General features: G+C 31.4%; 77 protein-coding genes, 1 other RNA gene and 1 pseudogene. 45 read left to right on the top strand and 34 right to left on the bottom strand.

Translation table 11 applies throughout. The features are described 5' to 3' along the window. The 6 genes and pseudogenes from FOF46_RS32515 to FOF46_RS09460 all read left to right on the top strand — a co-directional run. Positions 1 to 113, top strand: a pseudogene (locus tag FOF46_RS32515) (IS982 family transposase); the annotation flags it as partial. Beyond that, a complete protein-coding gene (locus tag FOF46_RS31455) occupies positions 114 to 278 on the top strand; it encodes a hypothetical protein (RefSeq protein WP_167571781.1) in 165 nt (54 codons plus the stop codon). It abuts the pseudogene before it with no gap. A 36-nt stretch (positions 279 to 314) separates the two neighbouring features. Then, the gene (locus FOF46_RS09475) at positions 315 to 1,271 is read left to right on the top strand and encodes a PorP/SprF family type IX secretion system membrane protein (protein WP_109435446.1); all 957 of its coding nucleotides are present in this window, start codon (positions 315 to 317) and stop codon (positions 1,269 to 1,271) included. Between the two features lie 174 nt (positions 1,272 to 1,445). Further along, positions 1,446 to 2,261: a mechanosensitive ion channel family protein gene (locus FOF46_RS09470; RefSeq protein WP_143916281.1), complete on the top strand. Its 816-nt coding sequence runs from the start codon at positions 1,446 to 1,448 to the stop codon at positions 2,259 to 2,261. Positions 2,262 to 4,181: 1,920 nt separating this feature from the next. Beyond that, positions 4,182 to 4,838: a TrmH family RNA methyltransferase gene (locus FOF46_RS09465; protein ID WP_109435452.1), complete on the top strand. Its 657-nt coding sequence runs from the start codon at positions 4,182 to 4,184 to the stop codon at positions 4,836 to 4,838. A 39-nt stretch (positions 4,839 to 4,877) separates the two neighbouring features. Then, positions 4,878 to 5,243: a VOC family protein gene (locus FOF46_RS09460; RefSeq protein ID WP_143916280.1), complete on the top strand. Its 366-nt coding sequence runs from the start codon at positions 4,878 to 4,880 to the stop codon at positions 5,241 to 5,243. A gap of 70 nt (positions 5,244 to 5,313) precedes the next feature. On the opposite strand, the gene FOF46_RS09455 is transcribed toward FOF46_RS09460, so the two are convergent. From FOF46_RS09455 to FOF46_RS09445, 3 genes are all read right to left on the bottom strand, one after another. Further along, positions 5,314 to 6,078 (bottom strand): carboxypeptidase-like regulatory domain-containing protein, encoded by a 765-nt coding sequence (locus FOF46_RS09455; protein ID WP_109435443.1) that lies wholly within the window; start codon positions 6,076 to 6,078, stop codon positions 5,314 to 5,316. Positions 6,079 to 6,212: 134 nt separating this feature from the next. Next, a complete protein-coding gene (locus FOF46_RS09450) occupies positions 6,213 to 7,976 on the bottom strand; it encodes a DEAD/DEAH box helicase (protein WP_109435442.1) in 1,764 nt (587 codons plus the stop codon). A gap of 204 nt (positions 7,977 to 8,180) precedes the next feature. Next, entirely contained in the window at positions 8,181 to 9,233 is a 1,053-nt protein-coding gene (locus tag FOF46_RS09445) for a glutaminyl-peptide cyclotransferase (protein ID WP_143916279.1), read from the bottom strand. Positions 9,234 to 9,321: 88 nt separating this feature from the next. Between FOF46_RS09445 and ffs the strand changes: the two genes are divergently transcribed. The 3 genes from ffs (at position 9,322) to fsa (ending at position 11,156) form a co-directional block, all read left to right on the top strand. Then, positions 9,322 to 9,420: signal recognition particle sRNA small type (gene ffs / locus FOF46_RS09440), an RNA gene on the top strand. A 98-nt stretch (positions 9,421 to 9,518) separates the two neighbouring features. Beyond that, positions 9,519 to 10,340: an SDR family oxidoreductase gene (locus FOF46_RS09435; RefSeq protein ID WP_143916278.1), complete on the top strand. Its 822-nt coding sequence runs from the start codon at positions 9,519 to 9,521 to the stop codon at positions 10,338 to 10,340. Positions 10,341 to 10,502: 162 nt separating this feature from the next. Continuing rightward, positions 10,503 to 11,156: a fructose-6-phosphate aldolase gene (fsa, locus tag FOF46_RS09430; RefSeq protein ID WP_109435440.1), complete on the top strand. Its 654-nt coding sequence runs from the start codon at positions 10,503 to 10,505 to the stop codon at positions 11,154 to 11,156. 60 nt (positions 11,157 to 11,216) lie between these two features. On the opposite strand, the gene FOF46_RS09425 is transcribed toward fsa, so the two are convergent. Then, a complete protein-coding gene (locus FOF46_RS09425) occupies positions 11,217 to 12,662 on the bottom strand; it encodes a peroxiredoxin family protein (protein WP_109435439.1) in 1,446 nt (481 codons plus the stop codon). A gap of 266 nt (positions 12,663 to 12,928) precedes the next feature. Between FOF46_RS09425 and FOF46_RS09420 the strand changes: the two genes are divergently transcribed. The 3 genes from FOF46_RS09420 to FOF46_RS09410 all read left to right on the top strand — a co-directional run bounded on the left by FOF46_RS09420 (position 12,929) and on the right by FOF46_RS09410 (position 18,877). Beyond that, on the top strand, positions 12,929 to 14,554 hold the full coding sequence (locus FOF46_RS09420) for an ABC-F family ATP-binding cassette domain-containing protein (RefSeq protein WP_109435438.1): 1,626 nt from the start codon (positions 12,929 to 12,931) through the stop codon (positions 14,552 to 14,554). A gap of 351 nt (positions 14,555 to 14,905) precedes the next feature. Continuing rightward, the gene (locus FOF46_RS09415) at positions 14,906 to 15,337 is read left to right on the top strand and encodes a hypothetical protein (protein ID WP_143916277.1); all 432 of its coding nucleotides are present in this window, start codon (positions 14,906 to 14,908) and stop codon (positions 15,335 to 15,337) included. A gap of 3 nt (positions 15,338 to 15,340) precedes the next feature. Further along, positions 15,341 to 18,877 (top strand): T9SS type A sorting domain-containing protein, encoded by a 3,537-nt coding sequence (locus tag FOF46_RS09410; RefSeq protein ID WP_143916276.1) that lies wholly within the window; start codon positions 15,341 to 15,343, stop codon positions 18,875 to 18,877. A gap of 86 nt (positions 18,878 to 18,963) precedes the next feature. On the opposite strand, the gene FOF46_RS09405 is transcribed toward FOF46_RS09410, so the two are convergent. Beyond that, positions 18,964 to 19,563: a TetR/AcrR family transcriptional regulator gene (locus tag FOF46_RS09405; protein ID WP_143916275.1), complete on the bottom strand. Its 600-nt coding sequence runs from the start codon at positions 19,561 to 19,563 to the stop codon at positions 18,964 to 18,966. Positions 19,564 to 19,744: 181 nt separating this feature from the next. Between FOF46_RS09405 and FOF46_RS09400 the strand changes: the two genes are divergently transcribed. The 3 genes from FOF46_RS09400 (at position 19,745) to FOF46_RS09390 (ending at position 23,322) form a co-directional block, all read left to right on the top strand. After that, on the top strand, positions 19,745 to 21,307 hold the full coding sequence (locus FOF46_RS09400) for a GMC oxidoreductase (RefSeq protein WP_244299596.1): 1,563 nt from the start codon (positions 19,745 to 19,747) through the stop codon (positions 21,305 to 21,307). A 237-nt stretch (positions 21,308 to 21,544) separates the two neighbouring features. Then, positions 21,545 to 22,639, top strand: a complete 1,095-nt coding sequence (locus FOF46_RS09395) for a helix-turn-helix domain-containing protein (protein WP_143916274.1) — start codon at positions 21,545 to 21,547, stop codon at positions 22,637 to 22,639. A gap of 158 nt (positions 22,640 to 22,797) precedes the next feature. Next, entirely contained in the window at positions 22,798 to 23,322 is a 525-nt protein-coding gene (locus FOF46_RS09390; protein ID WP_143916273.1) for a hypothetical protein, read from the top strand. A gap of 265 nt (positions 23,323 to 23,587) precedes the next feature. Here the strand turns inward: FOF46_RS09390 and FOF46_RS09385 are convergent, their stop codons facing one another. The 9 genes from FOF46_RS09385 to FOF46_RS09345 form a co-directional block, all read right to left on the bottom strand. Next, positions 23,588 to 23,788, bottom strand: coding sequence for a hypothetical protein (locus FOF46_RS09385; protein ID WP_109435432.1), 201 nt, complete (start codon positions 23,786 to 23,788; stop codon positions 23,588 to 23,590). A 5-nt stretch (positions 23,789 to 23,793) separates the two neighbouring features. Beyond that, positions 23,794 to 24,021, bottom strand: a complete 228-nt coding sequence (locus FOF46_RS09380) for a putative signal transducing protein (protein ID WP_109435431.1) — start codon at positions 24,019 to 24,021, stop codon at positions 23,794 to 23,796. Positions 24,022 to 24,033: 12 nt separating this feature from the next. Beyond that, a complete protein-coding gene (locus FOF46_RS09375; protein WP_109435449.1) occupies positions 24,034 to 24,753 on the bottom strand; it encodes a hypothetical protein in 720 nt (239 codons plus the stop codon). A 180-nt stretch (positions 24,754 to 24,933) separates the two neighbouring features. Further along, positions 24,934 to 25,920, bottom strand: coding sequence for a helix-turn-helix domain-containing protein (locus FOF46_RS09370; RefSeq protein ID WP_143916272.1), 987 nt, complete (start codon positions 25,918 to 25,920; stop codon positions 24,934 to 24,936). Between the two features lie 460 nt (positions 25,921 to 26,380). Then, positions 26,381 to 27,226 (bottom strand): N-acetylmuramoyl-L-alanine amidase-like domain-containing protein, encoded by an 846-nt coding sequence (locus tag FOF46_RS09365; protein ID WP_143916271.1) that lies wholly within the window; start codon positions 27,224 to 27,226, stop codon positions 26,381 to 26,383. 187 nt (positions 27,227 to 27,413) lie between these two features. Beyond that, on the bottom strand, positions 27,414 to 28,529 hold the full coding sequence (leuB, locus tag FOF46_RS09360) for a 3-isopropylmalate dehydrogenase (protein ID WP_143916270.1): 1,116 nt from the start codon (positions 28,527 to 28,529) through the stop codon (positions 27,414 to 27,416). 68 nt (positions 28,530 to 28,597) lie between these two features. Next, the gene (gene leuD, locus FOF46_RS09355) at positions 28,598 to 29,185 is read right to left on the bottom strand and encodes a 3-isopropylmalate dehydratase small subunit (protein ID WP_143916269.1); all 588 of its coding nucleotides are present in this window, start codon (positions 29,183 to 29,185) and stop codon (positions 28,598 to 28,600) included. 2 nt (positions 29,186 to 29,187) lie between these two features. Then, the gene (gene leuC, locus FOF46_RS09350; protein ID WP_143916268.1) at positions 29,188 to 30,570 is read right to left on the bottom strand and encodes a 3-isopropylmalate dehydratase large subunit; all 1,383 of its coding nucleotides are present in this window, start codon (positions 30,568 to 30,570) and stop codon (positions 29,188 to 29,190) included. 81 nt (positions 30,571 to 30,651) lie between these two features. Continuing rightward, on the bottom strand, positions 30,652 to 31,824 hold the full coding sequence (locus tag FOF46_RS09345) for a 2-isopropylmalate synthase (RefSeq protein ID WP_143916267.1): 1,173 nt from the start codon (positions 31,822 to 31,824) through the stop codon (positions 30,652 to 30,654). Positions 31,825 to 32,037: 213 nt separating this feature from the next. Between FOF46_RS09345 and FOF46_RS09340 the strand changes: the two genes are divergently transcribed. The 4 genes from FOF46_RS09340 to FOF46_RS09325 all read left to right on the top strand — a co-directional run bounded on the left by FOF46_RS09340 (position 32,038) and on the right by FOF46_RS09325 (position 37,213). Then, positions 32,038 to 33,582 carry a hypothetical protein gene (locus FOF46_RS09340; RefSeq protein ID WP_109435424.1) on the top strand — a complete coding sequence of 515 codons (1,545 nt, stop codon included), beginning with the start codon at positions 32,038 to 32,040 and terminating at the stop codon, positions 33,580 to 33,582. A 131-nt stretch (positions 33,583 to 33,713) separates the two neighbouring features. Next, positions 33,714 to 35,906: a T9SS type B sorting domain-containing protein gene (locus tag FOF46_RS09335; protein ID WP_143916266.1), complete on the top strand. Its 2,193-nt coding sequence runs from the start codon at positions 33,714 to 33,716 to the stop codon at positions 35,904 to 35,906. 5 nt (positions 35,907 to 35,911) lie between these two features. Beyond that, positions 35,912 to 36,772: a DMT family transporter gene (locus FOF46_RS09330; protein ID WP_244299595.1), complete on the top strand. Its 861-nt coding sequence runs from the start codon at positions 35,912 to 35,914 to the stop codon at positions 36,770 to 36,772. Between the two features lie 9 nt (positions 36,773 to 36,781). Continuing rightward, positions 36,782 to 37,213, top strand: coding sequence for a DinB family protein (locus tag FOF46_RS09325; protein WP_143916265.1), 432 nt, complete (start codon positions 36,782 to 36,784; stop codon positions 37,211 to 37,213). 8 nt (positions 37,214 to 37,221) lie between these two features. Here FOF46_RS09325 and FOF46_RS09320 read toward each other — a convergent pair whose 3' ends face one another. Both FOF46_RS09320 and panB read right to left on the bottom strand, forming a co-directional pair. Continuing rightward, the gene (locus FOF46_RS09320) at positions 37,222 to 37,917 is read right to left on the bottom strand and encodes an RluA family pseudouridine synthase (RefSeq protein ID WP_109435420.1); all 696 of its coding nucleotides are present in this window, start codon (positions 37,915 to 37,917) and stop codon (positions 37,222 to 37,224) included. 99 nt (positions 37,918 to 38,016) lie between these two features. After that, a complete protein-coding gene (gene panB / locus FOF46_RS09315; RefSeq protein ID WP_109435419.1) occupies positions 38,017 to 38,835 on the bottom strand; it encodes a 3-methyl-2-oxobutanoate hydroxymethyltransferase in 819 nt (272 codons plus the stop codon). A gap of 161 nt (positions 38,836 to 38,996) precedes the next feature. On the opposite strand from panB, the gene FOF46_RS09310 reads away from it, so the two are divergent. After that, the gene (locus FOF46_RS09310; RefSeq protein ID WP_143916264.1) at positions 38,997 to 39,476 is read left to right on the top strand and encodes a nuclear transport factor 2 family protein; all 480 of its coding nucleotides are present in this window, start codon (positions 38,997 to 38,999) and stop codon (positions 39,474 to 39,476) included. A gap of 61 nt (positions 39,477 to 39,537) precedes the next feature. Here FOF46_RS09310 and FOF46_RS09305 read toward each other — a convergent pair whose 3' ends face one another. Further along, positions 39,538 to 40,962 (bottom strand): L-serine ammonia-lyase, encoded by a 1,425-nt coding sequence (locus FOF46_RS09305; RefSeq protein WP_143916263.1) that lies wholly within the window; start codon positions 40,960 to 40,962, stop codon positions 39,538 to 39,540. Between the two features lie 228 nt (positions 40,963 to 41,190). On the opposite strand from FOF46_RS09305, the gene dnaK reads away from it, so the two are divergent. Together dnaK and FOF46_RS09295 are read left to right on the top strand one after the other, a co-directional pair. Further along, complete coding sequence (gene dnaK, locus FOF46_RS09300) at positions 41,191 to 43,107, top strand: molecular chaperone DnaK (RefSeq protein ID WP_109435416.1); 1,917 nt, start codon at positions 41,191 to 41,193, stop codon at positions 43,105 to 43,107. A 218-nt stretch (positions 43,108 to 43,325) separates the two neighbouring features. Beyond that, entirely contained in the window at positions 43,326 to 44,060 is a 735-nt protein-coding gene (locus FOF46_RS09295) for a head GIN domain-containing protein (protein ID WP_143916262.1), read from the top strand. A 126-nt stretch (positions 44,061 to 44,186) separates the two neighbouring features. On the opposite strand, the gene ggt is transcribed toward FOF46_RS09295, so the two are convergent. Together ggt and FOF46_RS09285 are read right to left on the bottom strand one after the other, a co-directional pair. Beyond that, positions 44,187 to 45,890 carry a gamma-glutamyltransferase gene (gene ggt / locus FOF46_RS09290; protein WP_143916261.1) on the bottom strand — a complete coding sequence of 568 codons (1,704 nt, stop codon included), beginning with the start codon at positions 45,888 to 45,890 and terminating at the stop codon, positions 44,187 to 44,189. Between the two features lie 77 nt (positions 45,891 to 45,967). After that, positions 45,968 to 46,552 carry an acyl carrier protein phosphodiesterase gene (locus FOF46_RS09285; RefSeq protein WP_109435413.1) on the bottom strand — a complete coding sequence of 195 codons (585 nt, stop codon included), beginning with the start codon at positions 46,550 to 46,552 and terminating at the stop codon, positions 45,968 to 45,970. Positions 46,553 to 46,674: 122 nt separating this feature from the next. Here FOF46_RS09285 and glmM point away from each other — a divergent pair, with 122 nt between their 5' ends. The 10 genes from glmM (at position 46,675) to FOF46_RS09235 (ending at position 63,497) form a co-directional block, all read left to right on the top strand. Next, positions 46,675 to 48,063: a phosphoglucosamine mutase gene (gene glmM / locus FOF46_RS09280; RefSeq protein ID WP_109435412.1), complete on the top strand. Its 1,389-nt coding sequence runs from the start codon at positions 46,675 to 46,677 to the stop codon at positions 48,061 to 48,063. A 233-nt stretch (positions 48,064 to 48,296) separates the two neighbouring features. Beyond that, positions 48,297 to 49,166, top strand: a complete 870-nt coding sequence (locus FOF46_RS09275) for a ParB N-terminal domain-containing protein (protein WP_109435411.1) — start codon at positions 48,297 to 48,299, stop codon at positions 49,164 to 49,166. A gap of 729 nt (positions 49,167 to 49,895) precedes the next feature. Then, positions 49,896 to 51,662, top strand: a complete 1,767-nt coding sequence (locus FOF46_RS09270; RefSeq protein WP_143916260.1) for a fatty acyl-AMP ligase — start codon at positions 49,896 to 49,898, stop codon at positions 51,660 to 51,662. Between the two features lie 144 nt (positions 51,663 to 51,806). Beyond that, positions 51,807 to 53,591: an acyl-CoA dehydrogenase family protein gene (locus tag FOF46_RS09265; RefSeq protein ID WP_167571780.1), complete on the top strand. Its 1,785-nt coding sequence runs from the start codon at positions 51,807 to 51,809 to the stop codon at positions 53,589 to 53,591. A 15-nt stretch (positions 53,592 to 53,606) separates the two neighbouring features. After that, the gene (locus FOF46_RS09260; protein ID WP_109435408.1) at positions 53,607 to 53,885 is read left to right on the top strand and encodes an acyl carrier protein; all 279 of its coding nucleotides are present in this window, start codon (positions 53,607 to 53,609) and stop codon (positions 53,883 to 53,885) included. A gap of 106 nt (positions 53,886 to 53,991) precedes the next feature. Further along, positions 53,992 to 58,059, top strand: a complete 4,068-nt coding sequence (locus FOF46_RS09255) for a non-ribosomal peptide synthetase (RefSeq protein WP_143916258.1) — start codon at positions 53,992 to 53,994, stop codon at positions 58,057 to 58,059. 179 nt (positions 58,060 to 58,238) lie between these two features. Then, a complete protein-coding gene (locus FOF46_RS09250) occupies positions 58,239 to 58,673 on the top strand; it encodes an SRPBCC family protein (RefSeq protein WP_109435406.1) in 435 nt (144 codons plus the stop codon). A 36-nt stretch (positions 58,674 to 58,709) separates the two neighbouring features. Then, positions 58,710 to 61,082 carry an efflux RND transporter permease subunit gene (locus FOF46_RS09245; protein ID WP_143916257.1) on the top strand — a complete coding sequence of 791 codons (2,373 nt, stop codon included), beginning with the start codon at positions 58,710 to 58,712 and terminating at the stop codon, positions 61,080 to 61,082. Between the two features lie 21 nt (positions 61,083 to 61,103). Next, positions 61,104 to 61,910, top strand: a complete 807-nt coding sequence (locus FOF46_RS09240; protein WP_143916256.1) for an outer membrane lipoprotein-sorting protein — start codon at positions 61,104 to 61,106, stop codon at positions 61,908 to 61,910. Between the two features lie 336 nt (positions 61,911 to 62,246). Continuing rightward, the gene (locus tag FOF46_RS09235) at positions 62,247 to 63,497 is read left to right on the top strand and encodes a DUF1302 family protein (protein ID WP_143916255.1); all 1,251 of its coding nucleotides are present in this window, start codon (positions 62,247 to 62,249) and stop codon (positions 63,495 to 63,497) included. 35 nt (positions 63,498 to 63,532) lie between these two features. On the opposite strand, the gene FOF46_RS09230 is transcribed toward FOF46_RS09235, so the two are convergent. The 4 genes from FOF46_RS09230 to FOF46_RS09215 all read right to left on the bottom strand — a co-directional run bounded on the left by FOF46_RS09230 (position 63,533) and on the right by FOF46_RS09215 (position 67,171). Continuing rightward, a complete protein-coding gene (locus FOF46_RS09230; RefSeq protein ID WP_143916254.1) occupies positions 63,533 to 64,189 on the bottom strand; it encodes a 4'-phosphopantetheinyl transferase family protein in 657 nt (218 codons plus the stop codon). A gap of 95 nt (positions 64,190 to 64,284) precedes the next feature. Beyond that, complete coding sequence (locus tag FOF46_RS09225) at positions 64,285 to 65,184, bottom strand: lysophospholipid acyltransferase family protein (protein WP_143916253.1); 900 nt, start codon at positions 65,182 to 65,184, stop codon at positions 64,285 to 64,287. 59 nt (positions 65,185 to 65,243) lie between these two features. Then, positions 65,244 to 66,143 (bottom strand): lysophospholipid acyltransferase family protein, encoded by a 900-nt coding sequence (locus tag FOF46_RS09220; protein WP_143916252.1) that lies wholly within the window; start codon positions 66,141 to 66,143, stop codon positions 65,244 to 65,246. Between the two features lie 128 nt (positions 66,144 to 66,271). Further along, positions 66,272 to 67,171 (bottom strand): lysophospholipid acyltransferase family protein, encoded by a 900-nt coding sequence (locus FOF46_RS09215; protein ID WP_143916251.1) that lies wholly within the window; start codon positions 67,169 to 67,171, stop codon positions 66,272 to 66,274. 137 nt (positions 67,172 to 67,308) lie between these two features. Here FOF46_RS09215 and FOF46_RS09210 point away from each other — a divergent pair, with 137 nt between their 5' ends. Continuing rightward, positions 67,309 to 67,959 carry a rhomboid family intramembrane serine protease gene (locus tag FOF46_RS09210; RefSeq protein ID WP_143916250.1) on the top strand — a complete coding sequence of 217 codons (651 nt, stop codon included), beginning with the start codon at positions 67,309 to 67,311 and terminating at the stop codon, positions 67,957 to 67,959. Positions 67,960 to 68,023: 64 nt separating this feature from the next. Here FOF46_RS09210 and FOF46_RS09205 read toward each other — a convergent pair whose 3' ends face one another. After that, on the bottom strand, positions 68,024 to 69,160 hold the full coding sequence (locus FOF46_RS09205) for a TlpA disulfide reductase family protein (RefSeq protein WP_143916249.1): 1,137 nt from the start codon (positions 69,158 to 69,160) through the stop codon (positions 68,024 to 68,026). A 476-nt stretch (positions 69,161 to 69,636) separates the two neighbouring features. Between FOF46_RS09205 and FOF46_RS09200 the strand changes: the two genes are divergently transcribed. Then, complete coding sequence (locus FOF46_RS09200; protein WP_143916248.1) at positions 69,637 to 72,000, top strand: GAF domain-containing protein; 2,364 nt, start codon at positions 69,637 to 69,639, stop codon at positions 71,998 to 72,000. 17 nt (positions 72,001 to 72,017) lie between these two features. Here the strand turns inward: FOF46_RS09200 and FOF46_RS09195 are convergent, their stop codons facing one another. Further along, positions 72,018 to 73,199, bottom strand: coding sequence for a Pycsar system effector family protein (locus FOF46_RS09195; RefSeq protein WP_143916247.1), 1,182 nt, complete (start codon positions 73,197 to 73,199; stop codon positions 72,018 to 72,020). A gap of 56 nt (positions 73,200 to 73,255) precedes the next feature. Between FOF46_RS09195 and FOF46_RS09190 the strand changes: the two genes are divergently transcribed. Continuing rightward, positions 73,256 to 76,969 (top strand): metallophosphoesterase, encoded by a 3,714-nt coding sequence (locus tag FOF46_RS09190; RefSeq protein WP_143916246.1) that lies wholly within the window; start codon positions 73,256 to 73,258, stop codon positions 76,967 to 76,969. A gap of 43 nt (positions 76,970 to 77,012) precedes the next feature. On the opposite strand, the gene FOF46_RS09185 is transcribed toward FOF46_RS09190, so the two are convergent. From FOF46_RS09185 to FOF46_RS09175, 3 genes are all read right to left on the bottom strand, one after another. Beyond that, positions 77,013 to 77,825: an SdiA-regulated domain-containing protein gene (locus tag FOF46_RS09185; RefSeq protein ID WP_167571779.1), complete on the bottom strand. Its 813-nt coding sequence runs from the start codon at positions 77,823 to 77,825 to the stop codon at positions 77,013 to 77,015. A gap of 43 nt (positions 77,826 to 77,868) precedes the next feature. After that, positions 77,869 to 78,318 (bottom strand): Dps family protein, encoded by a 450-nt coding sequence (locus tag FOF46_RS09180; RefSeq protein WP_143916244.1) that lies wholly within the window; start codon positions 78,316 to 78,318, stop codon positions 77,869 to 77,871. Between the two features lie 99 nt (positions 78,319 to 78,417). Continuing rightward, positions 78,418 to 78,969 carry an NUDIX hydrolase gene (locus FOF46_RS09175; protein ID WP_143916243.1) on the bottom strand — a complete coding sequence of 184 codons (552 nt, stop codon included), beginning with the start codon at positions 78,967 to 78,969 and terminating at the stop codon, positions 78,418 to 78,420. Between the two features lie 149 nt (positions 78,970 to 79,118). On the opposite strand from FOF46_RS09175, the gene FOF46_RS09170 reads away from it, so the two are divergent. The 9 genes from FOF46_RS09170 to acs all read left to right on the top strand — a co-directional run bounded on the left by FOF46_RS09170 (position 79,119) and on the right by acs (position 90,433). Continuing rightward, positions 79,119 to 79,538, top strand: a complete 420-nt coding sequence (locus FOF46_RS09170) for an IS1/IS1595 family N-terminal zinc-binding domain-containing protein (protein WP_143916242.1) — start codon at positions 79,119 to 79,121, stop codon at positions 79,536 to 79,538. Between the two features lie 122 nt (positions 79,539 to 79,660). Beyond that, complete coding sequence (locus FOF46_RS09165) at positions 79,661 to 80,908, top strand: hypothetical protein (protein WP_143916241.1); 1,248 nt, start codon at positions 79,661 to 79,663, stop codon at positions 80,906 to 80,908. A gap of 11 nt (positions 80,909 to 80,919) precedes the next feature. Next, complete coding sequence (locus FOF46_RS09160; protein WP_109435388.1) at positions 80,920 to 81,180, top strand: DUF4212 domain-containing protein; 261 nt, start codon at positions 80,920 to 80,922, stop codon at positions 81,178 to 81,180. Positions 81,181 to 81,210: 30 nt separating this feature from the next. Next, positions 81,211 to 82,983: a sodium:solute symporter family protein gene (locus FOF46_RS09155; RefSeq protein ID WP_143916240.1), complete on the top strand. Its 1,773-nt coding sequence runs from the start codon at positions 81,211 to 81,213 to the stop codon at positions 82,981 to 82,983. A gap of 82 nt (positions 82,984 to 83,065) precedes the next feature. Continuing rightward, positions 83,066 to 83,260 carry a hypothetical protein gene (locus tag FOF46_RS09150; RefSeq protein WP_109435386.1) on the top strand — a complete coding sequence of 65 codons (195 nt, stop codon included), beginning with the start codon at positions 83,066 to 83,068 and terminating at the stop codon, positions 83,258 to 83,260. Continuing rightward, positions 83,253 to 85,937: an ATP-binding protein gene (locus FOF46_RS09145; RefSeq protein WP_109435385.1), complete on the top strand. Its 2,685-nt coding sequence runs from the start codon at positions 83,253 to 83,255 to the stop codon at positions 85,935 to 85,937. The genes FOF46_RS09150 and FOF46_RS09145 overlap by 8 nt, the downstream gene beginning before the upstream one ends. 53 nt (positions 85,938 to 85,990) lie before the next feature. Then, complete coding sequence (locus FOF46_RS09140) at positions 85,991 to 86,353, top strand: response regulator transcription factor (RefSeq protein WP_109435384.1); 363 nt, start codon at positions 85,991 to 85,993, stop codon at positions 86,351 to 86,353. A 268-nt stretch (positions 86,354 to 86,621) separates the two neighbouring features. Beyond that, the gene (locus tag FOF46_RS09130; protein WP_143916239.1) at positions 86,622 to 88,529 is read left to right on the top strand and encodes an acetate--CoA ligase; all 1,908 of its coding nucleotides are present in this window, start codon (positions 86,622 to 86,624) and stop codon (positions 88,527 to 88,529) included. After that, positions 88,526 to 90,433 (top strand): acetate--CoA ligase, encoded by a 1,908-nt coding sequence (gene acs / locus FOF46_RS09125; protein WP_143916238.1) that lies wholly within the window; start codon positions 88,526 to 88,528, stop codon positions 90,431 to 90,433. Before FOF46_RS09130 ends, acs begins: the two co-directional genes overlap by 4 nt. A gap of 92 nt (positions 90,434 to 90,525) precedes the next feature. Here acs and FOF46_RS09120 read toward each other — a convergent pair whose 3' ends face one another. The 6 genes from FOF46_RS09120 to FOF46_RS09095 all read right to left on the bottom strand — a co-directional run bounded on the left by FOF46_RS09120 (position 90,526) and on the right by FOF46_RS09095 (position 98,635). Next, positions 90,526 to 91,194, bottom strand: a complete 669-nt coding sequence (locus tag FOF46_RS09120; protein WP_143916237.1) for a 3'-5' exonuclease — start codon at positions 91,192 to 91,194, stop codon at positions 90,526 to 90,528. 1 nt (position 91,195) lies between these two features. After that, positions 91,196 to 93,109 carry a DUF294 nucleotidyltransferase-like domain-containing protein gene (locus FOF46_RS09115; protein WP_143916236.1) on the bottom strand — a complete coding sequence of 638 codons (1,914 nt, stop codon included), beginning with the start codon at positions 93,107 to 93,109 and terminating at the stop codon, positions 91,196 to 91,198. Positions 93,110 to 93,243: 134 nt separating this feature from the next. Next, on the bottom strand, positions 93,244 to 95,472 hold the full coding sequence (locus tag FOF46_RS09110) for a DUF3857 domain-containing protein (protein ID WP_143916235.1): 2,229 nt from the start codon (positions 95,470 to 95,472) through the stop codon (positions 93,244 to 93,246). Between the two features lie 23 nt (positions 95,473 to 95,495). Further along, entirely contained in the window at positions 95,496 to 96,947 is a 1,452-nt protein-coding gene (locus FOF46_RS09105; protein ID WP_167571778.1) for a transglutaminase-like domain-containing protein, read from the bottom strand. Further along, complete coding sequence (locus FOF46_RS09100) at positions 96,907 to 97,419, bottom strand: hypothetical protein (RefSeq protein ID WP_143916233.1); 513 nt, start codon at positions 97,417 to 97,419, stop codon at positions 96,907 to 96,909. The genes FOF46_RS09105 and FOF46_RS09100 overlap by 41 nt, the downstream gene beginning before the upstream one ends. A 124-nt stretch (positions 97,420 to 97,543) precedes the next feature. Beyond that, on the bottom strand, positions 97,544 to 98,635 hold the full coding sequence (locus FOF46_RS09095; protein WP_109435448.1) for a M42 family metallopeptidase: 1,092 nt from the start codon (positions 98,633 to 98,635) through the stop codon (positions 97,544 to 97,546). Between the two features lie 109 nt (positions 98,636 to 98,744). Here FOF46_RS09095 and FOF46_RS09090 point away from each other — a divergent pair, with 109 nt between their 5' ends. Continuing rightward, positions 98,745 to 99,464: a DUF4294 domain-containing protein gene (locus FOF46_RS09090; protein WP_143916232.1), complete on the top strand. Its 720-nt coding sequence runs from the start codon at positions 98,745 to 98,747 to the stop codon at positions 99,462 to 99,464. The last annotated feature ends 524 nt before the right edge of the window (positions 99,465 to 99,988 follow it).

The raw sequence follows: 99,988 nt of genomic DNA, 5'->3' as shown, positions 1-99,988 counted from the left end.
AGGGATTTAAAAATAGAATCTTATCAAAGATCACAGCAATGACCATTATTCAATATATCAATAGGTTTGAATTCAACAGAAATATAAACAACCTAAAAATTAATATTAACTAAATGCACAACGGGTTATGTACATATTTATTTATAGCATATTCATTTTTAGAAACCTCTTCTTCATTAATACTCAATAAACATGATGAAATACGAATTGATGGCAAAAATGTTATCATTTATAAAAATGGCAAATATGCAAATGATATCTCAATGATATATTTATAATCTTTTATCAAGATTAGGTATACTAAATTGTCGTCTATGAAAATTATACATATAATAATTACTATAGTACTTTTGAATGTTGTGTTTCATAATAGTTATGCACAGCAAGATGCTCAGTATACTCAATATATGTATAATACTATTAGTGTTAACCCTGCCTATGCCGGAAGTCGAGGAGTACTTAGTATTATGGGATTGCATCGTAGTCAATGGGTTGGTTTGGATGGTGCACCTCGTACTCAGACATTAACAATTAATACCCCCATGGGAACTAATGAACGTTTAGGGTTAGGATTGTCAATCGTTAATGATGAAATTGGTCCAACGGATGAGACTTATTTTGGTATCGATTTTTCATACACAATACCACTATCTGAAAGAGGAAAACTGAGTTTGGGAATTAAAGCAGGAGGACATTTACTAAATGTTGATTTCCAACGATTATCTCAGTTTAACGGTAATGATGCTTTATTTGAAAATAATATTGATAATAAATTTAGTCCACAAATAGGGGTAGGGTTTTACTATCATACTGATAAATTTTATTTTGGTTTAAGTGCTCCTAGTCTCTTAGAAACTAATCATTTTGATGAAAGTAGTACAAGTAGTGATAGTGAAGCGGTTAGCTTTTTGGCAGAAGAGCGTATTAACTATTATCTGATAACTGGTTATGTATTTGATCTAAATGATAATTTAAAGTTTAAACCAGCAGTATTAGGTAAATTGGTTTTTGGAGCACCATTACAAGTTGATGTTTCTGCAAATTTTTTGATGTATGAACGGCTAACTTTAGGAGTTGCCTATCGCTGGAGTGCAGCTGTGACAGGTCAGATAGGTTTTCAAATATCTGACGCATTAATGATTGGTTTAGCTTATGATAGAGAAACAACTGAACTGGGACAAACACAATTTAATGATGGGAGCTATGAAGTAATGTTAAGATTCGAGCTCTTTAAAAAATATAATAGAATGTTAACTCCTCGCTTCTTTTAAATCATTATTTTTCCTAATATAGTGGTTGATAGAAAAAATCAATTTGATAATGTTATTTCCAAAATGATTAGTTATTCTTTTTAAGAATTTATATATAAATTTTATATTCAAAAAAAGAATAATAATAAACATAATAATATTCTGTTATCAATACACAACTAACACTCTAAACAAATGGAAAAAGCTCAAGAATGGTTTAATTATGGTATCGAATTAGCAAAAGAATTTGGTCCAAAGCTAGTTACTGCAATTTTAATTTTTATTATAGGATCATGGGTAATAAAAAAAATGATAGGAAGTGCTGGACGAATAATGGCTAAAGGGAAGTATGATGAATCTTTGCAGAAATTTTTATTAAATCTTGTAAATTGGACCTTAAAAATATTTTTGATTATCCTTGTGATTTCCAGATTAGGGATAGATGTCACTACGTTTGCTGCTGTAATTGCTGCTGCTGGTTTAGCTGTTGGTTTAGCATTACAAGGATCCCTATCTAATTTTGCTGGTGGAGTACTTATCATGATTTTTAGACCTTACAAAATAGGGGATTTTATTGAAGCACAAGGAGTAGTAGGATCTGTAAAAGAAATTGAGATTTTTACAACAAAATTAATTACACCAGGAAATAAATTGGCTATTATACCTAATGGAGCTCTTGCAAATGGTAATATCATTAATTATACTGCCGAAGGTATGATGAGAGTAGACCTTACTATAGGTATCGGTTATGATGAAGATATTAAGCAGGCCAAAGAAGTATTGTTACAAGTATTAGTATCTAATCCAAAAGTTCTACAAGATCCCGCACCATCAGTAAATGTATCTCAATTGGGAGAGAGCTCTGTCGATTTTGCTGTCAGACCTTATTGTGCTCCAGAAGAATATTGGAATGTATATTTTGAAACGTTAGAAAACTGTAAACTTGCTCTAGATAAAGCAGGAATAGAAATTCCTTATCCTCATTCTGTAGAAATTCAAAAGAAAGCTTAGTAATAAAGAGAGAGAAATATATCAGGAGTTTTAATATGTATATTCTTCTTAAAAGCTATAAAACTAATTAACTATCGGAGAACTAGAGTATTATAATTATTTTGAGGATTTAATGCAGCTTGTTTTCCATAATTTGACGTTTTTTAAAAAAATAAAAACGGATAAAAGGCGTTAAATTATAGTTAAAAATAACTTTATTTAATTTCTATTGAAGAATATTCTTACTTTTTTTGTTTGTTGAAAATCACTGTTATTAAATTTCAAATCATTGTTTTTTAGGTGTTTATGACTTTTTTTGATTAGAATTTTAATTTATGTTATTTGAATTTTTTAGCGTATAAACGGGATAAAGATTTTTTACGGTTTAACCGTAATAATTAGGTGTTTTTGTCGTATGTGTGTTTGGCAAATTGTGATTATCTTTAAGTATTGTTTTTTAGTAAAACATGAAATATAGTTTAGAAGAATAAAAACTTATTTTCTTACCCCTACCTTTTGGTTTTTATATTCTATATATTTTTAATTTGTAAACACGTAGTAAGGTCAAATAAAATCTATATATGTAAATCTATATCATATATTTTTATTGATATATATAAGCAATATATGTACTATTTGTTTAGTACATGAATTATGATAAAAATAAAAATTGGTAAATAGTAAAATATGTTTTGGACAATTAGCTAGGAGTATTTTTTATAAAAATTATACTGTATACTAGACTAGATGTTTAAACAAAACAACCCCGCAATTGTAAAACTTTGGCGAGCCAACAAAAGCAGGGTCTGAATAACGATTAATTTAAAAATTAACCATTATGAGTGGATTATTAATTCTTGCAATTACAAGATATAATTTATGGTCTTGTTTTAATGAGACTTGTCTTTCCTTAAAAGAAAAGAAGATACATTCTTTTGGTAATTTTTCAAGTGCGAAATATAGGTATTCTTTATCTTTTTTACGGTATTCCCGTAAGTTTTTTAGCACTTTCTTAACAGTTTTTTTAACAGAGTTTAGAGCTTCTACATGCTATAAGAATATAGTTTATAGTTGTAATAATTTGATTTTCAGTGTTTTTTTTGTTTTTAAAAAGATGACGTTAAGCGATATATTTTTCCCTATTCATAAAACTAGTTTATCAGGTTTTTACAAGATTGAGGAAATGCGTTATGATATATAATATTGAAGAAGAAAAATAAAACCAATTACAATATTTATGTGATTGATTATAAAGTACATTTTGACAATGTGTTTACTATAAACCTCCTGTTGTTAGGGGTAATTTCAGGAGGTTTTAATTTAAAAAGTAGCATTTGTATTGTCAAATAAATAAAATGAAACTAATTATTAAAGTATAATTAGTTATAAGGTTACATTTTGACAATGTGTTTACTATAAACCTCCTGTTTTTAGGGGTAATTTCGGGAGGTTTTTATATTAATTTACAACTAGTCAGAAAAAAAATAAAATAACTAATGGAGATTAGTTATAAGAGTACATTTTGACAATGTGTTTACTATAAACCTCCTGTTTTTAGGGGTAATTGCGGGAGGTTTTATATTAGTTAGCTTTATTGATCAGATAAAAATATAAAGTAGCTGATAACTATTTAGTTATTAGTTATAAAAATACATTTTGACAATGTGTTTACTATAAACCTCTCGTTTTTAGGGGTAATTGCGGGAGGTTTTATATTGTCAAAAATCGAATGATTTCATATTTTAATTTTACGTGTTTTTAAAATCTGAATTTTAAATCGAGGATTACATTCTCATTTTAATTTCTATTAATGTGATATGTATTCCTATGTTAATATAAATTAAGTTAAATTAAGTAGATGGGCAGAGGGTTGTTTGATAAAACTATCAGACGACCCTCTTTTTTGAGTTTATAAGTATATTGTTTTATATTTTAGCAGCTATGATAGATATAAAACTGCTTGAATATTTAGAATCTTTTCTTACTCCTAGACGACAATATCTTAATAAAAAAGTTTTGGACAATAGAACAAATTATTTTACAGTTGCCGTAGAAGATGTATACCAATTACATAATACAAGTGCGGTGATAAGAAGTTGTGATGTGTTTGGTGTTCAGAATGTACATGTAATTGAAGAGGTAAATGTAAAACGGATAGATAGAGAAATTGCTATGGGAGCACAAAAATGGGTTGATATTAACCGGTATTCATCTACAAAAGAATGTATTGATGTTCTTAAAGCTAAAGGATATCAAATTGTGGCAACCTCTCCGCATGATGACTCAAAGGTTTTAGGAGATTTTAATATTAATCAACCCGCTGCTTTTTTCTTTGGAAGAGAGCAACAGGGGTTGAGTGATGAAGTACTTGAAGCTTCAGATAGTAGATTACATATACCTATGGTTGGTTTTACAGAAAGCCTAAATATTTCGGTGTCTGCTGCAATTATACTACAACATGTGACTTCTCAACTTAGAGATACGGAGATTAAATGGCAATTGCAAGAAGAAGAAAAACTACAAAAGCGAATGGAATGGGCGAAGAAAGTTATTAAAAGTCATGAGCAAATTATTGCACGTTACCATGATAATAAGTAAATTTCAAATAAATAAAATAACAGTTAAACGTTTTATATTATGATAGCATGGTTCGAAATTCCCGTTACTGATATGAATAGAGCAAAAGCTTTTTATGAAAAAGTATTCGATATTGAGATCTCCATACATGACATGGATGGCTTGCAAATGGGATGGTTTCCTAATAAAAATCAATCTGGTATTGCTACAGGATCTTTAGTTGAGGCAGAAGGTCATTATACTCTAAGTGAGAATGGGGTTTTAGTATATTTTTCTTGTACAGATGTATCAAATGAAATGAGTAAAGTAGAAGATGCTGGAGGAAAAGTAGTTTTAGATAAAAAGCAAATTTCTGAAGAGCATGGTTATATGGCTTATTTTATAGATTCAGAAGGTAATAGAATTGCACTACACTCTTCAAATTAAAAAATAATCAGGTTTTATTTACGATATGAAGACATACTTTATAAATAAATAACACTTCTAATTTAATCTTTTATTTTCTGTCTAAAATTTTGTATTCTTCATAACATTCACTTATTGCATCGAGGATTTGAAGATCATTAGCGAATTTTATAAAATCGATAGAATAGTTACAATTGCGAAGTATTTCGTCTATATCTAAACGTTCTACCTGGAGTAATGCTGTTAATGTCGCACGATCAAACTTGGTTTCCAAAAGATTTCTGATTTCATCGTCTTTTTTCATCTTACGAAGCTTTCTGAGCTCTTTAGATCGTTTACTAAAAATGTTATAGAGAAAATCTGCAGGATTAAATATAGCTCCTAAAACTTTATTGACAGCTCCGGGTTGTTTGCTGCCTCCTTCATAACCAGAATTTAATCCAGAAATACTATATCTATAGTTGTTGTAAATAGGAATTCTTTTAGCATCAATCTCTAGATAACCAGTTAGCTGTACATCGGCAACTACAACTTCTTCTAAGGCAATACCTAGTTCGGTCATTTTAATTTTAACTTCTCCAAACTTAATCCAATCATTGGTAACTCTAACCCGTAATGGCTTGTATCCGATATAAGAAAAATAAAGAGTATCATTTACTTTAGCAGGAATATTAAAATTTCCAGAATCATCAGTAATAGTACCAATTACCTGACTAAGGTTCACAATATGAACATTTTCTAATGTTTGGTCTGTAGCAGCATTTAATACCTTACCTGATACAGCTTCAGAATTATTGTCCTGTGCAAAAGAGGTTATACCAATGATTAGTGCTATGTAAAATAATATTCTCTTCATGTATTATAATATGACGTTCATTTTTTAATAATATAACATAAAAATCGCGCCAAAAATCATATTACTTTGTTAAACCTTGGTATTCAATAGATTAATTTTTAAAAAATATTGAACACCAAGACATATCATTTGATTTATCTGCGATCGCTACGCTTTCTTCGATCTCTTCTTTGATTTCCTCCACTACCTCTGTCTTCATTAGAGCCAAAGCGCTTTTTACCTTTTGGTTTAAAGTCGTTACTTCTACGTTTTCCTTTATATCCTCCACCATCATCACGACGGCGTCTTCCGCCTCTTCGGCCAGAATCTTTAGAAATTTCTACATTAACTTTTCTGCCTTCCATTTTGAAATTTTCAAAAACAGAAAGCACAAGTTCTTGATGCTCAGCATTAGTATTAAAGAATGAAAAACTTTCTTTTACATCTACCCGACTTAAAGAATCACTTCCTAACGACAAGACATCTTTAAGGAAGTCTTTTAAAGTCATCCAATCAAATCCATCTTTTTCTCCTACATTGATAAAATAACGAGTACTGCCATCATTGTTTCTAGAATTACCCTCTCGATCACTGCCTATAGCATTTAGATCTCTGGATTTTTTATAATAATTATGAAAACGTGAGAATTCTACTGAAAAGAATTTTTTAATCAATTCTTCCTTAGAAAACTCTTCTAATACTTCATTAATAGAAGGTAAGTAACTATCGATTTCATGATTTATTTCTGCTTTTCCGATATCACTTGCCAAGTGAAATAACTGAACCTGGCATATTTCTTCTCCACTTGGGATTTCTTTTTTCTCAAAATTCTTTTTGATGATTCGTTCTACAGACTTAATTTTTCTAACTTCACTTTTAGAAACAATGACCATAGAAACTCCACTTTTCCCTGCACGTCCAGTTCTTCCGCTTCGGTGGGTATACGTTTCTATCTCGTCAGGAAGTTGATAATTAATAACATGGGTTACGTCATCAACATCAATCCCTCTTGCAGCAACATCTGTAGCAACCAGCATTTGAATTTGTCGATTTCTAAAGCTTTTCATTACCAAATCACGCTGATTTTGACTTAAATCACCATGTAAGGCAGCAGCGTTGTATCCATCCTCAATAAGATTTTCTGCTACTTTTTGTGTATCTCTTTTGGTACGACAGAATACCACAGAAAAAATATCAGGATTGGCATCTGATAGACGTTTTAAGGCAGCGTATCGGTCACGAGAGTTTACTACATAATATTCGTGAGAAACGTTTTTAGATCCTGTGTTTTTATGACCTACAGTAATTTCTATAGGTGTACTCATGAAACGTTTTGCAATTGTAGACACCTCTTTTGGCATGGTGGCTGAGAATAACCAAGTGTTTTTGTCTTTTGGAGTATGAGATAAAATAGCATTAATATCCTCATAGAATCCCATGTTTAACATTTCATCTGCTTCATCTAATATGCAGTAACCAATGTTAGAAATATCAACCAATTTACGATTGATCATATCTTGCATTCTTCCAGGAGTAGCAACAATGATCTGCGCACCACGTTTTATTTGTTTTGCCTGATCAGTTATACTTGCCCCTCCATAAATGGCTACAGTATGTAATCCTGGAACATGTTTAGAGTAATTTTTAAGTTCATTGGTAATTTGTAAACATAGTTCACGAGTAGGAGAAAGGATTAATCCTTGTGTAATTCTACTCTTATTATCTACTTTTTCAATTAAAGGAAAACCAAAAGCAGCTGTTTTTCCTGTACCGGTTTGCGCTAATGCAACGATATCTGTATCTTCATTAAGCAAAATAGGGATTGCCTTTTCCTGTACCTCACTCGGGGTTTCGAAACCCATATCATTCACCGCCTTTATAATGGCTTCACCTAGGCCTAATGCTTCAAATTTATTCATATAGCTAAAAATAAGCCGCAAAGGTACGGTTTATTATCTGTCTATTACAATAACGAGGTACTTATTATAGTGTTGCAATTCGTATTAAAGTTAGGGCTGATAATTTTACGTGTTTCTAAACCCCTTTTTTGAATGGTGTGAATAGTTTGATGGTCTTAAAATCTTGGTTAATTCATTTAAATTTAGGTGCTTATGCTTATTTTTTTATTGCTTTATTACTTCAATTTCAAAAATTTTATCCCAATTTTTACCAGTTACAAAAAGATGTTTGGTATCTGCCTTATATGCTATACCATTTAAGACATCCAGATTTTGATGTTGTAATACTTTTTTACGTAAGCCACTTAAGTTAATGACTGCTTCTAAAGCACCATTTTTTGGATTAATTATAGCGATACCATCTTTTTGCCAAGTATTTGCGTAAATTTTACCTTCCACCCATTCCAGTTCATTAAACCTTGATTTAGCACCTTTATTTGTGGTTACTTCGATATAACGTTTTTCTGCAAGTGTATTGGCATCAAGAATCCATATTTTTTGAGTACCATCGCTTTTATAAATATCGGTACCATTATTACACAAGCCCCAACCTTCTTTACTTTGATTATATGCAAAAGTTCCTGTTTTTTTTAAAGTTGTGAGATCATAAATGAACCCTTCTTTTGCAGTCCATGTTAATTGAAATATTTTATCATTTAATATGGTAATTCCTTCAGCAAAATATTGCTTGTCAATATCTTTTTTTACCAGAACTTCTCCTGTTTTATAATTGACCTTTCTTAGTGTAGATTTTCCTTTTTGTCCTGTACTCTCATAAAGAGTGTCTCCAAAAAATTCTAAGCCTTGAGTAAAAGCTTCTTTGTCATGCGGGTATTCTGCAATTATTTTGTAGCTGTATAATTTAGGAGATGCATTATTAAGAAAAGTTATCTTTTTGGTAATGGTATCTATATTACCACCATAGAATACTTGAGCTTTTAGTACATGATTTCCTAATCTTTCAGTGTCTATTTTTTCTTCATATTTAAAATCATTTTTTACAATGACTCTCTTATCATCTAATACATATGCTACAGAGTCAATTTTAATATTCTGTTTATTTGTAATATCAGCTTTTATCGTCTGACCAAGTACGAATTTGGTTTGATTATCTTCTGTAATGATGGAAAAATATTTTTTTTTCTTTTCCTGATTGCTGCCGCATGAAAAGATAAATAGACTTAATATAATGATGACGAAGGAGTTATGAATCTTCATTTGTGTGGTTAAATTTTGAAGCAAGATATTTATTTTAATTGGGTTTAAAAAATCATTGTTTTATTTACTAAAGATTGTATCTTTGCACCGGCAAGTCCTACACAACTAGCTCCTGTTGAATCCTCCAGGGCGGGAACGCAGCAAAGGTAGACGGTTGTAGCAGTGTGATGTAGGTAGCTTGCCTTTTTTTGTACAATAAATTTGACAAATTCTCACTCTTTTCTTATTTATAATTCATCAATTCTTTAATCGAAATTCGTAAATCAGAATTGTATATTTGCGTATATGAACACAAATCAAAATACCACTGTTGTTTTAATCACCGGCGGCTCCTCAGGAATTGGGAAATCAATAGGTGCATACCTTACAGAAAAAGGATATATAGTATATGGTACAAGTCGTAATCCTTTAAGGTTTCCTGATTTTAATATGTTTAGCCTCCTTCAGTTAGATGTGGCTGATACTGATAGTATTACATCTGCGGTTAAGATAATTGAAGAAAAACATGGACGTTTGGATGTGTTGATAAATAATGCAGGTGCGGGGATTACTGGTCCTATAGAAGAGATTCCAGAAGAAGAAATAATTAGAAACTTTACGACAAATTATTTTGGACCAATTAACGTAACGAAGGCTGTATTACCTTTAATGCGAAAACAAGGTAGTGGTTTGGTAATTAATATAACTTCTATAGCAGGGTATATGGGACTACCATATCGTGGAATTTATAGTGCTTCCAAAGCTGCTTTGGAAATGACTACTGAAGCATGGCGAATGGAATTAAAGAGTTTTAATATCGAAATGACCAATGTAGCTCCGGGAGATTTTGCTACAAATATTGCAGCGGGTCGATACCATGCTCCGGTTATAGATGGTTCTCCGTACGAGAAACCATATGGGGATACTTTAAAGTTAATGGATGGACATGTCGATTCTGGCAGCAATCCTTTAGAAATGGCAGAAGCTGTTTTTAAAATTATTAAAAGTAAAAAACCTAAGGTGCATTATAGAGTGGGAGTATTTATGCAGAAATTCTCAATTGTGCTAAAACGAATTTTGCCGGATAAGATGTATGAGAAAATGTTGATGAATCATTATAAGTTATAATTTTTACACTGTAGGTATAAAACTGGTTATATATACCTGATGAAAAATAAGTTGAGATAGAAAAGAAATCCCTAAATAAACGAAAAGATTGTTTACCGCAACAATGATTATTTTTATATTCGCGGTCAATAATAAAAACACAACAATTTTAAACATAGTACTATGAAATTTTTTATTGATACAGCTAATCTTGATCAAATTAAAGAAGCGCAGGATTTAGGAGTTTTGGATGGAGTAACTACAAATCCGTCTTTGATGGCTAAAGAAGGTATCACTGGTAAAGAAAATATAATTAATCACTATAAGAAAATATGTGATATTGTAACTGGAGATGTTAGTGCAGAAGTGATCTCTACTGATTTTGAAGGTATGATAAAAGAAGGAGAAGAATTAGCAAAACTTCACGATCAAATTATTGTAAAAGTACCAATGATTAAAGAAGGAGTAAAAGCAATTAAATATTTTAGTGATAAAGGTATAAAAACTAATTGTACTCTAGTTTTTTCTGCTGGTCAGGCTTTGCTGGCTGCTAAAGCGGGAGCTACTTATGTTTCCCCATTTATAGGAAGATTAGATGATATTTCAACAGATGGTCTTAATCTTATTGCAGAAATTAGATTGATTTATGATAATTATGGTTTTGATACTCAGATATTAGCTGCATCTGTTAGACATACAATGCATGTAATCGATTGTGCTAAAATAGGAGCTGATGTGATGACTGGTCCTCTATCTTCAATAGAAGGTTTATTAAAGCATCCATTAACAGATATTGGACTTGCTAAATTTCTTGAAGATTATAAAAAAGGAAATTAAAGAAAAAGAATACATCTTTTAAAAAGTATTTAGAAAGCTACTCTTCAAATGGGTGGCTTTTTAGTTTTCTAAACTTGCCAATTGAGTATATTGCATTAATTGTTTTTCAAAAATAGAAGCAAATAAATTAGCCTTAGCATTTATGATTTTACCTTCATTATCAACAAGGATTACTTTGTTTCTATAATGTATTACAAGTTCTTCTGATGAGCATTTAGGATACTTAAACTCATATTCGTAATTCAGGTTGTAGTGATGCCTTTTGATTGTTTTTAACCAGTTTTTTGTTTGTTCATCGTCAGTATTTACTGCAATAAAATCGATACCGGGATATAACGTTTTTAAGTATTCTGCTTTTTTATGAGCTCTTACATAATGATCTTTACTTTCCATAGACCAAAAATACAGTGCAGTAATTGGTTTATTAAAAAGAGAAGATAGTTTTACGACTTCTCCTTTTGAAGTAATTAATTCTTGATCAGGAATAACATGATTTGGTCTTAATTTTGAAATTGAACGAGTAAGTTTTCTTAATTCCCGTTGAGATCTTTTATTAGAGCTTACTGATAAATAGTGTTTTAATATTTTATCAGAATCAGGGTTGTTTTGACTTTCTAATAAAAAATTAGTAGTCGCCCGTCTTAGTAAACTATTTTTTATATAGGGATGATCTACCAAACTATCAATTAAATTTAGTTTGTGTATGATACTTCCTACTTCACCTCTGTATTGTGATAGCTCATTAGAATAATTTGCCAGGGAAGAATTTGTAAAATAATAATTTAGATATCTGTTATATGCATACAATCTTTTTAATTCATCATCATTAAGATTTATGCTGACTCTATAGTCAAAAAAGGATTCTGGAAGATCCTTTGTAGCATCCAGACCTCCAATACCGTAACGGCCATGATAATAGAGTTCATGTCTAGTGTAATAATCTAATATAAAACTAGCTTGAGTAAGTTTTTTGGCTAAATCGCTTAATTCGTATTTATTCGTAAGTTTTTCAAATCTCTTTAGTTTGTATCTTAAAAGAGAATCTTGATCCTTTTTAAAATAAGCGGGAGAAAATTGTAAACCAGTTCTTTTTAATTTTTGACGTTCCATTTCATTTTGAATAAACATTTCGATCAAGAAATTGTTTTTTCCCGCACCATCTCCTGTGAAAACAAGAGATTCATCAAATTCTAATGTATTCAATCGTATAAGAATACTATCTCCTTTTTCAAGAAGAACAACTTGGTTCTCAGGATTATGTCTGAATGAATATAATCCGTTTTCTAAATTTTCAATTTTATGTAAAAACCTATTATTTTTATCTAATAAAATAGTATCTCTATAATCGTACCCTTTTGATAATATAACATAATTGGTGTTTGGGTTCACAATTTCTCCGCCAAAATAAGTGTATTCTCGTTTACTGTTTTCTGGAGTGTCACAACTCCATAGTAAACAGGAAAGGAAAGAAGCTTGAGCAAAATATTTTAATACGGAAAATTGCATTTTGGGTACTATAAAATTAACTGACTATTCGCTCAAAAATAAAAGGAAACTCCTTTTGCCGTTGTTAATTATACGTTAATTCTATATCTGTTAAGGAATTAAGGGAATCTATTGTTTTTTACTTCATTTTTTTTGTTCAATGATTATGCTTCGAATTCTTTATAAACAGAAGGGAAGTATAATAAATTAATGATAGATTGTTTCAGGTTCTGAATCCATTTTTCTACTTTTGCGGCGAATTATAATTTTTTCAATTTTTCATAATTATGCTATCAGTTTCTAATCTTTCGGTTCAATTTGGTAAACGAGTACTCTTTGATGAAGTAAATACAGCTTTTACCCAGGGGAATTGCTATGGTATTATTGGTGCTAATGGTGCTGGTAAATCAACATTTCTCAAAATTCTTTCTGGAGTTATGGAACCTACATCTGGTCATGTACATTTGGAACCAGGAAAGAGAATGTCTGTTTTGGAACAGAATCATTATGCATATGATGAATATACAGTATTAGAAACTGTAATTATGGGAAATAAACAACTGTATAAGATAAAGAAAGAGATCGATGCTTTGTATGCTGATTATACTGACGAAAATGCAGAGAAAATAGGAGAGCTTCAAGTACAGTTTGAAGAAATGAACGGTTGGAATGCTGATAGTGACGCAGCAGCAATGCTTTCTAATTTAGGTATCAAAGAAGATTTACATTACACGCAAATGTCAGATCTTGATACAAAACAAAGGGTTAGAGTACTGCTTTCTCAATGTTTGTTTGGTAATCCAGATGTATTAATTATGGATGAGCCTACAAATGATCTTGATTACGAAACGATATCATGGTTAGAAAGTTTTCTTGCAAATTATGACAATACTGTAATTGTGGTGTCTCACGACCGTCACTTTCTTGATGCCGTATGCACCCATATTTCTGACATCGATTTTAGTAAGATTAATCATTATAGTGGTAACTATACATTTTGGTATGAATCGTCTCAATTAGCAGCAAGACAAAGAGCACAACAAAACAAAAAAGCAGAAGAAAAGAAAAAAGAATTACAGGAGTTTATTGCACGATTTAGTGCCAATGTAGCGAAGTCAAAACAAGCTACCTCTCGTAAAAAAATGATCGAAAAACTTAATATTGAGGATATCAGACCATCCAGTCGACGTTATCCTGCAATAATTTTTGAAAGAGATAGAGAAGCTGGAGATCAAATTTTAAATGTAGAAGGGTTATCCGCTTCTGTGGATGGAGAAACATTGTTTAGTGGTATTGATGTCAATCTTAATAAAGGTGATAAAGTCGTTGTTTTTTCAAAAGATTCTAGAGCGACTTCTGCATTTTATCAGATATTAAATGATAAACAGAAAGCAGATGCAGGTAAATTTGCATGGGGAATTACTACGACTCAATCTTATTTGCCAGCAGATAATAGTGAGTATTTTCAGAACGATTTGACTCTGGTAGATTGGTTACGTCAGTGGGCAACTACAGAAGAAGAAAGAGAAGAAGTTTTTATTAGAGGTTTTCTGGGGAAAATGATTTTTAGCGGAGAAGAAGCACTTAAAAAATCAAATGTTTTATCGGGAGGAGAAAAAGTTCGTTGCATGTTGTCTAAAATGATGATGACAAGGGCCAATGTATTGATGTTGGATGAACCAACAAACCATCTTGATCTGGAATCTATTACAGCTTTTAATAATTCTCTAACAAAATTTAAAGGCACAATCCTTTTTACTACACATGATCATGAATTTGCACAAACTGTAGGTAATCGTGTGATTGAATTAACTCCGAATGGTGTTATTGATCGTTATGCTACTTTTGATGAATATATGAGTGATCCAAAAATTAAAGACCTTCGGGAAAAGATGTATGCTGTGAATGTTTAACTTGATGCTATTCGTTCTAGATAGGATATTATTTGCCTCATCAAAAATATAAGTGCTAAATAATTGATCTTACATTATCCCATTTTTATTTCTTTTGTAAGATTTAAAAAGGCTAATAATTTAGCTTAGTTTTTTATCAATGACTTAAGGTTTGTTTTTTTGAAATAAAGAATTAAGTAGTTGATTTTTAAAAAAATAAAAACTACTTTAGCAACACGTATTAGATTATATTTTGTTGCTGTGTCAGCATAAATATATTCTCTCAACATTTCTTCCCCAAAAAAATAGAGAGAAGTTACTAATTTAACTAATGGCTAATACAGTTTTAGAAGTAATTTATAAAATACAATAATGCTATTGAGAAAAACTACAATTCTCTTTTTTCTTGGTTTGACGATATTTTCTTTTGCACAATGCAAAACTTTTGAAAATAAGGCTCTTGTAAAGCAAGACAAACAATCACCTCACCCTATTACAAAAATGGGAAACGACACTATAGTTTCAAAATTGAATGGAGACAAATCTATGGAGCTCCAAATTAAAAAAATTATAAAGCCGGGTGATCCTGCATTTCATTTTGAGTACATTGTATACAATACGGGAACTAAAAATATAGTAAAAGAAGGGTATTTTAGAGGAACTAATGTAGAATGGAACGATAATACTTCTTTGAAGCTTATTCCATATGTAGGTATGGAACAAAAGCCGGCATCTGACAATCCCGAAGATGCACTTCTATCAAACACTCAGACAAAAATAACAATCATTAAATTAAATAACTAACTCATGAAACACAAATTCAACTTAAAGAAACTACTCATTTTTGTTTTTTTGTTAGCGGTATTTTCTGCTTGCAATACGAATAAAGAACAAAAGATTACAGAGATAAAAACTCTCGAAACTAGTAAAAAGCACAAAACAAAAAAAGATTACAGTAAAAAGAAAGGTATTGAGGAAATTGCTAAACATATTTCTGATTTAATGAAGCCAATTGGAGCGGAAAAATCGACTTATGAAGATGGTTTTATGATGACGGAGCATCAAAAAGCTATGAAAAATAAAAATAGATTTGCTGCAAAAAGCTCAAGTATAATTAATTTTAAAGAACGTGGACCTGTAAATGTACCTGGTAGAATACGTGGTATACAAGTAGCGCCGGATAATGAGGATAAATGGTATGTTGGTACTGTTGGTGGTGGACTTTGGTTAACAGAGGATGCTGGAGTTACATGGCGAAACTTAACCGATTATAAGGTGCCTAGTTTATCTACTTCTACTGTAGTTATAAGTGATAATAATCCAAACACGATTTATGTAGGAACTGGAGAACCATTTGGTAATTTAGATGCTATTGGTGGTATAGGAGTTCTTAAAAGTACTAATGCCGGAGATAGCTGGGAGTTTTTACAAAACACAAAAGAATTTGGAGGAATTGGTAGATTAGTAATAAATCCTGCCGATGAGAATAACCTTGTAGTAGCTAGTGATAATGGTATTTTTGTTACTTCAGATGGTGGGACAACATGGCAAAATACTTATACAGAGGGGAATGTTCAGGACCTTGATTACGATCCTTCAAGTTTTAATACACTATATGGAGGGGTAAACGGTATTGGTGTTATAAAAAGTACAGATGGTGGATTAACTTGGGATTTGGTTTTAAACAAGGATGATTTTAATGAGAACCATGCAAGATTCGAACTAGATGTGTCTCCAGTAAATACAAATAAAGTTTTTATTTCAGTATATACACCAGGAGGTAATGCTACTACCGCTGTAAACACAGATTTTTATGTAACAAGTGACGCCGGAGCAAGTTTTAAATTAATTGGTTTTGAAGGGGCTCCAGCAGAAGGAAATTTGATTACAGGACAAGGATGGTATGACAATATTATTAGAGCTCATCCTTTTAATGAAAATGTTTTTTATGCAGGTGGAGTTGTAATGCATAGAGTTGAAATTAACAAAGCAACTATTAAAAATGGAACAACGGCAAAAAACAAACCAGTTCCAGACGGTCCTTTAAACTATACTTTTCAACCTATCGCTGCTGGATATAATGGAGAACTTAATAATTATGTGCATGTAGATCAGCATAATATTACTTGGATAACCAAGGGCGTAGAAAAGAAATTTAAATTAATTCTTGCTAATGATGGAGGAATATATCATACAGATTATTTATTGGATCCAGGAACAACCCTTAATGATTGGTCTACTGCGGCTACAGGATTAAACTGTACTCAGTTTTATGGAGCTGATAAACGTAATGGAGTTGAAGACTATATTGCAGGTGCACAAGATAATGGTACTTGGGTATCATTAACAGGTGACAGTGCAAATGATGATACAGCGTATACATTTATTATCAGTGGTGATGGATTTGAGGTATTATGGAATTATGAAGATTCAAATAAATTTATCGGAGGTTCACAATATAATGGATTCGAACGTATTGTAAATGGCCAACGGTTCAATGCAAGACATGGGGAATCTGGTCGAGGAACTTCTCCTTTTTATTCTAAAATAACAAATGCTAACAATAATCCTAATGTTCTTTTCAGTCCAAGTGTTAGTGGTGTATGGAGATCAACTAATTTTGCAGAATCTTGGGAGCTTACCGCTATTCCAAATAATTTTTCAGTAGGAGCCTCTAGTGCATTGGATGTTTCTGTATCAACTGCGAACCCTGATGTTATATGGGCAGGAAATGCAATGACAGAATCTGGTAGCTATGTGATTCACGTATCTAAAGATAATGGTGTTTCTTATGAACCCACTGCTTTATTCTCTGATCCTAGAGATGGTATAAATCACAATTATTTTATCTCAGGAGTTGAAACTTCATCAACGGATGAGAATAGAGCCTATGTTTTGTTTTCTGGACAAGGAGCTGCTAAAATTTTAAAAACTGAAGATTTAGGTCAGACCTGGGAAGATATTTCTGGTTTTTCTACAGGAGAAGATAGAGGATTTCCCGATGTTGCGATTCATAGTTTGGTAGAAATGCCTTTTGATGAAAATAGATTATGGGTAGGAACCGATATAGGAGTTTTTCAAACGCTTGATGGTGGTAAAAATTGGTCATTGTTAGCTGGATTACCTGCATTTTCTGTTTGGCAAATGAAAATCGTAAACAATGAAGTAGTAATGGCTACTCATGGTAGAGGGGTTTGGACCGCTGCATTGGTTGAATTAGAAGGATATGAACCTCCAGCATATTTTGCGCCACCAACAATTGTAAGTGCGGTTCAAGAGTCAGTAGAAAATCAAAATGTAGTTGTTTCTTATGTTCAAGAGAACGAGGATGCTGAAAAAATTGTAGTGTATGTAGATGGAGAAGAAACGGCAGAAATAACAGATAATGTTGCTCAAGGAACTACATTTACTTATACTATAGAAAGTTTGGAAGAAGGAAACCATAGCTTAGGGTTACAAGCAATAGATGCTTCTGGTACAGCATCAGTTTTGTCTTCTGTTTCATTTGATGTTATTGATTTTACAGAGCCACAAGAATTGGTTTCTATCAAGACTTTTGAAGCATCAGATGTATATACTTTTGGTGATGAATTTGTTATCAACACGGTTGATGAAACAGTAAGTCAGGCGGTGCTTAATAACTCTGGACATCCTTATTTGATTAATAAAGAATATCGTACTGTTTTAAAACATCCAATCACACTTACTGCAGATAATGGAGATTTTACTTATGAAGATGTTGCGATTACAGAATTTGATCCTACACCAGGTAGATTCTATGACTATGTGACGATAGAAGCTTCTAGTGATCTTAATAATTGGGTAACTTTAGATGCTTATGATGGTGAGAAATTTCCCGAATGGACCGATGTTGTTAATTCAGGTCCTACACCTTCTATAAATGATGATTTATTTAAAGAACAATCTATTAATCTATTAGATTTTTTCAATGCAGGAGATGTGATTGCTATACGTTTTAGATTAATTTCGGACCCTGGAGTAACCTCTTTTGGTTGGGCTATACGATCTATCAATGCTGAAAAAGAAGTGGCTCCGGAAGAAGAAATAGTGGAGGAGGAAGTTCTTAGAAATACACAAGATCCGATTCTTTATCCAACAATTTCTAACGGGCAGGTGAGAATATCCTCTGGAGGTACAGTTCTTAATAGTGTTATAGAGGTATATGGATTAAGTGGAAGACTTGTATATTCAAAAGCGTTAGGAACACTAAATAATTCAGAACAATCATTATCTCTTGAGAACCTTAATTCAGGGATGTATTTGGTTAAAATTTCTGGATCAGGTGGTTTTAGAACAAAAACATCTAGAATTATCATTAACTAACTAGATTATTATTAATAATATAGATGTAAAAACCTACAAACTCTTAGTTTGTAGGTTTTTTATTTAGGATAAAATACTATAAAAAATCATTTCATTAGACCTTCAAATTTTAAGAACATATAATCCTTAATAATAGATTCTAGCGTTTTTTGAGTTTTATTAAAGAAAGTATCATCCATAATTAGCTGCATGATAAAATATTCATCAAGCTTAATAAGTAGTTCTGGTGATATAGGTTTAAATAGACCACCTTCGATTCCAGAAATATAAAATTGTTTTAAATCTTCCAATAATCCGAATAAAAAATCTTCAATGATTTTCCATGCCGTGGGATAATGTAACTCTAACTGTCTCAAATAAAAAGAAGAAATGTCTTTAGCGCCTTCGGTAAGTATACGAGCAAGTGTTTCATAATTATAATTCAATTGTAAAACTTCCATTGCGATCTCAGCCTTATACGTATTTAAGTTATCAATTCTAGTTTGGGTAATATATTCAAAAATCTCTTCCTTAGTTGTAAAATATTGATATATAGTAGATTTACTTTTTTTCATTAACAAAGCAAGATCGTCCATAGTAAGATTTCCCAAGTTTGTGGTTTTTAACTTGGGTAAGATAGCCAATGTCCATTGTTCTACCTTTTTACTTTTCTCTTTACGATTTCTAAGTATAGATTTTCGTCCCATATGTTGACAATTTGCTAAAACCGAACTATATTTGAGTGAATAGTATGGTTTTTGATTTGTATTGTTCAAAATTAATCATTTACCATATGAACTATTGGACTGTTTTGAAAAAAATAGAAAAAATTATTTATGTAAAAGAGGTAATAACATTTTGCCATACCAAAAAGAATATAATATTAAAATGATGAGAATAGAAGAGGAATATGATTATGTGGTGATCGGAAGTGGTTTTGGTGGCTCTGTTAGTGCTTTACGACTATCAGAAAAAGGATATAAAGTTTTGGTAATTGAAAAAGGAAAATGGTATGAAGCTAAAGACTTTCCAAAAACAAATTGGAACTTAAGAAAATGGCTTTGGTTGCCTTTTCTAAAATGGTTTGGAATCATGAAAATGTCATTTTTTAAGCATGTGGTTGTTATTTCGGGAACTGGCGTAGGTGGAGGGTCATTGGTATATGCAAATACATTACCAATACCAAAAAAAGATTTTTTTATATCAGGCAGTTGGAAAAATCTTGCAGATTGGCAATCTGAGTTAGCGCCATTTTATCAAATAGCATCTAAAATGTTGGGAGCACAAAAAAATCCAAAACTTTTTGATGGAGATAAAGCTTTGGAAGAATTGGCATCTGCGATGCATATAAAAGATAAATTCGAATCTACCAAGGTTGCTGTTTTTTTTGGAGAGCCTAATGTTACTGTATCAGACCCTTATTTTGGTGGAAAAGGACCTGACCGCACTGGATGTAATTATTGTGGTGGATGTATGACAGGGTGTAGAGTAGGGGCTAAAAATACGCTGGATAAAAATTATTTATATCTGGCCCAACAAAAGGGAGCTCAAATTTTGGCAGAAAATGAAGTCTTTGATGTTGTTCAGTCAAAAGAAGGGTATGAAATAAAATATAAGTCATCAACTCGATTTTTTAAGACTAAAAAAACAATAAAAGCCAAAGGAGTTATTTTTTCAGGAGGAGTTCTAGGTACTATTAAATTGTTATTGAAGTTAAAGGAAAAATCATTACCTAAAATTTCAGATCGACTAGGATATGACATCAGAACGAATAATGAGAGCTTGATTAGTGTCACTAATCTTGATAAGAAAAAGGATATGTCTAAAGGTGTGGCCATTGGATCTATTCTTAAAACAGATCAAAATAGCCATTTGGAAATTGTAAGATATACCAAAGGATCTGGTTTTTGGAGGCTATCTCATTTACCATTAACTCATGGTAAAAATACTATTGTTCGAGTTGTAAAGATGATTACAAGCTTTGTCAAACACCCTTTGACCTATATAAAACTGTATACAACTAGGGATTGGGGGAAAAGCACAGCTATTTTACTTTTTATGCAAACATTAGATAGTACGTTGAAGTTTCGTCGTAATATATTTGGGATAATGAATACTAGAATTTCGGAAGGGAAGAAACCATCTGCATTTATTCCTCAATCATTGGGTTTAGCAAAACAATATGCATCTTTAATACATGGAAAAGAAACTGTTTTTGGTTTAGAGCCCTTAGCAGGAATTCCCTCTACAGCTCATATTTTGGGAGGAGCTGTGATGGGATCAAATGCATCCGAAGGTGTTATTGATAAGAATAACAAAGTTTTTGGATATGAAAATATGTACATCTGTGATGGATCTATGATATCTGCTAACCCAGGAGTGAACCCTTCTTTATCCATTACTGCAATTACAGAACGTGCAATGAGTATGATCCCTGAGAAGAAGCATTAGTGAGGGTATAGTATTACGACATAAAATGTAAAAGGAAATTCCAGAATTATTTTCTCCTTTAATCTATGTCAAAAAATTAGCAAATCAGCTTATATTTAGTCTAAGACAAAACCACTCTTGTAATATCTCAGAATATTTATAGTTATTAGTGTGATGTATTTATAGGAGTATGGAACATTCGTACTCAAGTAATTTATACTTCTTATTGAATTTTAATATCATTAATTTCTTCAAAGATTGAATATAACACTATTAGATTTTGCAATTATTGTCAGTGGAAGTATAGGGTATTTTATAAGTATTGCATTAATAACTTCATCTTTTTATAAGAATCGTGCGAATAAATATCTCTCTCTATCGCTATTCTTACTCACAACTTTGACCTTATTAGATTGGTGTGATTTAGAAAATTACCTTTCCCAATTTTTAAACAATGTTATGCTAGATTTGCTGTTTGGAGTAATTCTATTCACCTATTTTCTAATTCAAATTCAGCATAACTACCTAAAAAAAAAGTGGTATAAATGGCTCTATGCTTTTTTCTTTATCTCGGTAATTATTGAAATTTTAGTTACGTTTTTCCATGCAATTTTTAACTTTTATAATCCAGATTTTGATGGTTGGGTATATTACATTAAGTATTTTGGATCGTTTGTTTACAATACGTTTTTAATTTTTTGGGCGAGGAATTTAATAAAAAGATCTAATACAATTTCTGAAGAGAAAAAACGTTGGTTGCTGAGATTAAACCTTTTTATTATCTGCATTGTTATAAGTTGGATTTTGTCTCATATAGAATCTTATGTATTCGACTCAGAATATACTACAGATTTTCTATGGATATTAATTTCTTTTTTATCGTGGTGGATATTGTATTATGGAGTGTTTAGATTACAAATAGTAGTTCAAAAAGACGAAATACACCAATATTTGGTCTCAAAAAAAACACATAGTAATCAGGCAAAAAAGAAGATAAGCGAGACTACTGTTTCTAAGATTATTAACCAACTATATATAGTAATGGATGAGGAAGAGTTATATAAAAATCCTCTTTTAAGTCGATTAGATTTAGCAACTCGATTAGGAACTAGTGAAGGGTATTTATCACAGATTCTAAATCAGGAAACCAATAAAAGTGTTATTCAGTTTGTAAATGAATACAGAATTGAAGCGGCTAAAAACTTATTGCTTGATCCGGTATTTAATAAATATTCTATCCAAGCCATTGGTATGGAAGCTGGTTTTAAATCTAAGAGTACTTTCTATAACGCGTTTAATACCAGTTTAGGAATGTCTCCGGGAGCCTATAGAAAGCTTCAAAAAAAGTCCTAATTTGTGTAATTCGGTTATTTCAGGACTTCTTCAATCCCAAAATTACTCTTTTATTTTTTTGATCAGTATACTTTTACTTCAGTAGATCAAAAAACATAAATAACTCACAAGACTCAACTTAATCTTAATTAGTAACAAATTTCAAATTAATGTTTAGTATGAAAAAAGTAATTTTTGTTTCATTGTTGGTAAGTAGTTTTTATTTTGGATTTTCACAAAATACACAACAAGAAGCATCAGTAGAAAAATCTGTTTTTGGAATTCAAATCGGAGTTCTAGGCGTGTGGGTTCACAATGAATTAAGATTATCCAATCAAATTGCTTTACGAAGTGAAATAGGCTTAGGAGGTGTTAGTTTTGATCATATTGAACCTATGATAGCATTAGAACCTCGATGGTATTACAATCTAAACAAGCGTGTTGATAAGGGTAGAAGAATAGATGGTAATAGTGGAAATTATATCTCGTTTAGAGCCAGTTATCGTTTCTTTGATATTTCAGAAGCTGAAAACGATAATCAAGACTATCTATTACTTACTCCCACTTGGGGAGTCAGAAGAAATATTGGAAAACATTTTAATTATGAAGCTGGACTTGGTATAGGACTTGCATTTCGCAATGAAAATGGAAAAGAAATAGGTTATACATCTGTTTTTAATCTCAAAATCGGATATCGTTTTTAATTTCTTACAAGAAAGCATTGAGTTTAAAAATAAATACAAATAGATTATGGTTTTCTTCAGTTCTAATATCACCAGACATTCCCTGTTTTACTTTTTACAGAAAATTAAAATTATGATAGTATATAGAATCAAAAAGAAATCCCTTTTATAATAAACTCAATGACCTAAGTGTGCATAGCCTAAGCTTCTAAAGGTATTCATTTAGAATCAATGAGATGGGTATTGGGGATATTGATTATTGAAACAAACAATAATGGCCGTTAGATTAATTTTTTGGAGGAGTCTGAAAATGCCGATAAATCATATATCCTCCATACCCAATAAATAGTATGGTGATTATAGATTTAAAGCTCCACTCGGCTTCAGATTGCAACCTATTGTATAATCGTAAACCACCAAATACAACAAGTGCAATGCCAATCATTAAATCCCAGGCTTTACGCGGAGATTGATTTTTGTTTTCCATATAATCTAGGATAAGCTTTTTTCAATGATAGGAATAGCATCCTCCATATCGTTCTTCTTTACAAAAAGTTGAATATGATCAGGGACTCCTCCTCCAAAACCAGCTATCATACCCGATTTCATATCATCTCTTGTTATCGAATTAATCCCCCTATCCTGTAGTAAAGTTTGTAAAAACTGAACGTTTATTAAACTTCCTGTATATACTCTTTCGTATTCACTTTCTGGAAACATATTTTGGATGTATTATGCATTAAAATATTTACTATTCCAGATGGAAGTATTAAAGTTTTTACCAAGAGCAAATCCATAGAATAAAACTACAGCTGCAACAGATTTAAACATAAAGAAAAATATCATTACCAATTGGGTAGTATCATTATGTTTACTAAATAGACCATCAGGAACCATAAAAGTAAGCAAAACACTTATTATAAAAGTAAGAAATAGTAAATTCTCAAAACTTTTAAAAAACCACATTATATTTTTGCGAAGTGGATGTAGATCATTTCCCCATTTATGAATCAAATAAAAATAATCATTACCCATAGGAGCAAAAAGTAATGGGTCATCTGCATTTTCTAATTTAAAAAGTTTTGATGGGGCGATTATTTTGAACCCTTTTAACTCTGTCTGATGCTGTCTTTCAAGATTTTTAATAGCCAGTAAAGCAGATTGAGGCAGTTTTCCTTTAAAATATTTTGAATCTAAAAAACGTAAACGGTAATCAATACATATTTTTTTAATTTGATCGATATGATATATCTTATTCGTTTCTAGTGAATCAAAATCAAAGGTGTTTTTGCCAATATCTACCGAGTTATTTAGATTTTGAAGAATTCGTCCCTGGTTTTCTTCTTCTTTTCTGAAGATTTCATTGACTTGATCTTTCCATGATGAAACATCAAATTTTTTTGCTCTTAGTTTATTAAGTTTTTGTTCAATATTTGTTCTGGGAAGTAGCATTTTTCTTTTTCTTTAGCATCACTAAATTAGCAATTTAAGGTAAGTTTTACAAAAATGTATGGACATATTGAATTGGATACTTGGTATTTTAACTATTGTCTAAACCGAAGTAATGATATGTTGTAATACATGCGTTAAAAGTGAAACAAAAAAAGGTTTTTTTAAAATGATTGCAAATAATTATTCTTCTAACTTTTTAAATTGATTAGGTGTCAAATTAGAGAATTTTTTAAAAGTAGTATAAAAATTAGATTTGGATTTAAAACCACATTCCAATCCAATAGATTCTATTGTATAGTTATCATATTGTGAATCAATAAGCATTTTTTTAGAAGCTTCTACTCTTAATTCATTAATATAATCATTAAAACTATTCTGAGTATGTGTATTGATCAGTTGCGATAAATATCCGCTACTAATTTGAAATTTTTCAGCAATACTATTAAGGCTTATATCGGCTAATAAATATTTTTTTTCTTTTACGATATAATCATTGATTTTAACAAAAGTAGCATGTCCTGTCTTTTTTGATAATTGGGGAGTAGTTAATTTTTCTAATCTTTCGTGAGAAGAAGATCTGTTTATACCCACATATCCTATCCAATAAATCCAAAGAGATAAAGATATAAAGAATGGATAGCCAAAGTATGAATCCTTCATGTCTACTAAGACTCCTATAATCACTGATATCATACCAAGGGATACAATTCCGATTCCTAATCGTATAAGATTTTTTAACCAAGTTGTTTCTTTTTTTATTTTTTCAATCGATTTTTCATGATTATTCTCATACGAAATGACCATTTTATACATCATATAGATAACAATAGGTGTATGAATAAAAGAAAGTAAATTAGTATATAGAAATAGACCTTGTTGGTAATAATTAGAGATTATATAATCGTTATCAAAATATATTTGATAAATAAGCTGAAGTGAATGTAATATAGTTATCAAAAAAAAGGGGGCAATAAGAAAAGTCAATAACGATTTGCTTAAAGATTCTTTCTGTAAAAAGCTATGTGCAAAAAGATAAAACATCGGTGCTACCATCCATTGCCAAGGAACATACGCTCTTCTTATAATCGATGTGTCATCAAAGTAATTAACATCGATAAGCATATGTTGAATATTACTAATAGATAGAAATAGTACTGTAAGCCCCAAAAAAATGGTGCTTTTAGATTGATGTTTTTTTATAAAAACAACAATATAACTAAAAATGATTCCTTGGATCGAACCAAAAAGAATGAGAAGTTGAAAAAAATTGAAGTTGATGGTTTCCAAAAAGAGGTTGAGTTATTTGGTTTTTATTGAGTATTTTTTATTCTGTTTGCTTACAAAAGATGTATTTCTTTTTTTAAGAAATGTAGATATAAAAATTTGATGCGATCGTTTTAAAATTTATTTCTAACATTATATTTATCTTATATGAGTTATATTCTATTATATAGTAGCACTAAGTTAAATTTCGTTACTGTTAATAGAATGCATAAATGTAAATATGCCTTATTTAAATCAATATTCGATAATGAGTAATAGTACTTACTAATAAAAAATAATAATACTAAGTATAGTAAAAACTATACGTTTGAAGATATATTGCTTTATTTTTTTTAATAAAGCTTTATTGTACTCGATTGACTATTATCCCCGTATTTTTACGTATTCCTTGTAGATAATCAACTAATGGAAGTTTAGAAATCTCTACTTGCCCTTTTGATGAGGCATGTAATAGGTGTATTCTTCCATCTTTTTCTCGAATAGCAATTCCGGTATGAGTTACATCAAGTCCTGTTATAGCTGTAGTTAATGCGATAATATCACCAGACTTAATTAGATGTTCATTTTCCTTAATTTTATCTTTTGGAAGAAAGCATAATGTAGATTGACCAATTTCTTTTTCAGATTGTTGTATGCCTTTAAAGTTTTGATCTTCTTTAAGAAAAGGGTAGAGGTCACGATGTGTGCTCATAAAGTTAATGTCTTTTTCCATCTCGATACCACCAATATCTCCACTGATATTTTTTATAATACCTTTCTCTTCATTATTAGTGATCCATTCTGAAAAATAATGTAATCTCGAAGGGTAGCCATTTAATACACCATTTTTGTAACGTATTTTTTCCAGATAGCTCGTAAATGTATCAAAATCACTTTTGTCATTTTTGAGCATTAAACTAAATACCAATACATTCTCGATATATGTAGTGCAGTCCAAACCTTGTAAATTAATTACTAGAGTTTCTTCAATGCCAATTTCTAAAGTCTTAGCTACATAAGGAGTGCCTAAAAATGTTTTGCCAACAAAAATTATAGTTTCACTAAAATTACTTTTTGTAAGATATTCTTTTTTTAGTTCATGTATTCGAGTTGTAAAAATTTCTTTATCCTTTGCAGAACATGTTATTTCTTGAGCTGTTATTGAATTAGCAAGTATAAAAAAAAGAATTATGTAGATTTTTAACTTCATTAAATGTGTTAAATAAGAGTTGTTTTTTTTGGTAAAGTACAAAAAAGGTATGATATCTTTTTCAATTAATGAGTTTGTCAAATAAAGAAATCACTATATATAACTGATTTTTCAGCTTTTTGTTTCAATAAAAAAGCACTCTAAGAATCTCTTTGAGTGCTTTTACAAAATTATGTATAGCGTTTATTTATATAATAGTAGATTGACCTACATGTATATTTTCAAAATTGATATTCGAATCTTCTGGATTAAGAATATAGTCGGCAATAAAATCTCCTACTTTTTCTGTCGTAAGAGGATTACTAGTATTTAGGTCAGGTGTAGTAAGATTTAATTCTAATGCTTTTTCTACAGCATCTCTAATCGCATTAGCTTCTCCCATCAAATTAAAATGCTCTAATAGCATTGCAGCAGATAGAATAGCTGCAATAGGATTAGCAATTCCTTTTCCTGTTGCTTGCGGAAATGATCCATGAATAGGTTCAAACATACAACATGTATCACCAATGGAAGCTGAAGCTAATAGACCAATAGATCCGCCAATAACACTAGCTTCATCAGAAATAATATCACCAAACATATTTTCTGTAAGCACTACATCAAATTGGCTTGGATTTAGTATCATTTGCATTGCAGCTTTGTCAACAAATAAAAAATCCAGAGATACATCACTGTATTCTGTTGCAATTTGAGTAACTACTTTTCTCCATAGCCTTGACGATTCTAAAACATTGGCTTTATCTACTAATGTAAGTTTCTTTCTTCTTTTTTGTGCGGCTTTAAATGCCAGATGAGTAATTCTTTCAATTTCTTCCTTAGAATATTCACATAGATCAGACGCTACATTACCATCTTTACTGATTTCTTTTTTTCCGAAATAAATCCCACCTGTTAATTCACGATAGATAGAAATATCTGTTCCTTCGATAATCTCACGTTTAAGAGGAGATTTATCAATTAGAGTGTCATAAGCTTTTACTGGGCGTATGTTGGCATAAAGTCCAAGCTCCTTACGTAACTTTAATAACCCTTGCTCTGGACGAACAGGAGCGCTTGGATCATTGTCATATTTTGGAGCTCCGATAGCACCAAATAGTACAGCATCTGTATTAACACAAAGCTCTAAAGTTTTATCTGGTAAAGGGGTGCCCGTTTTGTCAATCGCGATTGCACCAACCAAACCTTCTTTAAATATAAATGAATGGTCAAAGTTATGTGCAACAGCTTCTAGGGCTTTAATGGCCTGTGCGGTTACTTCTGGCCCTATACCGTCTCCTGATAATACTGCGATATCTAGTTTCATCTATTCTTTTGTTTCTAATTTTTATTCTTTTTTTTGATCAAATCTTAGTTTGACAATATTTTATTTTCTTAAGCTTTAGAGTTTTCAAATTCTTCGATCTCTGCTTTATTACTAATTAAAAAATCAATGTCATCATACCCATTAATTAAACAGGTTTTTTTATAAGGATTAATTTCGAAATTAGTAGAAGAGTCTGTAGCTAGAATAGTTATTTTTTGATTTTCCAAATCTACTTCGATCTGCGAATCAGGATTTGATTTAATTTGATCAAAAAGTTCTTTTAAGTATTCTTTATCAACTTGTATGGGGAGAACACCATTATTTAAAGCATTCCCTTTAAAAATATCTGCAAAAAAACTAGAAACAACCACTTTGAACCCATAATCATTAATAGCCCATGCTGCATGTTCCCTACTAGATCCACATCCAAAATTATCACCCGCTACGAGTATACTTCCCTTGTAAACAGCATTGTTTAATGCAAAGTCTTCATTTACACTTCCGTCTTTCTTAAAACGCCAATCTCTAAATAAGTTTTCTCCAAATCCATCCCGACTTGTTGCTTTTAAAAAACGAGCAGGAATAATTTGATCAGTATCCACATTTTCTATCGATAATGGTATAGCAGAGGATGTTAGTGTTGTAAACTTATCCATAATTAATTTAGTTGTTTGCTTATATCAATTATTCTTCCTTCTATTGCAGTTGCTGCAGCCACTAAAGGACTTGCCAAAATAGTTCTTGAACCTTGTCCTTGTCGCCCTTCAAAATTTCTGTTTGATGTGGACACACAATATTCTCCTTCAGGGATTTTATCATCATTCATGGCAAGACAAGCTGAACATCCTGGTTGACGGAGTTGAAACCCAGCTTCTTCAAAAATAGTATTCAATCCTTCTTTAACAATTTGTTGAGCTACTTGCTGAGATCCGGGGACAAACCAAGCGGTAACATTATTTGCTTTTTTCTTTCCTTTAATATAATTAGCTGCCACTCTAAAGTCTTCGATTCTACTATTAGTACAACTTCCTATAAAAACATAATTTATCTTTTGGTTTACTAAAGATTGACCTTTTTCAAAGTTCATGTAGGCCAATGATTTTTCGAATGAAGCATTATTTTCTGAAGGAATATTTTCAGATATTTTAATACCCATTCCTGGATTGGTACCGTATGTAATCATTGGTTCTATATCTTCAGCATCAAAATGATACTCTTTGTCAAAAATAGCACCTTCATCAGTAGGTAATGTTTGCCAATACGCTACTTTTTTATCAAACTCTTTCCCTTGAGGAGCAAATTCTTTTCCTTTAATGTATTCAAAAGTCGTTTCATCAGGAGCTATCATCCCTCCACGGGCTCCCATTTCTATACTCATATTGCAAACGGTCATACGACCTTCCATAGACATATCTTCAAATACATTTCCGGCATATTCGCAAAAGTATCCTGTACCTGCGTTAGTACCAAGTTTTGCGATTACATACAGGATGACATCTTTTGGTAAAACTTCCGATTTTAGCTTTCCATTTACATTTACACGTAGACTTTTTGGCTTTTGAAGTAATAAACATTGACTAGCAAAAACTTGTGCAACCTGACTTGTTCCGATTCCGAAAGCAATAGTTCCAAAAGCCCCATGAGTAGAGGTATGACTATCCCCACAGACCATAGTCATTCCTGGTTGGGTAATACCTAATTCTGGTGCCATAACATGCACAATACCATTGTACTTATGACCAAGTCCGTATAGCGTAATGTTGTTCTTTTTACAATTTTTTGTAAGCTCTTCTAATTGATTTCTGGAAAGGTCGTCTTTTACCGGTAAGTGTTGATCAACAGTTGGAGTATTGTGATCAGCGGTAGCTACGATTTGATCAGGCCTAAAAACAGGAATTCCACGTTGTTCTAGTTCTCCAAATGCTTGAGGACTGGTAACTTCATGGATTAAGTGTTTGTCAATATATAAAATCTGCGGCCCGTCTTTAATCTCTTTGACGACGTGTGCATCCCAAACTTTATCAAACAAGGTTTTCTTCATATATCTCTAAAAAAAGACCTACGATTTTACATACTGATATAAGATCAGTATCGACTCGTAGGTTTATTAATGTATTTTTTCTTAAGCTACTACAGCGGCAATTACATTGGTATTTTTCATAATTTGATGAATATCTTCATCAATTACTTCTTTCTTGTGATCTGCAAAATTCAAAAACTCTTTGTAGACATCATCTAATTGAAGTTTGGTTAATTCATACCCAACTTTCTTTGCTCTATATGCCAAAGCTGCTCTTCCGCTTCTTGCAGTAAGGACTATAGCTGATTCGGTAACCCCAACTTCAGCAGGATCAATAATTTCATAAGTCTCACGATTTTTAATAACACCATCCTGATGTATTCCAGAACTATGAGCAAAAGCATTTGCACCTACAATAGCTTTATTGGGTTGAACCATCATACCCATATGATCAGATACCATTTGACTAGTTTCATATAATAGCCTAGAGTTAATATCGGTATTCAAATTTAGATATGGATGTTGCTTCATAATCATTACAACTTCTTCAAGAGAAGTATTACCTGCACGTTCTCCAATTCCGTTAATAGTGCATTCTATTTGTCGTGCTCCATTAATTGCTCCAGAAATCGAATTAGCCGTTGCTAATCCTAAGTCATTATGACAATGACAAGAAATAATCACATTATCTATTCCTGTAACATTTTCTTTCAAATATTTAATTTTTGCTCCATATTCTTCTGGAAGACAATACCCGGTAGTATCTGGAATATTAAGTACAGTCGCTCCAGCTTTAATCATGGCTTCACAGACTCGTGCCAGAAACTCATTATCTGTGCGACCTGCGTCCTCGGCATAAAATTCAACATCTTCTACAAAAGATTTGGCAAATTTTACAGCGGCAATACCGCGTTCAATAACTTGGTCTTGAGTAGAATTAAATTTGTACTTAATATGAGAATCAGAAGTACCGATACCAGTGTGAATTCTTGGTTTTTTTGCAAACTTAAGTGCTTCTGCAGCTACTTTAATATCATTTTCTACAGCTCTTGTTAGTCCGCAAACCGTTGCGTTTTTAACGATTTTGGCTATCTCATTAACCGAAGCAAAATCTCCAGGACTTGATACAGGGAAACCAGCTTCTATAACATCAACACCCAAGTAATCGAGCTGTTTTGCGATAACTAATTTTTGTTGAGTATTTAGTTTACAACCAGGGACCTGTTCTCCATCTCTTAATGTTGTGTCAAATATTTGGACTTTATTATCGCTCATGAGAATTCTATAAATAATTATAAGTTCAGTGCTTTTAGATAAAAGATTATCTTTTTTTTAAATATTCTTACAAGATGTTTCTTAAATCTCTTACGAATTTATATTTTGGGAATTCAAAAAGGAAGTATTGGGATATACATTTTACAATGCTAAAATGTTTTAATGAAAACTTAACTTTCTTTTAATCAATTAATTACAATATATTTTCTTACAATGACTAATGATCAAAAAGATCCTTTGTTTGTTTTAGTTAAGTCACTTTCTAAATCCGAAAAGCGACAATTTAAAGTGTATGTAGGTAGATTGGGTGTAAATACTGACTCAAAGTTCCTTGCTCTTTTTAACCATTTGGACAAGAGTGATACTTTAAATGAAGAGCTTATTGTAAAAAAAGGAATTGTGACAAAATTGCAAATCTCGAACCTTAAAGCTCATTTATATAAACAAATATTAATAAGTCTTAGGTTAAGCCCTTTACATCAGAATATAAGATCACAAATACGAGAACAGTTTGATTTTGCATCTATTCTGTATCATAAAGGATTGTACAAGCAGAGTTTAAAAATATTAGAAAAAGCAAAAGCTCTTGCAAAAGAGAATGAAGAACATAATATTGCTTATGAAATTGTAGAACTCGAAAAAATTATAGAAACGCAATATATTACAAGAAGTATTAATAATAGAGCAGATGAATTGACAATCGAGGCAAAGATGTTGAGCATGAAAAATGTTTTAACCAGTAAGCTATCGAATTTGTCATTGCAATTGTATGGATTAATGCTAAAAAGTGGATATGTTAGAAATGATAAGGAGCATAGCATAATTACGAACTATTTTAATAGTAAGCTTCCAAAGTATGAATGGAATATGCTAGGTTTTAGGGAGAAATTATGGTTGTATAAAGCCCATTTGTGGTATAGTTTTATAGTTCAGGATTTCTTATCGTGCTATAAATATTCAAAAAAATGGATAGATCTATTTTATGAACACCCAAAAATGATCGTTCAAAATCCGGTTTTTTTCTTAAGAGGAAATCATTATTTGTTAGAATCCTTATACTTGATAAAAGATAAAGCTCAGTTAAAATCAACATTATCAAAGTTAGAAAACACCATAGCGGATGAAACATTTCCAAAAGATGATAATATTGATGTATTGTCGTTCCAATTTATTTATAATAATAAACTCAATGTACACTTTTTAGAAGGTAGTTTTGAAGAAGGGGAACATTTGGTGGATGATATTCTTAAAGGGATCGAGGAATTTAAGAGTCGTTTGGATGATCATCACATTATGGTTTTTTACTATAAAATAGGTTGCCTGTATTTTGGTATGGCTAATCATAAAAAATGCATCGAATACCTGGCGAAGATTATCAATAACAAATCTCTAAAGATGAGAGAAGACTTAATGTGTTTTTCTAGAGTACTTAGTTTGGTTGCACATTATGAAGCTGGTATGGATTATCATTTAGAAACTCAATTAAAAGAAACCTACAGGTTTTTAATTAAAATGGATGACTTACATGAGGTGCAAAAGGAAATGATTAAATTTTTGAAAAATCTGGGTGATATTTTTCCTCATCAAATAAAGGATGAATTTAGAAAACTACATAAAACACTAAAAGAATACGAAAATCATCCTTATGAAAAAAGGGCTTTTTTGTATTTAGATATTCTTTCTTGGTTAGAGAGTAATATTGAAGGAAGACCAGTGGCAGATATTATTAAAGAAAAAGCAGAAGGACTTGTAAGATAAATAAAGGATAATACTATTGTTAATTTTTTGTTAAAGAAAATAAAATCAGTAGGGTAATCGTCTTTTTGTTTGTCTTTAGAATAAGGAATCTAAATAATACAATTATCGCAAAAAAATACGCTCTGACTTATATGATTAAAATTAAGAAAACAGTTCATAAATTAACAGTATTCTTTTTTTTGATACTTGCCTTTTCTGCTATTGGTCAAATACGTGTTGATGATAGTTCTTTTAGTCCAAAACAGCTTATAGAAGATGTTTTGATAGATAGTCCATGTGCTAAAATCGAAAATATAATATCTTCTACTGGGACTAAGGCGGGATTTAATGGTATCGGATATTTTGAATCGAATGGTTCGGGTTTTGAGATTGATAAAGGTATTATTTTGAGCACTGGTAATGCAAAAAGTGCAGTCGGTCCCAATAGTTTTGATGCTTTAAGTGAAGGAAATGGAAGTGATTGGGAAGGCGACGAAAGTTTAGGCAGAATTACAGGTACAGGTAGTCTGTTTAATGCTACTTTTATTCAGTTTGAGTTTATTCCTAGTATAGATTTCATAAGTTTCGATTTTTTATTCGCTTCAGAGGAGTATATAAATAACTTTCCGTGTAGTTTTTCAGATGTCTTTGCCTTTATTTTAACTGATTCTGCTGGAAATTCAAGAAATCTGGCGGTTTTACCTGATACAACTCCAGCAGTTCCTATTAAAGTAACTACAGTAAATGAAGGAGTAGATTTAAATGGCGATGGTGATTTTGATGATGTAATAGACGGAATTTCTGAATGTCGACCAAGAAATCAAAAGTTTTTTAATAAAACTACTGCTCCGGGAACAGATTCTCCCATAAATTTTAATGGGTATACCAAAATTTTGAAGGCGTCAGGAAGCGTTATTGTTAATGAACGTTATACCATAAAAATGGTGATTGCTGATAATAGAGATGGTCAATTTGATTCTGCGGTTTTTTTATCTGCAGGTAGTTTTAATATTGGAGGAGACTTAGGAGATGATAGAACTATTGCAAACGGAAATCCGGGGTGTTTAGGAGAATCAATAGTATTAAATGCTACTATTGGAACCGGATCTACCTATGTATGGATGAAAGATGGTGTTCCTTTGGCTCCGGGTGATGGAACTACAGTACTTGCCGGGGGAGAGCAATTAGAAGTAACTCAGGATGGAACATACAGTGTAGATATCGATGTTTCTGGTTTATGTGCATCATCTGATTCTGTTGATGTAGAGTTTGCGATTCCCCCAACTATTGCAAGCTCACCAGAAGACCTTAAGTCTTGTGATCCAGAAAGAGATGGTGTAGCTTCTTTTGATTTTAGCAATAATACTCTTTTAGCATTAGGAAGTCAGGACCCATCGATATATAAAGTGTCATATCATCTCAATAAGTATGATGCAGATAATTATACAGGATCTTTTGGAGATAATGTAATTGCTACACCTAATGATTATGAAAACATTTCTTCTCCTCAGACAATTTGGCTTAGAATTGCAGAATCGACACAAACATGTTATACTACGGTTGCTTTCACAATTATAGCGTTACCTATAGCTCCAATTATTTTGGAAGAAGAGTATGCAAGATGTCTGAGTCAAGACGGAACATTAATTAATATATTACCAGATGATATTGAAGTAGAATTGGATGCTGCTGAATATACTTTTCAGTGGTACGCAGGTGTTCAAGCAGTAATGGGAAATGAAATTCCCGGAGAAATAAATGCATCTTTTACACCTCCTGTTTCAGGAGATTACTCTGTAAAAATAACAAACCGAGCTAATGGATGTTCTATATCCAAAAGTATTAAAGTTGTAGACTCATATCCTCCAGAAGAGATTAAAGCAGAACTAATATCGGGAGCATTTTCAAATAATGGTAAATACGAAGTTACAGTAACCGGAAACGGACAATATGAGTATAAAATAGACAATGAAGATTGGCAAGAATCTAATTTGTTTAGTGGTGTTACTAAAGGTGAGCATACAATAACCGTTAGAGATATTAAGATGTGTGGAGAGCTAAGTATTAAAGTTGAGTTAACTGCTGGGTACCCTGAGTATTTTACTCCAAACGGAGATGGTTTTCATGATTCATGGAGAATTGAAGGAACAAAAAATGTTAGTATTTCAGAAGTGTTGGTTTTTGATAGATTGGGTAAGTTTTTGGTGAATTTAGGGCCGCAAGGAAATTGGGATGGAACATATAAAGGCAGACAATTACCTTCAAATACATATTGGTTTAGAGTATTATATACAGAACAGGGTGTACTTAAAGAATTTAAAGCTAATTTTACACTTTTAAGATAAACAATTTGCCAAAAAATAACCAACACCTAAGAAACGTATTAGAACTAAATCTAGCGATGCTTCTAATCAGCACCTCGGGTGCTTTAGGAAGATATATTGATATGCCAGTACCTGTAATTATTGGGTTTAGAGCATTATTTGCAGGAGTCCTGCTTTTTATCTTTTGCCGTTGGAAAGGTATTTCTTTTAAGATAGGAAGTAAAGATCAACCTACTATTCTTTTAAGTGGTATACTGATGGGGTTACATTGGATCACTTATTTCTATGCCTTGAAATTATCTAATGTAGCAATCGGAATGCTATCTATCTTTACTTATCCAGTGATTACTGCATTGTTAGAACCTGTTTTATTAAAGACAAAATTTCAAAAAGTACATTTGCTTCTAGCATTATTGGTCTTGGTCGGTATTTATTTTTTAGTACCCGGTTTAGATTTTAGTAATTCATACACAAAAGCAGTGGGACTCGGAATCTTATCAGCTATATGCTATTCATTACGGAATCTGATTATGAAAACCAAGGTTGCAAATTATAATGGTTCTGCGTTAATGTGGTATCAATTAGTTATTGTAAGTATTTTTCTCTTACCTTTTCTTTTCTTTATGGATAGTTCGGGAATAAAGGATCAATGGATGCCAACCCTCACTTTAGCCTTGTTGACCACAGCTATAGGGCATACATTATTTTTAGGAAGTTTTAAACGTTTTTCAATTACAACTGCTAGTATTATAAGTAGCGTGCAACCAGTCTATGGTATTATTATTGGAATGATTTTTTTGAAAGAAATTCCCGTGTTCTCTACAATAATAGGAGGTGTTTTGATTCTAACTTCTGTAATTATCGAAAGTATAAGAACATACAAATAATTAGTATTTATGCAGGACATGATTTTGAAATTAGAAGATTTGGTATATAAAACAAGTAAAACTATACTTGAATTTGGCGAAGATGTAGTTAGTTATAAAATATCAGAGATAAAATGGTCTAAAAAAGAAATTTTAGGACATCTAATCGACTCTGCAATACATAATTTACAACGATTTACAGAAGTACAATTTGAACCTAAACCGTATATAGTTAGAAAATATAATCAAAACGATTTGGTAAAAGTAAATCGTTATCAAGAATGCACAATTGAAAACATAGTTGAACTATGGGGTACGTTGAATAAACAAATTATTTTTGTTATTAAAAACTTAAGTACAGAAGAATTAAACTACAAAATTGATATTGAAAAGGATGATTTAAAAACCTTAGATTGGTTAATTGTCGACTATGTAGAACATATACAACATCATTCAAAATAAATTTTAAATCATAAGCAATGATCCCAAATCGAATCAGATGGAGGAGGAGCGATTATTGTAAGGGATTCTTTTTTGACCGGATGTATAAATGTAAGTTTTCTTGCATGCAGATGAATACTTCCATTTTTATTACTGCGATCTGCTCCATATTTTAAATCTCCTTTTATTATGGATCCAATATCAGAAAGTTGAGATCTTATTTGGTGGTGACGCCCTGTATGAAGATCAATTTCCAAAAGATAATAACGATCTAGTTTTTTAATTATTTTATATTCTAAAATTGCCTTTTTACTATCAGGAACTTCTTTTGTGTAGGCGTATGATTTATTTTGTTTAGGGTTTCTTTTTAACCAATGTATAAGAGTATCTTTTTCTTTTGGAGGTTGTTTTTTTACAACGGCCCAGTATGTTTTTTGAGCTTCTTTATTTGCAAATAATTTATTAAGTCTTGGTAAAGCTTTACTTGTTCTTGCAAATACAACAATACCACTAGTAGGTCTATCTAATCGATGTACTACACCTAGATATACAGCTCCTGGTTTATTATATTTTTCGGCAATATATTCTTTAACGACTTCACTAAGTGGAGTGTCACCAGTTTTATCACCCTGTACAATATCTCCCGGACGTTTATTGATAATAATAATATGATTGTCTTCATAGAGAACTTGCAGGTTATCTTTTGTAGAGAAACTTTTCGACATCTTGGTTTTTTAGATTATTAGATTTTAGAAGTATTGTAATGTAGTATTAAACTTTGACGTCATTTTAATAATAGCTCTAATAATCAAGTTTACTCAAAATTAATATTGCTCATTTTCATTAGGGAAATCAACAGCTTTAACATCAGTTACATATTGTTTAAAAGCGTTTGTCATTTCAGTATACAAGTCTAAATAACGTCTTAAGAAGCGAGGGTTGAATTCATGAGTCATACCTAACATATCATGTGTTACCAATACTTGCCCATCAACACCATTTCCTGCTCCAATTCCGATAATAGGTATAGTGAGACTTTCTGCAACTTCTTTAGCCAATTTGGCAGGTACTTTTTCAAGAACAATAGCAAAACACCCTGCTTTTTCAAGCATAAGCGCGTCTTCTTTTAGTTTTTGAGCTTCTTCTTCTTCTTTTGCTCTTACAGTGTATGTACCAAATTTATAAATAGATTGAGGAGTTAACCCAAGGTGTCCCATTACGGGAATTCCTGCATTAAGGATTCTCTTTATTGATTCTTTAATTTCTTTTCCACCTTCTAATTTTACAGCATGTCCTCCAGATTCTTTCATTATTCGTATTGCAGAACGTAAAGCTTCTTTGGGATCACTTTGATAACTTCCAAAAGGTAAGTCAACCACAATCAATGCACGATCAATTGCACGAATAACAGAAGAAGCATGATATATCATTTGATCCAAAGTAATAGGTAATGTTGTCTCATGACCAGCCATCACATTAGATGCAGAATCGCCTACAAGAATTACATCGACACCGGCGCCATCAACAATTTTAGCCATAGTATAGTCATATGCGGTTAACATCGATATCTTTTCTTTATTAGCCTTCATTTCCACTAGGGATTTAACCGTCACTCGTTTGTAATCTTTTTTAGCTGTAGACATTTGTATTGTTTTTTTTAAGGACTGTAAAAGTAATGAATTACCAATATGGTAACAAGAGTAATCTGCTTTTGATTTTTCTTTATGATATTGAAGTAAAAATTATCTATTTTAGAAAATAATTAAAACCTTACTTTTATATCGATCAAAAAATAAAAAACGTTATGTATAAAGTATCATTATTATTTATTGTGCTATTTTCTTGGAATGCTTTTTCACAAAAAGAAGTAGCTGTAGATGATGTAAATAATTATAAAGAAGAAGTAAAACAAACCATTTTAAAGTTTTTTGAAGGATTTCATTCTGGTGATACTCTTAAAATGAAGAGTACCATGGATAATAATATAGTAATGCAAACTATTGCGAGGAATAAAGAAGGGCATTCTAAGACTATTAAGACAGATGTTGGAAAATTTGTTTTAGCGATTAAAAATAGACCGGCAGAACAGAAATGGGAAGAACGATTATTATCATTTAAAATCGATACAGATGCATTTATAGCAAATGCCTGGACTCCGTATGAGTTTTATGTCAATGATAATTTTAGTCATTGTGGAGTAAATGTATTTCAGTTATTCAATGATGGTAAAGACTGGAAAATTATTGCTCTTGCAGATACCAGACATCGGGAAGGATGCAAATAAATATTAAAAAATTGATTAAGAAGAGAACCTTATTGTTTTAGGCTATGATTGTTAAATAAATCTAACAATCACTTAGGCTAACTTTAATAGCCAGACCACCTTCACTTGTCTCTTTATATTTGGTATTCATATCTTGAGCGGTTTCCCACATCGTTTCGATTACTTTATCCAAAGGGACTTTAGCATTTGCAGCATCAGTATCTAATGCCATTTCGCATGCATTAATTGCTTTTATGGCACCCATAGCATTTCGTTCTATACAAGGAACCTGAACTAAACCGCCTATGGGATCACAGGTGAGTCCCAAATGATGTTCCATAGCAATTTCACTAGCCATAAGGACTTGATCAGGAGTACCTCCCATTAACTCGGTTAATGCTCCAGCTGCCATTGCTGATGAGACACCAATTTCGGCTTGACAACCACCCATAGCAGCAGAAATAGTAGCTCCTTTTTTAAATAAGCTTCCAATTTCGCCAGCAACTAACATAAATTGTTTTACATCATCAAAGTTAGCATCGTGATTCTCGATAACCATATAGTACATCATAACCGCAGGAATAACACCAGCACTTCCATTTGTTGGAGCAGTTACGACTCTTCCTAAAGAGGCATTAACTTCATTTACTGCTAGAGCAAAGCATGATACCCACTTAAGGATTTGACGAAATTTTACTTCGGTATCTCGAATAGATTCAATCCATTCTGTAGGTGTATTATAGGGAGTAGTACCTATCAATTTTTTATGAGTATCATAAGCTCTTCTTCTAACATTTAGCCCACCAGGTAATGTTCCTTCTGTATGACAACCTATATACATAGATTCGAGCATTGTATTCCAGACTTGAGCGATTCGATTATTAATCTCATCATCACTTCTTAGTGATCTTTCATTTTCAAGGACGATTTCAGATACTTTTTTGTTTTGAGAAGTACAATATTGAAGTAAATCTGTAGCTTTTTGTATAGGTAAAGGAAAATATTGAAATTTTTCAAGTTTCTTCTCTTTTCTTTTTCGTTCTTCCTGTACTACAAATCCACCTCCGATAGAATAGAAAGAAGAAGATATTTTTTCTCCGTTGTTCAATATGGCATGAAATGTCATACCATTAGGGTGAAACTCTTTAAATTCTCGATTAAATATAATCTGTGTCTTAGGGTCAAAAGGTATTCTTATCTCATTATTAATGATAAGTTCTTTATCAGTGTTAATAGTATCTATAATAGAAGATATGGTAGAAACATCTATGGTTTGAGGATCATAACCACATAATCCTAAAATTACAGCAATATCAGTAGCATGACCTTTTCCTGTTAATGATAACGAACCAAAAAGATCAACCGTGATTACAGTAACAGATTCAAATACTTTGTTACTTTTTAATTCTGCTATCCATCTTCGACCTGCTCGCCAAGGACCTAATGTATGTGAACTAGAAGGACCAACACCTATTTTCAACATATCAAAAACACTGATACATTCCATAATTTAAACTATTGATAAAATTTAAGCGGTAAATATAGTTTTTTGACAATAAAGAAACTTGTTTTTTAAGGAATAGTTACTACTGTTTTTTATTTAGAGTTAATAGCTTGTTTAATATTAATATAATAGATTGTAATGACATCCTGTCAGATTGATTGTAATGGCATAATCATTGACTTAACAGCATTGAATTAGTACGAATAATAGTATAATAATTTAAATATAAAAATGAGTAAAATAATAGGAATAGACTTAGGGACAACCAACTCTTGTGTTTCTGTAATGGAAGGTAATGAGCCTGTAGTAATCCCTAATGCTGAAGGTAAGAGAACTACCCCTTCTGTCATTGCATTTGTAGAAGGAGGAGAAATTAAAGTAGGAGATCCTGCAAAGCGTCAAGCGGTTACTAATCCAACTAAGACTATCTCTTCGATTAAAAGATTTATGGGAAATAAATTCTCTGAATCTTCAAAAGAAGCCCAAAGAGCAGCTTATAAAGTTGTAAAAGGAGATAATGATACGCCACGAGTTGATATTGATGGGCGCTTATATACACCACAAGAATTATCTGCAATGACACTTCAGAAAATGAAGAAAACAGCAGAAGATTATCTTGGTCAGGATGTTACTAGTGCAGTAATTACTGTACCAGCTTACTTTAATGATGCGCAACGTCAGGCTACCAAAGAAGCAGGAGAAATCGCTGGTCTTAAAGTAGAAAGAATTATCAACGAACCTACCGCAGCAGCATTAGCTTATGGTCTTGATAAAAAAGGTACAGATCAGAAAATCGTAGTATTTGATTTTGGTGGAGGTACACATGATGTTTCTATACTAGAATTAGGTGATGGCGTTTTTGAAGTATTATCTACAGATGGAGATACACATTTAGGAGGAGATGATGTAGATCAAAAAATCATTGATTGGTTAGCAGAAGAGTTTAAAAGTGAAGAGAATATGGATCTAAGAGAAGATCCAATGGCTTTACAACGTCTTAAAGAAGCTGCAGAAAAAGCTAAAATTGAGTTATCATCATCTGCTCAAACTGAAATTAACTTACCATATGTTACAGCTACTGCAAGTGGTCCTAAGCACTTGGTAAGAACACTAACAAAAGCAAAGTTTGATCAATTAATAGATGATTTAGTAAAAAGAACGATAGAACCATGTCGTACAGCACTTAAGGCTGCTGGATTATCAACTAGTGATATTGATGAAATTATATTAGTAGGAGGATCTACTCGTATTCCTGCTGTACAGGAAGCTGTTGAGAAATTCTTTGGTAAATCACCTAGTAAAGGAGTGAATCCAGATGAAGTTGTTGCAGTTGGAGCAGCTATCCAAGGAGGAGTATTAACAGGAGATGTTAAAGATGTTTTATTATTAGATGTTACTCCACTTTCTTTAGGTATAGAAACTATGGGTAACGTTATGACTAAGCTTATTGATGCAAATACTACGATTCCTACTAAGAAATCACAAGTATTTTCTACTGCAGCTGATAACCAACCATCGGTTGAGATTCATGTATTGCAAGGAGAGCGTCCTATGGCTGCAGATAATAAAACCATTGGTCGTTTCCATCTTGATGGAATTCCGCCAGCACAAAGAGGAACTCCGCAAATCGAAGTTACTTTTGATATTGATGCCAATGGTATCATAAAAGTTTCTGCTACAGATAAAGCAACAAATAAATCTCAGGATATTCGTATCGAAGCTTCTTCAGGATTGACAGAAGAAGAAATAGAGAAAATGAAGCAGGAAGCTGAAGCTAACGCAGAAGCAGATAAAGCAGCCAAAGAAACTGCTGATAAGCTTAATGAAGCTGATGGAATGATTTTCCAGACAGAGAAACAACTTACTGAGTTTGGTGATAAATTATCTGATGATAAGAAAAAACCAATCGAGGAAGCTTTAGAAGAATTGAAAAAAGCACATGAGACAAAAGATCTTGCTGTTATCCAACCTGCTCTTGATAAAATCAATGAAGCTTGGAAAGTAGCTAGTGAAGAAATGTACAAAGCTCAGGCCGAAGCACAACAGAATGGACAACCTGGACCTGATACAGCTTCAGATCAACCTTCTGGAGATAATGGTTCTGAAGGAAGTGATGTAGAGGATGTTGATTTTGAAGAAGTAAAGTAGATTATTCTTATACATAATGATAAAAATGCGCAACCTATGGTTGCGCATTTTTTTTATGCACATTTTTAAATTTAATAGATGTAGAGAATAAACAAACAAGTAAAATTTATAGTACAAACTGTAACAATAAGAGAAGAATTTTGTCTATTTATCAAACATACAATCATTAAAGGAATCTCATAACAAATCAATTCATTCATTATTTAAAAACGAATCATATGAAAACAAACAGCAAAATCATCAATTCACTATTATTCATTGTGATTGCATTATTTACAATTAATTTGAGCGTTGCTCAAAATAAAATAAAAGGTAATGGTAATGTTACTAAGGAAGAAAGAGCAATATCTTCTTTTAATGAGCTTATAGTAAAAGGAGTGTATAATGTATACTTAGCACAAGGACAAAAAGAATCTGTTACTGTAGAAGCAGATGAAAATTTACAACAGGTAGTTACGGTAAAGAACCAAGGTAATACTCTTGTTTTAGGTTGGAAAAAAGGAATGAATGTCAAGAAAAAAACAAAAATGAATGTTTACATAACTTTAAAGGACTTAAAAAGACTTAAAGTTACCGGAGTTGGAAATGTTAAAACGGCTTCAGAACTTTCTTTGACAGAACTTGACCTAAAAGTTTCAGGAGTAGGAAATACATCTTTAAAATTAAACTGTAATAAATTAGAAGGAGAGATTTCTATGGTAGGGAATTTAACCCTTGAAGGAAAAGTTGGAGAAATGAAACTTGATAATAATGGAACGGGGGCGTTACGAGGATATAATTTAATTGCACAAAAATTAGAGGTTAATAATTCTGGCATCGGAAAAGTTGAAGTTAATGCAGAAGAAGAAATAAGTATCACATCTTCAGGTATTGGAAGTGTTTATTATAAAGGAAATGCCAAAACTACGAAGTTAGATCATAAAGGTATAGGTAAAATCAAAAAAGTAAATTAATTTTAGATTTGATAAAAACCGTTTTTTATCAATAATTTATTTTCCAAAAAACCAGATAATCATAGCTGTTATCTGGTTTTTTTATTTGGTATTTGTATCACAATAAGAAAAAAATGGAGTACTAAATTAAAATCCAACTGCAGTATCATCTCCACGCTTATCCGCTCCTCCTTCCAGGGTGCCATTTGGTAAAACTAGTATTCCATCAACCTTACCAATAATTTTTGAAGTTTCTTCATCAATTTTATATCCTTTTTGACTTAAACTATCTAATAATACGGGGTCAAAAGATTCTGGTTCAAAAACTACAACATCAGGTAACCATTGATGATGAAAACGAGGAGCGTTTACGGCCTCTTGCATGGTCATCCCAAATTCTTCTACATTGAGTATCGTTTGTAATACAGAGGTAATAATTGTAGATCCTCCTGGAGTACCAACAGACATCCAGAATGTATCGTTTTTTTCTACAATAGTAGGAGTCATAGAACTTAGCATTCTTTTTTCAGGCGCTATTGCATTGGCTTGTGCACCAATTAGACCAAACATATTCGGAACTCCAGGTTTAGCACTAAAATCATCCATTTCATTATTTAAGAACGTTCCGATTTCTGGAGCATATAACTTAGATCCATATGCACCATTAAGTGTTATCGTTACAGAGATTGCATTACCAAATTGATCAACAATAGAGTAGTGGGTGGTTTCATCACTTTCATAACCAGGAATCATTCCGCAGTTTATTTCTGATGATGGTGTTGCTTTTTCAAAGTTAAAATCAGACATACGATCGGTAAGATATGGCATCCCAATTAGGGTGTCTATTGGTATTTTTGTGAAATCTGGATCACCAAGATAAAAACTACGATCTGCATATGCTCTTCGTTCAGCTTCTGTAATAACCTGAATCGTTTTAAGTTGGTTATGACCATATTTAGAAATTTCATAGGGCTCTATCATTTTCATGATTTGTGCTAAACAAACCCCTCCACTAGACGGAGGAGACATGGATATTACAGAAAGATTTTTGTAGTTAAACCGTACCGGTTCCCTCCATTTTGCTTCATATTTTGACAAATCTTCCAAAGTAATTATTCCTCCATTTGATTGTATGTGTTCAACTAGTTTTTTACCAGTTTCACCGGTATAGAATTCTTCTTTTCCATTTTTAATGATACGTTTCAGCGTTGCTGCAAGTTTTATGTTTTTGATAGTGTCTCCTGCTTTGTAATTTTTGGCAAAAAGAATAGTGTCTTTGTTAACTTCAAAAAACAATTCTTTATAATTTTCAAACCGTTTTCTTTGTTTTTCAGTAACTGCAAAACCACGATTAGCCAGATCAACTACCGGACTAAGTATTTCTTCTATTGGCAATGTGCCAAACCTTTTGTGTACGGCAAAAATTCCAGCTATTGTACCAGGAACTCCAATTGCCAGAGCTCCGACTTGACTTTTTTCGGGTATCGGATCGCCATTTTCATCCAGATACATATCTTTATAAGCGGCAAGAGGGGCTTTTTCTCTATAATCTAATGCTCCTGTTTCTCCATCTGCTTTACGATATACCATAAAACCACCACCACCAAGACTTCCGGCAAATGGGTAGGCCACAGCAAGTGCCATTTCTGTAGCGACCATAGCATCAAAAGCATTACCTCCTTTTTTCATAATAGCAGCACCAATTGCTGAAGCTTCTTTTCTCGCCGAAACTACCATGGCTTTTTGAGTAATCAGACCTAATACAGGTTCGGTTTCTTTTTGTTGATCAATACTATTATTTTTACAGGAGAAGAAAAGAGAGAAGAGTAATAAAAGAAATGTGTGTTTCATTAGGTATAGTTTTGATATCTTATTTTTAACCGTTATAATATGCTGATTAAGATGATTTAGCAATACATTGTAATATATTATAATACTTTTATTTCATTTTCGGTGTATACTTTGAGTTCTTCAAAAAATGAACGAAACTCTTTATCAAATTCCGAATAGTAAAATTCTAGCTCATTTACTGCCAGATCCATTCTGGATTTGTTTTTTGTTCTTCTATTCATACCAGATAAAGCACTTCCTATTCCCGAAATAGAAGCGTAACTTAGTAACCAATTGTCCTTAATCATATATGGTAAAAAATTTTGAATTTGCTTAGGTAAAACCTGATGATATTGATGGAGCAGTTCATAAAAAGAGACTGTGTACTCCTCTAAAGGAATTTCAGAATATTCCACCCAATTATTAGCTAAAAAATGGTCATATAGAATATCAACAATAACAGTGCTATAATGCCTGTACTTAGGAAATAGTCGTGACACACTTTTTTTTACAATAGGATGAGTATCGGTATAAGAATCAATTTTACGATGTAATGTAATTCCTTGTTGAATACGATTCGGATAGTTTAGGTATTTTTTTCCTTTAACAGAATCAGCAATAAAATTACCTATTTTAAGCTCTGGATCTTCCCCAGAAAGATAAATATGGGCTAGAAAGTTCATTATGGGAATTTACAATTTTTTAGAAAGTTAATATTGTTTTTTTGTAAATTTTAATGCTAAAGTTGTAGTAGTCTGCCATAGCTCGTACATTTACACTTAAAAATATACAATCAATTATAAGCATGACATTAATAAAATCAATTTCAGGAATTAGAGGTACAATTGGAGGAACTGTTGGAGATAACCTAACACCAGTAGATGCGGTTAAATTTGCCTCTGCTTATGGTAGTTGGTTAAAAGAGGAAACAAAAACAAAACATCCAAAGGTAGTGGTAGGGCGTGATGCCAGAATATCTGGTTCTATGATTCAACAATTAGTAATGAATAGTTTGGTTGGTTTAGGAATTCATGTGATTGATTTAGGACTCTCTACTACACCAACGGTAGAAATAGCAGTAACATTAGAAAAAGCGGATGGAGGAATAATTCTCACAGCCAGTCATAATCCAAAACAATGGAATGCTTTAAAACTTTTAAATCATAAAGGAGAATTTTTGAATGCCGATAATGGTAAAAAGATTTTGGAAATCGCAGAAAATGATACATACGTCTTTGCAGAAGTTGACGATTTAGGAAGTATTACTGTAAATGACACTTATATTGATAAACATATTGAAGAAGTATTGAACCTTTCTTTAGTAGATGCAGAATTAGTAAAAAAAGCTAATTTTAAGGTGGTTGTTGATGCGGTGAATTCTACAGGAGGTATTGCAATACCAAAATTACTTCAAAAAATGGGAGTAGAGACTGTGGAGTTGTATTGTGAACCAAATGGGCATTTTCCTCATAATCCAGAACCATTAAAAGAACACCTGACAGATTTATCTGATTTAGTAGTAAAAGAGAAAGCAGATTTTGGACTTACAGTAGATCCAGATGTAGACCGATTAGCCTTTATGAGTGAAGATGGTGAAATGTTTGGAGAAGAATACACATTGGTAGCTTGTGCAGATTTTGTATTAGGTAAAACACCAGGGAATACGGTTTCAAATTTATCATCTAGCAGAGCATTGAGAGATATAACTCAAAAACATAATGGAACTTATGAAGCAAGTGCAGTAGGAGAGGTTAATGTAGTTGAAAAAATGAAGGCAAATAAAGCGGTCATTGGAGGAGAGGGAAATGGAGGTATTATTTATCCAGAATCACACTATGGAAGAGATTCTTTGGTAGGAGTAGCTTTGTTTCTTACGCATTTAGCAGAAAAAAAATGTAGCGTAAGCGAATTAAAAAATAGCTACCCGTCTTATTTTATGAGCAAAAATAAAGTTCAGTTAACTCCTGGTTTAGATGTTGACGCCATTTTGAAAGGGTTTCATAAAAAACATGAATCTGAAGAAGTTTCTACAGTAGATGGTGTAAAAGTTGATTTTAAGGATAATTGGGTGCATTTACGTAAAAGTAATACAGAACCTATCATTCGTATATATACAGAAGCTTTAAGTCAGGAAAAAGCAGATGAGTTAGCAGAAGATACTATTGTTACATTAAAGAGTATTGCAGGAATATAAAAATTAGTTTATATCCATAACTAAGTTTTTTGTATTTAAATATCTGATAATCAGAATTTTGATTTTTTTTTGATGATTTGTAGAATTCTAAAATTAGAATAATTTGATACTTGTTGTTTTTTACTAGTATATTTTAAGTAATATTCTCTTTTTCTATAGAGTAATGCTTTAAGGTTTATAGACTTAATGAATTTTGTATATTTGATCATTAAGCCAATATTATTTCCGATTGCATGAAAAACATAAGGATTATTCAGGAATTAAAGGAGCACATTGTTCCTCTATCCAAAGAAGAATATCAATTACTACGTAAAAGTATAATTTCTGAAGGGTGTAGAGAGGCTCTTTTGGTATGGGAAAAAAATGATGAGTTAATTCTAATTGACGGTCATAATCGTTATCAGATCTGCACAGAGAATAATATTCGTTATAGAACTAAAAAAATGGTTTTTGCAGACATCGAGGAAGTAAAATTTTGGATGTTAAATAATCAGTTAGGAAGAAGAAACCTTAATCCAGACCAATTAAGCTATTATCGAGGGTTAAAATACTGTATGACAAAAAAAAATAAGGGTGGATATGAAAATGTATCATCGAAGGGTCAAATTGACCTTTCGACATCTAAATTACTTTCTAAAGAGTTTAATGTAAGTGAAAGTACGATTAAACGTGATGAAAAATATTCAATGGCTCTTAATTTGATTAGTGAAACAAACCCTAAGCTTAAACTGCAAATATTAATGGGTGAGATTAAAATGAAAAAATCAGACCTCGCTATTTTGCTACAGGCAGAAGGTACAGAAGATTGGGTTATTGTTAACGAATCGGACTTAAAACATAAAATAAAAATTACAAAAGAAAATTTAGAAAGAAAAAAGAGTATTGCTCAATACGATAAAGTAGATACTTCATATGAATTAGTAAGTGGTGTAGATACTTTGTTTTTAGATCAAGACAGTAGACTTAATTTAATAAAAGGAAAAATATTATCTGCTGTTAATTCTTTAATCAAAAACAAGGATAAAAGCTCTTTAAAATCATTAAAAAAACAAATCAATAAGTTAGAATTAGAAGTGTTATATAATCAAGAAGTAAAAAAATAATTAGACTTTAGTATTCTAATGTTAAATAATGTTTACTACCCAAAAACACAAAAAAGAATAGCTTCTACATATTTACAGACTCTACAATAAACAAGTAATCATAATAAAACGGTTGAGGTTTTAACCTCAAAATAAAGAGGTTGAATAAAATAATAATGTAAAATCTTCTAATAAAAACAGTGTTTTTTTTGTTTTCATGATTTTAAAGCATCTATTTTAAGATTATATTTATTTAACATTTATTTAAAAGCAGAATTACTTTTTGTTAGATTTTAATTATCCATATTTGTATTGTTAATCAAGTAAAATTACCTACCCCTAGTTGTTTATTTTTATTCTAATATCATATAATTATTGAATTAATTATAGTGGTTGAAAGAATAAATAAATAAGTGATGAATATATTATATTGATTGACTATATAATTAATTAAAACCTATTGCTATAGTATTTATAGATTCATAATTAATGATGTTGCTTTGTATGTCTGATAATTTTGAATTTAAAAGAATGGAGCAATGCATAAAACTAATAATGAAATGTGATGAAATATATTGAACTTAAATAATTTTTAGTTTTATATAACGATAGATAAGGATAGTTAACCATGTTCTTATTAATTGTCATCACTTTTTTATATTTTTTATTTTAATGTGTGTCAGGATGTTGAAAAAAAATTATAAATAACCCAACTTTAATTATATACAAATTACTCTTAAAACCTTTTAAATGGAAACAAAAGAATTTAAATCAATCGCTGAGATTTTATATCTAAGGGGTGAAATTGAAAGAGACAAAACCGCTATCATTTTCTTACAGTCTAAAGAAAAAGAAGAGAAAGTTACTTATGGAGAGTTATCCAATAGGGCAAAAGCAATAGCTTTAGAATTAAAACAGAAATTAGATTTTGGAGATAGAGTCTTATTATTATATCCCCCGGGAATCGAATATATAAGTGCTTTTTTTGGTTGCTTATATGCAGGAGTTATTCCTGTTCCTGCTTATCCGCCAGATAGTAGAAATACAGAAAGATTATTAATGATAATAAAGGATTCTCAATCTAAATATGCATTAAGTACATCTGGTATAATGAATTATGTTGATTCCCTTTCTGAAGCTACTATAGTAAATGATGATAGAAGAGAAGGTGTAGAATGTCTAAGTCAGATAGGATGGATAGCAACCGATTTGATCGTTTCTTCACCTAATATAGAATATGTTCCAGAAAAAGTAAAACCAACAGATATAGTCTTTTTACAATATACTTCAGGATCAACAGGAAATCCAAAAGGAGTAATTCTTAATAATACTAATTTGTTAGACAACCTAAAAGCAATACGAGATGCTTTAGGATGTTACTCTGGAACACATATGGTAAGTTGGTTACCTCCTTATCATGATATGGGACTAATAGGAGGGATTCTTCAGCCTTTATATAGTGGGATTGGATTAACTTCAATGGCTCCGATGACATTTCTAAGAAACCCTTTTCTTTGGTTAGATCAAATCTCTAAAAGAAAAGAACAAGGAGGTGTGATTAGTGGGGCTCCCGATTTTGCATATCAATTGTGCGTGAGAAAAATATCAGAAGAAAAATTAGCATCTTTAGATCTTAGTAACTGGAAAGTAGCTTATAGTGGAGCAGAGCCCGTGAAAGAGAGTACATTGATTGATTTCTTTCAAAAATTTAAAGTGTCTAACTTCAAAATGTCAACATTTTTACCAGTGTATGGTTTGGCAGAAGCAACATTATTGGTTTCTTCTGGAGAAAAAACAAAAGAACCATTCACTATAAATATAGATAAAGAAGCTCTTAAAAATCAAAAAGTACAAGTAATAACCAAAGAAAACACTAATAAAATATCATTTGTCTCCTGCGGAAGTAAAGAAGAGGGACATGAAATACATATCGTAAATCCCGAAACTTGTACTTTATCTAAAGATGGAGAAATAGGAGAAATATGGATTAAAAGCCCTAGTGTAGCTGTTGGTTATTGGCAGAACGAAAAACTGACACAGGAAGTGTTTAATGCTTATATTCAGGATGTTAATGAAGAAGGATTTTTTAGAACAGGGGATCTTGGATTTATGATAGACCAAAATTTATATATTTCAGGAAGGCATAAAGACTTAATCATTATAAGAGGTAAAAACTATTACCCACAGGATATTGAGCATACGGTACAAACAGCACATGAGTCATTGAGACCAGGTTGTGGTTCTGCTTTTGCGATAGAAAGTGAAGATGGTGGTGAATCCTTGATAATTGTGCAGGAAGTTAAACGAGAATTTAGAAGAAAAATTGATATAGAAGAGGTTACAAACGCTATATACTTGGCTGTGTCCAGGGAGTATCAAATTCAGGTTAAAGATGTTGTACTTATAGAGCCTTCTTCATTTCCTAAAACAACTAGTGGGAAATTACAAAGATTGGCTTCAAAAGAGTTATATCTAAAAAATAATTTACAACCGATAAAAGCTTATTTGGTCTGTTAAACGCCAATTAACTGTACCAAATAGAAAAAGTTAATTTATTTTTTTAGCATTCAGAAATATTCGTGTAAGGATAGGTATATCTATACCTTAATGGATATTCTCGTTATCATTTTGATAAATCATCATACCAAATTAAGAAACTATATGTCTGTAGATATAATAAAAATACAAAGGCCAACAATCTTTGATAGACTTGTTGCTGTAGAGGAACTTGAAGAATTTCTGAAAAGCCCATTTGATGAATCATCAGTAGTATCATTTAAAAAATCAGCTGAGCTTGATGAAAATGAAATTTTTCCTTATCAGGAAATTGAAGAACTGCATAAATGGAGGTATAATGAATATTATATTCCAAAACAGCTTGGCGGAAAATTAAAATCATTTGAAGAATTACTTTTTTTAACAAGATCAATTTCCAGAAGAGATTTATCGATTTCTATAACCGATGCTCATACACTTTTAGGTGCATTACCAGTTTGGATTGCTGGATCAGAAGAGCAAAAGCAGGAATTGGCAAAAGAAATTAGAAATAGCAGATCTGCTTGTTTAGCGGTGACAGAGAGATCACATGGTAGTGATCTCAATGCAAATGGAGTATGTGCAGTAAAGACTGATGATAATACCAATTATTTATTAACCGGAGAAAAATGGCCTATTAATAAAGCTACATTATCTGATATTTTATGTGTTTTAGCAAAAACTAATGATAAAAAAGATTCCCGAAGCCTATCCATTTTAATGGTAGATAAAGAGAAATTATCACCTGATACATATGCTTACCAGCCCAAAATTAATACTTTGGGGATAAAAGGATGTGATATAAGTGGAATTGTTTTTAATAAAGCAGTACTATCAAAAAACATGCTCGTAGGAAAAGAAGGAGCCGGCCTCGAAATTACTTTAAAAGGATTTCAGATAACCAGGACATTATGTGCAGGTTTATCTTTGGGAGCTGTAGATACTGCTCTTAGAACAACACTAAACTTTGTTTTAAAAAGACAATTGTATGGAAAAACTGTTTTTGATATACAGCACTCAAGACACACCCTGGCAAAAATTTTTATCGATATTATAAGCTGTGATTGCCTTGCAATAGCTTCCTCGAGAGGGTTACATGAGATTACTTCTCAGTTTAGTGTTTGGTCTGCAATTGTCAAAAATTACATTCCTCAAAAAGTAGAACAAAGCATACATGAGTTGTCTGTTATCCTAGGGTCAAGATTTTATTTTAGAGATGATCATGATCATGGTGTTTTCCAAAAAATGATGAGAGATAATTCTATCATAAGCCTATTTGATGGTAGTACAATTATTAACAAACATTCTCTCTCTCTTCAACTTAAATTTCTGGCAAAAAAAAGAGCTAAAAGCACAGGTATAGAACTAGAAAAAACTTTAGAAAATATATTTTCTTTGAATAAAGAGGTTAGCGATATTGACTATAACAAACTTGATCTTTTTAGTAAAGGAAACAACATTGTTTTACAAGGAATAGAGTTTGCTCTATCCAAGCTTGGTAATCTAAAAGGAAAGAATAGTGTTTCTCCTAAAACATTATCCGAAATACTTAATTTAACAATAGACCTTATTAGTAATTTAATGGATCTTGAGAATAAAGTAGATAAATTACCTGTTGTAGAATCAGGACATAATCTTGAAACCGAATATTTTGATCTGGCTCAAAGCTATTGCAAATTGCATACAGCAGCAACCTCTGTATTTATGTGGGTCTATAATCAGGAAGAGTTAGGGGAGTATTTTTCTAAAGGAGAATGGCTTGTGCTTTCACTGCAACGAACTCTGGATTCTTTTACTATTTATAAAAAAGAACTGGATAAGGAATATCTAGAGAATACGGCAAAACATTTATTGACATTACATACCGAAGGCAAATTATTTTCGATAACGCCTTTTCAACTTTCAAATTAATTAAAAATCAAATATATGTCTGAAAAAACTGGAGCAATAGAAGTAGCTGCAAAAAGTGCTTCTATAACTGAAATGGAAAATTGGTTAATCAATAGAGTAGCAGAACATTTAAGTATGGATAGCGAGAAGATTTCTATACATGAAGAATTAGTTCTTTATGGTTTAGATTCTATGAGTGCCATCATGATTTCTGGGGATATCGAAGAAAAATTAAATGTAGAATTACCTTCTACTACCTTATGGGATTATCCTACAATTCACGACATTATGTTATTTCTTAAAGACAAAATGTAAAAAAACAAAGCGAATTATAAAATTCGAGAAGACAGACAAATGCATTATTGCTCATTTTTTTACCAACTTTTAATGCTTGCAATATTCTTAAAACCTAAAAAAAATAATGAAAACTGATTTTAACACAGATCAAAATAATCTTCAATTACATCCGCTATCAAAAGAACAAGAAGGCTTATGGTTTCTTCAACAATTGGACCCCGATATTTCAGCCTATAATGTTGTTTTTGGAGGAGAAATAAAAGGAGAATTAGATATAGAAGTTCTTAAAAAGACCTTCGATTTTTTGATAGAACGTCATGATGTTTTAAATACAACATTTGAGATAGTTGATGGTAAACCTTATCAGAATTTCGAAAAAAATATTGATAAAAACTTTGATATTCAGATAGATAGAAGTGTTTCTGGTATAGAAGAAACAATGAGTCGTATTGATCAAGATACTAAAAAACCATTTAATCTAAGTACTGATAGATTAATCCGTGCCAATATATACCATCAAGCTAACCAAGATTATATTTTGGTTGTAACAGCTCATCATATTGCCATGGATTTATGGGGACTGGCAATATTGCTTAATGAATTACGATTGGTATATACTGCATTATGTACTAATGATACACCTCAATTAAAAACTATTACGACAAATTTTAGAAATCATGTAAATGATCAAAAAACACTTTTGTTTTCTGATAAAGGAGATACATTATTACAATATTGGAAAGAAAAACTATTAGGAGAATTACCAGTATTAGATTTTCCCATTGATAAAGTAAGACCAAAACTATTAACATATTCAGGAAATATAGAACGTTTTGCTTTAGATAAAGAGTTAAGTTTTCAACTTGCTGAGTTAGCTAAACAAGAAGGGGTTACCTTATATATGTTGCTTTTGGCTACGTATAGAATCCTTTTACAACGTTATTCTAATCAAGATGATATCTTAATTGGTGTACCTGTTGCCGGAAGAAACAAAAAGGAAACTCGAAACATCATTGGAAATTTTGTGAATACAATTGTATTGCGTTCTTCTTTAGACATATCATCTAGTTTTTCTGATTTTGTAAAAGATATTCGTAAAGATGTCATTGATGGAATGAAACATCAGGAATATCCTTTTTCAGAACTTGTAAAAGAATTGCTTCCGGATAGAGATCCGGGAAGATCACCTTTGATACAAACAGCATTTGCATGGGAAAAATTACCTGTTCTAGATGATGTTATGGCGTCTTTAGGGGCAAATGAAGAGAATTCGTTATTAGATATACAATTATTTGATGTAGATCAACAAGAAGGACAGTTCGAAATTAGCCTCGAAATGGGTAATGTAGTCAATGAAGAATTACAAGGATTATTTAAATATAATACCGACTTGTTAAATAGTGAGACGGTGATTCAGGTTATTAAACATTTTAAAAATCTATTGTATGCAATAGTTGAAAATCCAAAATCATCTGTTGCAAAACTACCAATAATGTTGGAAGAAGAACAACAAGAAATTTTAAACATATGGAAAGAAAAGCCACAAAAAACTCCTGATTTTGCCACCTTACATGAAGGTTTTGAAACTATGGTTGCCAGAAATCCAAATGCCACAGCAGCCGTTTTTGAGGACAAAGAAATAACTTATGATGAGCTTAATAAAAAAGCAAACGCGCTAGCACATCATTTAAGAAGCTTAGGTGCAGAAAAAGGAACTTTAATTGGTTTGTGCGTTGATAGATCTATCGAAGTACTCATAGGAATAATGGGGATTTTAAAATCTGGAGGAGCATATGTCCCCTTAGACCCTACAAATCCTAAAGAACGACTAGAACTAATTATTGATGATGCAAAAACACCAATAGTTATAACTCATGGAAAAGAGAAATTAACCACATTAGGAGAGCAAATCGAAATAGTTGACTTAGAAACCGATTGGAGGGTAATTGAAACCAATTCAAAAGAAAACCTTAATCTAATAACTCAAAAAGATGAATTAGCATATGTAATTTATACTTCTGGTTCGACAGGAAAACCTAAAGGAGTATTAAATACACATCACAATGTATTAAGATTATTTTCTGCTACAGATCATTGGTATAGATTTAATGAGAATGATGTTTGGAGTTTGTTTCATTCTTATGCCTTTGATTTTAGTGTGTGGGAAATTTGGGGAGCTCTTTTGTATGGAGCCAAACTTGTAGTCGTTTCTTATGAAGAGAGCAGAACTCCAGAATCATTTTATAATTTATTAGCTAATCATAAGGTTACTGTATTAAATCAAACACCTTCTGCATTTAAACAACTTATTGATTATGAGGTTTCTGTCAATGAATCAAAAGAATTAGCACTATCATACGTGGTATTTGGAGGAGAAGCTTTGGATATTCCCACTTTAAAACCTTGGATGGATTATCATGGAGATAGTAAACCTCAACTCATTAATATGTATGGGATTACAGAAACAACGGTACATACTACATATAGAGAAATAACTAAAGATGATTTATTATCATCAAAAAGTATGATTGGGGAACCTATTCCTGATATGAAAATTTACTTATTAGATAGTGAACTTAAACCTGTACCATATGGTGTGACTGGAGAGATTTATGTTGGAGGAGAAGGTTTGGCGGTAGAGTATCTACATCGTCCAGAACTTACATCAGAACGGTTTATTAAAGACCCTTTTAGTAGTGATCCTAAAGCTCGATTATATAAAAGCGGGGATTTGGCTCAGCTATATAAAAATGGAGATCTAAAATATGTAGGTAGAGCAGATGCACAAGTTAAAATAAGAGGATTTAGAATTGAACTTGGCGAAATACAAACATTATTAGTTTCTCATCCTGAAGTTAAAAATGCAGTCGTGACCACCAGGATTATGCAAGATGATGATATACGCATTGTTGCATACTATATTTTAGAGGAAGAAGGGGAAGCTATCGATAAAAAACTAAGAAATTATTTATTAGACAAGCTCCCTGATTATATGATTCCTTCAATTTTTATTGAAATGAAAGAGTTCGCTTTAACAAACAATGGAAAAATTGATTATCAGAAACTTCCTGTACCAGAATATAAAAGAGAAGAAACAGAATTGGTACTTCCAAGAGATGTAGTCGAATTAGAGCTGCAAAAGATATGGGAGAGAACACTAAAAATCTCTCCAATTGGAGTAAAAGATGATTTCTTTCATTTGGGAGGACATTCTATGCTTGCTGTAAGTATAATGAGTGATATTAAATTGATTTTTGGTGATAGTTTAGCAATTTCAGTATTGTTTCAATACCCTACAATAGAAAAATTAGGAGAAATAATAAGAGATAAAAAAGAAATTTCTAAAGGTTCCCCTGTAGTTCAATTACAAAAAGGAACTTCTGCTCAAGAACCTATATTTTGTATTCATCCTATTGGCGGAAATGTGTTTTGTTATTCTTCGATGGTAGAATCAATAAAAGATTCATATAGTATTTATGGACTTCAGGTTCCTTATTTATATGAGGATGGAACTCCGCATATCACGGTAGAAGATATCGCTACAGATTACATAAAGAACATTAAATCGATACAGAAAGAAGGACCTTTTCATTTGGTTGGATATTGTTTTGGTGGTTTAATCGCTACAGAAATCGCACATCAATTAAAAGATCAAGGAGAGGAAGTCGCTACAGTGACACTATTAGATACCAGATCTCCTTTATATGATGATTCAGAAGAGTTTGATGATGCTATTTTATTATCCTGGTTTGCCAGAGATTTGGCAATACCTTACGGAAAAACACTTACTATTAACCCAGAAGAACTTCGAGCATGTGAATCTGTAGATAAAATGTTTGACATGGTAATAGAGCGGGCAAAGAAAGGTCATATTGTTACTGATGACATCAATAAGGATCAGATGAGAAGATATCTTGATGTGTATATATCCAATGGTACAGCATTATCTCTATATGAAGCAAAACCCTATAATGGTAAGATTAACTTATTAAGAGCTGTACAAGAGCCTCTTATAGAGCAAATAGGAATTAATCTAGGGTGGGATCGTTGTAATATTAAAGATTTAAAAGTGTATGATGTACCCGGTAATCATAGTACAATGATGTACCAACCTAATGCAACAGTATTAGCAGGAACTTTACAACAAATATTCACAGAATATAACAAGGTTGAAAGTGCTGTATTGATATAGCAGAACTATTAAAATTTATATATCACATTTCATTTTATGGACTTGTCAGAGAGTATGTTTCGCAAGTTTTGGCTAATTCTAATGAACGTATTATGTAACCATATGAATACTTTCTGATAAGTTTCCATAAACCAATTATACATATTTAAATAAGGTCGACCTAAAACTAAAACAACATTATGATATCTATTAAACAAACATTTTATTTAGATCATAACATCAAAGATGTTTATGAATTCGTCAATGATCCCGTAAATGAAGTCAGCTGGGTTTCTTCTGTAAAAAAAGTTGAGCAAATGGTTGATGATCAACTAAGGTTACAATATGATTTCTTAGGTAGAAAAGAAACCTTCGTTATGCAAATTAGCACCGAAGCATTTCATCTTAGAAATTATAAAAGTGTCGAAGGAGCTTTTCCTATGAAAGGGCAGCAAAGTTTTGAATCTATTAAAAATGGTAAAGCAACAAAGTTTGACTGGTATTTTGAAATGGATCCAGGAAAATACTTTGGACTAATTCCGCTGATGATTATAAAAAAAGCTACTGAGAAAGTCATGAAAAAAGATGGAACTAATCTTAACAAGTTGATCTCTCAAAGTATGATGAGTGTCTAAATTATTAAATCCCCTAACCAATTATAATCTTTCAAAATGAAATTTATAGCCAATATTATATATAAGAGACCATGGTTGGTTCTTATTGCACTTTTGGTCACTACTATTCTTTTAGGAACAGGAGTAACTAAACTTAAAACCAAAAATAATCAGGATTCAGAACTTCCAAAAGATGATCCTATTGTAAAAACAAATGATTACCTGGAAGAGGTTTTTGGTAAAAAAGATGTTTTAATCGTAGGTATAGAAACTGAAAATATCTTTAATAAAAAAACACTTAATAAGATTATAAATATCTCTAAAGAAATAGAAACTGTTGAAGGTGTTATCGGAGATGAAATTACAAGTTTATCCACAATCAATAATATACAAGGTAAGGATTGGGGATTAGATGTTGGTCCTTTGATGGAAGAAGTTCCAGCAAGCAAACAAGAGATATGGGAATTGAGAAAAGAGGTGTTTTCTAATGAGTTAGTAATTGGACGTTTAGTATCTAAGGATGCTAAATTTACATCTATCATTGCTAATCTCAATGAGGATTATGACCAAACGATAGTGTATAATCAAATTTCTGAAATCATTAAAAAGTATGAAGGAGATGAGAAATTTTATCTAGCAGGAGCACCAATAAATTCTCATGAAATTGATACAGGTATTCAAGATGATGTTAATCTTCTTTTACCATTAGGACTGCTATTAGTATTGATAGGATATTTTATTTCCTTTCGCTCGGCAAAAGGAGTAATACTGCCTTTTGTGGTTGTTATTTTAAGTATTATTTGGACAATGGGATTAATGGGGCATATCGGTTTTTCCATAACAGTTGTATCTTCGGTACTTCCAATGCTTATGATTGCCATATCGAGTTCTTATGGTATTCATGTTCTTCATCGATATTATGAAGAGATTCTGACTAGTGAGAATAGAAAAGCGGCCGCTAGAGAAACTGTAAAAAAGATTGGTCCTGCAGTTTTAATGACAGGGATAACCTCGGCTATTGGATCAGCTACTTTAATTATTTTTAAAGTAACATCGATACAAGAATTTGGAATCATCACTTCTTTAGGTATCATCTCTACCTTGTTGGTATCTATATTACTTATTCCTGCAATTTTGTCATTATCAAAGAAGAAAGGAGAGAAGAAAACCAGAAAAAATAGAGAAGCTCTTCTTAATAAGTTTTTATTATGGGTTGCCAAAGTATCATTAAAGTATAGAGTAAGAATTTTGATCGGTACATTACTCTTATTTGTTATTTCGGGTATTGGAATAAGCAAGATTAGAGTAGGAAACGACTTTGTGAAGTATTTCCCAAAAGAACATGTCTTACGTTCTACATTCGAGAAATTTAATGACAAATTAGGAGGAGTACGTACCATGGATATCATGATAGAGGCCAAAGAAGCCAATATGATAAAAGATCCTGAATTCTTAAAAAAGATTGCTGGTTTTCAAAAATTCGCAGAATCTCAACCAGGAATTGGATATAGTAGTTCATTCTCAGATATTATAAAACGAATGAATCTGCAGATGAACGATGCAGATCCAAGGTATAACACCATTCCTGATTCAAAAAACACAATAGCACAGTATCTATTGTTATACTCCATGTCTGGTGACCCTGGGGATTTTGGAGATCTTATCGATTATGATTATCAGAGAGCAAAAGTAAAACTCTTCTTGACTACCTCTGAACAAGAAGAACATATACAATTGTATAAAACTTTTGAGACTTATGTAAATGAAAATTTTAAAGGTGAAGCTAATATAGAATTTGGAGGAGAAGTAATGTTTTGGCTGGCGCAAATACGATATATAGTAAATGGAAAAATCCAAAATATTTTTCTGGCTATTTTAATCGTTTTGATCTTTTGTATGATTGTTTTAAGATCCATGTCACTGGGATTTTTAAGTATTGTTCCTCTTACCGTATCAAGCATATTAACCTTTGGTTTTATGGGGTTTCTGGGGATTCGACTAGAAACAGGTACCGCTATAATAACTGCAATCGGAATCGGAATCGGGATCGATTTTGCAATTCATTATCTATTACGATTTAAAGAAGAAATGATGATAGATTCTAATTTAGAAAGGGCAACAGAAACCACTATTTTAACTTCTGGGAAAGCCATAATTTATGATGTAGTTTCTAATATTCTTGGTTTCATCGTATTCGTTTTTTCAGGGTTTCTGCCAATACAATATTTCGGATGGTTAATATCATTGACAATGATAACAGTAGCATTTGGGTCATTGGTATTGTTTCCTTCACTTTTAGGAATTTTTAAACCAAAATCATTGTTTCAACAAAAGGGGCAACAAGAAGAAAAAAACATAGAAGCAATCAAAGAAGAAGCACCTCAGAAAGTTATAAAAAAGACAATGGCTTTATCTGAAGAATCTAATTAAAACTTTATAAAACTTAAAACAATGAGAACTTTTAAAATAGTAAGAATATCAGTAATTCTAGCCGTGTTTTCTTTTAATATTTCGATGCTATCTGCACAAACTGGCTTAGAGGTGATGACCAAAAATGAAAGACAAGTTTTTGCAGATGATGAGAAAATAGATATTACCATGACATTGGTAAATAAAAAAGGAAAAACAAGAGCTAGGACTATAAATCAGGTTATAAAAAGTGATGAGACAAGAAATCGATCATCAATTATAAGATTTACATCACCTTCTGATGTCAAAGGAACTTCTTTTTTGGCGATAGAGTATTCTGATCGTGATGATGATCAATGGTTGTATTTACCTGCTTTAGGTAAAACCAGAAGAATTTCATCCAGTAATCAAACCGATAATTTTGTTGGATCTGATTTTACTTATGAAGATATGGGAACAGAGGATCTTGAAGATTTTAAATATACTATTATCAAAGAGGAAACTATAGATGGACAAAATTGTTTCTTGGTAGAAGCAATACCGATTTCAACATCAAAAATCAAAGAAACTGGATATTCAAAAAGAGAAATATATGTAAGAAAATCTGATTTTGTAATTGCCAAAATAAACTTTTACAATAAAAACAAAGTGCATATAAAAACATTAACGACCTCTGATGTAAAAAAAGTGGCTAATAGCGAAAAATCAAGAGCTTATGTAATTACTATGAATAATCATAAAACAAATCATAAAACTATTTTAAAATTTGCTGATTTTCAAATAAATACAGGAGTGGAAACCGATATTTTTTCTAAACGAAATTTAGAGAAAGAATACTCTTATGAATAATAAAGTAGAATGTTTAACCTTAATTAATAACCTTATGAAAGTATAGTATTAAAATAACCTAAAAAGTAATAGAATAAGTGTCCTTTTGAAGAGGTGATGATGGTCTATTAATGATTGATTTGTGTTTTAATCATCATGTATTTTAATCGGATACTTATTCTTAATTAAATATTACCCTGACAAAAGTAATCTCTTTTGTGAAAAAAAGAATTCTTTAATTTATAATTGACTATAACCTTGAATTATAAACAACGTAAACACGATATAAAAAAAAGTACATTTGAGTTTTTTTCTAAAAAGAAATATTTCAGTCTTGTATTAATGATTATAGCTTGTATGGCATCATTGCAAGCTCAAAAGGAAAAAAAATACCAAATAGGTGGTTTTATAGAGTTAGATCACATTAGTTATTTTGAGAATAATAATATTGAAGAAGAGAAAATCAATTCGAGAAATCAAGGGATTTTACAATTAGAAGTAGAAAGCAAGGCTATTAAAAATTATCATTTTTTTGGTGGTGTTGAAATCCGTGATGATATAGCAGATCCTGATCGAAGACGAGTGTTTTTAGATGAAGCTTACATTGATATCTATATGAATACTATGGATATAAGAATAGGAAAACAAATAATTACATGGGGCGAGGCAGATGGGATTAACCCTACCAATAATTTAAACCCCATAGACTATTCTGATATTATTGATACAGATGATGAACGTATTGGAGTATATTCTATATTGTCTAAATATTATATTGATGATATTACAATACACGGTGTATTTATTCCTGTTTTTCAATCTAGTATTATTCCTGCAACGAACTCGAGGTGGTTTGTTGATTTTCCTCAACAAGCAATTCTTCCAACAGGTGAAATAGTACCTGCATTATTCGAACTACAAGATTTTGAGGAACCCGAAAAAGATATTCGAAGTGCTCAGTTTGCTTTTAAAGTAAGTACAACATTTAAAGGGTGGGATTTTTCGGTAAGTTACTTCAATGGATTCGATGATTTGCCTTCTTTATATCAGGAGTTTATACTGGGTCAAGACGGAGTTGCCAATGTTTTGATTACTCCGAAAATTAAAAAATTGCAAGTGTTTGGTGCAGACTTTTCTACTATAATTGGTAACTATGGTTTACGAGGTGAAGTTGGATATTTTAGAACAGAAGATCATAAAGGAACTAATCCTTTTATTGACGATTCTTTTTATCAATATGTAGTGGGGTTAGATAGGACTTTTGGAAGCGTAATAGGAGAAAATAACTTATTTATTATTTTACAATGGGTTCATCAGATTATTGAAAGTGGAGAAGATGTTCCGAATACTAATCTTAATAATATTTTTCAAGAGTCTTTTGTTGGAAGAGCAGAATATGAAATTAGTAATTCTGCAAAATTTATAATTGAGGCGACTCATGACATCAAAGTAGATAATACATATGTACAAACAGAATTACAATATGATTTAAGTAGTGGTCTTAACCTTAGTTTGATAGGAGATTTCTTTAATGGTAAAAGAAAAACATTTTTTGGTAATTATGAGGATAACAATAGAATTCAAGCCCGATTAAAGTATAGCTTTTAGGAATAATAAAAAACAAATGGAGTTATAAAATTGGGTTAGCTTTTATAAAAATTTACAAACTCACAAGGTAATTCTATAGGTGATAATTCTTTATTAATTGCTATGTGGCTACTATAGCCATCAATGTTTATTGGAAGAGGATAAACGTGCCAGGTGTCTGAGTCAATTGTAGCTTTATCATTTACAATTGCAAAGGAAGATAGTGCAATACTAAGTCCTTTTCCTATAGCTTTGACCACTGCTTCTTTTTGTGTCCAATATTTAAAAGCACAATCTTTTACGGAATCTGCTTTTACTATATTTTTCCATTCTGTAACGGTCATCTGTGACTTCAATATAGTTACATCAATATCCCTTATTTTTTCGATATCAATACCTACTTTATTATCATTGCTGATGATACAAAAAGTAAAATCTCCAGAATGCGAAATATTAAAATCTAGATCAATATCCAAAAATGGTTTGCCATATGAATTGTATTTCAAAAGATGTAGAGGATCATCCTGAGAGTCTGAAAACCTGGAAATTCCATGTCGTAAAAGTAATAATCCTAGTAAAGAGGTCTGCTTATCCTGCCATCTTCTAAATGCATTAATCTTATTTTTTAGTTTTTCAGGTATAGTATTTATATGAGTTTCAAAACATTCATCTTGAAATTCTTTACTTATTTTACTGTATAAAATAATAGTCATTTACGTTATATAATAATAAGTTCAATTTCTGAAGAATACATAACTATATCGATTTAAGGCCATAGATTACAAATACCCTATAGAAATACATCAAATTAATCCACAACTGCACCTTCAGGAATTGGAGTATTTCTATGTTTCCAACGTTTATGAGTCCATAAATAATATTGAGGTTTTTCTCGTATCTGACCTTCTAATAATCTTAGATATTCTTTAGTAACGTGATATTTCTCTTCGGTTTTACTATTTTCTGAGATAGGTATAAATCGAACTTCATAATACCCTCGTTTCACTTTTTCTACATGTAAGTATAGAACAATTACATCAAGTCGCTGTGCTAAAAATTCACCACCTAAAAATATAGGAACTTTTACTCCCATGAAATTCGTCCAATACTTTGCATTTCCAATTTTTGGAGATTGGTCAGAGATCATTCCATAAGCACATACAGTATCTTCTTGTTTATCTTTTATAATTTGTCTTGCGACCTTATGACTAGCAATAAGCCTTGAATTAAAACGTCCGCGGATACGGTGTGCCAATCTGTCAAAATATTTGTTTTCAATCTGTTTATAAATACCAACACATGGATTAATAGATACTAAATCTATTGCATTTGACCATTCAAAACTTCCGTAATGCCCCATCAGGGCAATTATACTTTTGTTTTTCTTTTCAAACTCATGAAACTCATCAAGGTTAGTTACTTTATACCGTTTTATAAGTTCTTCACGAGAAATAGAGAGCGATTTTGTCATTTCTAAAAACATATCACACATATGTTTATAAAATTTTTTACGAATACTAAAAATTTCCTCTTTGGACTTTTCTGGAAAAACCAATTGTAGGTTTTCTGTTACTGTCTTTCTCCTATATCGTACGATATAATAAATAATAAAATAAATACCAGTGGAAAAAGCATAAAATAATCGCCATGGTAGTTTTGAAATCCCTAGTATAATTGGATAAACCAGGCTATATATTAGTAATTGCATATGGATGGTTAAAAGCTTACAATATAAGCTTATTTATTAGATATAGTTTACAGATGTGTTTAATCTATTGTTGCGCCCTCTGGAGCCAATGCATTTCTATGCTTCCATCTCTTATGGGACCACAAATAATACTGAGGGTTATTGGTAATTTGTTTTTCGAGAAGTCTTAAGTATTTTTTTACAATAGAATAATCTTCACAGTTTTTAGGGTCTTCAGTTATTGAAACAAATGTAGCTTCATAATACCCCCTTTTAATTTTTTCTACTTGTAAATAGTAAGTGTTTATTCCTAAGCGTTTTGATAACACTTCGGCGCCTAAGAAGGTAGGTACTTTTATACCCATAAAATTAGTCCAATACATGGCTTTATGTAATTTGGGCGATTGATCTGCTGCTAATCCATACATATATAAACCATCTTTGGTTTGGTCCTCGGTAATTTCTCTCATAGCATTTTTGTTTGTAACAACACGAGAACCAAAACGAGCACGTATTCTACGGACTAATCTGTCAAAATACATATTCCCTATAGGTTTGTATATACCAACCGCTTGAAAATTTGTTTGTATATCTATTACATTTGCCCATTCATAACTGGCATAATGAGCCATAAAAACCATAATGTTTTGTCCTTTGGCTTCTAGGTTCTGTATCTTTTCCAGATTAGTGACTTTAAAGCGTTCCATCATTTCTTGATTAGAAATAGAAATAGATTTGATCATTTCTAAAAACATATCACACATATGCTTATAGAACTCTTTTCTAATCTTTTTGATTTCTTTTTCAGCCTTTTCAGGAAAAACCAATATTAAGTTTTCTGTAACGGTTCTTTTCCTATATCCAATAATATAATAAATGATAAAAAAAATACTAGTAGAAAAAGCATAAAACAATTTCCATGGTAATTTTGAAATTAGCCATAAACCAGGATAGACTAGCTTATAAATTAATAATTGCATAGATAGATGGGGTTTGGTTTGCGAAAATAAAAGTATTTTACCAAACTCATCTGTTAAAAATAAAAAAACTAAATAAAATAAGAAGAACTAAAAGTGTTGTTAGTCAGCTGGTTATGTTTGTTTGTTATTTAGTCTACTTGTGCACCTTTAGGAAGTTTTGCATTTCTATGTTTCCATCGTCTGTGAGTCCAGAGGTAATATTCTGGTTTCTCCCTTATTTGTTGCTCTAATAATTGCAGATATTTTTTTGTAATATAATGATCATCACAATTCTTTGGATCATCTGTAATGGTTATGAATTTAGCTTGATAATACCCACGTTTTATTTTTTCTACTTTTAGATAAGTCACAGGCATATCCAATCTTTTAGATAAAACTTCTCCTCCGGTAATTACAGGAACTTTAATATTCATAAAATCAGTCCAATACAAAGCATTTTTTAATTTTGGAGATTGATCTGATAATAGTCCATAAGCGCAGAGTCTTCCATGTACTTTATCTCTGGTGATCTCTTTAATCACATTGTGGTTATCTATTAGTCTTGTATTGAATTTTCCTCTAATACGATGTGCTAGCTGATCAAAATACTTGTTTTTAATCTTTTTATATACTCCAACAATGGGAAAATCCATTACAAATTGGGCAGCAATGGCCCATTCATAACTGGCATAATGCCCCATAAGTACAATAATACTTTTGTTTTTGGCTTGTAATTCTTTGAATGTATGTTGATCAATTATCGTAAAACGTTTAGTCATTTCTTCTTTGGATATAGATAAGCTTTTTATCATTTCCATAAACATATCGCACATATGTTTATAAAATTTTTTACATACCCGTTTAATTTCTTTGTCCGATTTTTCAGGAAAAGCGAGAGCTAAATTTGTAGAAACTACTTTTCTTCTATATCCAACAATATGATACATGAGTACATATATTCCGGTAGATAGGATATATAATAGACGCCAAGGTAACTTTGAGATTACCCATAGGATTGGATAGACCAAACGATAAACTAACAATTGCATTAAACCCCTAAATTAAAGGGTACAAATATAAAAACATCCTTCTTTTTTTTTCATAAACTTTTGCTAATTAGAAAGTACAATTGTTTTAGATTTCTTGAGGTGAAAATATATGTATCTTTGAACAAAAATTTTAGTTAATGGAGAAACTTGATCTTATTGTTATCATAATTATTGGAGCTAATATACTGATGTCATTAAAGGGATTTAATGATTTTTCTTTTTTTGAAAAGTATAAATTCAATATTGGCGGAATACATAGAGGAGAGCAGATACGAATGCTAACATCTGGATTTTTACATGTCGATATGATGCATTTGTTTTTTAATATGTTTACACTTTACTTTTTTGCTCCAACGGTAATTGGGTTTTTAGGTAATATTAAGTTTTTAATCGTTTATTTTGGAAGCTTGTTAGTTGGAAATTTATTTTCATTATTTTTTCATAAAGACGAATACTACTATAGCGCTGTCGGTGCAAGTGGAGCTGTATCTGGTATAATATATGCAGGGATTTTATTCAGACCAGACATGAGTTTGTATTTGATGTTTATTCCTATTCCTATTCCTGCTTATATATTTGGAATTGGATATTTATTATATTCTATTTTCGGGATGAAAAATAAAGTCGGAAATATAGGACATGATGCTCATTTTGGAGGTGCAGTAGGAGGATATATTATTACTTTGATATTGGCTCCGTGGTTGTTTCAAGAAAACCTGTTCATGATTGGTTTACTAGCAATACCAATTATCATTCTTTTTGTTTTACAAAGAATGGGGAAATTATAACATTAAAAAAAGGCAACTCTATGATAGATTGGTTGCCTTTTTTATGATATTATGTTTATATATTTTATAGAGATTGCTGAGCAAGTAATTCTGAAATTTTTTCCTCTAATGCAGGTCCTCTTAAATTCTTAGCAATTACATTTCCTTTTTCGTCAAGAATAAAAGTAGCTGGGATAGATCGTACTCCATAAGCCTGTGCAATAGGTTCTTGCCAGAATTGTAGATTAGAAACATGATTCCAATCTAAATTATCATCAGAAATAGCCTTGGTCCATGCTTCTTGTTTTTTATCTAACGAAACGCTAATTATATTAAGTCCTTTATCGTGATATTTTTTATACACATTTACTACGTTAGGATTTTCCATTCTGCATGGTTTACACCATGAAGCCCAAAAATCAATAATTGTGATTTTACCCATTGACTGTTTTAAGGATAACATTTTACCTTCTGGAGTAGGAGCAGAAAAATCCTCGGCAGTACTGCCAATATCTATTCTTTTTTGCATGGATACAGCCATTGCATTAGCAATAAGTTGATTAAGGTTTTTGCCTAATCGACTAGTTTTTAAGGTGTCAGCAATAGAGTTAAATTGTTCTTTAGCTTCTTTTGCAGAAACAATTTTAAGGTTTAAAAGGTCAGTTAAAGCCATTATTGATACAAGAGAACTCGAATTATTATTCGCTAGATCTTTTCTAAATTGTTTTTCTGCTTCGACTAATTCCTCCCTTTTTGCAGCTATTTTTATAGCTTTATTTGTTTCTCCTAGTTTAGTAGCAATTTGATATTCATTACTAAGTTTTAATTTTTCTTCCCCATATTTTTTAACAGTCTTGGCATATGAAAAGAAGAGTTCGTTTTCTGTTCCTCCTTTAACGATAGAAGATCTCATACTATCTTTATAGATAGTCATTTCTATAGGGTTGTTTTCTGCCAAAAAGAGAACATTTCCTCTTAGATCTTTAAATGTTAAATAATTAAAATCATTACTTTCTGGGGCAGGTAATTTAATCTGAAACTTTTGATTTTGTATAGTTGTAGAATCTATAATTATTGGCCTTCTAGATTGACTCACAGCATTTACATATACCATGGTTCCTTCTTCAAAACCTTCGGTGTCAGCAGTAATAGAATATCCTTTTTGATCTTTTTGACAAGCTACAAGTAAAAGTGTTGTAACCAGAAGTGCAATTCTTTTCATTTTTTCGTTTTTTTATTTTTTTGATATGACAAAAAAATTGGCATATTTGGGAATCAGTATATTAAGAATTAATCAATTTCATTATTAAAAATAGTAATTAATTATTGATATACTCATTTCATGGCAATTAGATTTATTGGTTGTAAAAATAAAGAATCCTCATTACATACTCCAAAAATTAACGTTGCATATAGAAGAATTGTTAAGATACTTTTACCAATAATGTGCAAAACTCGGATAAAAATCTTATATTTTGTGTAACAAAATACTATAGTAGTTCGTCTATTATGGTATAATGTTTGTTAATATTTTGGATATAAGGATTAAATCAATGTCCAAATTTTAATAATTCAATCGTCTTAAATGTTAAATAGAAGTTTTTTTTAAGTTAAAAAAATATAGTTTAATTAATTGTTAATAACTAGTGATACAATTTGGTTTGTATTACCTTTGTATCCTAGAATAAAAGAGCAAACATGACGGGGTTAGAGCATGATTTTCCATTAGATATTTGGATTAGCTTTTCGAAATTTTTTGAACAATATAAAGAATTACTGAAAAGTGATAATGAAATTATCAAGGATAGAGCTGCGCGTATTTTAAAGATAGCAGAGCAGTATCCTGAATTAGATAATGGGATCAAAGAAGAAAAACGAGTATATGAGTTATTAGAACCTATTCATTTGGTTCTAGAAGATTCTTTTCCTGATATATTACAGCAAAATGAAATTAAAATTGCTACAATTCCATTTCATAATAAAGTATTAAAGTCTACTTCACGCTATCAAAATATTGTAAAAGCTACAGGAGAGAATTTTGAACCTCAAATCAAGAATTTGAATGAGGATCACTATTATATTATGGGATGTAGTATTATTCTGGGACACTATTATAACTATAATATAGATTTCAGAAGACCTTTCTTTTATGATATTCCTGATGCTTTCGGTGTAATGAGGAATTATAGAATTATGTATAATGGTGATTTTATCGATATCATTAAAACTGATAAAGCAAAAGAAATTACAGATGCAGATGTAGCCGAATTGTTAGATAATTTTGATAACATAGATATTTGGAAAGAAAAATTCCCTCCTCATAGTTGGATTTTTAAGGGGATTATCATTGCAAACATGTTTGATGTTACTACAGATGTTTCTTTATCCGATTTTAAAACTAGCTTAATAAAGTATGATAAAACTCAAGGAGATTTTGTAGGTAGTTTTCAGGATATTTTTAGAGCGATATTTAATCTTCGAGAGATCAAAGTTGGTTTTTCGAACTATAATCCAGAAGACCAGGTACTAGAACGTGTGCCTTTTAAAAATATAGATAGTTACATTTTGTATGATAGATATACAGATTGTTGTGAAACGGCTTTGTGTAAAGGAACGTATCATTATCTTTTTGAAGAATCTACATACTTTGCAATTTCTGATGTAAAAAGATATCAGAAATCAACTCCAGATGAAATAATGTATAAAAATCTGGTGGCACAAGGTATTAATAGCGCAATTCTTGCTCCAATTAAAAGTGATGGTAATTTATTGGGAATTTTAGAGATTGTTTCTCCAAATGTCCACGAGCTCAATAGTATTAATGCAAACAAATTGCAGGATGTTATGCCATATCTTGTAGATTCTGTTTTACGTTCAAAAGCAAAATCAGAGAATGAGCTAGAGCTAATCATTCAGCAGGAATGTACATCGATACATCCAAGTGTGCATTGGAAATTTAAGAGAGAAGCGAAACGATTTATGAGAGCTATGGTGGATGAAAATCCAGTTTCGTTCAGAGAAGTAGTTTTTGAAAATGTATATCCATTATATGGACAAATAGATATAAAAGGCTCTTCAGATGCTCGTAATGAAGCAATACAAAAAGATTTGGTGTTACAGCTAAAGGGTATAGCTAAAATCATTAATAAAATAATTGAATCAGATCCATTACCAATATATGAGCAACTAGCATACAGAACAAATCGTTATGTAACGGCAATAACAGAGCAATTACAAGTAGATAGCGAACAAAATATTCTTAATTTTATTAAGAAAGAGATTACTCCGTTGTTTAAGCATCTTAAAAAGAAGAATGTCGAACTCGATACTCTTATAGATGAATATGAAGAAATCCTTGATGTTAGTATTAAGACGGTTTATAGGCATCGAAAGGCATATGATGAGTCAGTAATGCTTATCAATAAAAAAATGGCGGCTTTATTAGATCAAAAACAAGATGAAGCTCAGGGAATGTACCCTCATTATTTCGAACGTTTCAAGTCTGATGGGGTTGAACATAACATGTACATTGGAGAATCAATAACCAAACAGGATAGTTTTAATAAGGTGTATCTCTATAATCTAAGGTTATGGCAATTGCAGATTATGTGTGAGATGGAAAATGCTTATTATCAAATGCAAAAAGATTTACCTGTTGCATTGGATGTTGCTTCAATGGTTCTTGTTTTTAACACTTCATTATCCGTGAGATTTAGAATGGATGAAAAACGATTTGATGTAGATGGGACATATAATGCAAGATATGAGGTAGTTAAGAAACGTGTTGATAAGTCAAAAATAAAAGGTACTGATCAACGTGTTACAGAGAAGGGTAAACTCGTAATTATATATTCTCAACGTTCTGATGAACGTGAGTATATTAAGTATATTAACTTTTTGCAATCTAAGAACTATCTTGAAGAAGAAATAGAGATTGTTGAATTAGATGATCTTCAGGGGGTTACTGGTTTAAAAGCACTTAGAGTCAATATTCTTTATCATAAAAATGAAAAAGACAAAGAATATTATACGTATGAAGATTTAATGAAAGAGCTTAATTAAAGCTCTTTTTTTTGTACTTATTGTAAAGTGTTAAATGCCAGGACAAAAGAAATTACTGAAGTCACTATTCCTATCATGAATACGGTATATGTTATTCGTAGTATTTTATATTTTTTGTGTAATACTTTTCCTAGAAAATAAAGATCTTTTATCATGGTATCATAGATATAATCTTTATCTCCCATTAATTCTGTCATAGCCCATTTATATTCATTCAATGGCATTTTATGAAAATTTCCAAAGAATAATAGATTGACTTTCTTTTCTTTTATTTCTTTGCGGGTAAATTCACCGCTGGTAACATTGGGTCTGGTAGCTAATACAGATAAAACTATAGAGGCAATAGTGAATATAAGAAAAACTAAAGTCGGATAAATAAGATATTGGTTTGATGGGTTGTCAAGTTTTGGAATGAGATTTGACAGAGCCAGAGACATAATAATAGCATTTACAGAAAGTAAAATATTGGCTTTGGTATCAGCAATATCACTTAGCTTTAAATGATTTCTTAAAGTAACCCTAAAAAGAGTCTGTATACCTTTTTCTGGACTTTCTTCCTTTAATATGTTTTTTAATTTTTCTTTTTCTTTCTTTTTCTCCTTTTTTATTCTTGCCTGCTCTTCAATCATCTTATGAAGATTCTCTTCTTTTTTTGGTTTCCATTTTGAAATGGCATAATCTGTATAATAGTGATGTTTATTCTGAAATAAATCAATATTAGCTTTAAGCCATTCTGAAGTGGTTAAATCTTTAACAGAATTTAGTTTAAACTCTCGTCTCAATAACTCACTTGTTTCACCATAATAATCTTTGGCAAAGTGGGAGGCATCAGCATCTCTAATGATCTCTTCCATTAGATCAGTAGGTTGATGTTCCATTTTGGTAGCCATAATTTGTTTAGAAACTTTGTCAATGATCTCTTGAGAGACATTTTGCTGATATAAAAAATCTTTTGCAATTTCAACACTGTGCTCTTCATGGTTGTCAGAACTCTTAGAATACCCAGTATCATGTAATAAAGCAGTTAATAATAAAACTTCTTTATCTTCATCAGATAAATTTGTGTTATCAATAATTTCTTTTGTACTTTTAAATACTCTTTTGGTGTGATCGTAATTATGGTAAATACAGGAGTTTGGAAGCTCATTTTCAAAGAGCTCTGAAACAAAATTATCTGTTTTTTCTAATAAAGAAGACATATGTACATTTTTTCGGTAACCAAAATAATTAAAAAAAAGAGATTGTACTTCAAACAATGAATAAATATAATAAGATTCTAATAATCTGTGTTGCTCTATTACTTAGTTCATGTGCAACATACTCTCCTCAGTATAAAGTCGAAAACTTCACTCAAACATTACCCAGTCAGGGGGATACAGTCGAAAAAAGATTTTATTTGATTGGAGATGCAGGTTATGCCACCATGAAAAAAACTTCAGATGGATTAGCAATTTTAAAAAAAGTTCTGGATACGGTCAAGTCTAGCGATGATTATGTACTCTTTTTAGGTGATAATATCTATCAAAAGGGAATGCCTAAGAAAGAATCACCAGAAAGAGCTTTATCAGAACGTAGAATAGACGCTCAAATTGAAAGCATAGAAAACTTTAAAGGTAAGGTGGCTTTTATTCCTGGAAATCATGATTGGTACAATAATGGAGTAGAAGGTTTACACCGACAAGAGGAATATGTAATAGAGAAAATGAGAAATGATAATGCATTCTTACCTCCTAAAGGTTGCCCTCTGGAAAGTGTAGAAATAAATGACAAAGTCCATTTGTTAATTTTGGATACACAATGGTATCTTGCAAATTGGGATAAAAACCCAACCATAAATGATGAGTGTGAAATTAAGACACGAGAAAAATTCTTTCTTGAGGTAGAAGGAGAGTTGAAGAAACATAGTAAGAAGACAATTCTTATTGCAATGCATCATCCAATGTATACTAATGGCCCTCATGGTGGGAAATACAATTTTGGTAAACATATTTTTCCTTCAAAGAAAAAGATTCCTCTTCCGATCTTAGGTTCGTTAGCAACTCTAATTCGTTCTCAAGGAGGGGTTACAGCTCAGGATGTATCTAATGTTCACTATAGCAAGTTAATGAGAAGACTTTCTACAATGACCAGAGCTATGGATCGAGTAGTTTTTGTATCCGGTCATGAACACTCTTTGCAGTATATTGATAGTGACGGAGACAAGCAAATTATTTCAGGTTCTGGATCTAAGGTTTCTGCGGCGGCTCTTGGGAAAGATGGATTATTTTCATATCCAGGTCAAGGTTTTGCTGTATTAGATGTATATAAAAATGGCGCTTCAAACGTTCGATTTTATGCAAATGAAAATGGAGAGCCTAAGTTAGTCTATCAGACAGAGGTGCATCCCAAAGAAAAAGAATATTCTTTTAACGATATCCCAAATTCTTTTGAAACAGAAGTGTCAGCTTCAATTTATAAAAAAGAAGAAGTGAAGAAATCTAAGTTTTATAAATCGATGTGGGGGGATCATTATCGCAATATATACGGAACAGATATCAAAGTACCGGTAGCAACTCTAGATACTCTTATGGGTGGTTTTACTATTGACCGACAAGGAGGAGGACAAGTAACACGATCGTTACGTCTTGTAGATAAGGAAGGAAAACGATATAGTTTAAGAGCTATGAGAAAAAGTGTTACGCAGTTTTTACAAAAAGGAGCTTTTAAATATACCTATTTGGATGATGGATTTGATAATACGCTTACAGAAGATGTGCTTTCTGATTTTTATACGTCAAGTTATCCTTATGCATTTTTAACCGTAGGAACCCTAGCCGATGCTATTGGAGTTTATCATGCTAATCCAAAATTATATTATATTCCTAAACATCCTGCACTAGGGAAGTATAATGAAAAATTTGGGGATGAAATCTATTTTCTTGAAGAACGTCCGGGAAAAGAATACAAAGATGAAGTGTCTTTTGGAAAACCTGATGATATAGAAAGTACAGATGATCTTCTTAGTAAATTAAGGAAGGATGAAAAATACAAAATGGATGAAGAACATTATATTAGAACCAGGCTTTTTGATATGATTTTAGGGGATTGGGATCGTCATTCTGATCAGTGGAGATGGGCTCAATTTGATAAAGAAAAGGAAAAGATATTTAGGCCCATTCCCAGTGATAGAGATCAGGTATTTTCAAATTATGATGGATTACTTTTAGATATTATAAAATTTGTAGTTCCACTGGCTAGGAAATTTCAGGTTTATGATGAAAAACTTAAAAAGGTAAGATGGGTAAATCAATCAGGACTGCCATTAGATAGAAAACTAACTCAGAATTCTGGAGAAAAGATATGGATAGAACAAGCTAGATACATTAAAGAAAATCTATCTGATAACGATATAGAAAAAGCATTTAAAAATCTCCCAGAAGAACTTCAGGATGAAACGATCAAAAGAATCCAAAAGGATTTAAAATCACGAAGAGATAATATAGAAGATATCGCTAAGCGATATTATAAATATCTATCAAGACATGCTATTTTAACAGGAACAGACAAAGATGATTTTATAGAAATCATAAGAGGAGACTATAAAACAACAATAAAAATATCAAGAATAAAGGGAGGAAAAATAAAAAAGCTTTATAGTCAAAGAGTTTTTAATTCCAAAGAGACAAAAGAAATTTGGATTTATGGATTAGATGATGATGATCAGTTTGTTGTAAGAGGTAAGGGGAAGAAACCTATTAGAATAAGAATTATAGGAGGACAAAATAATGATGTGTATACTATAGAAAATGGAAGAAAAGTTAAGGTGTATGATCATCATTCAAAGCCTAATACCGTTGAAAAGAAAGGTGGAGCAAAATTTATATGGAGCGATATTTATAAGTATAACCTGTATGACTATAATAAATACATAGAAAAAACTAATGTCGTAACTCCTTTTATTGGTTTTAATCCAGATGATGGTCTAAATGTAAGTCTTACCGATGTGTTTACTATAAAAGGGTTTAAAAATAACCCATATCATAGTAAACATACTTTTAAAGCGGCATATTATTTTCAGACTCAAGGAGGATATGATATATCTTATTTAGGAGAATATATGAATGCCCTTGGTAATTGGAATATCTTACTTAGCGGTTTAATCACAAGTGAAAATTATGCGCAAAACTTTTTTGGATTAGGTAATAGTTCTGTGAATAATGATGATGAATTAGGTTTAGATTATAATAGAGTAAAGATTGGTACATGGGCTTTAGGTTTTGGCTTTTCTAAAAAAGGAAATTATGGTTCTACATTTTCGATAAAGGCAAATTATGAAGGAATAGAAGTACAGGATACGGGAGGAAGATTTATTACTTCTGGTCTCGGTTTTGTAAGTGAAGATCCTGATTTTTTTGAAAGAAAGCTTTTTGGAAATATTGATTTACACTATAAATTTGAGAGTTATGATAATGCTGTGAACCCTTCTCGAGGGATGCTGTTTAAATTGCAAACAGGGGCGAGGATGAATATAGAAGATACTGATCGTACCTATGGGTATGTTTATCCAAAACTAGGTTTTTATAATGCAATTACAAGAAATAGAAAATTAGTCTTGAAAACAGACGTTATGGCTCAGGTAATTATAGGAGATAGTTTTGAGTTTTATCAGGGAGCAGTTTTAGGAGGGATTAATGGATTAAGAGGGTATAGAGAAGAACGTTTTACAGGAGAAAGTGCATTAGCATTTAGTAATGATTTAAGATATAGTTTTAATAAGTTTAAAACGGGTATATTGCCGTTACAATTAGGAATATTTGGAGGCTATGATGTCGGAAGAGTTTGGCTTGATGGCGAGAATTCTGATCAGTGGCATGACTCTTATGGAGGAGGAATGTGGATTAATGCAATTGATACTATAGGAGGGCAATTAGGGTTGTTTGGGAGTGATGATGGGTTGCGTTTTACGTTTGGTTTTGGTTTGAGTTTTTAAAATCAAAAATCCTAGGATACGATAATCAATAAGATTAAATCACTTATTTTTTAATTCTATATTCGTATAAAGTAGCTTTACCATACTTACTTTTCTCATCAGTAATAAAAAGGGTACTGTCATTTTTAAAACATAAACCTTCTTTTTGTGAATTATGCTTTAGTTTTATTTTTTTAATATTTCCATTAAACAAATTATCCTCTGTAAAATCAGTTATTAAAAAAACTTTATTGTGAGTGAGAAGTGCAATGTGATCACCAGAATGATTGATCGCAGCACCGGTAATTAAGCAATTAGAACTATCTTCACATGTTTTGTATTCTCCAACTAGTTTGGCCATATACTTTCCTGGAGTGGCAGATACTTTGTATAGTTTGGTTTTTCCTTTTGAATTTTTAGCACGATTTTTAGTAAACAAATATAAATTTCCGTTAAGGTGAATAAAAGCTTCAACATCAAAATTGAAATTCTTTTTTTTGGGAGGGAACTTTTTTTGATCTTCAAAAATGAATCTAATTTTTTCTACAGATATTGTATTTGATAATAGTCCATTGACCTTATAAATAACAAGGTTTTTTCGATCATTATTATTATTTCCAAAATCTCCAATGTAGATATTGTTTTCTTGATCGTAGGCAAGATCTTCCCAATCTATATTTTTAGTGCCAGGAATTTTAATTTCATTTATAATCTCGCCTTTTTGATTTAGACAAAATACGGTGTTATCATTACCAGAATCATTGATAGCATATAATTTAGCATCAGACAACATAGTAATACCTGAGATTTCGTTAATAGAGTGCGAGAGTTTTTTGATTTTAGTTAAATCAGAATGTTTATCCTTTTGACAACTCATTGTCATTGTTGTCAAAAGGATAAGATATGAGAGTTTTATTATTTTAATTTTTCTGATTCCAGGCATTGAGCATCCAGCTTGTTTTTTCTATTTCTCCTATATACGTTCCTGTAATATCAAGAGTCCCATCGTCTTTAGTTTCTTCTGCAGCGACAGTTACTATTTTGAGTTGTTTTAAAAGTAGTTTATGGTCTTCTAAAATAGTAGAAACCATTTCATAGTCTGTAAGTATAGTACTTGCTTCATTAATATTAGAAATATCTAAATATACACTAAAATTACTCACAGGTTTTCCTCTTAGTGTAAGAATACGCTCTGCAATCTCATCTATTTTTAATTTAGCATCTTCATAAAACTCTTCAAATTTTGCATGAAGTTCAAAAAAATGTGGGCCTGTTATATTCCAATGAAAATTTCGGAGTTTTTGATAATGTATATGATAATCAGCGAGTAAAATATTTAAAGTATCTACAGTTTTATTATTTAAATCCATTATAGTTTTTATTTATTGTTTTTGTTATTTTAATACAAAAATACTATAATAAAAGATTAGCGGTAGAAGTTACAATAGTTAGTTGTAATAGAAGTATTATTATAATCGATTTGTGATTTCCTTAAGAATAAAGTGATAATATTCCAGATCATGAGGTACATAATCTTTATACTTAATAGGGTTATGAAGAATATTTTTAAAATCATTACTATCAAAAAGAATAACACCAGCGACTTCTTCTTCTTGTAGTTTTAATTTTTTGATAGAGACATCTAGTTTACTTAGATAGATGTAGTGAAACTCGTTATCTAGAAAATCAGGTTTGGGTATTTTTTTTGCTAAATATGTGCCAATAAACTCTAACTTATGTACCGGAACCAATATACCAATTTCTTCTTCAATTTCGCGAATGGCAGAATTCTCTGGACTTTCTCCAGCTCCAATATGACCCGCAACAGATACATCCCATAAATCAGGAAAACTATCTTTATTCTTTGCACGTTTCTGAAATAAAATCCGACCATCATCCGTAAAAAACCAAATATGTACACTAGCATGATATAACCCTAATTGATGAGCCTCAGATTTTAATCTGATTTCTCCGGTACGCTTTCCATGCTCATCTAATATATCTATCAATTCATCTGACATGAGTAATTACTGATTTTTCATTTTTTATTAATATTCAAAGATATATTTTTAATAATTATCGTTTAAAAATTAGATTTATTTATGATTAGTATTAAATAGTTGTTATATTTTTATTGCTAAAATGATATATTTATGCAAAAATACTATATATGAATTTAAGAGTATGTCCAAATTGTAATTCATCAGAGTATATTAAAAGTGGTGTAATTAATCATAGGCAGCGATATCGATGTAAAAATTGTAATTATAATTTTACAGTAAATAAGCTTGGTAAGAAGATAGATGATTATTATGTGAACAAAGCTTTGCAGCTTTATTTAGAGGGATTAACATATCGCGAAATTGAACGCATTTTGGGGATTTCTCACGTTAGCGTAATCAATTGGGTAAAGAAATATAATATTAAAAGACCATATAATTCGCAATATCATCCGACTTATAAGATTCTAAATGCTTCAGAATTAGCAATTTTTTTTCAATCTCCCGATAATATAAAAGGAGCTGGTGTTGTTGTAACAGAATTGGGGGATAAATTTATGCTTATTAAATGGGAACGTTTTAGAGAATAACTATAGTGATTAGCAAAAAACTATACTAATTTTTATTGCTTAACATAATTTTTAGACTTTTAACAAGTGCACAACACTACATCAGTAGTACAAATCATTTTCTAAAATCTAATTCTTAAATTATGAAAAAGCTCATATTACTACTTTTTTTAGGTTGTTTTTTGGTACCATATTTAGGATTTTCTCAAGGATCACCTGATTATACAGGTGGGCTAAAAGTTAAACTAAATGAAGATGGATCAAAATATTTTAGAATAATTTCTTGGGGTCAGTTCTGGGCACGATATCAGGATGAAGTGCCTGACGATGTTAGTAAAACAAATTTTAGCATTCGAAGAGCACGTATTTTAACATTTTCTCAAATAAATAAAGATTTCTTGATTCTTACTCATTTCGGATTAAATAGCTTAAATGGAGATAATCAAAGTCCAACAGGAAAAGGAGATAGCTCTCAACTCTTCTTCCACGATTTTTGGTTACAATATAGCTTAGGCGAGAAACATGCAATCGGGGGAGGATTACATTATTGGAACGGTATTTCACGCCTTAATAACCAAAGTACGCTTAATATCATGACATTAGATAATAATCGTCAATCATGGGCTACTATAGGTTTATCTGATCAGTTTGCACGTCATATAGGAGTTTATCTTAAAGGATCATTTGGAAAACTCCAATATCGAGTCTCAGTTAATGAATCTGGTAAAAACACTTTAGATTCTGCAATTGATCTTGCCAATCCAGATACTTTTATTGCTGGTGATACGTATTATGCAGGGAGAGATCTATTAGGTTCAAAAGATGCAGGGAAGAACTTTGCAGGATATTTTGATTATAATTTTTTAGATCAGGAATCTAATTTTTTACCCTATAAAGTTGGATCTTATTTAGGAGGTAAAAAAGTTTTTAATGTAGGAGCGGGGTTTTTTTATCACCCAGATGGAAGTGTTCTTGTTAATGATGATCTAACATTAGAAGGGCAAGATGTCGCAATTTTTGCGGTTGATGCCTTTTATGATGCTCCAATAGGAAAGAATGGATCTGCAATAACCGCTTATGCATCCTATCAGAACAATGATTATGGAGACAATTTTACACTAGGACAAACATATGAAACAGGTTCTATGGTCTACAGTCATGTAGGGTATGTTATTCCTAATGATAATAAGAAGATTAAATTTCAACCGTATGGGTCATTTAATTTACGTTCTATTGACCTTATAGATGATAATGCAACCACATTTGGAGTGGGAGCAAATGCATACTTCAGCGGTCATAATTCTAAACTTACACTAGAATATTTAAATACAAAGTATGGTGATAATGACGCTCAAAGTTTTGTTACCTTACAAGCAATGATCTATCTCTAAAATTAATAATTATGTCAGAAAAACAAAAAAAAGCAACTGCTTATTGGAGAGAAAACCTCAAGTATTTAGTCATTTTATTGACTATTTGGTTTGCAGTCTCCTATGGAGCAGGAATTTTATTTAAAGATGCGCTAAACAGTATTAGACTTGGGGGATTTAAACTTGGTTTTTGGTTTGCTCAACAAGGTTCTATCTATGTTTTTGTTATACTCATTTTTGTATACGTACGATTGATGAATAAACTGGATAAAAAATATGGTTACAACGAGTAATCTTAATACTAACCAAAAAAATATATTATTATGAGCGTTCAAGTATGGACATGGATTTTAGTAGGGATTACTTTTGCTATTTATTTCGGAATAGCTATATGGGCAAGGGCAGGCTCTACAAAAGAATTTTATGTAGCAGGAGGAGGAGTATCACCTTTGGCTAATGGTATGGCAACCGCAGCAGATTGGATGAGTGCCGCTTCCTTTATCTCGATGGCAGGATTGATTTCATTTATGGGTTATGATGGTTCTGTGTTTTTAATGGGATGGACAGGAGGATACGTACTTTTAGCTTTATTGTTAGCTCCTTACCTTAGGAAATTTGGAAAATTTACAGTTCCTGATTTTATTGGTGATCGATATTATTCTAATACGGCAAGAACAGTAGCAGTAATTTGCGCTTTAATTGTATCATTTACTTATGTGGCAGGTCAGATGAGAGGTGTAGGGATTGTTTTTTCTCAATTTTTACAGGTAGATATTAATTTAGGTGTAATCATAGGTATGACAGTTGTTTTAGTTTTTGCTTTTTTAGGAGGAATGAAAGGGATTACATATACGCAAGTAGCACAATATTGTGTGTTAATATTTGCATTTATGGTTCCTGCTTTTTTTATTTCAATGCAAATGACAGGCAATATCATACCTCAAATAGGTATGGGAGGTACTGTAGAGGATGGTACATTTTTGCTTGACAAATTAGATACCTTGCATACCCAGTTAGGGTTTAATGAATATACAGATGGATCAAAATCAACATGGGACGTTTTTGCGATTACATTGGCATTAATGGTAGGTACAGCAGGGCTACCACATGTAATTGTACGTTTCTTTACCGTACCTAAAGTAAAAGATGCTCGTAAATCTGCTGGTCTTGCATTATTGTTTATTGCGATTTTATATACTACAGCACCAGCAATTGCAGTTTTTGCAAGAACAAATTTAATAGAAACGGTAAGTAACACACAATATAAAGAAGTGCCAGAATGGTTTAAAAACTGGGAAAATACAGGTTTGATATCTTGGTCTGATAAAAATAATGATGGTAAAATTCAATATGTAAATGGAAAAGCAACTGATGGGAAACCTAAGTATACTGGGGAGAGAGGTGAACATGGAGAACGTTTGGTGTCTAATGCGAATGATTCTGCCAATGAATTATACGTAGATAGAGATATTATGGTACTTGCCAATCCAGAAATTGCAAAACTACCCAACTGGGTAATTGCATTAGTAGCAGCTGGAGGGTTAGCAGCAGCTTTATCGACAGCAGCTGGATTATTATTAGTCATCTCTACTTCGATTTCTCATGATTTGATCAAAAAACAAATCAAACCAAACATTTCTGAAAAAGGAGAACTTTTAGCAGCACGCATTAGTATTTTAGTTGCTATTATTATTGCAGGATTATTCGGTATTTATCCACCTGGTTTTGTTGCAGCTGTTGTTGCATTAGCATTTGGTCTGGCAGCAGCATCGTTTTTTCCGGCTATAATTCTTGGAATTTTTGATAAACGTATGAATAGACAAGGAGCAGTAACCGGCATGGTAGTAGGTATTGTTCTAATGTTATTCTATATGATTAGATATAAAACAGGATTAATAGGAGTGATGGACCCAAGACCAGCTAGTGAATGGTGGTTTGGCACATCACCAGAAGGTTTTGGTACTATTGCTATGATTGTTAATGTAATCATTTCTGTAGTAGTCTCAAGAATGACAGCTGCACCTCCAAAAGAAGTGCAAGAAATAGTTGAAAATATTAGAATACCGAGTGGGGCGGGAGAAGCGTCTTCACATTAATTTTTTAGTTAGAAGAATACGGTGCTGTATAATTCGTATGGCACCGTTTTTTTACTAAATTTATAAGGGTGATTTTATAAAAATGAAAAAAAGACATCAACAAAAGCTAATCGTACTATCTCTAGTGTTGTTTTTACTCTGGAATGTCCCTTTGATATTAATTTTTGATCAGTTTGGCGAATTTTTAGGGTTTCCAATGATTTATTTCTTTATTTTCCTGATATGGATTATTGCCGTTGCCATATCATTTGTGATTTTGCGTAAGCATTATGAATAACTATCTCCTGATAACGATTATTGTAATCTATCTGGCTTTCTTATTTCTTATCGCCTTTTGGGCTGAAAAAAATTCGAAAAGCAGATGGGTTAACAATCCATATATATATGTGCTTTCTCTGGCGGTATATTGTTCTGCGTGGACATATTATGGAAGCGTTGGTATTGCCTCACAATCTGGGATTAGTTTTTTAACAATCTATTTAGGTCCCGTAATTTCTATTCCGCTATGGATTGTGGTGATGAAAAAGATTATCCGAATTTCTAAACAACATAAAATCTCTAGTATAGCAGATTTTATCTCCTTGAGATATGGTAATAACCGTTTTTTAGGAGCGTTGGTCACTATGATTTGTGTTTTTGCAATAGTACCTTATATTTCATTACAATTAAAAGCAATTTCAGAAACCTTCGAAATTATTACTGATGAAACCAGTTATGTATCTACATCTGTTTTGGATGATTCTACATTTTACATAGCTGTGTTATTAGCGGTGTTCGTTGCTTTTTTTGGTACTCAAGCAACAGATGCTTCTCAACGTAGAAAAGGTATTATGACTACAGTAGCTGTAGAGTCTATCTTAAAATTAGTATTCTTTCTCGTTATAGGTATTTATGTAACTTTCTTTTTGTTTGATGGAACAACACAGATATATGAGAAAGCTTCTCAGCTCGATAATTTTCGTGAAATCACATCTTTCAATGGATTGGAAGCCGGATTTAATTGGATGTTCACGATTGCGCTTTCGTTTTTTGCAATCTTCTTATTGCCAAGACAGTTTCATGTAGCTGTAGTAGAAAATGACAGAGAGAAATATCTAAAAAAGGCAATTTGGTTATTTCCACTCTATTTGTTGTTGTTTAATGTTTTTGTAATTTTTATTGCCTGGGGAGGAAATTTGACTTTAACAGATGAAGTAAACCAGGATTATTATACACTGTTGTTACCTCTTCACCATGATAATCTTATATTGGCGATGCTAGTTTTTTTAGGAGGATTCTCAGCAGTAATTTCTATGGTAGTTGTTTCTACATTAGCCTTATCTACTATGGTAAGTAATAACTTGATTATTCCATATGGATTTCTAGATAAATTTATTAAAAGTAATCCAGAAAAGAATGCAAATTACATTAAGAATATCAGAAGAATATCGATTTTTTCTTTAATTATTATAGCATATTTTTTCTATATTAATTTTTCATATGAGTTATCATTATTTTCAATAGGATTGATCTCCTTTGTTGTAATAGCACAACTTGCCCCCTCGTTTTTTATAGGTCTTTTTTGGAATCGAGGTTCTGCAAGAGCAGCAAAAATTGGTATGATCATAGGAGTTTTTATAGTTATTTACACTTTGATTTTGCCTTTTGTGTTTAATGTGTTAGCAGAAAATAATTCATTTGTAGATCAAGGACTGTTCAGAGTTGAACTATTGAAACCATATGCATTATTTGGTATAGATTTTTTAAGTCCAGAGGCTCATGCTTTTTTCTGGAGTATGTTTTTTAATACATTTAGTTTCCTAATTTTTTCATTACTATCCAAAGGTAATTATAGAGAACGTAATTATGCAGAAATGTTTGTGAATAGCAGTAACTATGCTAATTTACAAGAAGGAGCATTTGTATGGAAAGGAGAAGCCTATGTTTCTGATATTAGAAATGTATTGACTCGATTTTTGGGAGAAGAACGAACAGAACGGGCATTAAACCTTTTCAACTTAAAATACAAAGTATCAAAAGAAGAAGAAAGAGCAGATTCAAGACTTATAAATTTTTCAGAAAAACTCTTAACAGGTAGTATAGGTAGTGCCTCTGCGCGAATTCTTATTGGTAGTGTTGCCAAAGAACAACCAGTAAGCTTACTAGAGGTTTTAAAAATTTTGGAAGAATCTAAAGAAACTATAGCCACAAATAAAGCATTAAAAGAAAAATCAAATGAATTAACTATTCTTACTAATCAATTAAAAGAAGCCAATAGTGAACTGTTGCTTCAGGATCGTTTAAAGGATGAGTTTTTAGATACGATTGCTCACGAATTAAAAACTCCAATTACGTCTATAAAGGCTGCTTCAGAAGTTTTAACAGATGGAGATGATATGCCAGATGAGCTTCAAAGTAAATTTCTAAATAATATTGTGACCGATGCAGACCGATTAGCTAGATTGATTCATAATATACTAGATTTAGAAAAACTATCTAGTGGCAGAGAGGAGCTAGAGATACAGTCTAATCAAATAAGCAGTACCATAGAAAAAGCAATTTATGGGATTTCACAAATTGCAGATAGTAAAGGTATAAATGTAATTCATAAAAATGGATCAGAAACTATCGCAAAATATGACGAAGATCGCATGTTACAAGTATTAACGAATTTGCTTTCTAATGCTTTAAAATTTACAGAACCCGAGAAAGGAATTATTAAAGTTGTAACAAAAGAAAAGAAAAATGAAATTATGATTATTGTGGAAGATAATGGAAAAGGTGTCCCAAAAGAGGATTTCAATTATATTTTTGATAAATTTTACCAATCAAAACATCAAAATATCAAAAAACCTATGGGTAGCGGACTAGGTTTAGCAATTAGTAAAGAAATTATTGAAAGTCACCAAGGAGAAATATGGATTGATAAACAATATAAAAAAGGAGCTCGATTTGTATTTACCATACCTAAATAAGAATAAATAAAGAGGATAGTCTCAAAATCAACAGTACAGAAACCCTTATACCTATGAAAAAAATCTTAATAGTAGATGATGAACCAAATATTGTAATGTCGCTTGAATATACTTTTAAGAAAAAGAATTTTGAAGTATTTATAGCCAGAGATGGAGGAGAGGCTTTACAAATTGCAAAGGATAATATTCCAGATGTGGTGCTTTTGGATATTATGATGCCTAATGTAGATGGATATGAAACATTAAAAAAAATAAAAAGTAATCCGTCACTTAAAAATACCAAAGTAGTATTTCTTTCTGCCAAAAATAAAGTAGCTGATATTGAAAAAGGCCTAAAGTTAGGAGCAGACAAGTATTTGACAAAACCATTTTCAGTTAAAAAATTAGTTATAGAAATAGAAGAATTACTGAATTGATTTTTATTAAGATGAATAAAACAATTGTTTAACTAAAGTTAGTAAAGATGAAATTACGATTAAATCCTTTAATATCTGATATTGTTATATGTATCTATGTGATCGTTTCATTATACTTTCGCTTTAAGTTCGAAAACGAAACACCGATAAGCCCTCTTAACTCTATTGTAATGGGAGCTTGTTTTGTAATTATACTTTGGGTTCTTATAAAGTTAAAAGTATTAAACCCAAATTGGTTTGGTTTATTTAAGACTAAAAACACAAAGCCATGAAGTATAAAGAATTTTATAACCGAAGCATACAAAATCCTGAGGAATTTTGGAAAGAACAAATGCAAAACTTAGCTTGGTATAAAAAACCAAATACAATATTATCCAGAGATAGCGATAATCATTTTGAATGGTTTAAAGATGGTGAACTTAATTTAAGTTACTTATGTATAGATAAACATATCGAGGATGGGTATGGTCATCAAAATGCTATTATATATGATTCACCTGTAACCAATACAAAACAAAATATTACGTATAGTGAACTGCAATATGAGGTTTCAAAACTGGCAGGAGGACTTAATGATCTAGGGGTTGTTACTGGAGATACAGTTATTATTTATATGCCAATGATTCCGCAAGCGATCTACGCTATGTTAGCTTGCGCCCGTATAGGGGCCATTCATTCAGTGGTGTTTGGAGGTTTTGCTCCTCACGAATTAGCGATAAGAATTGATGATTGTGAACCTAAAGTTGTAATAACAGCTTCTAATGGAATTGAAGTAGAACGCATTATTCCCTATAAACCCTTTGTGGATAAAGCTATAGAGGAATCAAAACATAAACCAAATTATGTTGTTAACTATAATAGGAAACAAGGAGTAGAAATTTCAAATAAATCATATGATATAGATTATGATGTGCTCACTGCAAAAGCTTCGATAATAGAACCTGTGCCTGTATCATCAACTCATCCTTTATATATTTTATATACATCAGGAACGACCGGTACACCAAAAGGAATTATACGAGATTCTGGAGGGTATGCTACGGCTTTAAAATTTTCAATGAAATATGTGTATGGTGTAGATGAAGGAGATGTGTACTGGGCAGCAAGCGATGTAGGTTGGGTGGTAGGGCATAGTTATATTGTATACGGACCATTATTAAATAGAAATACAACTATTCTTTTTGAAGGTAAGCCTATCAAAACACCAGATGCGTCTACTTTTTGGAGAGTAATTAGTGAACATAAGGTAAAAGTTATGTTTACTGCACCAACAGCTATTCGAGCCATTAAAAAGGAAGACCCCCAAGGAGAATTGATTAAACAATTTGATCTGTCTAGCTTAAAGTATCAATTCCTGGCAGGAGAACGTTGTGATGTAGCTACTCTAAAATGGACAGAGAATAAACTAAAAGTTCCTGTAATAGATCATTGGTGGCAAACAGAATCAGGATGGCCAATGTTGGCAAATATGGTTGGATTAGAATTACTAAAGATAAAACCCGGTTCTTCAGCCAAACCAGTTTGCGGCTATGATATTCAGATTCTAGATGAAGATGGAGTACAAACCTCTGCAAATGTTGAAGGATATGTAACAGTAAAATTACCATTGCCTCCAGGAACATTATCAAATTTATGGCGAAATCCTGAACGATATAAAGCAGGATATCTGGAACGTTTTGAAGGATATTATTTTTCGGGAGACGGCGGCTATAAAGATGAGGATGGTTATGTATTCATAACAGGAAGAGTAGATGATATAATTAATGTAGCAGGACATAGACTTTCTACGGCAGAAATGGAAGAAATTGTAGCTTCACACAAATCCGTTGCAGAATGCGCTGTTTTTGGAATTCATTGTGATATTAAAGGACAAAAACCCCTGGGATTGGTTGTTTTAAAATCTGGAGAAACACCGAGCAATGAACAATTACAAAATGAAATAGTCAATACTGTACGTAATAATATTGGGGCAGTAGCATCTTTTAAAAATGTTTTGGTTGTAAAGAGATTACCCAAAACTCGTTCTGGAAAAATCTTACGAAAATTATTACGCAATATTGCGAATAGTACTGAATATAAGACTCCATCAACGATTGATGATGTAGCTATAATAAAAGAAATCGAATATATATATAAAACACATAGATTAGGAAAATATAAAAATCAACTACAATGAGTAATTATCACATAAAACATCTAGAAGAATATTATCAAGTATATCGAAAATCACTTAGAGATCCCGAAACGTTTTGGGCAGAAGTTGCAGAAGAACATTTTATGTGGCGAAAGAAATGGGATAATGTGCTAAGTTGGGATTTTACAAAACCCGAAATAAAATGGTTTGAAGGGGCTAAATTAAATATAACAGAAAATTGTATAGATAGGCATTTACGCAATAGGGGACATAAAACCGCTATTCTTTTTGAACCTAATGACCCAAATGAAGATGCACAACATATTACATATAAACAATTACATGAAAAGGTATGTAAATTTGCCAACGTACTTAAAGAAAAAGGAATTCAAAAAGGAGATAGAGTATGTATTTATTTACCTATGATTCCCGAATTGGCGGTTTCTGTGTTGGCTTGTGCTAGGATAGGAGCCATACATTCTGTTGTCTTTGCAGGGTTTTCTGCAAGTGCATTATCGACAAGAATCAATGATTGTGAAGCAAAAATGGTGATAACGTCTGATGGATCTTATCGAGGGGCTAAAACAATTGATTTGAAGGGTATTGTAGATGAGGCCTTAGAAATTTGCCCCGGTGTTCATACGGTTTTAGTAGCAAAAAGAATCAATTCAGATATTGCTATGAAAGACGGCCGGGATTTATGGTTGCAACCTTTGCTTGATGAAGCATATAAGGATTGTGTGCCAGAAATTATGGATGCAGAAGATCCTTTATTTATATTATATACTTCTGGCTCCACTGGGATGCCTAAAGGGATGTTACATACAACAGCAGGATATATGGTATATACTGCATACAGTTTTAAAAATGTATTTCAATATCGCGAGAATGATATTTATTGGTGTACTGCTGATATTGGCTGGATTACCGGACATTCTTATATTGTGTATGGTCCATTGGCAAACGGAGCAACAACAGTTATGTTTGAAGGAGTACCATCCTATCCCGATTTTGGACGGTTCTGGGATATTGTAGAGAAACATAAGATTACTCAATTTTATACTGCACCTACGGCAATTAGAGCTTTGGCTAAAGAAAACCTGGATTATGTAACAAATCGAGATCTTTCTAGTTTAAAAGTTCTGGGAACCGTTGGAGAACCTATTAATGAAGAAGCATGGCATTGGTATAATGATCATGTAGGAGAAAAAAAATCTCCAATTGTAGATACATGGTGGCAAACCGAAACAGGTGGTATAATGATCTCGCCAATACCATATTCTACACCAACCAAACCCACTTATGCTACTTTACCATTGCCAGGAATACAACCTGCTCTAATGGATGAAAATGGTCTGGAAATAAAAGGGAATCAGGTAGATGGGAGATTATGCATTAAGTTTCCATGGCCATCTATAGCAAGAACAATATATGGAAATCATAAACGCTTTAAAGAGACATATTTTTCAGCTTTTGAAAATAAGTATTTTACAGGAGATGGAGCACTAAGAGATGAAGTTGGATATTATAGGATAACAGGAAGAGTAGATGATGTGATAATCGTGTCTGGTCATAATTTGGGTACTGCACCAATTGAAGACGCCATAAATGAACACCCGGCAGTGGCAGAATCTGCCATTGTAGGCTTTCCTCATGATATCAAAGGAAATGCTCTATATGGATTTATTATTCTTAAAGAAACAGGCGAGTATCGCGATAGGGATAATCTTAGTAAAGAGGTGAATCAACAAATTACAGATCGAATAGGACCGATAGCTAAGTTAAATAAAATACAATTTGTACCAGGGCTTCCTAAAACACGAAGTGGAAAAATTATGCGAAGAATATTACGTAAAATAGCTTCAAAAGATACTAGTAATCTAGGGGATACTAGTACATTGCTGAACCCTGAAGTTGTTCAGGAAATTATGGATAAAGCGTTGTGATATATAAGTATGAAATAAAACAATGAAGTATTAAAAAAATACTTCATTGTTTTTATGGTAAATAGGAGAAAGTATTTGCTCTTAGTATATTGTTAAAGTAATCCTGGCCTGTTGCGATTATAAAATAGATCCTTTAGAGTTATCCTTTTTTTACTGGTTAATTCACCAAGGATTTTTAAGAATATCAGTCCGGTTATATATGCATCTCCAGAGGCTGTATGTCTATCATGTTTTTTGATATTAAATATAGCGCAGAGTTCATCTAAAGAATAAGGTTTACTGTTGACGTGACATAATTCAGTTTTTTTAAATAACACCCCAGTATCCAGTACTTTATTTTTGAGTTTAGGTAATCTTTGCCTTGCTAAAATTTCATTGATCATTGCAATGTCGAAGGAGGCATGGTGAGCAATTAAAACGGCATCCCTGATATATTCCAGAAATTCAATTATAGCTTGTTTCTCATTGATTTTAATATTGTTCCCATCTTTTAGAATACCATGTATTTCTACTGTTTCTGGATTAAATGTATCCTGTTTTAAGTACAATTCGATACTATCTGAAACATCCATGGTATTACTAATAATACTAATTCCACCTATTGATAAAATACGATCATTTTTTATGTGTAACCCAGTAGTTTCAGTATCAAATACAATAAAACGGGTTATGTCTAGATCAAATGATTTCTTTTTGATAAAATGATTTCGGTATTGATTCCAGAAGTCAGGATAATTCTTATGTCTAAACCAATACAACATGTTACAATAATTGAGATAAATTAAAACGTATTCTGATGAGGTCTTGAATATCTTTTATAGATTTAAAACAACCTTTAAGTTTTAATCGATCGGCCTTACTCAGTGACTTAAGATCAATAAACCTTCCAGAATTTTTATGAAGTAATCCTTGCTGAGTCCTAAACGTAAGTAATATTTCAAAAGCATTGATACATGATGTAAATAAGTCTTTATTCTGAGGTTCAATTTGAGTTAATTTTTCAAAACGCAAAATTGTACTATTATACTCTTTGATGTTATGAGATAAGACAAGTAATCGTGCAGCATCTACCATTGGCATTATGGCTCTGATTTTGATGTCAAACTGATCTTTATGACGACCACTATGTTCAACCAGAAAATTTCTGAAAAAACTTAAAGGAGGAGGATTTTTTAGTGCATTTAGGCCTAAAAAATTTAGAAAGATCTCATATGTATTTATGGATTTAAAAATACTATCAGACATAGTATTCACTAATTCTTGATTGCCATAAACTAGAGTATAGTCAAAAAATATGGTACAGAGCATTATTTTATCTTGGTCGGGTTGAGTAATCCAATTATTAAATTGATTTTTCCATTCTTGTAAGGATAGACACCATCTAGGGTTGCTGGCCATCATTTTTGCAGGACAAAATTCAAAACCTACAGTATTAAGTTTTTGAGTTACTTTTTTAGATAAAGAAATGAAATAATCCTTGGTTCTATTATAATCTTTTTGAGGAACATTCTCAAAAACTAAAGCATTATCCTGATCTGTGAGTAGCAGTTGTTCTTTTCTGCCTTGACTTCCTAAAGATAACCAACCAAAAGTTGTTGGTGGGGGAGTATCCATTTCTTCTAAAGAAAGAGCAATAGCTTTTTGAATAATAGCATCATTAATAGAAGATATAACTTTAGAGATAAAAAAAATAGGAATATGCTGATTAATATATCCTTGGATAAGTTGTTCTGCTTTATTTCTGATATACCTTAATGTTTCTGCTTTTGTGGCTCGTTTTACTTCTTTAATAAGTACAGAAGGGTTATTTCCATGAATAACCACAATATCATGTTCTGATAAAATCCCTGTCAGTTTAGAATTTACGGTACCATCTTTGGTAATGCATAAATGCGTAATTTTGTTTTGAAGCATAGCGATCTGGGCTTCTGCAATAGAGATGTTTTCTGGATAGGTTATTACCGGAAAAGACATGATTTTATGAACCTTATCCTCTATAGAAAATTTACCAGTAGCAATTTTGGTCCTTAGATCTTTATCTGTTATTATACCTATTGGTTTATCTTGTTTTGTAATGACTATGGATCCAATTCTTTTATTGGTCATAAGTATAGAAGCTTCTGAAATAGTAGTATCCAGGGTGCATGTAATAGGGTTTTTTGAATATTGTGCAGATTGAATTTCGGTAAAGTTTAATTCGTTTTTTTGAATTTTTTTTATTTGCCCAAAGAGAGTGCCCTGGTTTTCATTAGAATATGGATTTCGAGTATTTGTAGCAAAACTTGCCAATAGAAATTTATTGACTTCAATATTTGTGGTAATAATCTTTTCTAATAACTCAGAGGATATACTATATATAATACTTTCTTCTATAGCTTTAGCACTAAGAATATAATTTCCTTTTCTTATGAGTGCACGTAGACCAAAGATGTCTCCTTCATCACATTTGTCGACTAATAAATTGTCTTCTTCTCTGAAAATTCCAATAGCCCCATCTTTTACCACATAGAAATGATTATGAATTTCATCATTATTTTTGAATACATATTTCTCCTTTTGTAGATAAACAACTTTTACGTTTTTTGATACGTTAGAAAGCTGTTCTTGAGTTAATAGATGAAAAGGAGGAAAGTCTTTTAAAAAATCAAAAATTCTTTCTGCAATTGTATTTTTCATACTACTAATTTATGTAAAAAGTAACCTGAAGAATATGAGATTTATCAGCTTTTGCTTAAGTGTTTTATTAAAAAGACAGCCCTCTATGTTAATCATAGAGGGCTGTCTTTTTGAATTTTATAGTATAAACTTAGTTATTTCTTTTTAAGCAGAATTTTTTCCTGAGAAAACTGAAAAGCAACTTCCAAAAATTCTAACATTTTATTCCAGTTACCATTGAGTTCATAATTGTTTTTGTAGTATTTATATGCTTTTACCGTTAATGTATCTTTGTTAAGATTAGCCTCGCTAATGAATCCACCAGTTTCATTTTCAACTTTCATGTTTAACTTTTCATAACCAGAGACCGTATATCCTTCTGGGATGTTAATAATAATTTCATTATTATATGACCTTGGATATGGCATATAAATGTTTTCTTTTCGATTTTTAGCATTGTCTTCTATAGAAACCTGGTTACCAATTAGCTTTCCTATTTCTAAGATATGATTAGGTCCAGCTCTTTTTATTAAATCATCTTTTATAGTATATTTTTCTTTATAATTTAATAAATCATCTATAGAATTTCTTCCAGTATTTACTATATCATAGGTGTAGTCCTCAATTTTAAAATCGAATTCGCCCTGAGTACTTTCTTCTAATCGTTTAAGTCTCTTTTTAGAACGTTTTTCTTTATAAGCAACAAAGGTTTGATCGTATTTTTTTCTATTTTTCTTATTTAGAAGATCTATAAAAGGAGTCGTTCCATATTTTTTATATTCGGCTTCAACATAATCAAAAAAGAACAGCCTTTCGTTCATTTGATTTACTTTATTGTGTCCTTTAAGAAAAGACTCTCTATGCACTGTGATTTTAGAAAATGTATCATCAAAAGTAATATTCGAAATTTCTTTTGTGTTATTATCTGTATATTTTGATATGGGTAATTTGGATTTCTCGACTTTTTCCAGCTTATCATATTTTTCAGTAAACTTCATGGCATAAACCTTTGTACCTTCAACAGAAGAAGGAATCCAGTTAAAAAAGGTATTGTTGCCAAAAGGGTATACATAAATAGGTTCTTCTAAGTTCACTTTTATTATCGAAGTGAGATTCTTTCGGATTAATAGATCATCAATACTACCATCATACCTATGCTTAGCTTTTATAATTTCAAACGGAATGTCATTTCTTTTTAGAAAGGAACCAAAACGAAGCAAAAACTGGGACTGTTTTGTTACCAAAATAGGGTCTTTATATAATGCTAATGGATAATATAAGTCGGTTAATTTCTCTTCAGTTGCTATCACTCCTTCTAGATATTGATTGAGATAGACATGACGCATATAGTAATAAGCTTCTTCTACTAATTCTTTTTGACTAAGCTCTTTTTCTTTAAAAAATTTCTTGATGTCTTTGGCTACATACTTTAAAGGATATCCATTTTTATATTCCTCCAGCATTTCTTCAGAAGTCATCCCCTTTTTTATAATGTCTTCTTTTTCTGATAAAAATGCGTTTGTTCTATCTTCGTATACATTTGATTTAGCAAACGATATTTGATATTTAAAAGACGGGTATTCTACCAATGGGTATAACCATTGTAAAGATTCTACTTTCTCTACATTTTTTGCGGATAATTGATATTCTTTATCACGTTGTTTAGGCGCGGTAATATCCTTTAATTGGGGAGCTCCATTATAAGAATTAAAGTTAATAAAGAAATCGTTTTCTACTTTTAGTTTCAGTGAAAAATCCATGGTAGGGTATTCTCCTCCTAAAGTAGTTTCTATAGCATCCATTACATAACTCCCAGAGGTTTTGTATTCTTCATAAGAATAGATGTAAAAATCAATAATATCGCCAATTTCTAATTCTGGAACTGCAAGTTTATAGATTTCATCAGATTTAATTTTACTCTTTATAAAACCATAATAGTATACGGCTTTATCAGAAGAGGTTTTGATTTTTTCTTTTTCGACATCAACCTCTTTTACATCTCCATTGGGTTTGATGATTTTTATCCCCATCCAGGTTTTAATCTCTTTAATTCCTTCAATTAGAAAAGTAGGATAATTAAATTCAGAGAATTTTTCAACAGCTGCTTTATCATTTAGTTTAATGATTCTTCTGGTTAAGAAAAAATTATCTAATGATTTTTTACTTTTATTATAATAATGATTTTGGTTATCCAAAATAACAACAGCAGATTCGTTTTTCCATTTTTCTGGTATAGTAGGGATTTTTTTATAGGTATCATTTTCTCCCCAAATAAAAGCCTTAATGTCTTCGGATTTTTTGGGTTGTGCATATGCAAATAAAGTAATGCATAAGAAAAATAGAGTAAAGAAATAGGTAGATTGATGATTGTAGTATTTTTTCATGTTTTTTTAGTGGGTATAAAATTTTATTTTCCCTTTGTTAAAATGATTTGTTTTTGGTATTGTTCCTTTAAATTATAATGAAAACCCTTCCATGCATCAATCGCATTAGCACTAATTTTTGCGTTCTTAAAATGAATTGTTTTTTCATATTTTATTTTCTTACCATCTGTTTTGTAACTAAAAATGATTTCGAAATCGTCATTTTTGATTTTTAAATCTTTTGGTAATTCTTTGATTTTATAATCTGTTGGTATTTCTAAATTGATAGCGGTTTTTTCAAAGATTTTGTATGGAAACATATAATCGATAGACCTCTTGTCGAGGTTAAGGTTTTTATACTCTTTATAATAATCAATGTCAATATACAATTCGTCTTCGAAAGCACTCACTGCATTTTTCTGATTAATATTATATTTTAGACTTAGATCACCATCTCTATCTGTAATATCCGTAACATCTATATTAGCTATGGATAAATTATTGTCATCCCTTTTGATATACCATTCTAATATTTGTTCTCTTTTATCTGTTTTTAAATTGTTAATACTATATAAGAAGTGAGACTTACTTTCTCCTTTATATTCTCTGGAAATCTTACCTATTAATTCCTCTTTTTCAATAATAAAATCGCCTACAAATGTTTCAAGATTTTGAGTTGATTCATATAAAGGGATTTTGTCAAGAATATAACTGTCTCCATCTTCGATAAGTACTTGTTTGTTTTGTATTCGTTCTGCGCTATAATTTAATGGGTTGTATTTTTCTGTAGAGTCCAGGTAATATTTTTTATCACCATTAATAACTGTGCAAATCATATGATTATCTACAGCTATAGTTGGTAAGGAATAATCATATGCAATACGCTTGGTACCAATCCATGTGAGTCTTGCATCAAAACCTGCGATTTTTAACATTTGCTTAGTAAGGTTAGCCATTCCCTTACAGTCACCATATTTTTTGCGATATACATTTTGAGCTTCATCGGGCTTAAACCCGGCAATTCCATCTTCAAAAGCTATATATCTTATGTTATCCTGGACCCAATAGTAAATTGCTTTTATTTTATCCTCTTCTGTCTGGCTGTCTTTGATTATTGATAAGGTCTTTTCTTTTATAGTTTCGGGATCATCTTTTAGTTGTTGAACAAGAGAATAATACCAATTGTATAAATCTCCAGTATTATTTAAAAGTGTTTTTTTCTCTCCGGTTTTTTGATGAGATTTGGCTAAGAACAGTAAATGAGGTCTGTAATATGTTGGCCCTGGTTTATTCTCATCTTTTGGAATAGCATTGCTGTTTTCAAGAGTATAAATATAGGTAGTAATACCATTTTCATCATCTCTTTTAGAATCTTTTGTAATAGATGCATTATCAAAGTTAATCTCTTTTATGTCTAAAGACAGCCAATCCGGGATATGAACTTTAATCGTTTTCTTAAGAAGTAGGATAAGTGTCGTCAAAATAAGTGTTGACAAAATATTTTATATCGCTATATGTTTTGGTATAGCTAAAGTTGTATTTATAACCTAAAAGGGGAAATTTTAATGTCGTCCATTTTACTCTGGCATCGGTATGAAACAATTCCTCATTATTATAGTATTCATCACCAAAATATATTCCTGTGTTTTTATCATTTCTATAAGATACTTTTAATCTATCTATTGTAGATTGTTCGTCATAAAATAGATAAAGAGGTATTTTGGTTCTGGAGTCCAGGTTAATGTATTCCTGATTATTGTTGTGTTTTACAATTACTTGTTCTGTTTTCTTGTCAAAATCAAAAGAAATATCTTCAACATGGTTTAAAATAGCAACATCATCTTCTAGGTACTTTTTTTTTAATTCTTTAGCGAGTTGAATATCTTCAGAAGTAGGGTCAATATTCTTTTGAGGAAACAATACTAAGTGATATAGTAAAAATACTATTAAAGTAGTTTTTTTATTCATTCTGAGAGTTTTACGTAAACTTAATAAAGACAAATATAATATTCCAAATGAAAAAAGACCACAAAGTCGATAATCGTCTTTGCGGTCTTAAGTATTTTTTAAAGTCTTATTTTAAAAAGAAATACTATTTATTAAAATAGCTGAAGCTTTCCCCAGATTTAATATTTAACAGACTTTCGTAAATTAATTTTATAACATTTTCTACATCATCTCTGTGTACCATTTCTACTGTAGTGTGCATATAACGCAACGGTAATGATATCAAAGCAGAGGCAACACCACCATTGCTATAAGCAAAAGCATCAGTATCTGTTCCTGTCATTCTACTGGAAGCCATACGCTGAAAAGGAATTTTTTTACTTTCTGCAGTAGTAATAAGAAGCTCTCTTAACCTGTTTTGAACAGCAGGAGCATATGAAATTACAGGACCATCTCCGATTTTAGTTTCTCCTTGAGTTTTCTTTTCGATCATCGGAGTAGTAGTATCATGACAAACATCAGTAACAATGGCAACATTTGGTTTAATAGTATGTGTAATCATTTCTGCACCTCTAAGACCAATTTCCTCTTGCACAGAATTAGTGATATACAATCCAAAAGGAAGCTTGTCTTTATTTTCTTTTAATAAACGGGCAACTTCAGCGATCATAAATCCCCCCATTCTATTGTCAAGGGCACGACAGACAAATTTATCCTTATTTAAAATAAAAAACTCATCAGGATAAGTAATAACACAACCAACATGAACTCCTAATTTTAGAACTTCTTCTTTAGTGTTACAACCCACATCAATACAAATGTTCTCTAGAGTAGGAGCTTGTTCTTTTGCTCCTTTTCTTGTATGTATGGCAGGCCATCCAAAAACACCTTTTACAATACCTTTTTTTGTATGAATGTTAACACGTTTAGAAGTTGCGATCTGATGATCACTTCCTCCATTTCTGATAACATAAATAAGCCCGTTATCTGTAATGTAGTTTACATACCATGAAATCTCATCAGCATGTCCTTCAATAACAACTTTGTATTTAGCCTTGGGATTGATTACACCAACAGCAGTTCCATAAGTGTCTGTTATGAATTCATCTACATATGGTTTTAGATAATTCATCCAGATTTTTTGCCCTTCCCATTCATATCCGGTTGGAGCAGGATTATTTAAATATTTTTCAAGAAAAGTCAAGGACTTTTTATTTAGAATGCTTTTTTTTGCCATGGTATTATTTGGTTTTATTGCGAAAATAATAATATTCACATTCATTTTACAGTTTACTATTGGTTAATTGCTAATTTTGGAACAATTTTAGAAGCTCTCAAAGTCTATTATGTCTAAACATTCAATATTATATATAACATCTCTAATGTTTGTGTCCTTACTATACTCTCAAAAAGGAACTCAAAAGCAGATTGATACTTCTTTAGTAGATACTACAGGATTTATACAGTATTATATTATTGATGGGGATACGATACCTCATGAAGCTATAAATCTCGATGAGGTTATTATTTTACGAAGATTAAAATTTAAAGATAAACTGTCCAGAAGACGATATCTCATACTTAGACGTAAAACTAGAAAAGTATATCCTTATGCAAAATTAGCTGCAGAAAGATTAACAACACTTAATAATCGATTAGAAAGTATCCAGTCCAAGAAAAAGAAAAAGCGATATATAAAAATATTGCAAAAATATATGGAGGAGGAGTTTACAGCAGAGTTAAAAAAACTCACACGTACAGAAGGGCAGATACTTGTAAAATTGATTTATCGTCAAACAGGTAATACCATGTTTCAATTGGTGAAAGAATATAGAAGTGGATGGAAAGCTTTTTGGTACAATAGTACTGCCAAATTGTTTAATATTTCATTAAAAGAGAAATATGACCCTATTAATGTAGAGGAAGATTACTGGATAGAGGATATTTTACAGCGTAGTTTTCAATCAAATATTCTTAAAGAGCAAAAAACTGTATTAGGTTTTAGTTTTTATGATTTGAGAAACAAATGGTCAGATACAACAAAAACAGCCTCAGGTAAGAATTAATTTTTGGGTATTTCCCCAATGCTGGGGTCAGGCTGTCCGTTATATCTTTTGTTGTAGAGGAAGATCTTCTATTAGGGATTAGAAGTTGTGATGTTAAGAATAATGCATTTTAAACCATATAATATAAACAAAAGGATGCCACTTCCATCCTTAATACAGGTATTAGATAAAAATTAGAATAGGGCAGAGTTAAGTAAAAAAGTCTAAAAAACTTGTACTCAGTTTAATTAATTTTATTATCTTAGCTTTCTATCTTTTTTAAAATCAGGAGTTTCCTTATTTCTTGAGAATTTTTCTAAAAAAAGATGTTGCTTTTGTTTTAATTAGTATATATTTGCACCCGCAAAACGGGGTATTGTTTTGTTTAGTTCATTGAGGTTTGGTTTATTTTTTTGGGGGTTTAAGATGTTTTAAATTTTCTTAATAAATTTCTTGATATAATAAAAAAGGGTTGTATGTTTGCGCCCGCTCAGAGCGGTTATGTTTTTGAGTTTTTTTTATTGGATTTGAGGTTTAGAAAAACT

It is taken from the genome of Aquimarina algiphila, assembly GCF_007489275.1.
GTDB classification, from domain to species: Bacteria; Bacteroidota; Bacteroidia; order Flavobacteriales; family Flavobacteriaceae; genus Aquimarina; species Aquimarina algiphila.
This window is presented reverse-complemented; position numbering and strand designations above follow the sequence as displayed.

Excerpts from the sequence above, each read along its gene's own strand:
- FOF46_RS31455 (WP_167571781.1), top strand. The coding sequence starts at position 114 with ATGCACAACGGGTTATGTACATATTTATTTATAGCATATTCATTTTTA.
- FOF46_RS09475 (WP_109435446.1), top strand. The coding sequence starts at position 315 with ATGAAAATTATACATATAATAATTACTATAGTACTTTTGAATGTTGTG.
- FOF46_RS09470 (WP_143916281.1), top strand. The coding sequence starts at position 1,446 with ATGGAAAAAGCTCAAGAATGGTTTAATTATGGTATCGAATTAGCAAAA.
- FOF46_RS09465 (WP_109435452.1), top strand. The coding sequence starts at position 4,182 with ATGATAGATATAAAACTGCTTGAATATTTAGAATCTTTTCTTACTCCT.
- FOF46_RS09460 (WP_143916280.1), top strand. The coding sequence starts at position 4,878 with ATGATAGCATGGTTCGAAATTCCCGTTACTGATATGAATAGAGCAAAA.
- FOF46_RS09455 (WP_109435443.1), bottom strand. The coding sequence starts at position 6,078 with ATGAAGAGAATATTATTTTACATAGCACTAATCATTGGTATAACCTCT.
- FOF46_RS09450 (WP_109435442.1), bottom strand. The coding sequence starts at position 7,976 with ATGAATAAATTTGAAGCATTAGGCCTAGGTGAAGCCATTATAAAGGCG.
- FOF46_RS09445 (WP_143916279.1), bottom strand. The coding sequence starts at position 9,233 with ATGAAGATTCATAACTCCTTCGTCATCATTATATTAAGTCTATTTATC.
- FOF46_RS09435 (WP_143916278.1), top strand. The coding sequence starts at position 9,519 with ATGAACACAAATCAAAATACCACTGTTGTTTTAATCACCGGCGGCTCC.
- fsa (WP_109435440.1), top strand. The coding sequence starts at position 10,503 with ATGAAATTTTTTATTGATACAGCTAATCTTGATCAAATTAAAGAAGCG.
- FOF46_RS09425 (WP_109435439.1), bottom strand. The coding sequence starts at position 12,662 with ATGCAATTTTCCGTATTAAAATATTTTGCTCAAGCTTCTTTCCTTTCC.
- FOF46_RS09420 (WP_109435438.1), top strand. The coding sequence starts at position 12,929 with ATGCTATCAGTTTCTAATCTTTCGGTTCAATTTGGTAAACGAGTACTC.
- FOF46_RS09415 (WP_143916277.1), top strand. The coding sequence starts at position 14,906 with ATGCTATTGAGAAAAACTACAATTCTCTTTTTTCTTGGTTTGACGATA.
- FOF46_RS09410 (WP_143916276.1), top strand. The coding sequence starts at position 15,341 with ATGAAACACAAATTCAACTTAAAGAAACTACTCATTTTTGTTTTTTTG.
- FOF46_RS09405 (WP_143916275.1), bottom strand. The coding sequence starts at position 19,563 with ATGGGACGAAAATCTATACTTAGAAATCGTAAAGAGAAAAGTAAAAAG.
- FOF46_RS09400 (WP_244299596.1), top strand. The coding sequence starts at position 19,745 with ATGATGAGAATAGAAGAGGAATATGATTATGTGGTGATCGGAAGTGGT.
- FOF46_RS09390 (WP_143916273.1), top strand. The coding sequence starts at position 22,798 with ATGAAAAAAGTAATTTTTGTTTCATTGTTGGTAAGTAGTTTTTATTTT.
- FOF46_RS09385 (WP_109435432.1), bottom strand. The coding sequence starts at position 23,788 with ATGGAAAACAAAAATCAATCTCCGCGTAAAGCCTGGGATTTAATGATT.
- FOF46_RS09380 (WP_109435431.1), bottom strand. The coding sequence starts at position 24,021 with ATGTTTCCAGAAAGTGAATACGAAAGAGTATATACAGGAAGTTTAATA.
- FOF46_RS09375 (WP_109435449.1), bottom strand. The coding sequence starts at position 24,753 with ATGCTACTTCCCAGAACAAATATTGAACAAAAACTTAATAAACTAAGA.
- FOF46_RS09365 (WP_143916271.1), bottom strand. The coding sequence starts at position 27,226 with ATGAAGTTAAAAATCTACATAATTCTTTTTTTTATACTTGCTAATTCA.
- leuB (WP_143916270.1), bottom strand. The coding sequence starts at position 28,529 with ATGAAACTAGATATCGCAGTATTATCAGGAGACGGTATAGGGCCAGAA.
- leuD (WP_143916269.1), bottom strand. The coding sequence starts at position 29,185 with ATGGATAAGTTTACAACACTAACATCCTCTGCTATACCATTATCGATA.
- leuC (WP_143916268.1), bottom strand. The coding sequence starts at position 30,570 with ATGAAGAAAACCTTGTTTGATAAAGTTTGGGATGCACACGTCGTCAAA.
- FOF46_RS09345 (WP_143916267.1), bottom strand. The coding sequence starts at position 31,824 with ATGAGCGATAATAAAGTCCAAATATTTGACACAACATTAAGAGATGGA.
- FOF46_RS09340 (WP_109435424.1), top strand. The coding sequence starts at position 32,038 with ATGACTAATGATCAAAAAGATCCTTTGTTTGTTTTAGTTAAGTCACTT.
- FOF46_RS09335 (WP_143916266.1), top strand. The coding sequence starts at position 33,714 with ATGATTAAAATTAAGAAAACAGTTCATAAATTAACAGTATTCTTTTTT.
- FOF46_RS09325 (WP_143916265.1), top strand. The coding sequence starts at position 36,782 with ATGCAGGACATGATTTTGAAATTAGAAGATTTGGTATATAAAACAAGT.
- FOF46_RS09320 (WP_109435420.1), bottom strand. The coding sequence starts at position 37,917 with ATGTCGAAAAGTTTCTCTACAAAAGATAACCTGCAAGTTCTCTATGAA.
- panB (WP_109435419.1), bottom strand. The coding sequence starts at position 38,835 with ATGTCTACAGCTAAAAAAGATTACAAACGAGTGACGGTTAAATCCCTA.
- FOF46_RS09310 (WP_143916264.1), top strand. The coding sequence starts at position 38,997 with ATGTATAAAGTATCATTATTATTTATTGTGCTATTTTCTTGGAATGCT.
- FOF46_RS09305 (WP_143916263.1), bottom strand. The coding sequence starts at position 40,962 with ATGGAATGTATCAGTGTTTTTGATATGTTGAAAATAGGTGTTGGTCCT.
- dnaK (WP_109435416.1), top strand. The coding sequence starts at position 41,191 with ATGAGTAAAATAATAGGAATAGACTTAGGGACAACCAACTCTTGTGTT.
- FOF46_RS09295 (WP_143916262.1), top strand. The coding sequence starts at position 43,326 with ATGAAAACAAACAGCAAAATCATCAATTCACTATTATTCATTGTGATT.
- ggt (WP_143916261.1), bottom strand. The coding sequence starts at position 45,890 with ATGAAACACACATTTCTTTTATTACTCTTCTCTCTTTTCTTCTCCTGT.
- FOF46_RS09285 (WP_109435413.1), bottom strand. The coding sequence starts at position 46,552 with ATGAACTTTCTAGCCCATATTTATCTTTCTGGGGAAGATCCAGAGCTT.
- glmM (WP_109435412.1), top strand. The coding sequence starts at position 46,675 with ATGACATTAATAAAATCAATTTCAGGAATTAGAGGTACAATTGGAGGA.
- FOF46_RS09275 (WP_109435411.1), top strand. The coding sequence starts at position 48,297 with ATGAAAAACATAAGGATTATTCAGGAATTAAAGGAGCACATTGTTCCT.
- FOF46_RS09270 (WP_143916260.1), top strand. The coding sequence starts at position 49,896 with ATGGAAACAAAAGAATTTAAATCAATCGCTGAGATTTTATATCTAAGG.
- FOF46_RS09265 (WP_167571780.1), top strand. The coding sequence starts at position 51,807 with ATGTCTGTAGATATAATAAAAATACAAAGGCCAACAATCTTTGATAGA.
- FOF46_RS09260 (WP_109435408.1), top strand. The coding sequence starts at position 53,607 with ATGTCTGAAAAAACTGGAGCAATAGAAGTAGCTGCAAAAAGTGCTTCT.
- FOF46_RS09255 (WP_143916258.1), top strand. The coding sequence starts at position 53,992 with ATGAAAACTGATTTTAACACAGATCAAAATAATCTTCAATTACATCCG.
- FOF46_RS09250 (WP_109435406.1), top strand. The coding sequence starts at position 58,239 with ATGATATCTATTAAACAAACATTTTATTTAGATCATAACATCAAAGAT.
- FOF46_RS09245 (WP_143916257.1), top strand. The coding sequence starts at position 58,710 with ATGAAATTTATAGCCAATATTATATATAAGAGACCATGGTTGGTTCTT.
- FOF46_RS09240 (WP_143916256.1), top strand. The coding sequence starts at position 61,104 with ATGAGAACTTTTAAAATAGTAAGAATATCAGTAATTCTAGCCGTGTTT.
- FOF46_RS09235 (WP_143916255.1), top strand. The coding sequence starts at position 62,247 with ATGGCATCATTGCAAGCTCAAAAGGAAAAAAAATACCAAATAGGTGGT.
- FOF46_RS09230 (WP_143916254.1), bottom strand. The coding sequence starts at position 64,189 with ATGACTATTATTTTATACAGTAAAATAAGTAAAGAATTTCAAGATGAA.
- FOF46_RS09225 (WP_143916253.1), bottom strand. The coding sequence starts at position 65,184 with ATGCAATTACTAATATATAGCCTGGTTTATCCAATTATACTAGGGATT.
- FOF46_RS09220 (WP_143916252.1), bottom strand. The coding sequence starts at position 66,143 with ATGCAATTATTAATTTATAAGCTAGTCTATCCTGGTTTATGGCTAATT.
- FOF46_RS09215 (WP_143916251.1), bottom strand. The coding sequence starts at position 67,171 with ATGCAATTGTTAGTTTATCGTTTGGTCTATCCAATCCTATGGGTAATC.
- FOF46_RS09210 (WP_143916250.1), top strand. The coding sequence starts at position 67,309 with ATGGAGAAACTTGATCTTATTGTTATCATAATTATTGGAGCTAATATA.
- FOF46_RS09205 (WP_143916249.1), bottom strand. The coding sequence starts at position 69,160 with ATGAAAAGAATTGCACTTCTGGTTACAACACTTTTACTTGTAGCTTGT.
- FOF46_RS09200 (WP_143916248.1), top strand. The coding sequence starts at position 69,637 with ATGACGGGGTTAGAGCATGATTTTCCATTAGATATTTGGATTAGCTTT.
- FOF46_RS09195 (WP_143916247.1), bottom strand. The coding sequence starts at position 73,199 with ATGTCTTCTTTATTAGAAAAAACAGATAATTTTGTTTCAGAGCTCTTT.
- FOF46_RS09190 (WP_143916246.1), top strand. The coding sequence starts at position 73,256 with ATGAATAAATATAATAAGATTCTAATAATCTGTGTTGCTCTATTACTT.
- FOF46_RS09185 (WP_167571779.1), bottom strand. The coding sequence starts at position 77,825 with ATGAGTTGTCAAAAGGATAAACATTCTGATTTAACTAAAATCAAAAAA.
- FOF46_RS09180 (WP_143916244.1), bottom strand. The coding sequence starts at position 78,318 with ATGGATTTAAATAATAAAACTGTAGATACTTTAAATATTTTACTCGCT.
- FOF46_RS09175 (WP_143916243.1), bottom strand. The coding sequence starts at position 78,969 with ATGTCAGATGAATTGATAGATATATTAGATGAGCATGGAAAGCGTACC.
- FOF46_RS09170 (WP_143916242.1), top strand. The coding sequence starts at position 79,119 with ATGAATTTAAGAGTATGTCCAAATTGTAATTCATCAGAGTATATTAAA.
- FOF46_RS09165 (WP_143916241.1), top strand. The coding sequence starts at position 79,661 with ATGAAAAAGCTCATATTACTACTTTTTTTAGGTTGTTTTTTGGTACCA.
- FOF46_RS09160 (WP_109435388.1), top strand. The coding sequence starts at position 80,920 with ATGTCAGAAAAACAAAAAAAAGCAACTGCTTATTGGAGAGAAAACCTC.
- FOF46_RS09155 (WP_143916240.1), top strand. The coding sequence starts at position 81,211 with ATGAGCGTTCAAGTATGGACATGGATTTTAGTAGGGATTACTTTTGCT.
- FOF46_RS09150 (WP_109435386.1), top strand. The coding sequence starts at position 83,066 with ATGAAAAAAAGACATCAACAAAAGCTAATCGTACTATCTCTAGTGTTG.
- FOF46_RS09145 (WP_109435385.1), top strand. The coding sequence starts at position 83,253 with ATGAATAACTATCTCCTGATAACGATTATTGTAATCTATCTGGCTTTC.
- FOF46_RS09140 (WP_109435384.1), top strand. The coding sequence starts at position 85,991 with ATGAAAAAAATCTTAATAGTAGATGATGAACCAAATATTGTAATGTCG.
- FOF46_RS09130 (WP_143916239.1), top strand. The coding sequence starts at position 86,622 with ATGAAGTATAAAGAATTTTATAACCGAAGCATACAAAATCCTGAGGAA.
- acs (WP_143916238.1), top strand. The coding sequence starts at position 88,526 with ATGAGTAATTATCACATAAAACATCTAGAAGAATATTATCAAGTATAT.
- FOF46_RS09120 (WP_143916237.1), bottom strand. The coding sequence starts at position 91,194 with ATGTTGTATTGGTTTAGACATAAGAATTATCCTGACTTCTGGAATCAA.
- FOF46_RS09115 (WP_143916236.1), bottom strand. The coding sequence starts at position 93,109 with ATGAAAAATACAATTGCAGAAAGAATTTTTGATTTTTTAAAAGACTTT.
- FOF46_RS09110 (WP_143916235.1), bottom strand. The coding sequence starts at position 95,472 with ATGAAAAAATACTACAATCATCAATCTACCTATTTCTTTACTCTATTT.
- FOF46_RS09100 (WP_143916233.1), bottom strand. The coding sequence starts at position 97,419 with ATGAATAAAAAAACTACTTTAATAGTATTTTTACTATATCACTTAGTA.
- FOF46_RS09095 (WP_109435448.1), bottom strand. The coding sequence starts at position 98,635 with ATGGCAAAAAAAAGCATTCTAAATAAAAAGTCCTTGACTTTTCTTGAA.
- FOF46_RS09090 (WP_143916232.1), top strand. The coding sequence starts at position 98,745 with ATGTCTAAACATTCAATATTATATATAACATCTCTAATGTTTGTGTCC.